Annotated in this window: 91 protein-coding genes and 3 tRNA genes (1 of these 94 running past the window's edge); 33 read left to right on the forward strand and 61 right to left on the reverse strand. The window is 43.8% G+C overall.

What is annotated here, in order from left to right; translation table 11 throughout:
* From ACX5KA_RS18525 to ACX5KA_RS18535, 3 genes are all read left to right on the forward strand, one after another.
* A tRNA-Gly gene (locus tag ACX5KA_RS18525) sits at nucleotides 1–20 on the forward strand (it extends 56 nt beyond the left edge of the window).
* A gap of 41 nt (nucleotides 21–61) precedes the next feature.
* Nucleotides 62–135: transfer RNA gene (locus ACX5KA_RS18530), tRNA-Cys, on the forward strand.
* Between the two features lie 59 nt (nucleotides 136–194).
* Nucleotides 195–281: transfer RNA gene (locus tag ACX5KA_RS18535), tRNA-Leu, on the forward strand.
* A gap of 25 nt (nucleotides 282–306) precedes the next feature.
* Here the strand turns inward: ACX5KA_RS18535 and ACX5KA_RS18540 are convergent.
* A complete protein-coding gene (locus tag ACX5KA_RS18540) occupies nucleotides 307–1560 on the reverse strand; it encodes a tyrosine-type recombinase/integrase (protein WP_458731856.1) in 1254 nt (417 codons plus the stop codon).
* Complete coding sequence (xisR, locus tag ACX5KA_RS18545; protein WP_458731857.1) at nucleotides 1544–1750, reverse strand: excisionase family protein; 207 nt, start codon at nucleotides 1748–1750, stop codon at nucleotides 1544–1546. Before xisR ends, ACX5KA_RS18540 begins: the two co-directional genes overlap by 17 nt.
* A gap of 34 nt (nucleotides 1751–1784) precedes the next feature.
* Here xisR and ACX5KA_RS18550 point away from each other — a divergent pair, with 34 nt between their 5' ends.
* A complete protein-coding gene (locus tag ACX5KA_RS18550; RefSeq protein ID WP_458731858.1) occupies nucleotides 1785–2054 on the forward strand; it encodes a hypothetical protein in 270 nt (89 codons plus the stop codon).
* 2 nt (nucleotides 2055–2056) lie between these two features.
* Here the strand turns inward: ACX5KA_RS18550 and ACX5KA_RS18555 are convergent, their stop codons facing one another.
* The 42 genes from ACX5KA_RS18555 to ACX5KA_RS18760 all read right to left on the reverse strand — a co-directional run bounded on the left by ACX5KA_RS18555 (nucleotide 2057) and on the right by ACX5KA_RS18760 (nucleotide 26374).
* A complete protein-coding gene (locus ACX5KA_RS18555) occupies nucleotides 2057–2425 on the reverse strand; it encodes a hypothetical protein (RefSeq protein WP_458731859.1) in 369 nt (122 codons plus the stop codon).
* Nucleotides 2422–3564 (reverse strand): ATP-dependent DNA ligase, encoded by a 1143-nt coding sequence (locus tag ACX5KA_RS18560; RefSeq protein WP_458731860.1) that lies wholly within the window; start codon nucleotides 3562–3564, stop codon nucleotides 2422–2424. The genes ACX5KA_RS18555 and ACX5KA_RS18560 overlap by 4 nt, the downstream gene beginning before the upstream one ends.
* Nucleotides 3561–3746, reverse strand: coding sequence for a hypothetical protein (locus ACX5KA_RS18565; RefSeq protein WP_458731861.1), 186 nt, complete (start codon nucleotides 3744–3746; stop codon nucleotides 3561–3563). The genes ACX5KA_RS18560 and ACX5KA_RS18565 overlap by 4 nt, the downstream gene beginning before the upstream one ends.
* Nucleotides 3747–3754: 8 nt before the next feature.
* A complete protein-coding gene (locus tag ACX5KA_RS18570; RefSeq protein ID WP_458731862.1) occupies nucleotides 3755–4393 on the reverse strand; it encodes a hypothetical protein in 639 nt (212 codons plus the stop codon).
* Nucleotides 4394–4457: 64 nt separating this feature from the next.
* The gene (locus tag ACX5KA_RS18575) at nucleotides 4458–4673 is read right to left on the reverse strand and encodes a hypothetical protein (RefSeq protein ID WP_458731863.1); all 216 of its coding nucleotides are present in this window, start codon (nucleotides 4671–4673) and stop codon (nucleotides 4458–4460) included.
* Between the two features lie 130 nt (nucleotides 4674–4803).
* Nucleotides 4804–5763, reverse strand: a complete 960-nt coding sequence (locus tag ACX5KA_RS18580) for an FAD-dependent thymidylate synthase (protein ID WP_458731864.1) — start codon at nucleotides 5761–5763, stop codon at nucleotides 4804–4806.
* Nucleotides 5760–6260 (reverse strand): hypothetical protein, encoded by a 501-nt coding sequence (locus tag ACX5KA_RS18585; protein ID WP_458731865.1) that lies wholly within the window; start codon nucleotides 6258–6260, stop codon nucleotides 5760–5762. Before ACX5KA_RS18585 ends, ACX5KA_RS18580 begins: the two co-directional genes overlap by 4 nt.
* A gap of 60 nt (nucleotides 6261–6320) precedes the next feature.
* Nucleotides 6321–6533, reverse strand: a complete 213-nt coding sequence (locus tag ACX5KA_RS18590) for a hypothetical protein (protein ID WP_458731866.1) — start codon at nucleotides 6531–6533, stop codon at nucleotides 6321–6323.
* Nucleotides 6534–6540: 7 nt separating this feature from the next.
* Nucleotides 6541–7023 carry a hypothetical protein gene (locus ACX5KA_RS18595; RefSeq protein WP_458731867.1) on the reverse strand — a complete coding sequence of 161 codons (483 nt, stop codon included), beginning with the start codon at nucleotides 7021–7023 and terminating at the stop codon, nucleotides 6541–6543.
* 63 nt (nucleotides 7024–7086) lie between these two features.
* Entirely contained in the window at nucleotides 7087–9663 is a 2577-nt protein-coding gene (locus tag ACX5KA_RS18600) for a DNA polymerase (RefSeq protein WP_458731868.1), read from the reverse strand.
* Nucleotides 9664–9666: 3 nt separating this feature from the next.
* Nucleotides 9667–10191 (reverse strand): hypothetical protein, encoded by a 525-nt coding sequence (locus ACX5KA_RS18605; RefSeq protein ID WP_458731869.1) that lies wholly within the window; start codon nucleotides 10189–10191, stop codon nucleotides 9667–9669.
* Complete coding sequence (locus ACX5KA_RS18610) at nucleotides 10154–11464, reverse strand: ATP-dependent DNA helicase (RefSeq protein ID WP_458731870.1); 1311 nt, start codon at nucleotides 11462–11464, stop codon at nucleotides 10154–10156. The genes ACX5KA_RS18605 and ACX5KA_RS18610 overlap by 38 nt, the downstream gene beginning before the upstream one ends.
* A 79-nt stretch (nucleotides 11465–11543) precedes the next feature.
* Nucleotides 11544–11726 (reverse strand): hypothetical protein, encoded by a 183-nt coding sequence (locus ACX5KA_RS18615; protein WP_458731871.1) that lies wholly within the window; start codon nucleotides 11724–11726, stop codon nucleotides 11544–11546.
* Nucleotides 11716–12918 (reverse strand): vWA domain-containing protein, encoded by a 1203-nt coding sequence (locus ACX5KA_RS18620; protein ID WP_458731872.1) that lies wholly within the window; start codon nucleotides 12916–12918, stop codon nucleotides 11716–11718. The genes ACX5KA_RS18615 and ACX5KA_RS18620 overlap by 11 nt, the downstream gene beginning before the upstream one ends.
* Before the next feature lie 9 nt (nucleotides 12919–12927).
* Nucleotides 12928–13944, reverse strand: a complete 1017-nt coding sequence (locus tag ACX5KA_RS18625) for an ATP-binding protein (protein ID WP_458731873.1) — start codon at nucleotides 13942–13944, stop codon at nucleotides 12928–12930.
* A 50-nt stretch (nucleotides 13945–13994) separates the two neighbouring features.
* Entirely contained in the window at nucleotides 13995–14168 is a 174-nt protein-coding gene (locus tag ACX5KA_RS18630; RefSeq protein ID WP_458731874.1) for a hypothetical protein, read from the reverse strand.
* Nucleotides 14149–14781, reverse strand: a complete 633-nt coding sequence (locus ACX5KA_RS18635) for a deoxynucleotide monophosphate kinase family protein (RefSeq protein ID WP_458731875.1) — start codon at nucleotides 14779–14781, stop codon at nucleotides 14149–14151. Before ACX5KA_RS18635 ends, ACX5KA_RS18630 begins: the two co-directional genes overlap by 20 nt.
* Nucleotides 14782–14783: 2 nt before the next feature.
* On the reverse strand, nucleotides 14784–15296 hold the full coding sequence (locus ACX5KA_RS18640; RefSeq protein WP_458731876.1) for a helix-turn-helix domain-containing protein: 513 nt from the start codon (nucleotides 15294–15296) through the stop codon (nucleotides 14784–14786).
* A 45-nt stretch (nucleotides 15297–15341) separates the two neighbouring features.
* A complete protein-coding gene (locus tag ACX5KA_RS18645; RefSeq protein WP_458731877.1) occupies nucleotides 15342–15674 on the reverse strand; it encodes a Gp49 family protein in 333 nt (110 codons plus the stop codon).
* 8 nt (nucleotides 15675–15682) lie between these two features.
* Nucleotides 15683–15811: a hypothetical protein gene (locus ACX5KA_RS18650; protein WP_458731878.1), complete on the reverse strand. Its 129-nt coding sequence runs from the start codon at nucleotides 15809–15811 to the stop codon at nucleotides 15683–15685.
* Nucleotides 15812–15980: 169 nt separating this feature from the next.
* On the reverse strand, nucleotides 15981–16520 hold the full coding sequence (locus tag ACX5KA_RS18655; RefSeq protein ID WP_458731879.1) for a hypothetical protein: 540 nt from the start codon (nucleotides 16518–16520) through the stop codon (nucleotides 15981–15983).
* Nucleotides 16517–16747 carry a hypothetical protein gene (locus ACX5KA_RS18660; RefSeq protein WP_458731880.1) on the reverse strand — a complete coding sequence of 77 codons (231 nt, stop codon included), beginning with the start codon at nucleotides 16745–16747 and terminating at the stop codon, nucleotides 16517–16519. The genes ACX5KA_RS18655 and ACX5KA_RS18660 overlap by 4 nt, the downstream gene beginning before the upstream one ends.
* Before the next feature lie 2 nt (nucleotides 16748–16749).
* Nucleotides 16750–16944, reverse strand: coding sequence for a hypothetical protein (locus ACX5KA_RS18665; RefSeq protein ID WP_458731881.1), 195 nt, complete (start codon nucleotides 16942–16944; stop codon nucleotides 16750–16752).
* A gap of 155 nt (nucleotides 16945–17099) precedes the next feature.
* Nucleotides 17100–17468: a helix-turn-helix transcriptional regulator gene (locus ACX5KA_RS18670; RefSeq protein WP_458731882.1), complete on the reverse strand. Its 369-nt coding sequence runs from the start codon at nucleotides 17466–17468 to the stop codon at nucleotides 17100–17102.
* A complete protein-coding gene (locus ACX5KA_RS18675) occupies nucleotides 17455–17718 on the reverse strand; it encodes a hypothetical protein (RefSeq protein ID WP_458731883.1) in 264 nt (87 codons plus the stop codon). The genes ACX5KA_RS18670 and ACX5KA_RS18675 overlap by 14 nt, the downstream gene beginning before the upstream one ends.
* On the reverse strand, nucleotides 17702–18172 hold the full coding sequence (locus ACX5KA_RS18680; protein WP_458731884.1) for a hypothetical protein: 471 nt from the start codon (nucleotides 18170–18172) through the stop codon (nucleotides 17702–17704). Before ACX5KA_RS18680 ends, ACX5KA_RS18675 begins: the two co-directional genes overlap by 17 nt.
* 1014 nt (nucleotides 18173–19186) lie before the next feature.
* Nucleotides 19187–19726, reverse strand: a complete 540-nt coding sequence (gene dut / locus ACX5KA_RS18685) for a dUTP diphosphatase (RefSeq protein WP_458731885.1) — start codon at nucleotides 19724–19726, stop codon at nucleotides 19187–19189.
* Nucleotides 19726–19989, reverse strand: coding sequence for a hypothetical protein (locus ACX5KA_RS18690; RefSeq protein ID WP_458731886.1), 264 nt, complete (start codon nucleotides 19987–19989; stop codon nucleotides 19726–19728). Before ACX5KA_RS18690 ends, dut begins: the two co-directional genes overlap by 1 nt.
* On the reverse strand, nucleotides 19964–20326 hold the full coding sequence (locus ACX5KA_RS18695; protein WP_458731887.1) for a hypothetical protein: 363 nt from the start codon (nucleotides 20324–20326) through the stop codon (nucleotides 19964–19966). The genes ACX5KA_RS18690 and ACX5KA_RS18695 overlap by 26 nt, the downstream gene beginning before the upstream one ends.
* Nucleotides 20314–20514 carry a hypothetical protein gene (locus tag ACX5KA_RS18700; RefSeq protein WP_458731888.1) on the reverse strand — a complete coding sequence of 67 codons (201 nt, stop codon included), beginning with the start codon at nucleotides 20512–20514 and terminating at the stop codon, nucleotides 20314–20316. Before ACX5KA_RS18700 ends, ACX5KA_RS18695 begins: the two co-directional genes overlap by 13 nt.
* Before the next feature lie 125 nt (nucleotides 20515–20639).
* Entirely contained in the window at nucleotides 20640–21827 is a 1188-nt protein-coding gene (locus ACX5KA_RS18705; RefSeq protein WP_458731889.1) for a DNA-directed RNA polymerase, read from the reverse strand.
* 77 nt (nucleotides 21828–21904) lie between these two features.
* Entirely contained in the window at nucleotides 21905–22117 is a 213-nt protein-coding gene (locus tag ACX5KA_RS18710; protein WP_458731890.1) for a hypothetical protein, read from the reverse strand.
* A 128-nt stretch (nucleotides 22118–22245) separates the two neighbouring features.
* Nucleotides 22246–22494 (reverse strand): hypothetical protein, encoded by a 249-nt coding sequence (locus ACX5KA_RS18715; protein ID WP_458731891.1) that lies wholly within the window; start codon nucleotides 22492–22494, stop codon nucleotides 22246–22248.
* 153 nt (nucleotides 22495–22647) lie between these two features.
* The gene (locus tag ACX5KA_RS18720; protein WP_458731892.1) at nucleotides 22648–23553 is read right to left on the reverse strand and encodes a hypothetical protein; all 906 of its coding nucleotides are present in this window, start codon (nucleotides 23551–23553) and stop codon (nucleotides 22648–22650) included.
* 107 nt (nucleotides 23554–23660) lie between these two features.
* Nucleotides 23661–23819, reverse strand: a complete 159-nt coding sequence (locus tag ACX5KA_RS18725; RefSeq protein ID WP_458731893.1) for a hypothetical protein — start codon at nucleotides 23817–23819, stop codon at nucleotides 23661–23663.
* Between the two features lie 62 nt (nucleotides 23820–23881).
* A complete protein-coding gene (locus ACX5KA_RS18730) occupies nucleotides 23882–24007 on the reverse strand; it encodes a hypothetical protein (protein ID WP_458731894.1) in 126 nt (41 codons plus the stop codon).
* Nucleotides 24008–24068: 61 nt separating this feature from the next.
* Nucleotides 24069–24461 (reverse strand): hypothetical protein, encoded by a 393-nt coding sequence (locus tag ACX5KA_RS18735; RefSeq protein WP_458731895.1) that lies wholly within the window; start codon nucleotides 24459–24461, stop codon nucleotides 24069–24071.
* A 373-nt stretch (nucleotides 24462–24834) separates the two neighbouring features.
* Nucleotides 24835–25086, reverse strand: a complete 252-nt coding sequence (locus ACX5KA_RS18740) for a hypothetical protein (RefSeq protein ID WP_458731896.1) — start codon at nucleotides 25084–25086, stop codon at nucleotides 24835–24837.
* 76 nt (nucleotides 25087–25162) lie between these two features.
* Nucleotides 25163–25321, reverse strand: a complete 159-nt coding sequence (locus ACX5KA_RS18745) for a hypothetical protein (RefSeq protein ID WP_458731897.1) — start codon at nucleotides 25319–25321, stop codon at nucleotides 25163–25165.
* Nucleotides 25311–25538, reverse strand: coding sequence for a hypothetical protein (locus ACX5KA_RS18750; RefSeq protein WP_458731898.1), 228 nt, complete (start codon nucleotides 25536–25538; stop codon nucleotides 25311–25313). The genes ACX5KA_RS18745 and ACX5KA_RS18750 overlap by 11 nt, the downstream gene beginning before the upstream one ends.
* Before the next feature lie 67 nt (nucleotides 25539–25605).
* Nucleotides 25606–25860, reverse strand: coding sequence for a hypothetical protein (locus ACX5KA_RS18755; RefSeq protein WP_458731899.1), 255 nt, complete (start codon nucleotides 25858–25860; stop codon nucleotides 25606–25608).
* 313 nt (nucleotides 25861–26173) lie between these two features.
* Entirely contained in the window at nucleotides 26174–26374 is a 201-nt protein-coding gene (locus ACX5KA_RS18760) for a hypothetical protein (protein WP_458731900.1), read from the reverse strand.
* A 277-nt stretch (nucleotides 26375–26651) separates the two neighbouring features.
* Between ACX5KA_RS18760 and ACX5KA_RS18765 the strand changes: the two genes are divergently transcribed.
* The 6 genes from ACX5KA_RS18765 to ACX5KA_RS18790 all read left to right on the forward strand — a co-directional run bounded on the left by ACX5KA_RS18765 (nucleotide 26652) and on the right by ACX5KA_RS18790 (nucleotide 32316).
* Nucleotides 26652–27347 (forward strand): hypothetical protein, encoded by a 696-nt coding sequence (locus ACX5KA_RS18765; RefSeq protein ID WP_458731901.1) that lies wholly within the window; start codon nucleotides 26652–26654, stop codon nucleotides 27345–27347.
* Complete coding sequence (locus ACX5KA_RS18770; RefSeq protein ID WP_458731902.1) at nucleotides 27340–28956, forward strand: hypothetical protein; 1617 nt, start codon at nucleotides 27340–27342, stop codon at nucleotides 28954–28956. Before ACX5KA_RS18765 ends, ACX5KA_RS18770 begins: the two co-directional genes overlap by 8 nt.
* A gap of 11 nt (nucleotides 28957–28967) precedes the next feature.
* The gene (locus tag ACX5KA_RS18775; RefSeq protein ID WP_458731903.1) at nucleotides 28968–29636 is read left to right on the forward strand and encodes a hypothetical protein; all 669 of its coding nucleotides are present in this window, start codon (nucleotides 28968–28970) and stop codon (nucleotides 29634–29636) included.
* Entirely contained in the window at nucleotides 29636–31354 is a 1719-nt protein-coding gene (locus tag ACX5KA_RS18780; protein WP_458731904.1) for a hypothetical protein, read from the forward strand. The genes ACX5KA_RS18775 and ACX5KA_RS18780 overlap by 1 nt, the downstream gene beginning before the upstream one ends.
* The gene (locus tag ACX5KA_RS18785) at nucleotides 31347–31643 is read left to right on the forward strand and encodes a hypothetical protein (protein WP_458731905.1); all 297 of its coding nucleotides are present in this window, start codon (nucleotides 31347–31349) and stop codon (nucleotides 31641–31643) included. The genes ACX5KA_RS18780 and ACX5KA_RS18785 overlap by 8 nt, the downstream gene beginning before the upstream one ends.
* A 379-nt stretch (nucleotides 31644–32022) precedes the next feature.
* Entirely contained in the window at nucleotides 32023–32316 is a 294-nt protein-coding gene (locus ACX5KA_RS18790) for a phage holin, lambda family (RefSeq protein ID WP_458731906.1), read from the forward strand.
* On the opposite strand, the gene ACX5KA_RS18795 is transcribed toward ACX5KA_RS18790, so the two are convergent.
* The 4 genes from ACX5KA_RS18795 to ACX5KA_RS18810 all read right to left on the reverse strand — a co-directional run bounded on the left by ACX5KA_RS18795 (nucleotide 32300) and on the right by ACX5KA_RS18810 (nucleotide 33744).
* Nucleotides 32300–32518, reverse strand: a complete 219-nt coding sequence (locus tag ACX5KA_RS18795) for a hypothetical protein (protein ID WP_458731907.1) — start codon at nucleotides 32516–32518, stop codon at nucleotides 32300–32302. The two genes, ACX5KA_RS18790 and ACX5KA_RS18795, sit on opposite strands and share 17 nt — an antisense overlap.
* A 139-nt stretch (nucleotides 32519–32657) precedes the next feature.
* A complete protein-coding gene (locus ACX5KA_RS18800; protein WP_458731908.1) occupies nucleotides 32658–33149 on the reverse strand; it encodes a hypothetical protein in 492 nt (163 codons plus the stop codon).
* Nucleotides 33149–33508, reverse strand: coding sequence for a D-Ala-D-Ala carboxypeptidase family metallohydrolase (locus ACX5KA_RS18805; protein WP_458731909.1), 360 nt, complete (start codon nucleotides 33506–33508; stop codon nucleotides 33149–33151). The genes ACX5KA_RS18800 and ACX5KA_RS18805 overlap by 1 nt, the downstream gene beginning before the upstream one ends.
* Nucleotides 33505–33744 (reverse strand): glutaredoxin family protein, encoded by a 240-nt coding sequence (locus ACX5KA_RS18810; protein WP_458731910.1) that lies wholly within the window; start codon nucleotides 33742–33744, stop codon nucleotides 33505–33507. Before ACX5KA_RS18810 ends, ACX5KA_RS18805 begins: the two co-directional genes overlap by 4 nt.
* Before the next feature lie 149 nt (nucleotides 33745–33893).
* Between ACX5KA_RS18810 and ACX5KA_RS18815 the strand changes: the two genes are divergently transcribed.
* The 15 genes from ACX5KA_RS18815 to ACX5KA_RS18885 all read left to right on the forward strand — a co-directional run bounded on the left by ACX5KA_RS18815 (nucleotide 33894) and on the right by ACX5KA_RS18885 (nucleotide 65679).
* Complete coding sequence (locus ACX5KA_RS18815; protein ID WP_458731911.1) at nucleotides 33894–34247, forward strand: hypothetical protein; 354 nt, start codon at nucleotides 33894–33896, stop codon at nucleotides 34245–34247.
* A complete protein-coding gene (locus ACX5KA_RS18820) occupies nucleotides 34240–41778 on the forward strand; it encodes a tail fiber domain-containing protein (RefSeq protein ID WP_458731912.1) in 7539 nt (2512 codons plus the stop codon). Before ACX5KA_RS18815 ends, ACX5KA_RS18820 begins: the two co-directional genes overlap by 8 nt.
* Nucleotides 41765–42973, forward strand: a complete 1209-nt coding sequence (locus tag ACX5KA_RS18825) for a hypothetical protein (protein WP_458731913.1) — start codon at nucleotides 41765–41767, stop codon at nucleotides 42971–42973. The genes ACX5KA_RS18820 and ACX5KA_RS18825 overlap by 14 nt, the downstream gene beginning before the upstream one ends.
* Nucleotides 42974–43091: 118 nt before the next feature.
* A complete protein-coding gene (locus tag ACX5KA_RS18830) occupies nucleotides 43092–43505 on the forward strand; it encodes a hypothetical protein (RefSeq protein ID WP_458731914.1) in 414 nt (137 codons plus the stop codon).
* The gene (locus tag ACX5KA_RS18835) at nucleotides 43505–43702 is read left to right on the forward strand and encodes a hypothetical protein (protein WP_458731915.1); all 198 of its coding nucleotides are present in this window, start codon (nucleotides 43505–43507) and stop codon (nucleotides 43700–43702) included. The genes ACX5KA_RS18830 and ACX5KA_RS18835 overlap by 1 nt, the downstream gene beginning before the upstream one ends.
* Nucleotides 43703–43928: 226 nt before the next feature.
* Nucleotides 43929–46040, forward strand: a complete 2112-nt coding sequence (locus ACX5KA_RS18840) for a portal protein (RefSeq protein WP_458731916.1) — start codon at nucleotides 43929–43931, stop codon at nucleotides 46038–46040.
* Between the two features lie 83 nt (nucleotides 46041–46123).
* Nucleotides 46124–46471: a hypothetical protein gene (locus tag ACX5KA_RS18845; RefSeq protein ID WP_458731917.1), complete on the forward strand. Its 348-nt coding sequence runs from the start codon at nucleotides 46124–46126 to the stop codon at nucleotides 46469–46471.
* A gap of 3 nt (nucleotides 46472–46474) precedes the next feature.
* Complete coding sequence (locus tag ACX5KA_RS18850; RefSeq protein WP_458731918.1) at nucleotides 46475–47584, forward strand: hypothetical protein; 1110 nt, start codon at nucleotides 46475–46477, stop codon at nucleotides 47582–47584.
* 15 nt (nucleotides 47585–47599) lie between these two features.
* Nucleotides 47600–48763 carry a N4-gp56 family major capsid protein gene (locus ACX5KA_RS18855; RefSeq protein WP_458731919.1) on the forward strand — a complete coding sequence of 388 codons (1164 nt, stop codon included), beginning with the start codon at nucleotides 47600–47602 and terminating at the stop codon, nucleotides 48761–48763.
* Nucleotides 48764–48825: 62 nt separating this feature from the next.
* Nucleotides 48826–49347: a hypothetical protein gene (locus ACX5KA_RS18860; RefSeq protein ID WP_458731920.1), complete on the forward strand. Its 522-nt coding sequence runs from the start codon at nucleotides 48826–48828 to the stop codon at nucleotides 49345–49347.
* Between the two features lie 4 nt (nucleotides 49348–49351).
* Nucleotides 49352–50515 (forward strand): hypothetical protein, encoded by a 1164-nt coding sequence (locus tag ACX5KA_RS18865; protein WP_458731921.1) that lies wholly within the window; start codon nucleotides 49352–49354, stop codon nucleotides 50513–50515.
* Between the two features lie 103 nt (nucleotides 50516–50618).
* Complete coding sequence (locus ACX5KA_RS18870) at nucleotides 50619–52925, forward strand: hypothetical protein (RefSeq protein WP_458731922.1); 2307 nt, start codon at nucleotides 50619–50621, stop codon at nucleotides 52923–52925.
* A 9-nt stretch (nucleotides 52926–52934) separates the two neighbouring features.
* A complete protein-coding gene (locus tag ACX5KA_RS18875) occupies nucleotides 52935–53360 on the forward strand; it encodes a hypothetical protein (RefSeq protein WP_458731923.1) in 426 nt (141 codons plus the stop codon).
* Complete coding sequence (locus tag ACX5KA_RS18880; RefSeq protein ID WP_458731924.1) at nucleotides 53360–54730, forward strand: hypothetical protein; 1371 nt, start codon at nucleotides 53360–53362, stop codon at nucleotides 54728–54730. The genes ACX5KA_RS18875 and ACX5KA_RS18880 overlap by 1 nt, the downstream gene beginning before the upstream one ends.
* 104 nt (nucleotides 54731–54834) lie before the next feature.
* Nucleotides 54835–65679, forward strand: coding sequence for a hypothetical protein (locus ACX5KA_RS18885; RefSeq protein ID WP_458731925.1), 10845 nt, complete (start codon nucleotides 54835–54837; stop codon nucleotides 65677–65679).
* Nucleotides 65680–65710: 31 nt separating this feature from the next.
* Here the strand turns inward: ACX5KA_RS18885 and ACX5KA_RS18890 are convergent, their stop codons facing one another.
* The 10 genes from ACX5KA_RS18890 to ACX5KA_RS18935 form a co-directional block, all read right to left on the reverse strand.
* The gene (locus ACX5KA_RS18890; protein ID WP_458731926.1) at nucleotides 65711–66088 is read right to left on the reverse strand and encodes a hypothetical protein; all 378 of its coding nucleotides are present in this window, start codon (nucleotides 66086–66088) and stop codon (nucleotides 65711–65713) included.
* A gap of 240 nt (nucleotides 66089–66328) precedes the next feature.
* Nucleotides 66329–66772: a hypothetical protein gene (locus ACX5KA_RS18895; protein WP_458731927.1), complete on the reverse strand. Its 444-nt coding sequence runs from the start codon at nucleotides 66770–66772 to the stop codon at nucleotides 66329–66331.
* Nucleotides 66772–67287, reverse strand: a complete 516-nt coding sequence (locus tag ACX5KA_RS18900; RefSeq protein WP_458731928.1) for a hypothetical protein — start codon at nucleotides 67285–67287, stop codon at nucleotides 66772–66774. Before ACX5KA_RS18900 ends, ACX5KA_RS18895 begins: the two co-directional genes overlap by 1 nt.
* A 42-nt stretch (nucleotides 67288–67329) precedes the next feature.
* Nucleotides 67330–68073, reverse strand: a complete 744-nt coding sequence (locus tag ACX5KA_RS18905) for a hypothetical protein (protein ID WP_458731929.1) — start codon at nucleotides 68071–68073, stop codon at nucleotides 67330–67332.
* A 20-nt stretch (nucleotides 68074–68093) separates the two neighbouring features.
* Nucleotides 68094–68516: a hypothetical protein gene (locus tag ACX5KA_RS18910; protein ID WP_458731930.1), complete on the reverse strand. Its 423-nt coding sequence runs from the start codon at nucleotides 68514–68516 to the stop codon at nucleotides 68094–68096.
* A 176-nt stretch (nucleotides 68517–68692) separates the two neighbouring features.
* Nucleotides 68693–69400: a hypothetical protein gene (locus ACX5KA_RS18915; RefSeq protein ID WP_458731931.1), complete on the reverse strand. Its 708-nt coding sequence runs from the start codon at nucleotides 69398–69400 to the stop codon at nucleotides 68693–68695.
* 160 nt (nucleotides 69401–69560) lie between these two features.
* Complete coding sequence (locus ACX5KA_RS18920; RefSeq protein ID WP_458731932.1) at nucleotides 69561–69869, reverse strand: DEAD/DEAH box helicase family protein; 309 nt, start codon at nucleotides 69867–69869, stop codon at nucleotides 69561–69563.
* 62 nt (nucleotides 69870–69931) lie between these two features.
* Nucleotides 69932–72100, reverse strand: a complete 2169-nt coding sequence (locus ACX5KA_RS18925; protein ID WP_458731933.1) for a DUF3987 domain-containing protein — start codon at nucleotides 72098–72100, stop codon at nucleotides 69932–69934.
* A gap of 2 nt (nucleotides 72101–72102) precedes the next feature.
* Nucleotides 72103–73089, reverse strand: a complete 987-nt coding sequence (locus tag ACX5KA_RS18930; protein WP_458731934.1) for a hypothetical protein — start codon at nucleotides 73087–73089, stop codon at nucleotides 72103–72105.
* Between the two features lie 85 nt (nucleotides 73090–73174).
* Nucleotides 73175–73597 (reverse strand): hypothetical protein, encoded by a 423-nt coding sequence (locus tag ACX5KA_RS18935; RefSeq protein WP_458731935.1) that lies wholly within the window; start codon nucleotides 73595–73597, stop codon nucleotides 73175–73177.
* An 820-nt stretch (nucleotides 73598–74417) separates the two neighbouring features.
* Between ACX5KA_RS18935 and ACX5KA_RS18940 the strand changes: the two genes are divergently transcribed.
* From ACX5KA_RS18940 to ACX5KA_RS18975, 8 genes are all read left to right on the forward strand, one after another.
* Nucleotides 74418–75110: a tRNA-uridine aminocarboxypropyltransferase gene (locus tag ACX5KA_RS18940; RefSeq protein ID WP_458731939.1), complete on the forward strand. Its 693-nt coding sequence runs from the start codon at nucleotides 74418–74420 to the stop codon at nucleotides 75108–75110.
* A gap of 74 nt (nucleotides 75111–75184) precedes the next feature.
* On the forward strand, nucleotides 75185–75682 hold the full coding sequence (gene tpx, locus ACX5KA_RS18945; RefSeq protein ID WP_014949606.1) for a thiol peroxidase: 498 nt from the start codon (nucleotides 75185–75187) through the stop codon (nucleotides 75680–75682).
* A gap of 122 nt (nucleotides 75683–75804) precedes the next feature.
* A complete protein-coding gene (locus tag ACX5KA_RS18950; RefSeq protein WP_458731936.1) occupies nucleotides 75805–76635 on the forward strand; it encodes a sulfurtransferase in 831 nt (276 codons plus the stop codon).
* Nucleotides 76636–76717: 82 nt separating this feature from the next.
* Nucleotides 76718–77443: a Sir2 family NAD+-dependent deacetylase gene (gene cobB, locus ACX5KA_RS18955; protein ID WP_458731937.1), complete on the forward strand. Its 726-nt coding sequence runs from the start codon at nucleotides 76718–76720 to the stop codon at nucleotides 77441–77443.
* A 12-nt stretch (nucleotides 77444–77455) separates the two neighbouring features.
* Nucleotides 77456–78082, forward strand: a complete 627-nt coding sequence (locus ACX5KA_RS18960) for a LysE family translocator (RefSeq protein WP_014949603.1) — start codon at nucleotides 77456–77458, stop codon at nucleotides 78080–78082.
* Between the two features lie 82 nt (nucleotides 78083–78164).
* Nucleotides 78165–78896 (forward strand): stress protein, encoded by a 732-nt coding sequence (locus tag ACX5KA_RS18965; protein WP_458731938.1) that lies wholly within the window; start codon nucleotides 78165–78167, stop codon nucleotides 78894–78896.
* Nucleotides 78889–79680, forward strand: coding sequence for a glucosaminidase domain-containing protein (locus ACX5KA_RS18970; protein WP_039220144.1), 792 nt, complete (start codon nucleotides 78889–78891; stop codon nucleotides 79678–79680). Before ACX5KA_RS18965 ends, ACX5KA_RS18970 begins: the two co-directional genes overlap by 8 nt.
* A complete protein-coding gene (locus ACX5KA_RS18975) occupies nucleotides 79677–80324 on the forward strand; it encodes a DUF2987 domain-containing protein (RefSeq protein WP_283627313.1) in 648 nt (215 codons plus the stop codon). The genes ACX5KA_RS18970 and ACX5KA_RS18975 overlap by 4 nt, the downstream gene beginning before the upstream one ends.
* Before the next feature lie 19 nt (nucleotides 80325–80343).
* On the opposite strand, the gene ACX5KA_RS18980 is transcribed toward ACX5KA_RS18975, so the two are convergent.
* From ACX5KA_RS18980 to uspE, 3 genes are all read right to left on the reverse strand, one after another.
* The gene (locus ACX5KA_RS18980) at nucleotides 80344–81372 is read right to left on the reverse strand and encodes a patatin-like phospholipase family protein (protein ID WP_039220083.1); all 1029 of its coding nucleotides are present in this window, start codon (nucleotides 81370–81372) and stop codon (nucleotides 80344–80346) included.
* Nucleotides 81373–82326, reverse strand: a complete 954-nt coding sequence (gene ttcA / locus ACX5KA_RS18985) for a tRNA 2-thiocytidine(32) synthetase TtcA (protein WP_427270581.1) — start codon at nucleotides 82324–82326, stop codon at nucleotides 81373–81375.
* Nucleotides 82327–82474: 148 nt separating this feature from the next.
* Entirely contained in the window at nucleotides 82475–83398 is a 924-nt protein-coding gene (gene uspE / locus ACX5KA_RS18990) for a universal stress protein UspE (protein WP_014979376.1), read from the reverse strand.
* Between the last annotated feature and the right edge of the window lie 248 nt (nucleotides 83399–83646).

An 83646-nucleotide genomic window follows, 5' to 3' on the forward strand; every position in this document is an offset into this window, starting at 1 on the left:
GAATCTCGTTTCCCGCTCCAATCTTTTAGAGATGAGTTTTAATCACGCGCCAGACGCATCTGGCGGAATGGCAGAATGGCTATGCAGCGGATTGCAAATCCGTCTATCTCGGTTCGACTCCGGGTTCCGCCTCCAAACGCTGCAACGCAGCATCAGGTTCTACGCCTGACACCTTTGCTGAAAAGCAACCCGATGCCCGGGTGGTGAAATTGGTAGACACAAGGGATTTAAAATCCCTCGCTGGTAACAGCGTGCCGGTTCAAGTCCGGCCCCGGGCACCATTATTTTTCTAATAAAATCAACAACTTACGCAGATTTCATTTTTTCATGTGACTCAGATGTGACCATATCGATAAGATTCGATACTCGTTCACTCATTCCTGGCATCTCATCATCCATCCATCTGCCGTAATGTTTTTCGAACATCATAATGGAAGTGTGACCCATTTCTCGCATGATCCATCTCTCAGGTGCACCAGTCGTTAATAATCTACTAGCGAATGTGTGACGAGCCTGATTAGGTCCACGATATCGAATGTTGAGTTTCTTAAGAAACGCTTCGAAGAATCTCTCTGCTACACGTGCACTATTTATATAAGGCTCTAGTGTGAATGTGTCAGGGAATACGAAAGTGAGACTTTCCTTCTTCTTTCTACGTTTATCTGATTGAGTGACTTCAACCGTATGCTTACGGTTCATCTTTGAGATACTTTGTTGAGCCAATAATATCTCTTTAGCTTGTCTGGTTAAGTGGACGGTTCTAACGCTGCCTTTTGTCTTTGGTACTTTATAGTCACCACGAACAACAGCACGCTTAATGTAAACCTCACCTTTAACTAGGTCGATATCTTCCCAAGCCAAACAAAGCCATTCAGAAATACGTACACCAGTGTGACAAGCGAAGAGGAACGCGTTGCGTTCTGACTCGCGTGAAGTTTCAGCTTTACCTATTCTAATCAACTCTTCAGTTGTGAATGGATCAGCATTGTCTTCAGAGTCGCGCTCTAAGTTCTTAACATGCTCTAATGGATTGAACTCGATAACTCGGTCAGCCATAGCATCTTTAAAGGCGCCACGTAACGGTGTAAGAATATCGTTTATAGTCTTGTTCGTGAGCTGGCCTAGATCTCTACTGCGCCAACGTTTCACTTCTGACTGCATTAGTGAGTCTATGCGCCTGTTACCAAACTTAGGCTTAAGGTAGTTCTCTACGGTACTCTTGTAGCCACGAAAGGTTTTAGGTGCATATTCAGATTCCTTGGTTTCAAGCCAAGTATCTAATGCTTCAGCAACAGTAGGTATTATTGCTGCTGGCTCAAACAGATCTGCTTTCTTAGAGTCAGGGAAGTGGTTACGGTAACTGAATATCTTGGTCGCAATTTCGTGAAGTACTACGTTCCTTTTATTAAAGGCCCACTTCACATTAGCTTGCGTAGCTTTAAGGTTCTTGAGAGTTTCACGACAACGTACACCTTTATAGTAGAAATCTATAACAATAGATTCCCCGCGTAAGTGTACGCCATCGTAGTCCTTTACAAATTCACTAAGCGGCTTCGCCATCTAATTCCTCAAACAGTTCATCAAGTCTTTCATAATGATACATGATCACACCGTGAACTTTCTTCCAATGAATGCCTTCTTGTAATTTACCTGCAAGTCTGCGCTTTTGGAGATTGTGGTAAGTAAGGCCTTTCAACTCTTCTAATACTTTTGGGTAAACCCAACCTAGCTTAATGTATGTAGCTTTCATATAATGCGCCCCTTATTGCGCTATGAGGAAAATAATGAGTAATAAAAGAACTGGCTACAAACGAGTAGCCAATGTATTTAGCTGGATAGGTACAGCATGGGTTTTAGGTGCTGGAATCGTTACACTGATTATTCAGCTTTTCGATATAAGCGGGTTTCGTCAAATGGGTGCAGATAAAGCACTTACTGCTTCTCTACTATTTATAGTAGGTGCAGTTATCGTCTATGCTATTCCCCAAGGACTGTACCTATTAGGTTGCTATCTTGCGGATGGCTTCAAACCAGATGACAGCAAACAGTGGTAGGTTTAAAGCACAGCTTTAAGTAAATCTACCTGTTCATGCGTCAGTTCAATAGTAACTGGCGTAAGAACGTCTTTACCTGTGATACTGACAGTTACACCTTCGTAGTTAGCCCAACCAGTGCGCTGCACTAAACAACCTTGTATCTCAGTGTAGCGATGAGTTACCGTTACATCTTGCGACTCTACCTCTATTTCTTGTGGAGTTTCTGTTGAACTTAATACAGTTGAGCCACACTGATTACAGTTATAATAAGCTTCACCATCAGGTAAATTACGTTGATGAGCAAATGACTGTGACTTGTCCCTCGAATCATCGACAGACATCACTTCCCAGTTCCCACAAAGACACTCTATGGTTCTATCTCCACTCATACGTCCTCTCTAATACGTAATGCAACGGGGTGGAATGGGCAACCGTCTGCAGTAAGGTTAAAGAATTGGACTGTAAGATACTTGCCAATGTTTTGCTCACCATTGATTGCGTGCTCATGTTTTTCATCTGCATTGCCTGGGGCTGTGACAGAAAACTCAACACCTTTATTGGTTCTACATTTATAGATACCAACTTCAGTGCCTAGTCTACGATTTGGTTTGCCTTTTTCTAGGTCAATGATTTCAAACTCTGCATCTTGGAACGTCTTCACTTTCATTAATGACTTGGAACGTTTGCCTTGCTCGTAACCAATACCATACTGACGAACTATAGTACCTTCGTAACCTTTTGACAGGTATAGAGCGTGACGTTCATCAAGGCTTTGCTGATCTTCAACTTTACGTGAAGCAAGTGGCGACCAGTGCAACGCACATTGGGCGCAGTCTGCTGCCATGAATAAACGCATTACTTTCTCTGAACGCTCCGAGTAACATACATCAAAGTCAGTATCATACACATGGTAGTGCAGGTTAACTGAATCAGGTTGTGGCTTCTTAATTAGTGAGCCAATGTTTTGAAGTGACTCGCCATGTAGGTACAGTTCCCCGTCAAGCGTAGTTCCTGACCAGATACCTTTGTCATACATACCTTGAAGATCTTTAGATATGTGCTCAACAGTCAGTAACTTGCCTTGGCGTGAGTACAACTGAACCTTACCATCTACTACTGTAGCTAACATTCTGTGACCATCTAGCTTAGGTTGCACCGCAACAGGGAAGTCCCATTGCTTAACCTTCTCGATAGGCTGCGCTAACATCGGCTTAATTAAACCAAGGCCATTAGTAGCTACTGAGCCTTCTTCTGGTTTGGTTTCGGTGTACCCGTTGTCAATCTTCTTCGCAACTTTGCTACGAGCTTCGGACACAGCTTGTTCAAGGTAGGTGGTTTCGTTGGCTCGGCCAATGTTCTTTCCTGCTGCATACTCTGTTTCAGTGATTACTTCTTTGCCACCAATGACCTTTGCTGCCGCTACAGTCATAATGGCGCAATGCCCTTCATCTTCTACACGTACACCCCATGTTCCAATTTTACCGTTGGAGTGTGCTTTGTAGAGTAGTTGTTCAAACGATGGGTTCATAGGCTTCCTTCATGGCTGGTAATGACTTCGCGGCTTGTAATGTCGCCGCCTTCTATAAGAAAGGATTCGTCGTTATCCATTTCTTTCTGTACTAAAAGTTCGGCTTCAGCAGGACTCTCTGCTTCTACTATCACATAGCCGCCAACTTCTAGGTTCACCGACACACGATGTTTCTGTTTCATGGTTTTCCTTAGTGATAATAAATTTCTTTCATCTCAAGTCGGGCATACCCGTCCTTGAGTTCTAGTTGGTACTCGGCACCTTCAATGAGATCAGCATTTTTAACTGCTGCTTCAATTGCTAGGAAATTGTCCCAAGCCTGGGACTCTGGCCAAGTAGATGCGTATTTACGGTAGAACTGTCTAATGCCTTTGCGCATGTAGGCAAGGGCGTACTTAGTGAAGTCCTCAAAACTACTAGCGGTGTAGTTATCCGACTCTCTTCTACAACTGTTTCTAGCTAGTTCAATGATTGCAAGGAAGTCTTCATCGAATATGTGCTTGTGAGTTATCGGTACTTTTCTTTGTTCAGCACTTCGTGCGTATATGTCGTATAGTTCAACCAAGTCACGTGATAACCCTACTTCTGTAATTACGCTCGAATACCTTACTCTTACGGCCCATGCTACTGCGATAGCTGACAACTCATCTTCTACTGAACCAATGGCATTAATGCCGTTTACGTGTTCTACGTAGTCATGTGCGAGTAGGGTTCCTGTACCTGTGTCTAACGTTAAGTAGCTTTTTGGTATCTGTTTCTTGTCTCTAAGACCTAGTTCACCCGTTACTGGGCAGGTTTCGCATATAAGTGTTGAGCGTAGTTGGATCATGGTTTTCTCCAGATACAAAAAAGCCACCTAATAAGGTGGCTTGTCGTTTAAATTGATTTACTTACTAAGCAACTAGGTCTTTCAACTTGTCGCGCATGTTCACTGCTAACACTTCGTCTTTTACAGCTTGGTCTGCTTTTGCCTGTTGTTCTCTAGCTTTTTCAGTTAGCTGTTTACGTTTGGCTTCGGCATTTTTGCGTTGCTTCTGCGCTTTAATTGCAGCGCGGTCACATAGCTTTGTGGCTGATTTAAGAAGGGTAGATACAGAAATATTGAACATGATTTTTTACTCAGTAAGGAAGGAATTTAAGAATGGGTGACACGACCTAAAGGGGTCTTTAAATCTGCTTAACAATTTGCTGATTCTGGCTAGTGTCATCGCCTAGCTTGATGCCTATGAGGACATCCAACTATGAGGTTAGGGCTTTCCAGATCTGACCGTGTGGTGAGTCAGTTAAGATTTCGTTCCACTGTTGAGCCAGTGTTTGAATCTCTTTCTGGGCATGTGAGTCGATACGTTGATTGTATGCTCGTTTCCATGCGTTTAATGAAGCGGTCACATAATAGCTTGTAAGCATGTTCTGTGGCAAGAGGCTTCTTACTTGTTCTGGTGCAAAACCATCTTTAATGTCTTCATCGTAATTCTGACCGGCAGCTACTGTTCGGGAACGACTGAACACTGCCATAGCTTTGCTGTCTGGATGAATGTCACCGCTACCTTGCTTAATCGAACCGTCAGGACGACTACGCCACTCTTTTATATGGTAGAACTCAGGCATGTCATCCACGTATCTACGTGACACTTCATTGTAGGTAGTGCCGACCATGTGCTTAAAGCGCTGACGAGCAATGAAGATAGGAATAGTTTCACGCATCGTTACGTCAATGAAAGCAGGGTCTAGTTCAATTTCTGGTTCCCATGCCTGATACTGCGCTGGATTTAGTGTATCTACTTCTGGCATTAATGCTTTGGCACAATGAGGTACTTTTTCAAATAAGAAGTTGATAACAGAGTCACGGTACTCAGGTGTAATCATTCCCATGCGAAGAATGTTAACCCAACCGAATAACGAAGTTCTGAACTTGAACTCACCTGTTTCAAGATTGGTTCTCCATACTGCTGAAGCAATATGTTCAGGGTCGATATTGAGTAGGTTAATGAAAGGTTGGTCTGCAATCAGCGTGAAACGCACATGACTGAACGGAGTCCAGTGCCGGTGATCGGCAAGGTAATGTACCAGACCTTCATCTGAACCTTTTGGTTTATCTTTGCGGAACGTGAATACGCTTGATTCTTTGTCCATTGAGACACGCGCTGCGTTTACGCAGAGCAGGTCGTCATTATTATGTAGTACTAACTCAGCCTTCAATTTTCTTCTCTCAGTTCGTGGTAAGTGCCGTTAATAAGGTCTTGGTATTGGTCAATTGGAACCAAGGCCCATTTGGGTTTTCGTTTGTGCGTGATCACCATAGTCACATCTTCGTCTTCGGGAGCAATGCCCTGACGTAACGTGTCGAAAGGGATAGTAGGTGCGTCAATACCTAGACGAGGAATGTCACGAATTTTGTGTTGGGTGATCTTGGCGTAAACCATCTGCTCACTAATGCCTAGCGCTTCTGCCATCTCAGGAGGGCTGTAACACTCTTTCCAAAGGACTTTAAGGCTTTCTATGATCTGCTCTTCACGCTTCTCTGAGCCGCTTGGCAGCTTCCAAAGCTTGCGTCTACTCCATATTGTGTCTTTGGTTACACCGAATATGAATGCGATTTCTGAGTCAGATTTACATTTGTTAATGAGGTCTTCGATCTCGGCTCTATCCGATTCGAAAGGTGGTTTGCGGAGAATAGGGGGGAATGTTCTGTTCATGTGGGACTTATAGAAGTGGTGGAACAGAGCATTCCCTGTTCCACTTAGTGTGGAAAGGGTTTAGCGCATACGTTGTGCGCGTAAGTATTTCTCATAGTCTGTGGCGCAATCTGCATCACAGAAAAGTTTCTGGTCTTCAACTGGCTCTTCGCAATTATGACAACTGCCTTTAGCTAGTAAAGTTGGTTTAGCGTTAGCGCGTGCGGCAGCAATAGCGCGTTGACGGGATTCTTCTTCAATGGCTGAAGCTTTATCAACTGGATCTGCAAACATAATGACCTCATGCAGTAAGTGGTAAGATTTCGTTTTCTTCGTTCTTCACGAACTCCAATGCACCAAGTTGCGTTAACAACTTATACGCCTGGTCTTCGTTCCAAATGTGCTTGTATGGGGTAGCCAGCCAACCAACACTCAGTAAGTGCTTTCTATTGAATCCGTCAATTAGGGTCTTGTGGTGCTTGTTTAAGGTATTAACCATGTCCTTCTGAAACTGAGGGTCTGTGACCTCAATCTCTTCAGATTTCATGTATGGCTTACCAAAATCGTCAATCCCGAAAACAGCAATAAATACAGTCCATTTGTGCCGAATATTCGAAATGAGTTGGAAAGTGTCCTGTGTCATGGGGATTAACTGAGAACTAGTTAATGATAGGAACTGACACGGACCTTGTGCAGGAACACAACCGATAGCTGTGTTTTTTAGCCGTGCTCTGGCAAGAGCTTCGGCCTGTTTCAGCGGGTTAAACTTCTTCCGCTTGCGCATAACAGTACCTGTTTAAATTATAAAATCAAGGGGAAAAGCCCTACAAACGTAGGGCAATCCGGTTTACGCAGCTTCTGCTTCTGTTAAAAAGTCTTTGATAACTGCTTTGATAGTGCTCTGGTCGGCACCATTTGGTAGTTCGATTTCGTCTTTCCAAGTCGGGTAGAAAAGTGATAGTTCACCACCTAAGCCAACACTGTCATGTTGTATCTCAGGTAGGTCTTGCCACTCCATACACTCCACTAGGTTGCTGTTCAACCACTCAACTGCCGCTAGGTCGTCACGTACTAAGAAGTACTGGGCATCGTGGATGTGGGCTACTGGTAGAATGTCGTATCGGAAGTCTGAATCGAATGTGCGCTCTTGCAACTCAATGCCAGCGCGATTGTTAAGCAAGCCGTAAGATTGGCCAAGTGCGTTACCTGCGGTACGTCCTTCTGATTTAGCTTCGTAAGGGGTTCTAGATGAGCCCATCAAACATTGCTTAATCACTGGCGTTCTTACTCTTAGACCGAAAGCGACTGTGACGTAACCGTCGATAGCAGCCTGGTCAATCTTCTCTTGAACCCAATTATCTGACCACTCATATAAGCGGTGATAGTTGCGCTCAATAGACTGTGCTTCTTCTTTGGTTAGTCCAAGGCCCATCAATCCGTGGTATGTCCCACCATAGGTGAGTAGGAATGTTGGTGACTTAGACTTCTGCCTGAACTCAGGGTATTTCTTCTTGATACTGTTAATCGACTCAACGGAGTTGGGGTCGATGTCGAGCATGTTGTTTCCAAAGTACCCGTAAGCCCGTAGACAGTGCCCATCGTAACCATCGGTATAAACCTTTAGCTTCTCTGGGTCTTTAGTGGTTAAGGCTGAAATGCGGTCTTCTAGTGAAGCAAAGTCTGCTCCCATGAATACCCAGCCTTCAGGTGCTGCAAAGCACGACTTAACCAGTTTTGCATACGTTGCCCCTGTTGAGGGAATGTTCTGCATGTTCGGGCCTGACGAACTAAGTCGGCCTGATACTGTACCGCCAATGTTAAAGTTACCATGCAAGTAGTAGTGCCCGTCAGACTTAAGAACGGCACCTTCAAATGCTTTGATAAACGTACCCAAGATCTTATCTGCGTCAAAGAACGCAACGCAGGTCTTAAGTAACTCTTTAATGTCTTCACGCTCGGTGACTGCGTAAAGCTTCATTAGCGTTTCACCACCGCAAGCTCCTGCACCACTATCGGTTTTATCGATAATGTCGAACTGCAAGTAGTTATACAGGAAGCGCTGCATCATCGGATTTGAGTTAGGGTTGAAGACGATGTGTTCAAAGTCTTCTATTGGTTTAACCTTTGTCTTCAATTCCGCGTTGCGCTTATTCATCGCTGCTTCACGTTCTAGGTACACGAACTGTTCAATGTCAGGGTGTGACTGAAGCACCTTGTGACATCGAGCAATCTCTTTCTCTAGCACGCTACGTGCATATTTGACCTGCGCCATATCAATAGGCATACCGGTCAATTCCATCTGCAGTACGACTTTCACGGAAGGTTTTAACATCTTCTCGTAAACGTCCAACTGATTGTCTTTGACCATAGTTGGGTAATGCTTATTAAATACGTACCAAGTAGCTAGAGTGTCCTTGAGCTGGTATACCTCAAGTTGCTCTTTGGTTAGCTTGGTAATGTCTGTCACATCTTCGGCAAAGTTGCCTGTGAACTCATGCGATTGGTCTTTCAAGCCAAGGCTGTTACCTGCACAAGAGTTTGTGGCCACATAAGTAATTAACTTAGTGTCATCGAAATTACGGGTAAGTACTTCGATCCCTTGTTGCTTACCAATCTCGTCAAGAAGGCCACTCATAAACAGTGTATTTATGAGTATTTTCATATCGAAGTTGGCGTTGTGATAGATGCACTTACCGCGATAAGTAAAGAAGAAATCTTTAAGCAGCTCTCTCACTTTACTGTTTGGTTCGTGGTAATCATCACACCAGATAACTACGCCGTTATGTTGATCCCAGGCAAAGCCAATAGTCACAACACCGGTTTCCCAGAACTTAAGACTCAGCGTTTCGGTGTCAACCGCTAACGCGTCATACTGCTTAAGGTCTTGGAGTACAGAATAGACCTCATTAGGGTCACGTATGTATTTCGCTGAGTGAATGATGTTAGTACCAATTTCTTTGTACTGTCCTTTACTCACATCAGCTAGGGTTTTAAGGCCCATGTCCAGTTTGTCTTTCAGGTCTGGGTTATAGAATAGGGCAGAGTAGTTCACACCAAGTATGACCTGCATATCCGTGTAACCATCTACGATGCACGGTAACGCATAGCCGTGGTGCGGCTCTGCTTTCTTCTCACCTGTTAATACTTTGAAGTACTCAGCATCAGGTACATATAAGTACTTAACGCCTTGTTCTTTAAGTATCGGCATAAGGTCTTGTAGGTAAGCACGCATTACCTTTACAGGGGCTTTCTTACCTTTCGGGCCGTATACCAAGTCAAACGCTATTACGTCCTTTGGTTTAATACCGAGGGAACGTAACGGCTGAATGTAGTTTGTCTCCATTTGAGACTGTTTAAGTGACGAGCTCTTTATAAGAATCGCAACCTTAAACTCTGTGTTATCTCTGAAGATAATGTGTTGCATGTGTTATGCCTTTAGCGTGTTAAGAATCAACTGCATCTTTAACAACTTCACGCCTTCGGCACTTTCCTCAAGGTACTGCGAAACCTCTATCTCATTTAGTGAAGGCTCAACACTGTCGATCTTCTCTGGTAAAGCGGATTTCACACAATCGGGGAATAACAAATGTAAATCGGTTGAGTTACCTGCCTTGTTTAGTGTCTGGTTTATATAACCATTCACTTCATGTTGGCGGTAGGTATGTCGTTCCCATTCGTCACTGTGGCCTTGAAACTCATCAACGAGTGAAGCGTGTAGTCTTCGTAATTGGAAAGGCTGTAGCTTTGCTAGGGAGTGAATGAAAGGCTCTCCGCGAAATCTGAACCCGGCAACAGAGTCAGTTTTTTCCCTTTGAGCCAATGCAATTCTATCTACAACCTTTTGCCGCGATGCGTGGAACGCATCTAAAATCAATTGCTGAATTTGTTGCTGTGCCTGTACTTTCCAGTAGCGATTAGGCGACTTCTGATTTGAGTGCTGTTGCGATGTCAATGCGTTCTTCTCCAAGGTAATGTGGTGGGAGTTCCCCGCACATAACTATTTCCATAGAAGGACGGGACGTTGCTACATAAAGTAAACGGGCTACATCATCTGCGTTTTCGCACGTACCAATGTCACTCAGGTCAATAAAGACTTTGCCGTAAGTAGAACCTTGGGATTTGTGGACAGTAGATGCGTAGGCAGGGCGCAAGTCACCCCATTGATCTTTCACTTCGAAGTACTTCTTCCAGTTCTTCTCACTGGCTAGTTTCTTCAATAGCATTTTGACCTTCCATCGCTCAATTGGGACGAATAGGTCTTGACGCTTTTTAAGGTTAACTAAGTAACCCTCTACGCCATCTATTACGGTTGTCGATACGTCTTTAACCTGTACCGCTACGTCAGTGCCATAGCAGATGTTTTCAGAGTTAGGTTCCATAATAGGCTTGTTTGTGATGAGCGTTTCACCTTCGGTTATTAACTCATTAACGCCACGACACTCACGAATAAAGCTGTTGTAAGCTGATACGCGGTTGTTAGTCCAAGCCAGAACTTTAGCTGACTGATCTGGTACAAATGAGTGGTGACGGAAAGTGTTTCGAATGTCTTCTTCGAACTCTGCAGGGGAAACGTGCTTAACAGCGAAACCATCAGTAATCAGTGGTTTAAATTGACCTGTGTGCACGGTTTCACGGTATTGCCCAGATAGTTCTGAGATAGTGCCGTTGTTACGCATAATCGTTTCAAGGCGTACCGTAGGTATGCCTGCATCGAAGATAGGGGACTTCTCTGCGTTGACGCTAATAAGCTGTGCAGGATCACCCATGTAAAGTACTTTGCAATCGGCTGCTAGGTAGTCGATGTACTCTTTTAGTTTGTCATCAATGAAACTGGCTTCATCAATGATAATAAGCTGGTTGTATAACTTCTCTGCTCGCTGACCTGGTTGCAAACTTGTCGTACCATCGGCCCAATTGTTTCGTAGGATTAAGCCAAGGTGACTATGAATGGTCAGGGGGTCAATGCCCATAGTTTCTGACAATACGCGTGCAGCTTTTCGCGTGGTCGCTGTAATAGCGATGCCTTCGAACTCAGGCCATTTCTTGCCTAGTAGTTCGTAAGACTCTTGAAACTTGCTGAAGTTATCGAGCAGATACGATACAAGCGTTGTTTTACCTGTACCCGCGTAACCTTCTAGAACGAACTCATGTTGTTCAGGGTCTAGAAGAAAAGAAATGATTGAACGGATCGCCTTCTCTTGGCAATCGTTTAAAGTGAGTGCCATGAGGCTTCCTTGTTAAAAATACCGCACAAGGGGCTTTTGGGTCATCTAGGGAAGATGGCCCCAAGTACGGTGAAAGTGGTTAATTAAGTAATGCCATAATTAGTGCTGCCACTAATATTGCGATGGTGACTTGGTAGGCATTTATGTATCTTTTGAGTCTGTACCTACTGGTAATCAGGATAGTGTAGAGGTGCTCTAAATCACTGCGAGGTAAATCTCTTGCTCTTACTTTTGCAGCCTCTGAAAACTGTTCATACTTCAAATCGAATTACCTTACCTCGCTTAGGAGTAAATTCTTTGTCACCTTCGATAATCCAATAAACAGGAACATCTAAGGGAATCCACTCATTTTCTAGGTCGAACCAACCGTCACTGAATATCACTAAAGCTTTTGGCTTATTTGTGTGTGCGTATTCAAGGACGGGTTCAATGCTTGTGCCACCGTCACCTACGAGTTGTATCTCTAAAACGTCAGCCGCTTCTTTGATAGTTGTCTCTGTGGTGATTTCAGTGTTGAAACCCAAAACCTTAGTCTGCGTAGGCTTAAGTTTTGTATGGATTTCATGTATTTCTGAAATGAATTGGTCGATTTGACCGGGTCCGACTGAACCAGATACATCAACAGCAACTGTTATCTCTGTAAGACTTTCAGAGTACTGTGTAGGCATGAAATAATCAGGCATGTATCTGCGGTTAGGTTTTTGATATGAGTAATCAGCAGCAGCTAAGTCGCTCATGTGATTGGCTAATATCTTGAACCACGGCAGCTTCGGAGAAAGCAAATTATCTAAGAAGATCTTCACTTCGCCTGGGACGTTACCCCAACCATCAACTTGTTCGGCCAGAATAGATGCACGTTGTATTGTGTCTATGGTTTCAGATTCAATCTCATCCCATTCAACACCGTCATCCTCTTCAGGTATATCGAAGTCATCGTCAGCTTCGTCAACAAAGTTTACTAGGGCACTAAAGCTGTACACTTCACCTGTGTCGTGGTCGAACCAACCATCTTCTTGATCGAAGTTTTGCGCTTCTTCCTGTGCTCGTTTAATAACAAGGTCGTAGGCCTCTTCTGAGGTCAAGTTCTCAAAGTCCTCGTCATAGTTCCAATCACTAGGAACTTCGAAGCCTTGGTCGTGCAGAAGTGCAGTAATCACGTACTCGGTAGCAGACTTCCAAGTTCGGTAGTCTTTACCTTTGCCGCGAATAGGGTGCTGCAGAGCAACACGGTATGCAGCTCTGGCCAAGAACGCTAAACGTTCACCGGCTGTCAGTTGCATGAAGTACTCAGGGTTTACCAAAAGGTAAACCCCGTTAGTTTGAGAAGTTAGTGTTCTCTCGCTCCAGTTGAAGCGCAAACTGAATAGTATCGTGGTTAAAAACACACTATCAGGGCGAGAGATTAACTGTATCTTTGCTGCATCGAGTGCAGTTGTAAGTTCTTCAGTTTGCATAATGCTTCCTTACAGTAGGACAGACAGTTCTAGTGCTTTGTCCATGAACAATTGGTTCTCGGCAATGCGTGGGAAACGTCGGCTCATGTCACGAATTGTGATCACTTGGAACTCACGCGGCATACGGTTTACGTATGTAAGCAGCGCTGTAGCGTTAGTGCTAGTAACGTTGTCAGCTAGTACACCTGATAGGGCGTAAAGCGTTCCACCGTTGTGACCGGGCATTAAGGCGCCATTAGGGTCTGCTTGAATTGTGCTGATCTTAGGTAGCTGATCAAAGACTTGGTTAAACGCGATAAATTCACGTGCCGGCCCTTCACCCAATGTACCTGCTAATAGCGGTAGCGCTGATGGACCTACTTCGTCTAGCTGCTGCAATAACTTGCTTGCAAATTCCCATGTACGAGGACACGCAAACGTATAGTCTGTGTGGTCTGGGTCAAACATTTGTAGGCTGCTTGGCTTGTACTGAATGTACGATACGATGCGCGGGTCGAACTCTTTTTGCTGTGCGTACTCAATCCAATCAACAGTACTTACTGCCAGTTCTATGTGAATAAGGCGCGACTGCATAGCTGTGCTTGCACGTGTAGTGAATGCACCGTCTGACTCTAAGTTACCGGCGGCAACAATTGCGACTTTTGAGTGAAGCTTACGTCCACCGACTGCACGGTCTAGGATTAACTTGTATGCTGCTTTCTGAACAGACTCAGGGGCGTGAGGCAATTCATCTAGGAACAGTAACCAACCGTCTTTACCTTCAGGTAATTCGTCACCTTCAACAGGGAAGGTATCAAACGGCACGTAAGTCGCTTTACTGTTAATGATTTGAGGGAAGCCCTTCAAGTCAGTTGGGTCATTGTTTGCAAGACGTTCATCGATAAGCGTCAAGTTAAAGTCATTAGCTACTTGTGCAACGATGTCAGATTTACCTGTTCCTGGTGATCCATGAATCATAGGTACAAGGCCTGCGCGAATAACTGTAGCAATCATATCTACAGCCGTACTGGGTTTTACTGCGTTCATGTGGAGTTTTCCTTTTTGATAATCGCAAGAGGGTACGGAGTACCCATTAATTACATTTCGAATCGCTCAAACTCAGTGTGGCTGGCGATAGCCAGAACACGGTGTTCTTGCTCATGTAGATATTCTTCGAACTGTTGGTAGGCTTGGGGAACCGTTACGGCTCCCATGGTTTCGAACTCAAAGTTCTTACCGTCAATTGTGGCTTTACATAGATACTCGGTCATTTACTGTTACCTCGTACATTTCGTCAGGTAGAGCGTTGATCGCAAGTATCTGGTTAAAGACGTTTATGATGTTGCGGTTGAAGTTAGGGTTCTTCGGATTAGGTACAATGTAATCGTTCCCTATGGTTTGAATACCTTTTTCAGACTCATGTTGATCGTCACCTTCATACGCGTAACGTATAGTTGGTATGACTTGGGCGATATGTCCTTGCTTCTGGCTTCGAATGTGATTGGCTTCATTGTCAAAGCGCACATCAGTAACCAGTACTATGTCAGTGTCTGAAAGGTCAATTTGTGCACCAGTGACAATAAGCCAAAGATTATTGTTTACTAAGTCCCGACCCCAGTTGGTACCAAGAGTTTGCATTAGATAACGTGGTGACACCCCAAACTGAGGTATCGTTGTCTCTTTGGCTTCCTGTGTTGCAAAGTGCTCATCAGTAAGGCCAAGGCCTACCTTAAGCATTTCTTTGATTGGGTCAGCGTAGGCGAGTTCTGTTACTGTGTAACCTGAGTCTTCTGCATAGTTACGGATGATGGTTGCAGCGTAGTTTTTACCTGCACCTTTCTGACCAGCAATACCTATAACAATAGGCTTCTTAACGTTCAACATATCTATGCCTCTTTTGCTTTAGGGTAAAGTTCTAAGAACATTTCTGTGAAGGAGTACGTCTTGTCTTCGTTAATCGTTATGTAGCCACGTTCACGTGCCACAAGTAACATCAGACTTACTGAGGTGTGGGATATGCCTAGTTGTTTCGCTATATCCTTTGTACGTACTCTTTTGTTCTTAAGCTCCACACCAATAGACAAGCGGTATGGGTGCTCTAAGATCATCAACTCAGTTCTGTCATACCGTGCAACAGTACTCTCAGTACGCTCGTCAGGACGGGTTGAACGCTGTAAGGTGTGACGCAAAATACCTTCTTTGTAATTGCGCTTACGCTCTTCAATGACCTCTTGGTCTGCGTCTTCTTTGATTTCACCGCTGATGATAAATGCTTCACCAGATGTAGTGTCAAAGGCTGTTAGCAGGGTCACAACGTCATCACGTAATTCACGTAATGTAATGGTTCTGCCTACTAACTCTGATAATTTGGTGGTCTTAAGACCTTTAATGCTGCTCATTTCATGCTCCAAATAAAAAAGCCAGCGGTTAAGCTGGCTTGTTGTTTAGTTTTTAAGTTGGTATTCTCTACACATGGTTCTATAAGCTTCTAACTTATAGATTTCTTGGAAGGCGTTCTCGAATGAGATCTTTTGACCTATTTCATCACGCCAGTTAGCAGGGTCCATACATACTGCTGGCTTACCTGTTACAACAAATCCGCCTTTCATGCGAATGCCGCAGAACATCATCTGCTGACCTGAAAGTACGACAGTTTCGAAGTCTACGTCTTCAATACGATCAATGATGCTTTTGGACGAAATGAAGTTTTCATTGCAACCCATCTCTTTCATCATGGTTTCAATTTCTTGTGATCGTGTTGGTGCTACTATTGGCATGGTTTTCCTTAGTAATAAAGTGCTAACGAAATACCCACAAACACACGATTTAAGCGGAATACTTCATGTGGTTGTAGGGTTATTTTTGGGCCACCTACCGTAGTAGGGAAGCCTGGGACTTTAGATTTTTGAGTCATTTGAATCTCTTAGGTCTGATGGAGTAAAACACACCATTATGCGGCAACGGAGAGCCGTCTTCGCGATGTGTTTCATGGTGACCAAGTGGATGCTTCTTCTTCAGGGCTTCTATTTCTTCAGGTGTGTAGTCTTTTAAACCATAAACCCTGTAGTTACTAGTTCGCCTGATCACACATTCACCTTATACATATAAGGCTTTTTCTCTAGGGTTACGATATGCTCCCCGTTTACACGAGGTTCTAGGCATAAACTAGTATCAGTTTGAATTTCACCTTCAAACACAAGAACCTTTGTATCTCGCTTGAATCTTATAGAGTGAATATCATCTGCAGTCATGCAATATATTGAACCTTCGCGGTACGTATGGGACTGAGATTTAAAGTACTTAGGTGCAGGGTCAGATTCTTTTCTAAACGAGCCAACAGAGCCGGTATAGGTAAGCTTAGACACCACAAACTGATCTGCATTTTCTGGTTTGTTGGATTCGGTGAACAGCGTGTTCTCTACTTCACCACATAAAACAATACACGTTAGGTCGTAACGGTGTGAGTGGGGTGTAATAGAATCAAGATGATTACGATTGCACTCAAACAAACGCACCTTACCATTATTAAGTAGGGTACTGTCTAAGCCGGCTATGATGTAGTTCTTTAATTGACTACCTTTCATTTGCTCAATGATCGGTAATAGTTGCTTTACTTGTGTCACTTAAACTTTCCTTCTATCGCGTTACGAACTTCATCAGCTATATTCTTAGCTGTCTCTGAGGGCATGGTGGAGCCATGCACGAAAGGCCACCAACGGTCTAACACTTTAAAAAGTGCAAGTTTCATAGCGTTGTTGTGTTTGATTAACTTCTGATGTTCTTCGATTTGAATTTGAACTATTTCGACAAGTTCTTTACGGCTCTTGTCTTCAATTGAGTGGATTGACACTTTTAATGACTCGCTTTGTAGGTGGTATCTACTATGTGGGGTGTGGTGGAGATAAGTTCGTATTCAAGCTTGTAAACATGAACTTCACCTACATTCACTAGACCATCTTCGAACAGTGCTTGGGGTACTTGTTCCCAAGAGGTAACGCCTTTTAAAATACGTTCACCTAGTATTGTTTTAACTTTGAAGATTACCACTACAAGTAGATCTCTTTCGGGCAATGCTCACTTAAGGGTATAAAGTGTGAGAATCGGTACTTACCAGCGTTGTAGACGCACTCATTTATTTGAGTGCCGTCTACTGCCACTTGGTTTACAAAAAATAAGGTTAAAAGTACTTTCATACATTACCTCTACTGTATTCTTTGAATTTCTTCGTTTAGATAAAGTGTACCGCGAGTACACTTAATACCGGATGGGTAGGGTATAGCTACCTCGCGCTCTACGTCCGTAGGCCAACTCTCAGGCATTTTATTGCTACCTACTATCTTAACCTTATCGCCAACCTTCCAAGGGCTTCTGGCTTCCCAGAACGCCTCTTTACCCATGTAGTGCAAGGCAACAAGCTGACAGGTAGATCTAACTTCGAATAGCTGTCTTAGCTTTGATGTCATGGCTTTGACTGCTGCTTCGGTAATGTGAAGTTCTTCTGACATTTCACGGCAGGTTCTGCCTATGATTACTAGGTCATAAACGCGCTGCTGCGCTCTAGTTAAAGTCATAGCTGTAACCACATTCTTCGTAGTCAACGGAGCCTCTGGTATTAAAACCAGCACGAACTATCTTGGGTGCTAGGCCATGTCCTTGAATGGGGCTGTAGTAAACAAAACCGTTTATGCAGACTTCTTCGACACGATCGGACATATCTGTCATTTGCATGACTGAGTTGTGGTTGTAGCTTTGGCTCTTAGGCTGACAAGCCGCTAGAACCATTACTGATAAAAGGGTGATTAGCTTAAGCTGCTTCTTCATAAGGGATCTCTTCAAGTAGTCGGATTAAATGGCGGATGACTGATTTTCTACGGTCACTGAAAGTCTCAATGTCTTTGAGTAGGTCTTCAGAGATATCATCTTCATCGTACTCAAGAGCTGAACCGTCTGAAGTGACTTCAATCATAAATTTGTCGAAAGCGCGTTCGTTGCTACGATCTTCCCCATCTTTTTGAAGGGCAAGTAAATCATGGCCTTTGAGCCAGTACGGGTAGCTTTCTTCTTCAACGAACTCATGATCAGAAAGAAGGTAAGGTAAATGTGACCTTAGTGCTGGAATTGCGCTTGGGTCAGTAAAGTTTTCACGCACCTGTCTAATTGCGTATTGAACTGTAATACAGATACTGGTTGCATACTTCTGATCCAACAATGCGTTCAGATGCTCTATCAGTACATCGCGATAAGCCTGGGGAATGTTTTTAATAATTTGGGACATACTGACCTCTGAAAAAGTTAGTCACCTTGGGAATTGAACCCTATGGCACTCCTGCGCAATTACCCTGCTCGTAGCACGCTGCCTAGGTGACTGTTGAAATTGGCCCCAATGCAAGGATTCGAACCTCGAAGTCAAGTAATGAACTGAACTTTGAACCATACCATTTAACACTCATACCGTACTTTTCTTACTCGCTGCCATGGATGATCATAAGCTGTTGCGGATGCAGTGTGGTTCACATTGGGAATAAAATTGAAAGGATGTTTTGGTAGATGTACCTACTGTTTATTTGTGACAGACAGTATAACTATTGGTTAAATAGAAATGGTGTAAGTACATCTCCAAAACACCCGTTGTTCCGCGTTAAAAAACGTGGGGTGTTTGGCCTGTTGTGCCTTGCGTAGCAAGAATACGCGCAGGAACGATTTATTAAAGTGAGTTCGTCACCTCACCGGCACTAACCAGTACAGCATGGAGCGGAGCAGCTAGACATTACTGTACTGAGTATTTATGAATTGGGTTGCGCTCTTAGGCGACCGGACTCGAACCGGTAGTTCTACCTCTTATCCGTTCACCAGATTTACATACACCTTGTAAGGAAGCTATCCGAACATGAAGCGTGTAAGTCGGGAATCGAACCCGATAGTGCACCATGCACCTAAGAACGACTACCACTTTTCGTAGTGGCAACGGTTGCTGATCAGGCAACACCTACACGGATGAGTAAGCACCATTGCTTATCATTACCGAGTTCTAATAACGTTGTACCAGCTTCGCTGTCATTGCATGTATCAGCAACCTTTTCTGTGGTTTTCCAGCCATTCGCGGATCATGGCGCGTCCACATTTCCCCTTTTCCTTCTGGCAGCCCGTACACATCATTCCGCTGGTGTACTTGTCGGGTAAGGCTTACAACGTTAATGGGTAAGAGAATACACCACTTAGGCCACTTTCAAACAGCCTTCCGAGCGTGTTATTCAGTTGAGGATTGACCTTATGGTGTGTTCTCTAATTACTAACGTATACGCATCTCGGCATCATCGATGCCTGATGCGCCACGCGATGTTTCTTCAAGCTGTTCTACTTCAACCAACGGTAGGCTGCTGTATGTGCGCTCAATAACAATCTGTGCGACTTTATCGCCTTTAAAGAACTCTACTGTCTCTTGGCCTAAGTTAATTAGGTTGATCTTGATTTCGCCTGTGAAAGGCTTATCAATGATTCGTGCCATTACAGCAACGTTCTTCTTACTCGCTATCTTAGAGCGATTAGAGATACGTCCGTAAAAGCCTTTAGGCAACTGCATTGCAATACCAGAAGGCAGTACGCATGATTTACCTGGAGGCAGGACAACTGATTCCATTGTCTGCAGATCTAGTCCAGCATCATCTTCATGGGCCATTGAAGGCATAGCAGCGTCAGGATGACGCTTTACCACTTTGATGTGAGGTGCCTCAAATTGACCGTAAAAGGTTTCTAGGAATTTGTCGTCACTCATCATTTCTAAGGTAGCGATGATATCGCCGTGGGTGTTTTCTTGTTTTATGTCTGTCATCACTCTTCTTCTTCGTTGTCAGGACAATCAGGGTTAATACAAACCAGTTCAGGTTCTAATCTATCGCCCTTTGGTATGAGTTCACTATCACAAGCTAGGCAACGCCCGAACTCAGGTGAGTAATCGGGACTATGAGGATTGTTGCTTTCGTGTGGCATGTGCTCTGGGTAGTACATTAGTTCGTCCTCTGCGGTGTAAGACCACGCTGAGAACAGTAAAAGAAATGGAACAGTGTTCTTAATGAACGGGTGTATGGATTTCATGGAGTATCACCATCTTTCCTGCTTCAGCGAATTTATCTTGTATTGCTTCAGCTTCTACCTGAGTCATGTTTTCCAGTTCAGGTAATTCATCTTGATCTGGTATAACGACTTTCCAAGCACTAGATTCATAGTACTTTGATTCCATCAGGCATAAGCCAGTCGAACGAACTACCGGAGGTAGTCCTTCTTTACTGGCTAAACGGTAATGAATGCGTGAGTCAGGTGTACCATCTAAGTGTTTTGCGTTGGTTTCAATTCCAACTACAATTAACTTACGCCATAAATGGTATGGCTTGTAGGTGACTGTATCACCTACTGTAAACTCTACAGTTTGCATTTGACTGTCTCAATTACGGTGTTGTGGTAATAGTCAATGGCTTCTGAAATAGTGTGTTTACTGGGGTTTTCCATAATGCTTTTGTAAGCATGTTCACGTGCTTCTTCTAAGCTATCAGCGTGAGCAACAACATGGATTTTTAGACTGTCTACAGTCTCGATTGGGGTGATTTCTTCTGGGTTTAGCATATCGTGGTTACATAGTCGGAATACCTCGTTTTCGAAAACTTAGTATATCGGTTTAACAATTCACACCACTGCACGGAGTGCAGCGCTATTCATCTAAGAAAAAAGAAAGCCCCGAAGGGCTTTCGTTATGACAATGCGTATTCAGCACTATTGATTTGAGATACCACGTTACCTAGCTTAGGTATGTGGTAGTTTGAGCCATGTATTTCAGACAAGATATCTGCTAATAGGTCAGAGTGAGCCAGTTGCTTAAACATCTCAACATAGTGCTCGCGCATGAAGTTCACGTAGTTAGCGTGACACTTAAACTCGTCATGTACACACTTCACTGGGAATGGTTTATGAGCCAATGTCTTGCATATCAAGCGGTGTAGCTCAACTAGGTTCTCTTCATAGTCAACCATAGTAATCTCATGGTCGTGAAGTAGCGTAGCCATGCGAAGTGATACGAACTCGTTGCTAGGGTTAGTCTTCCCGTTCTTCGCCCAATAGTTCTCAATCATGTATTTAACACGCTTAAGTTCTTGCGGGTTGTAGTTACAACGTCTGTTCATCTCACGCACCAACATGCCGTCAATGCTGTGAATGACGTTAGCTGCGATAGATAGGCCTGACTCTTGACCTGCTTTAACTTCGAAGCGATGCGTGAAGGTAGCGTGATCTAACTCATCTACTTCAATACGCTTATCTTGCTTCTCCATAACAGGACATACAGCAACGAAACCATCAGGTAATGACCATGAATGTTCCTCTGCGTATGGTTGCCAAGCACCTAACAGATGTTCCATGGCGATTGTGGCGCCAAGTGCTACATCTTTCAGTGATTCATAGAACGCTGCTAGTTCAGGTGTATCTTCACCGAATACCTCTTTAGGCTGCATAGTAGAGCCATAGAAGTGAGTCATAAGTGCTGACTTAACAGCCTTACGTACAACCTTCACATTGATGTGCGGTGAGTTGTTCATTACACCAGTCACATCAGTATAGATATCTGCTCGACGACCAGTATCGATAAGGCCTGTAGACTTACAGGTAATCTCGCAATTCATCAATGCACCCATGATTTGAACACCAGACGAACAAGCGTCTAGGCCAACCATAAAGCCTGATGGTCTGCCTGCTTCAGCATCTTCAAGTGCTAATAACGCACCAAGGTAGATAGCAGGTTCATCAGCGTCTTCAACTAAGGCATGAAGTTCTTCCATAGTCTTCGCTTCAACCCATTTAATACGTTGTTCGAAGAGAAGTTTGTCTAGGCCAAATGCGTTTGCGATGGCGATTTTGATGTACTGTTTACCAGTGAATTTTTCCATAACTAAATCCTCATATAGTTGGATGCAGCAGCCGTGCGTTAGCGTAGGCTGCGTGGTTTATTATTCATTACTGCCCGTTAGGGCTTTTCTTCAATGACCTTAATGAATCTGGGTTTCTCTTCGATAACAGTGAAGTTCACTGCCTCCTGTGGCTCACCATCCCTAGAACAGAAGTACCACTGACCATCAACGTCCTTACAGAAGGTGTTGTTATATTGGACTTGTTGGTAGTACTTACGGTCTTGACGGAATAGGCGAGCGTGTGGTTTGAGGGTGAGTTGTTTACTCATTGTTTCGGTTATTACTTCGTTCAATGCACTTCTCACATTGAAGTGGTAGATGTAGTAGGAAGTCCTCAACGTAGATAACGTTGGAACAGTCTCGGTTAGCGCATTGCTTTGGTTTCATGTGATCATGTTTACTCACTTAGAAGTTCCTCAATAGCATCAAGCTTTGCTTGGTCTGCTTTACTTTGCTCTTCAAGTATTTCAATAACAGCATTGAGGTAGCGGTCACACTCAGCTTGTAGCTTGGTGTAGTACTCCATGTCCTTGTCGGACACCTGATAAGACGCATCAATCAACCAACGATTAGGGTTGCTCCTAACCATGCGCAAGGTGTTTTCAATATTTCTTGCACGGTTATCTATTTCACTATACTTACTCATTATTACCTCCGATTGGTGCGTACCATGCCTTAACTAGACAGGCGTTATGTTCGGTAAACAGTTTCGTATAGTCACTTGGTTTACCACCGTATTTCTTAGCCCGTTCAGTAGCACTTGGAACAAGCTTTATGGGTTTGTTGCAGTAGGTGCAGTTCATCCCTCGATTACCTCTTTCTCTGCGAACTCAACGATTGCTTTACGGAATTGGTTGCCCTGAGTGGACACGTGATAACCCTGAGCATAAGTACGCCCACGTTTATCTACTTTATGTCTCTCATAGAACTCATTACCTACTTGGATTAGGTCACGATACGTTCTGTATGAGTCTGTAACGAACGTTAACCACTGACGCTTGGTGTCAGCATCCATATCAGGGTTCTTTGGCTTCTCGCTCAATCTAGTGAGTATTCTTTCGTTCAGGCACAAGGGTACTGAATTGAATAGGTTGATTGAGTCCAAGCAAATGTCTTCGTCATGGTGAGTGCCTTTACCTAAAATCATGGATGATTTCTCGGTAAGTAAGTCGTTATCGAAGTTACGCGTAACAACGTCAGGCCGCACCACCATTGGTGGGAGATACTTAGTTTCGTGAATGTGCTTCATCACTTGTTCACTAAGTTCAATGTTGTTAATTAGGTATAGAACAGCACCTTCATCACTATCGATTTTGTCGATATCGAAGTAGTCATGTTCTGACATAACAGCCATGATCTCGGCTGTAGTCACAATACCCTCATATTTGTCTGACATCTTAAGCACGCCAGCACACTGACCTACGATTGAGGTGAACTCAACAGGGTCTGTTAATACTGCTGTCTGACATAAGATTTCAGTTACCACTATCTCCATATCTCTCTCATGGAGTTGGGCTAATCTTGCCTCTTTTGAGTGGTAGTAATCACCATGTAGCCATTGCGTCAGAGCGTCAGCGGTAGACGCTATTAGGTCTATCATTGACTGTTCAGCAGTAAGGTCATTCAATATGACTTTGTTAATCTGCTTCTTGCTGTGCTTGGTTTCTACGTAACGCTGGTAATCAACTAGATTCATTTGGTTCATCTGTCTGCTCGCTCTTTTCATCTACGTCCCGTAAGGGACACACTGCACGGAGTGCAGCTATCATCTAAAAATCAATTAAGAAAAGTAAAAGGGCCGAAGCCCTCTACTTAGTTAAAGTTCAACTCTGGTAAGGTCAACTCACATTCGAGATGGTGCATATCAGCGTACACATCACGTTTAAACTCTTGTTCAAATTCAAGTTCAGCTTCAAGTTGCTCGATGTGTTGGTCTAATTCGATTTCAAACATATCTGTAAACATTTCCATAATCCTCATAGTGGAAGTCGAAGAGCGGTGTACACCATGCACACCACGAATAGCCGATAGGCTTATTGATGAAAAGCAACACCTACAAGCAGGGTTGCAACAGAAAGTGATGCGAAGATCACTGTTAGATGCCAGTTCTTTAATTTACTGGGCTGAGAAGGGTTATGCGTAACGTAATCAGTAGGCATTTCACTTTCCTTTAGGCATAAAAAAAGGACACACAAGGTGTCCTCTTCAGGAGATATTTAATTAAGCAGTAGCTGCCATTAAAGACTTCAACTTAGATGTAGTTTCATCTGTTTCAGTTGATTCTTCTTCTTGGGCTTTGCCAAGCATCGCACCGATATCAAGCGCATTATCATCAAGTTGTTCTTGAACGTGAACGTTCTTAACTTTGATAACTAACTCTGTTGAGTCTTCAGGGTTATCAAGCATGTAGTTATGCAGTGCTTGCATTTGCGTTGAAGGGTTTTCAGTGCGGTTAAGTGAGATACCTACACGTGAAAGTGGAATAACAACACCATTAGGCAAATGTGCCTCAAGGTTCGCAAAACCGTCTGAACGCTGTTGTTGACCGCGTGAACGGTTGTTAGCGATTGCAGGGTTAGAACGTAGAGCGTTGCGGTTTACTAATTTAGCCATTGTCAAAATCCTCATAGTTGACTAATTAAAATAGACAAAACTGTCTGTCTCATAACGGTGCGTTAGCACAATTAAGAATTAAAAGGTTGGAAGCGCAATCGCTTTAATGTCCATTTTGTTTAATACCCATTTAGGGGACAACTTCCATTACAGTGCGTTAGCACAAAGAATCAACCTGAATTAGTGGAATAGTGATAAGTAAATTTGACAGTCTGAGTCGAAGACCATTACGCTGCGCTTGTCGCAGCCCAGTGTTGTGTTTGTGTTTGTGTTGTGTTGTGTTAAGTAAAGATAGTTAATATATATATATAAAGAAATAACGGGATATAGGGTTACACCCTATATCCCTTTTTATTATTAAATAGATAAGTATTTAGTAGTAAATAATATTCCTATTAGGGACGATTTGAGAATCGACACCTCTACCTACAAGGTGACGTAGTGCTTGGAAAGCACGGTCACTATACTTACATATTGTTGATACACCATCCTTAGTAATGCCTTTAACGAATAGCTTAGTGCTACTACCGTTAGAGTACACACGTAACATTTCACCCGAGTCGGTAGTGATAACCTCAACGTCACAATGTGCTGCAAGTAAGGACAGGTTGATAACTAGTTTCATACTTCGATATTCCTTTGTCAGTTATAATGTCCATCACTGTGCGTTAGCACTAAAAAATAAAGCACCCGAAGGTGCTCTACTTAGTCTTCAACTCACGAAGTTGATTAAGCTTCTTGTTGATATGTTCAGCGAGGTCTTTTTGACCACCGCTGGTAACAGGACTGGCCAACACTGAATCTGCCAGTTGCGATGCGTATAGAAGCAATTGACGTTTAATATCTTGTTCAGTTTGCATGATTACTTCTCCAATCAACGTTGGCCATGTAGTCATAGAACATATCAACTACTGCTTCTTCATCTACATCACCGCTATCGTGATGAATTACAGCACCAAACTCTTCCAGCCACTGTTTAAACTCTGCCTCATGGTGAGACATTCGATCAGCACAATGGAATGTGGTACCAAACTTGTTTAATACACCAATTGGTACATGCTTCTTAATTAATGACATTCGTTCAATCCTCATAGTTAGAATGTAATTACCATCACACCGCGTTAGCGGCATGACGGTAAATTGTTTAGTCGAAGTCTATTTCTTCGTGCATTTCGTTATCATGTAAAGTGAACTGCTCAACAGGATATACACCGTTATCAGTATCGTCTTTAACGAAGTTCCACTTAGCAGGTACAACCCACTCATCGTCAATTAATACACTCAATTGACCAACTCTATTCTGTTCATCTGAGTAACGATGATTGCCTTCAACTAATGTCAATACGTGAGCGTATTTGTGGTCAACTAGTTCAATGTAAGCAACAGTTTCAATTAACATAGATATTTCCTCATAATCAGATGACTAAGACAACATTGCCATTACTATGCGTTAGCATATAGGTATGTATCGGTTAGAGATGAATAGATGGTAAGGTATAGGTTGATAGCTAATTAGTGTTTACAGGCACTCAGACACATTCTCTACGCATGTATAAGGTGAAGCCATACAATCACACTCATTCAGCTAATGTACTCTTACGATGTGATACAGAGCGTATTAGTAGAACTATCTGATGATGTTGATAAGAAGGTTAATAAGAACTGTCTTTGCTTGTGTTGTGTTGTGTGCTCTTAAAAAAAGGTGAGACAGCTTACGCTGCCTTGTCCTTCTTCTTAGTTTGTTTCTTCGCCTTAGCTAGCTTCTTTTGTAGCTTAAGCTGTTCAGTTTCTTCCCAGTTCTCTACGTTGATACGCATGACTGATGTTGCCTTGTTGCATGAGATAGCTACGTCCTCTGCAGACTTGAAGAACAATGAGATTACGTTGAAGAATTGTGAGATTACGTTAAGCATGATGATATCCTCGATAGTTGTGGCCTGATTGCCATTAATGAGCGATAGCTCTAGTGTGCTTTGGTAGGGGGGGTAGGTTTCGTTTTTAAACGAAAATACGGTAGTAATACACTCGTACCTAATTATTAAAAATCTATAAAAGTTTCGGTATATTATTTGACCAATCACTCGAGACTTTGCTGATCATGTATTCAGTGTTAAAGTAGGCATTCCTTCGGGCCTGTCATCAGTACAGCCCAGTTACACCTCACAATTCCTTCCTTGAAGTACCTCTCCAATGTCAGAACTTACAGTAGATGAAATAAAATCTGCGTTACCTGCGCAGTTTAAGAAGAGTATTAATCAGGAACTGATTGACGGTATCAATGCCACTATTTCAGATCCTGAGATGTACGAGAATTACCGTGAGAACTTAATGAGTTACACTCATGTTCTTAAGAACGGTAAGTTTAAGATAAGTAGTTATTTAGATGCGGTTCGCTATGTCAGCTATAAGTTGATGGGTTGCACTAATATCAAAGCTTACTCCCTCACATTCCCCGATAAGATAGATAGGTTTAATCAGCAAGGTATTCACCCTAAAGACGTTGCCAGTTATGTGACTGCATACAACAAGTCCAAACTGGTTAATCTTATTCTCGAACAAACCTTAATTCCTTCCTACGTACTAAACCAAGACCTTTATCAACAAGCCCTTAATGTTCAAGCAGAGTTAATGATGACTGCTCAGAGTGAGAAGGTTCGCAGTGATGCTGCGAATAGTATTCTTACTCAGCTTAAGATGCCTGAGACTCAGAAAGTTGAGTTAGAGATAGGTGTTAAAGAAGACAGCGTTATAAGCCAGTTGAAGAGACAATCTGCAGAACTTGCTGCACAACAGCGTACCTTCATTGAGTCTGGTGCTGGCCATGCACAACAAGTGGCGCACAGTAAGCTTATCGAAGCCTCGTATGAAGAGGTGGACGATGAGTAATGCTGTAGCTGAATCTATCCAGTCAGTAATGACTGTAGAGGACTATTTAAACACTGTTGATTACTCAGCCCCTGCGGGCTACGTGCCTTCGGCCTTCGCCCTAGAGTTTGTTAACTTTATCAAGATGGTGAATGGTGCTGATGGGGAAGAGAACTTAACCCCATTGGTTCACTATTACATGCTAGACACTATCTCTCATGGTGGTACGCGAATAGTTAACCTGTGTCACCGCGGTATAGCGAAGACTACAGTAATGGGTGAATACCTGTTCTTGTATATCGCTACTTATGGTGAGTTGCCCGGGTTCGGTTATGTTGACCTGGCGTTGTATGTTTCAGATAGCATCGATAACGGTGTTAAGAACATGCGTAAGAACCTTGAGTTCCGTTGGGAAAACTCAGACTTCCTTCGTGAAGTCGTACCTACGGTACGCTTCACAGATATTCGTTGGGAGTTCGTGAACGCTGATGGTAAGAAGTTCATCATCAAGGGCTATGGTGCTAAGACGGGTGTTCGTGGTGCTAAAGAGATGGGTAAGCGACCACAGCTTGCGGTACTCGATGACTTATTCTCGGATGAAGATGCGAAGTCACCTACGATCATAGAGAACGTAGAGGCCACCATATACAAGGCCGTTACCTACGCACTTGCGCCAGCACAGAACATGATTATCTGGTCTGGTACGCCGTTCAACGCGAAAGACCCTCTGTACAAAGCTGTTGAGTCGGGTGCATGGGAAGTTAACGTATTCCCTGTATGTGAGAAGTTCCCTTGTACACGTGAAGAGTTCCGTGGCTCATGGCCTGACCGCTTTACCTATGACTACGTTAAAGAGCAGTACGACATAGCGCTTAAGATAGGTAAGGTCGATACGTTCAACCAAGAACTTATGCTTCGTATCATGTCAGATGAAGACCGTCTGGTACGTGATTCAGACATACGATGGTACAAGTTGCAGTCTGTTCTTACGAACAGAGAAAAGTTTAACTTCTACATTACGACTGACTTTGCAACGTCAGAACGTACCAGTGCCGATTACTCAGTAATTAGCGTATGGGCGTTGAATAGTAATGGTGACTGGTTCTGGGTAGATGGTGTTGTTGAGCGGCAGCTCATGGACGCAAACATTAACGACTTGTTCAGATTGGCTCAGATATACCGACCACAAGAAGTGGGTATTGAGGTCAGTGGACAGCAGGGCGGATTTGTTCAGTGGGTGCAGGAACAGATGCTTATTCGTAGTATCTATTTCCAGTTGGCTTCAGAGAACAACAACGGCAATCCAGGCATCAGGCCTAACACACAAAAGATGGTGCGCTTTAACACTATCTTACCGATGTTCAAAATGGGGAAGATGTACTTTCCTATTGAACGCAAGAAGAGCAAAGAACTTCTTGAAGCAGTGGACGAACTATCGCTTGCCTCTAAGGGTGGCTTTAAGTCGAAGCACGATGACTTCATAGATACCATTTCAATGCTTTCCCTCCTTAACACGTGGCGCCCTTCAGAAGACGCACCTATGCGCGGCAGTAATGACGAGACTGATATCTGGGATCTCGATACCGAGTCTGACGATGAAGAGAACGCCTTATCCTCCTACTTAGTCTAAACAGGAATACAATGTTACTTTCTGAATTTTTCGATCACCTATCTTACGGTGAACTATCCCAGTACGGGGTAGGGACTGACGATGCAGGCAAAATAGCCAACAAGGACTATCCTCGCATCATTTCTTTTATCAACACGGGACTTACCCGTATTCACACTAAACTTCCTCTTAGAATGGATTCTGTGCGCTTGAACACGACAAGTGATCAGATGCGCTATGAGTTGAAAAGTACCGCTGATTGGGTCGAGGGCGTTGATGACCCATTCCAAGACAACATACTTGTGATCAATGAGGTCATTGGTTCAGATGGTGAGTCACTGGTGCTTAACGATGATATGGACGATGCAACGATTACCGTAGCAGGTCGCACCGTTACTTTTGAGCAACCGGTAGATGATACCTTCACTGTGACCTATCAGGGCAATCACCCTAAGTTACCGGTATCAAGACGCATTGACCCAGATGCTATTGAGATAGACGTACCTGACTTCATTATCGAACCGTTGTTAGCTTTCGTGGCTTCAAAGGTGCTCGGTAGCGGAGGCAATGCAGAGTCTATTCAAGAAGGTCAAATGAAACTTCAGGAATTTGTGCTGCAAATCCAAGAACTGATAGATAGCGGCATGGTTAGAACGCCTACGCCTACTACACAGCGAACTAAACCGTATGGGTGGGTATAATGAGTATTGTTAGATCAGTTATTAGTGAGGCAGTAAGGTCAATTGTTTACCCTGTTACAGGCTTAGTAGGTTCTGTCAGAGGACGATTCTTCACAAACTTCGACGCTGTTGCGCAGTCGCACATACTTTTTGACCCTATTGATCTACTTGATGATGACATTACGGTAGAGGTCTCGTTCTCTACCGCTGGACCTTTAAGTGGGGGGACGATTGCTTGCTTTTATACCGCTGACTTCACCGATATATTCGGGCTCAGTCTGGACAGCGGTGCTTTCCCTAAGCTTTTTACAAATGGTAACACACCGAATAAAGGGACAAGTCAGTTGAACGATGGAGCCCTACACTCAATGCGACTCAATCTTAATAGGGTTACGGGTAGATTCTCGGTCTATGTTGATGGATTGTTTGAGTATAGTGGAGTGCACGCAGATGTGGCCTCAATAGCAACAAATTATAATATTTGTGTTGGGGCAAGGTACGGCTATACCGGAGATGGTGTCACAGATCAATTCTTTAGCGGTAACATTTCAAACGTAAAGGTCTACTCAGGAAATGATTTAGTATTCGATGCGCCTATTGATGGTAAGTATCTGGGCAGCATTAATGATGTACTTGAAAGTGTCAGCGACACTTACGGTACGTTCTATAACGTGTCCAGTAGTTCATCCAGTTACTTTAATCTACGTGACAGTACATTCACCGGAGCAGAAGAGAGATGGAGCGGCATGGCCTATAAGGTTGGTCCTGCATCAGGTTCTGATTTAACAGTAGGGACCAACTACGTAGAAATAGAGCGACTTGACCCTAATAGTTGGATAGGTGCCACATTTAGAGGACTCGACCCTGCTAAAAACTATGTCGTGAGTTTTAACTTCACTACCTTGGATTCAAACATTGATTTGGATGACTACGGGAATGTGAGTGTTATGCGACCAGTTCTAGGCGTAAATGAAATAATCGTAAAGGGCACTAATAGGTTAGATGCGATTATGAAATCAGGGGCTGTCGGGGATAGAGTCGTTATCTCTGACATATCGATAAAAGAACTACTTACCGATGATTTCTCGGAACGTACAGTACGTTACTTCACTAACTTCGATGCTACGACTGCTATGTTTGTTGACCTTAACCAACAACTGACACTACCTATCACTAAGCCATGGAGTATAGAGATCACAGCCGTGGTTCCTACTGAGGGTGCTTATTACTTCTCTGATATTAACTCAGACCAGGATAAGGACCGTGGTGGGGTACTAAAAGTTGACGATGGCAGGGTTTTCCTACCCGTACCTAGTAGTTACTTTATTGGGGGTAATGCCTCTAAATACCACAGCGACAGCATACTACGTAAAATAATTTATTGGAGCGACACCAACCGAATCTATATGTCTATAGATGGTGATCTCATCCACTCCGCTAACATCGGTGGATGGGCGACAGTGATTAACTCTCTCGGCAAGAAGTACGCGGGCTCTACAGGCGTACCTAACTTCAGAGGGGTTATGGCCAAAGCACTAATAACACTAGATGGTGAGGTAGTTGTAGATATCGATATCGACCAGAAATACTCTCCCACAAACAACACAATTGTAAACAACGGTACAGGGCCGGACGCTTCACTGGTTAACGTTACAGAAGAAGACTCTTTGATATATGAACTTACTGGAACCACTTGGGTGAATGGGCCAGAAAAAACTTTGGAGAACATAAGTGAATAAATTGTACGCCGTACACACAAAACAAATTGAAACCCAAGACTTGTTAGATATGCTGAAGATATACCCAAGCCCGGCAGAGTATGGGGAGTTCTATCTATTTGCTCAACCACACAATGCGCCTCTACAGCCAGTTATTGACCTCACTTCTATTGAAGACTTCGCTGAGTTGGACAAAGAATACGAGAGATTGTTGGCAGAGGATAGAACGGGCCGATGGGTGCATTTAAACAAGGAACAGGGCGAGTATTTGACTGGTAAATACTACCCAATTGAAACCACTGAAATTTAATTTAATACAGAGATAATGATGAAAGTAGTACATAACAAATTAAACTCATGCACTGAAAGAACTTACTTATTCCAATCTATATTGGGGACTGGTTCTATTAAGTTACTGGCTAAAATCCAAGGAATGTCAGGCTTTACTCTAATTAAAGAGTTTACTACTGATGAAATGGTTGCGGTTGACTTACCTAACGGCCAATGGAAAGCCGAAATAACCGGTGACGCGGAACTCGGTATTTCTCAATAATCGGATCAAGTAAAATTAAAAAAGGGGCTTCGGCCCCTTTAATTTTATTAGACTTATTTTAGTGACGAAATTCAGTTAAATTCCCTGTATATTCAACCCTAAAGTTACACTCCCTCCTATGACAAGTCCTCCCAAAATGTTCGAACAAATTAAAGAAATTCCACCAACAATATTAAGCGTTCTACTTGCAGTAGTTATCGCGCTATTGCGTGTTATTTATGACAAGGAAGAAACGTCAGCTATTCGTATGGGCTTAGAGTCAGTACTATGCGGTGCGCTTGCGGTAGTGGGTGCTAGTGGCGTAGAAGCAATGGGATTAGATCAGAATTGGACGGTATTCATCGGCGGAGTCATAGGCTTCGTTGGTTCACAAAGCATACGCTCCTATGCCGATGTATTTCTAAAGAGCAGGGCTAGTGGGAAGCGGTAGGCTGAAGGTTTACCCAACCTTGAACAGCTTCTTCTCCAACAACGCCTTGCTCTAATAGTTCGTTAATGCTTTTGCAGGTAGAATCAATTACCCACTCTTCATTCAAGTTACAAGCTAATTTACGGACTCCCTTCACCGTAATCATAGCGTAACGACGAGGAAAGTTCTGTGTCTTGAGCTTAACTAAATTGCTCAGATCCATTTACGCACCTTTATTAGTTGTATTAATCATTTTGATCACAATATCCCAAAATAGGCCGTAAATAAATAAAAAACCCACAATAAAGTGGGTTTTTTAATACTTAAACTATTAAATATTTAATTTCTTGTACTATTTAATTTCACTCTAACAGCTTACTAGTCTCCTTTTTCTTGGCAGTTCCTACCCAATATGCGACAGCGCCACCCCATAAGGTCATAAGTTGTGTAGCGAAAACAATGACTAATGGACGATTTTCTTCTGAGATGTCGAAGAACATGAGTGAGTAACCATATATGCCAGCCATAAGCGTGAGGGCGATAACAATGAAGGCGGGCATATCACTGCCGGTGTTTTTGTTTCGTGCATCAGATCTATCTTCTGTTTCTAATCGTTGGGCTTCTAAAGCCAATTTGGTAAGTTCTGTTTCGTGCTCTTTTTCAAAAGCCTTAATTTTTAGGTGTACTTCGCTATTAGGGTCGGATAATGCTTGCGCCATTTCATCAGGGTCAGTGGAAGTACCTAGTACCTTCGCAATAATAGCTTGTGCTGCAAATCCTTTAGGGCCACCGACTAGCGAAGCTAGTAAGGGGGCATATTTACCAATAGCGTCTTTAACGTTGTCCCAACTCATTACAGTTCCTCATGGTAAGGTTCTTCACGGCAGTCGATGTGTACCCAAGATGAGTACTCAATGAAGCCATATTTGTAAGGGAAGTTCTCGACAAGTGCCTGGAATACTTCTTTCGCACTAATGTCACGAACCTTGATATCAGCGGCTTTACCGTATAAGTGGAATGAGTTCTTAGCACCACCTTCTGCTTTGTTGTGTGCTTCACAACGACAGCCTGAAGTGATAGTTACTGGTTCACCGAAATAATCGCGAACCCAGTTAAGAATGAAAAGAAGTTGTGCGTCTACAGTGTCATGGCCACAGCCGCATTGACACTCAAATTCTTCGCGAGTGAAAAACTCTGATAGTTGCTGACTCATTTGGTGATATTCCCCTTCATAACTTCAGAGAATAATTCGGTGTAGCCACCAACATGACGCTCTTCGTCATACACTTGAGGAACAGTTTTGAAACCTTGATCTCTTACAAAATCCAGTTTGTCTTTTTGTTGAGGGGATTTGATGTCATAATAATTGAAAGGTATGCCTTTAGTCGTTAGCAACTCTTGCGCTAACTCACAGTAATGGCAACCCTTATATCCGTAGATATGAAGCATAGAAGAACCTATGTGGAAAGGGTGTGAGGGAAGTACCATGTGCAATACATGGTGAAGTGAATCGGAATTGCTCCGACACGCGCAACTTACCTACAACCCTACCAAAAGTAAATACCCATCCCTCCTAATAATCTCGCAACGAGGTATCAATGAAGCCCCTTAGAACGCTTTATACCAACAGCCATTACCCATTAACCTTGGTCTACAAAGACAGTGACGGTAATCCAAAAGATATTACAGGCTATAGTGCCAAACTCGTATTGCGTCAGTCGTTATCATCTCAGGTAGCAGCAACTGTAAGTGCTGATATCGACGGCCCCAATGGAAAGATCTCTTTCAAAATTAAACCTGACGATACTGCCGGTATCTTGGGTGATGAGTTTGAATCTAAGTTCCTACTTGGTGTCACTCTGACTGACACAGACTCTGAAACCCTAACGCTCTTACAGACTAACGTACTAATCAAAGAGAACATCGTTCCTTCGGAGGTGCCGAGTGCATAACGAAGAAGTTGATGTATCAACTGACCAACCAGTAATACTGACGGACGAAGAGCAAAACCTAATTGTTACTTCTGGTTTAGGCGTTAATGTTACCGAGCCAGAGCAAGTAATTGAGATCACTCAATCAGGTATGCTCTCTTTCTATGAGACTGGTGCATCAGGTGACGGTTATATGTCTGATCAGCGCCCAGACACCACATCATTCGGTGGACTGGCCTCAGAACGTAGCTTTGTCAGAACCCTGATTAGTTGGATTGAAACTAACGTACCTAATCGACACAAATTAACCCGTATATTCCGTGCTACGGTCGATGATTTTGAGCAAGCCGTTTGTGTGGGCGATAGCCAAACACAAACATTTACGGACGTAGTAGAGCCCGGCATAGATTACTTTTACTGGCTTGTCGGTGAGACATACGCTGGCAAACAGACAGTTCCTTCAGAAAGTATTGGTGTTGTTGCCACTGAAGACTCTAACTTCTTGTTAGACCTTCTTGGCTTAAAATCACTAGTTGAAGATTTGTCTACATTGGAAGACAAACTCAATCAATCATACATCGGTGCGTACCTAAACCTCGAAGAACTGGCTGCACAAAACCTAGCTTCGAATATTTCTCTGATTAATGAATCAATCGCCACTGTTACCTCTAACATGGTTCAGATTGAGCAACGTCTTGGCCTTCAAAGTGACACCGCTCTAGCCTTACTGGAAGAACAGTTGACCATTATGGTTGATGACAGTAATGCAATGATTGAGCGTGTAAATACACTCACAGCAAAAGTAAACACAGAGTCCGAGGAACGCCTAGCTGAGATACAGAGATTAGAATTGGCTCAAGTAACGGCTGATTCTGCGCTTGCACAGACCCGTGACGAGCTTACAGCTAAAATTGATAATGAGACTAGTCTTAGAGAGGCAAGCGTTGTAGCGGAGCGTACAGCGCGTGTAAACGCATACGAAGTTGTAGCTTCTTCAGTAGAGTCACTAAACACGACTTTTCAAACTGAACTGTCTATTACTAATGCAGCTATCGACTCTGAACGTATAGCGCGTACAACAGCTAACGCTGCTACCGCGCAACAAATTACTGATATCTCTACTGGGTTTGATACTGCTAGAGCCGAACTAGATTCACGCATTACTCAGGAACTTACTAGCCAAACTACTGCTACTGAAGCCGTTGCATCTGCATTGACGGAACTTGAAACACAAGTCACTACTGACCTTGCGCGAGTTGAGTCAAATGTCACCGAAGAACTGACCTCCTATTCAAGCGAACTTGAGTCTGTAGCAGGGCAGATGTTAACTCTTGAAGCTAACTTCCAAGGTCTATCTGGCACGTTAAGTCAGACCAATGCACTAATAACGGAAGAGTCAACTACTAGAGCCAATGAGTATGAAGCACTAGCGCAGCGTACCACGCAGTTAGAGGCTGATTTTAATAGCATAGATGATAGTGAAGTTCGTGCCCTTATTACTACAGAAGAGACTGCTCGGGCCAATGAAGACGAAGCACTATCCAGCCGAATCACGGAACTAGATACCAAGTACACTGGTAAGGACTCAACCACTAACGCACGTATTACTGATGAAGTTAAAACACTGTCAGATGCTAACCAAGCACTTAGTACAAGAACTTCTACGTTAGAAGCCAATTACGAAGAGTTGGATAACGCAGCGATTCGTGCCTTAGTTGAAACTGAGACAACTGCCCGTACCACCAAAGACCAAGCACTTGCCAAGGACATTAGTGACCTAACAACTCAAATGGACACTGACATTGGAACAGCGAAAGCGGAAGCCAATGAATACACATTATCGGTAGTTGGTTACTGTACTATTGACGGTGCTATATCAGATGACACAACCAAAGAGTCTTGTGAGCTAAACGGCGGCACATGGTCGCAGTTACCTTTATCTGAGGCTATGGATAAAGTCAGTGTAACTATCACTAAACCTGATGGAACCGTGGTTACAGGTAATGCCGGTACATTTTTTCAAGCCTTAACTGATGATGTAGGTAATGTATCTACCAGAGCATTTTTAGGTACGGACGTTGATGGACGTATTACTGGTATTGTTGCCACCGATGCTTCAGGTGACCAGACTCAGAGTAACTTAGACCTACTCGGAAGTAAGGTGAACATCCTTAATGATGCAACCTTGCAACCATTCATTAGCTTTGACACTGTTAACAAGCGCGGTGTTATTCGAGGCCAACTAATACTTGATGATGGTACTTCAGTTGCTACCGAAGATGATATACGCGCCCACGATGGTGACACTATCTACACTGATTATCAGTACAGCGTTAACGGTACATCTAATTGGCATAGTCCGATGGCCAATGGTGATGTGTTTCGTAGAGAGCGGATCGTAACTAATGGTGTTGGTGGTACGTGGAGTTCAGCAAGTAGATTAAAAGGCCAAGATGCGACACCAAAGTATAACTGGGTAAAGTACTCCCCTAATGCTGATGGTTCCAATATGACTGATATACCGAATGCTGATACAAAGTATTGGGGTATCGCGTATAACAAAAGTACGGCTACAGAAAGCACCAACAAGGCAGATTACGTCTGGGCTCTTATGAAGGGTAAAGATGGCGATACACCGATTAAGGGTGAGGACTATTTCGACGGTAAGCCTGGACTAGATGGTAACTTCATATCATTTATCTACAACACAACCCTATCCAATAGACCTAATACACCAAACTCATCTGCAGGAACCTTTGACGGAACTACGGAGACTTTTCCGACAGGTTGGTCTGATGATCCTGTATACGAAGAAGGTAAAATTACTTGGTTTTCAAAGAGAACTTACACTCAAAATACCGATGGTAGCTGGACAGGGAGTGCATGGTCTCTGCCTACCAAATGGTACGAGAAAGGTGACAAAGGCGATACACCGACAATTACCACTAATGCCGATGGCTCTTACACAATCAGTAATGGCACTGACACAGTAACGATAAAAGACGGTGATAACGCTCCAATACCTACCGTAACCAATAACAATAACGGTACGTACACCATTGATGATGGGAGTGGTAACACTATCACAGTCAAAGACGGTGACTCTCCGGTTAAAGGTGTTGATTACTTTGACGGCCTAAACGGTGACTTTGTTAGTTTGGTTTATAAAACTTCTAAGAATCAACCTGCTAAACCGTCAGGAGGCAGCTTTAATGGAACTACTGAAGTAATACCAACTGGTTATAGCGATACCCCTACGAGTTATACAGCACCGAATAAGCGTTGGGTTTCAACTGCTAGATATCGCCATAACGGTTCTTCATGGAGTCGAGTGTCTGGTTGGAGTACCCCAGTAATTCACGCAGAGAAAGGACCAGAAGGTAAAACCGGTTTAACTGGTCCAGGTAACTACACGATTGTTAACTCATCAGGTACTTTCCCTGCGGATGCTACAGCTATATCGGACTTCAAGAGTACGTTTAACCAAGACCCTAAGAAACACGATCACCTAACCTACGTTAATGCGGATAATACCGAAAGTGAGGTTAAAAGGTTTGACGGGACTTCATGGGTAGCACCTACGCTGGTAGTAAACGGTGACATACTAACAAAGGGTACTGTTACGACTGACGCATTAGTGACAAAAGCAGTTACTGCAGACAAGATTGATGTTGGGGATTTGTTCTCTGAGAACATCACTGTAACCGGCAGTGTAAAAGCGATTAGTGGTAACAACCAAGTTGTTATGAGTGGTAGTAAAAACCTACTCAATGCTACTGTTGGCGGAAAGACTTTGTTTAATGTTAGTGACTCAGGTGAAGGTGTCGTTAACGGTAGATGGTTAACTCCCGCATCTATCTACAAAAACAGTCTAAGCCAAGAAGTAATTGACTTCATCATCGGTCAAGTAGGTAACTTAGCTGCTGCCACTGGGGGTGTTAGGTCTTACGAGATAAACCCTATCTCTCAGATTAATTACGCTCTGGGTTCAATTCCTCACGGTACAAACCCTGTAAGAGTAAGTTTGTCTGGGTCAGCAAGCGATACGGTGTCAGGTTCAAGTGCCCCTGCTGCACCCAGTGTAACTGCGAAAATCCTACGTAACGGTACGCTAATAAAGACCTATAACCTAGAAGGTACGGTAGAGGACTTTTCTGAACAAGGTTTTACCCAGTATGTTAGAACTCTGAACTTTAACTACTCGTTCGAAGACACTAATGCACCTGACGATACTGAGTTAACTTATACCGTTAACTTTTCTTCTATGTCTTCTGACTTCCCTTCAGACAGCGAGGCATCATTTAGTATTTCAGAAGACGGCAGTGGTGGCGCAAGTTTTGGGTGGGGCAGTGTTACGGGAAAACCTCAGACAGCGACTCGGTGGCCTTCATTTAGTGAGGTTAGTGGCTCACTTAATAAAAATCTGACTTTCGGTGGCGTATCTGACGCTGACGGTTATTTCATAGGGCGTAAAAATGGAACAGGTGGGACTACAGTAAGTAGTTTGACTGACGTTTATATTGAGGCAGATCAGAACGGTAACGGTGCATCACAATCAGTGCGGATTAAGGCTGGTCAGTCAGGTAAAGAGCTTAGAGTTACCAGCGGCACAGCTTCATTTGGTGGTCAGTACGTATCTGAAGGTCATATTATTAGCGGTAGCGGCAGAGGTGGTGCGGCCCTAACCATTAATGACGGACAGGGTAATGCCAACTTAACGTTTAACCACGTGAACGGTGTTCCTGAAATTAATGGTAACTCTGGGCGTATTGAGTTCAATAAGGACGGTACCTCTAATGCTGGGTTTAGCTTTGAAGTAAAAAGTGGGGTTACTGCAGGACAGGCCGTAGGGCTTAACCAAGTAATGTTCCTATCCGAGTCCACATTTACTTATAAGAACCAGAAGGTTTATCACGAAGGTAATAAACCTACCTTAGGGGAGCTAGGAGCTGCTGCCGCAAGCCATAACCACAGTGCTGCTAACATAACCTCAGGTACTTTAAATTCCGCAAGGTTGCCAACTATAACCTATTCTATGGTAAACTTCGCTAACCAGAACTTAAATACTAGCTCTAGCCCTAATTTTGCAGGGTTAACTATTAGTAATAATGAGGTTTATCACGCAGGTAATAAACCTACTCCCTCGGAGATTGGGGCTGCAGCAGCTAGTCATAGTCATAGCAACTATGTAGTTAAAAGCAGTAACGCAACCCTTAATCAGCTAAATATTAGTGATTACATAGACTTACCTAGCAAAGGGGCTGGAAAATACCACTTACTACGTACTGAGGGATCTGGAGGTATTTGGCAGGTTAGTGACCGTGGTGGACTAATGTTTACGTCTGCGGATGACTCTTTAGTGTTAGCTAACGGTGATGTAGGTAGGGGTTTCGCTGCGGATGCAAGCAACGGTATCGACCCTAATGCAGAGTATATATATCTCTTATCAGATGGTAACATTGTGTTCAAGACAGGTCTACAGGAAGGGTTTGGTACTGAACATACTTTTGAAATGACTAACTCAGGACTGCTTAGAGTTAATGGTAATACGGTCTATGATAGAGGCGACAAAGTTGTTGAGTATGGTGCTACCGACGTTTCTCAAATTAATGACCCTAACTTCGCGACATCAATAAGAGACCTTAGTAGTTCTGTTAGTTCAGAAGTGGGCTTACCCTCAGGTTGGCATCACATTATCAATATGGCTCACCAAAATAGTAATGGCTATGGCGGTCAGATTGCTATGAGTTTTGGTAACAATCCACAGCTTAGAATACGTGGTGCAGCAGGGATGTCTTTTGGGGGGTGGTCAAACGTTTACCACGAGAATCACAAACCTACGTACAGTGAGTTAGGTACAATAAACCCAAGCCACACCTCCTTCGCAAACCAGAACTTAAATACCAGCTCTATCCCAACGTTTGATGGCCTCAACTTAGATTCTTCAACACATGCCAATCTTAATATAGACAGAGGTAGTACGGCCTACGATGCGAACATTATGTTCCGCACTGCTGGCTCTGTTAAGTGGCGTTTATGGATGGGGAACGGTGATAACAAAATAGGCATACGTCATGAGTCTTCAGGTCACGAGCCACTACGTATTTACGAAAATAATGTCGCAGTCAAGCAAAAGCTTAACCTTGCGAACACCAGTAATGGTGACCTAGACGGTTACTATATTGGCCGTAAAGACGGTTCAGGTGGTACGGAGATTAGCTCATGGACTGATGTTTACATACGTGCTGATACCAATGCCTCATCAGACTCAAACCAGTACGTCCGTATATCAGCAACTAACGGTGGTGATGAATTCCAAGTACGCAGGAACGAAACGTACTTCACTGGCTCTCACGTTACTACCTCTCAGGTTGTCGCTGGTCAGGGGTCAGGTAGTGTATCTCTAACTGTTAATGACGGTTACGGTAATGCGAATATTGCATTCAATCACCGAGGAGGCATCCCTGATGCCCCAGGTAACTCAGGGCGTATCGTGGTCAACACTGACTCTAACGGTGGTGCTAATATGGCTTTTTCTCTAGGCTCTAACAGTGTGGCAGGTGAGGCTATAGGACTAAACACTCCTCTGTTGTTGGATGAAAACAACATACTGTTAAACGGTAAGAAGGCTTTTGAGTTTAGGGATAGCTGGTTACGAATTAACGAGTATAACTCGTTCTCTAGCGGTATATATTGTGGTCTTTCTAGACTAAGAACTGATGGTGTTCTAGAGGTAGGTAACGCAGGTCAGTATTTTCTAGCTGATAGCAATAGAGTTAATATAACACCTCGACTTAACGTTGCTGACAATGTTAGGTTTCATAATATTAACCAAGGTATCTGGTTTAACCCTGACGGTTATAATGACCAAGGGGGCATACGTTTCCGTGGTTCCAACGGTAATGACGGTTACATGGAGTTTTGGACCAACGATGACTATCAGGAGCCATTCGTTTTCAGGATGTATGATAGTGGTAACACAGGAGCTAACCGTACTCCATTGAGAATCGACAGTGACAAACTGACGGTAAACGGGGAGATTCTACTAACGGATGACAGTGGCCTAGTAGTACGTACCTCTACGAACAATATAGGCGCTAAGATAACCTTCTCTGATAACTCATCTACTAATTACCAACAACGTGGTTTCATAACTTATCGTCATGGTAATGGTGCTTTTGGGTACGCTTCAGATGATGCGTTTGAAATATCAGGCTCTGAGGCTAATACGCTACTGGTTGTACGTGGTGTCACATGGGCTGAAGATTTTGTGGCAACGTCAGACAGACGAGTCAAGGAAGACCTTAAAAACATAGGCAGCGCGTTAGATAAGGTAAACGAGTTGCAAGGTTACACCTACATACAGACTCAACTTAAAGAACGTAAGGCTGGAATAATTGCACAGGATGTTAGGCGAGTACTGCCGGAGGCAGTGGGCGAGACTAATGATGGAATGCTTAACGTATCTCCTATGGCTCTTATTGGTCTACTGGTAAACGCTGTGAATGAACTAAGCGGTCAGGTAAAGGAGTTACAGAATGGCAACGTATAACGTAACTGCTAACGTTGTTGTAGAGCCAGGGTTTACGCAAGTAAGCCTTGACCCTACCAGCCTAAACTTTTTACAACCAGGGGATAGGGTCAACTTCAATAGTTCAGGAGGCACAGCCACTTTTAGTGGGTTTAGTTCTACTTTTTGGACCAGCACCGCAAATATAAGCGGCAGTGGTTACAAAATAGTAAAGTCTGGTCTAGCAAATGGTACCTCTGACACTATCAGTGCTAGTGCAGGTGACGGCTCTGATAACCTAGTTTGTAAAACAGGTGTAAGAGATACAACCCCAAATGCGTTTGGATTGATGGACTTGACTAACGTAGACCCTAAAGCTTTGACTGGGTACACGTTTAGGGTACTCGGCATAAATACAGGTGCTCTTGCCGAAATATCCGCTACAAGTACAGAAGAGGCATATTTCACTGTTAACAATAGCCCAATAAAACGCTACAACCATGTAGTTAATAACGGTGACTATATACATCTTCGTGTAGTTGCTCGTCACGACTATGAGCAACTATCTCGTACAGTGACTGTTAAAGTTGGTACACGAACGGAGCAGTTCAACGTGGTCACTAAACAGTGGCCCTTACCAGAGCAGGTCATTGATTTAGGTATCAGTCCCCCAAGCGACTTGTATTTGAAGAAGCATATTGCTACTTTTTTCGGGGGTGATGCTTACCCCAAACTAAGTGATTATTTGCGTGGTGGGGGGTTAGTACCCTCTATTGAGCAGAACGCGCACGTACCTAGAACACCACCTATCAGGTTAAGTGATTTATACGACACTTCCAGTGCGCTCTATTTTATCTATAAGCCACCGAATAAAGAGATCGGTGCTAACACTATTAATGGTAGTAAATCACTGACACTAACATGGAATATCATTCAAGATTACAATGTTGGTTACGGTGAGTTGGCTCGTTACCTAGAGTACCGGTATACGTTCACATCAGAGTCTGATCAATTGTTTTCGGGCGGTTCTGCCAGTGACGTTAAGATGACTGGTAATACAGCTTCACCGACAACCTGGAGTCAAAACAATGGCCTCGTAGAGTTGTCAGTTACAGCGCCCGCTAACTCTGAACGGTTCTATCACGGTAAGTTAACTATTTACTGCCGTAACGCCATTGACACATCACTCGTCATAACTCGTACAGTGGACTGGATGATGTATTTTTACGGGGAGTAAACCAAAATTACACGAAGGGCTTTACTCAAGTCCTTCTTGGCTTCATAATAATTTCTCCTTTCAAGGTAACGTCCTGTTACCTATCAGAACCCTTCTGAATACAACAAGAGTATCTCCTATGCTTGAAAACCTATCCTTTACGGATGCACAAGGACAAATGTTTACTGACGCAGTTGTCCGAGTCCAAACAGCCAGTTTGAATACCAATTCTTCTGATAGCACTTACGAAAACCTGACTATCGATAACTCTGATTACAGTAAGCCAGCTATCGTAGAGAACAACGATAACTCGTACACAAACATTGACCTCAATGCACAGTTTGTCTACTGGGCATCGAAAGAAAGCTTTGATGCTGGCCTACAACCTTACCCGCTTACCTTTAAACGCGAAGGTCACTTCACCTCAAACCTGTACTTAAACAACGTAGAACTCTCTGACGAAAAGTACACAGGCCTATCACTTGAAGAGAAATGTGAACTCTATTTCACTGACTCAATCCTTCCTACACTTACTCCTATCGAGACACCATAATGAACGACCAAGCAAAATCACTATCATTCGACATCATCGCTAACCTCCAATCACAACTTAACTCAGTTGCAGCACAGAACGAAAATATGGGCAAAACGCTCCAAGAACTTGCTCAAAAACTTGGCGCAACTGAAGGTACTAAACTTGAAGACCTTCCAAAGCTGTTGGACGCAAAATTAGCAGAAAAAGAGGCTTAAACTCCAAATTTGCGTCCGTGCGATAGCATAGGACGCATTTAAAACCCTCTAGTTTACATTCCCCGTATTTAACTAAATCATAACTAATCCACCTTAACTGTATGATCTTTAACATTTAGTTAAAGAATTCCCTTGCCAGCAGATCCCGCATTTAGTTAAATCCATCTCGTTCCTGATTCACTTAAGTCAGGAATCAACTTAACTGCCTAATAAGTTGCCCCTTCAGATGAATACCGCAGAATTACCTCCGCACGAAAATCCTACCTCGCTGACAGATTGGGCTAACGAACCACAGTTAGCCCAGATCAAGCAGGACTACCAAGACGCGAAGATTGAAGCCGATAAGCAAGTCACGCAAATTGACGAGTGGTTAGACAATCTTCATATCACTGGCAAAGCGAAACTTCCTAAGAGTAAGACTCGCTCAACCATTCAACCCAAGCTTATTCGTAAGCAAGCTGAATGGCGCTATTCATCCCTGTCTGAACCTTTCCTTTCTACAAATGATTTGTTCACGGCACAACCTGTAACCTTTGAAGATAGGGTAGCAGCGCGACAGAATGAATTGCTTCTGAATTATCAGTTCAATCATAAAGTCGATAAGATTCCATTTATCGATAAGTACGTAAGAACTGGTGTAGACGAAGGCACTATCATCATTCGCACTGGTTGGGAGTACGAAGAAGAAGAAGTCGAGAAAGAAGTACCGACCTATTCAGAACGTGTAACCAATGACCCTAGATTCTTTGCTCAACTGCAACAGTTGACGCAACTACGTCAGACCAATCCCCAAGAGTTTGACCAACTACCTGAAGAACTAAAGCGTTCTGTTTTACGTTCACTGGAACTTCAACGACCTACTCAGGTTTTCCAGTCAGGTGTTAAGACTGTTACAGAAACTGTCGTTAAGCGTAATCATCCCACCGCTGAAGTCTGCGACTACAACGATGTAGTCGTAGATCCCTCCGCTAAAGGTGATATCAAGAAAGCAAAGTTTGCGACATACAAATTCACTACGTCATTGGCTGAACTTGAGGCTTCTGGTTTATATACTAACTTGGACAAAATCCAACTTACTCGTAACAGTCCTCTAGCAGATCCCGATGACCACAACCCTGACAATACCAATTTCAACTTTAAAGATAAGCCTCGTAAGCAATTCATGGCTTTCGAATACTGGGGATTTTGGGACATTCATGGTAACGGTAGAGTAGTACCCATTGTTGCTACTTGGGTTGGCGATACACTTATTCGCCTAGAAGAAAACCCATACCCTGACGGTGAGCTGCCGTTTGTAATTATACCGTTCCTACCTATCAAAAACTCTTTCTACGGTGAACCTGACGGTGCTCTGATAGAAGACAACCAAAAGGTTGTTGGTGCAGTAACCCGTGGCATGTTGGACATACTAGCTTCTAACGCTAATGGTCAACGCGGCACACGTAAAGGTGCACTAGATGTTGTTAACAAGCGCAGATTATCTCAAGGCCAAGACTTTGAGTTTAACGGCAATCAGGACGCTAAAAGCATCTTCCATGTGAGTGCTTACGCTGAAATCCCACAGTCAGCGCAATTCATGTTCCAACAACAAAATGGTGAAGCTGAATCACTAACCGGTGTTAAAGCTTTTGCTGGAGGCCTATCTGGTGATGCACTAGGTGAAACGGCTACCGGCATACGCGGTGCACTTGATGCAGCTTCGAAACGTGAGTTAGGTATCTTAAGACGTTTAGCTGACGGTATCGTTAAAATTGGTCGCAAGTTTGTGTCCATGAATGCGGAGTTTCTTTCAGATGAAGAAATCGTCCGTGTTACCGAAGAGGACTTCGTTGCTATTAAGCGTGACGAACTAGCAGGAGAGATTGACCTTAAGCTGTCTATTTCATCTGCTGAAGAAGATAACGCTAAAGCACAAGAACTAGCATTCATGCTTCAAACTACCGGCCCTAATTCAGATCCAGGTGAAGTAAGAATGATACGTGCTGAAATTGCACGCCTTCGTAAGATGCCTGACCTAGCTAAAAAGATTGAGGAATATCAACCTCAACCTGACCCACTAGAACAGAGAAAACAGCAACTGGAAATACAGTTACTGGAACTTGAACTTGCAGAAGTGCAAAGCAAAACCCAGAAGAACCAAGCATCAGCTACTTTGGATTACGCGAAAGCAGAAAGTGAAGAAGCTAAAGCTGACCAAATGGCTCTCGACTTTGTTGAACAAGAAGCTGGCGTTAAACAAGAACGTGAACTTCAAAAGCAAGGTGCACAGGCCTCTGCTAACGCCCAATTGGAAAGAGTGAAAGCCTCACTTAATCCACCTAAACAATCTAATCAATAAACCCCTCGGTGTCCGTTTCTCGGACACCTTTATCTCACCTCAATCTGCTCCCTATCGGGACAGGACAATTAGGAAAATCTCAAATGAACAACGAACAAGCAATCAAAGAAATCGAAGTAAGCAAAAAAGAAGCGCAACGCTTTATCGATAAGGCTGCTGGTTTAGAACAACTAGCGAAGAACCGCCACTTCAACAAATTGATTCTTGAAGGTTACTTCAAAGACGAAGCTGCACGCCTAACCGGTCTGCTTGGCGAACCTGAGTTTGCTAGTGAAGAGCATCAGCGTGAACTATTCAGCCAACTTAAGGCTATCTCACATCTCCAACAACACTTCCGTGCAATCACTGAAGTAGGTCGTCAAATGCGCCAAGCAGTAGATGATATGGATGCTGCCATTGAAGAAATTAACGCTGAAGAAGCGGAGGCCTAATAGATGGGTGATGACAACATCTTAGGCATGAGTGACGAGCAGTTCGCAGAACTGCCTGTCCCTGACCTTTCAGAAGAATCATTTGAAGAGCCTGAGTCTGTTAGCGACAGCGGTGCAGACGAAGGTGTAGATGAACACTCAGAACCTGAATATGAGCAAGAAGAAGGTGAGTTCGATGAAACCACTGAAGAAGAAGAAAATCCTGATGAGGAAGCTGAAGAGGCTTCTGAAACTGATGATCTTGGCTCAGATGAAGACGATGAAGACGGGGAACCCGATGACGCTGAAAAAGACTCCAGCGATGTAGACTACGAAAGCTTCTATAAAGCTCTCACAGCGCCTTTTAAGGCAAATGGTAGAGAGATGCAGGTAGACAACCCAGAAGACGCTGTACGGCTTATGCAGATGGGTGCTAACTACAATAAGAAGATGGCTTCATTGAAACCCAACCTCAAACTTATGAAGATGTTGGACAACAATGGTCTACTTTCAGAAGATAAGCTATCGTTCCTCATAGATCTGGACAAGAAAAACCCAGATGCAATTAAAAAGTTAGTCCAGGACTCAGGTGTCGAAACCTATGACCTAGACTCAGCAGATGACTACAAGCCTAATTCCTACTCTGTAGACGATAAAGAGTTTGAGTTGGACGAGGTACTAGATGAAATCAAGCACACCCCGTCTTACCAGAAAACCCTCAATGTCGTAAACAATGTATGGGACCAAGCGAGTAAAGGCATTGTTGCTAACAACCCTCAAGTCTTAGCGGCAATCAACGAGCATATCGAAAACGGTGTTTATGACCAGATCACTGCTCAGATTGACAAAGATAGAATGCTTGGACGGTTATCAGGCCTCTCTGATATCGAAGCGTACCGTCAAGTAGGTGATCGTCTATTCTCACAGGGCAATTTCAATAAAGAAAACCCGCCAACGCAAGAAAGCCCCGAACCTACGCCACAACCAAGCCCTAAAGCTAAACAAGTAGCAAGGCGCAAACGCGCAGCAGCTACACCACGTTCAGCTTCCTCTGCTTCACAAAATCCCACCTTTAATCCCCTAGCTATGTCTGACGAAGACTTCGAAAAGGAGTTCTCAGACAGCTACATCTAGTAGGTAACATTCCTCATGTCTAGACAATATAATGATCCAGTTGGCGGTAATCAATCAACTATTGGTGTTCAGCACCGTACCGACCACTACGTCAAAAAAGCCCTCATTGAAGCAGTAAAAGAAGAGTACTTTGGCCAGTTGGCTTCTTCTAAGCACATGCCTAAGAACATGGGTAAAACCATGAAGCTGTACCACTACTTGCCGCTACTTGATGACCGCAACATCAATGACCAAGGTATTGACGCATCTGGCGCAACTATCGCAAACGGTAATCTTTACGGTTCAAGTAAAGACATCGGTACTATCACTTCGAAGATTCCTCTTCTTTCTGAAACCGGTGGTCGTGTTAACCGAGTTGGCTTCAAACGTATTCCGTTGGAAGGCACACTTGAGAAAATGGGTTTCTTCGACGAGTACACCCAAGAGTCACTAGACTTCGATTCTGATGCAGAGCTACGTTCTCACGTAAACCGCGAAATGATTGTTGGTGCTGATCAACTAACTGAAGCAATTCTACAAGCGGATATCCTAAACGCGGCTGGTACTGTTAAGTTCGCTGGCGCAGCATTAGACCTTGATGAAGTTGGTCCTGCAGACCTAGTAACTTACGACGACCTTGTTAAGCTTGGCATCGACCTAGATAACAACCGTACACCTAAGCAATCTAAGGTAATTACCGGTACTCGTATCATCGATACCAAAGTAGTTAGCGGTGGTCGCCCAATGTACGTACCGTCTGAACTTATCCCTACGCTAATGGCGATGAAGGACTACCACGGCGAAAAAGCGTTTGTTGAAGTTAAGCACTACGCGGCTTCTGGTCAAACTCTACGTGGTGAAGTTGGCTCAATTGCGGGCTTCCGTATCATCACTCCACTAGAGATGCAGCGTTACGAAGGTGCTGGCGCAGCCGGTGACAACACTTCATACGAGACTGGCGGTAAAGTTGACGTATTCCCAATGCTAGTTGTTGGTGACGAGTCATTCGCTACTATCGGTTTCCAAACTGACGGCAAGACCGTTAAGTTCAAGATCATCCATAAAAAGCCTGGCGAAGAAACTGCTGACCGTACTGACCCGTATGGTGAGACTGGCTTCATGGCTATCAAATGGTACTACGGCTTCTTGCCACTACGTCCTGAGCGTATCGCACGCTTTATGACAGCGGCTAAAGCCTAATCACACCGAACCCCTTGCTCTTAAGGGGTTCACTTCTTCCTTTCTAAATTTCGAGAATATCAATGTCACAACTAGACCAATTAAAGGCGCAAGCCGAGCAGTACGGCATTTCATTTCACCCAAACATCGGTGAAGACAAACTTAAAGAAAAAATTGACGAGTTCCTAAAAGCACAGGCAGATGCAACAAAAGCTGTAGTAGTGGGAACCCCAGTTAAATCAACTAAAGGCCCATCACGTGCCGAAGTACTAGCTGAAGCGTCAAAGCTTGTTCGCGTAAACATTACTTGCATGAATCCAGCGAAGAAAGACTGGGACGGTGAAATCATCACAGCCGGTAACTCACTAATCGGTACATTCCGTAAGTTCGTTAAGTTCAATACTGACGAGGGGTATCATATCCCTAATATCATCTACAAGATGCTTAAACGCCGCAAGTTCAACGTATTCTATACAGAACGCACTAAGAATAACGTACAGCAACGTAAAGCGCGTTTAGCCAATGAGTTCGCTATTGAAGTCTTGGATCCACTAACTGAAGCTGAACTAGCTGAACTGGCTAAGTCACAAGCAGCGCGAGGTTAAGTAAATGAGCCTGAACGAACTAACTACTGGTAGCATCGAAGGTAATGGTGTCTTTGACACGTTGATGCAAAGCGTTCGGGCACACCTCGATGTTGAGTTCTCGAAAAACCGTCTTAGTGGGGAAGAGTATGGCAAAGTCTATACGAACCTCACTACGGCAGTTCTTCAACAGTCAATGCAGTTCCTTCTGTCCGAACCTGGAAGTAAGGCGCAAGTAGAGTTAATTAAGTCGCAACGTGCACAAGTTGACACTCAAACAGACCTAATCTCTACCCAACGTGCTAATGCTATCTTGGAAGGCCAGAACATCGCAAAGCAGGGTAAGTTACTTGATAAGCAAGCCTTAACTGCCGATGAAGAACTGGAACGTGTTAAAGCACAAACCTCTCAGATCTCGCAACAGACAACAAACCTTGTTGCTGAAGGTCAGAACATTCCTTTACAGGGTTCACTACTTACTGCTCAAAAAGCCAATACAGAGGCACAGACTACTTTACAGGGTAAGAACGCTGCGATTGCTGATCAGCAAATCATTAACCTAGCGTCTGAAAATACTAACTTAGGTACTCAGAACACACTACTAACAAAACAAGTGTCTAAGTTGGAAACAGATATTGACTTGGTTACAGCGCAGATAACCTCAGTAGGTAAAGAGTCTCTTTTCACCGAGCAGCGCACTACAAACCTTGCAGCAGAAGCCCTCAACGTACCGAAGCAGGGCGTTATCCTCGATAAGCAAGCGACTGTACTGGAAGAACAAGTTCTAACCTCTGCGAAGTCTAGGGACACCGCTGATGCACAAATCTCATTGACCAATGCCCAGAAACTTAAGGTTGATAGTGATGTTAGGGCCACAGAAGCCAACATCCTTAAATTCAACAAAGAGGTTGAAGTTCTTCAGCAACGTAAGCTAACCGAGCAAGCACAAATTCTTGACTCAGTAGATGGAGTGCCTGTTAGCGGTATCTTAGGTAAGCAGCGAGAGCTTTACGGCCAACAAATCGAAGGTTACAAGCGCGATGCAGAACAGAAAGTATTTAAGAACTTTGCTGATGTATGGAGCGTGCTTAGAACAACCGATAACGGCTACGACCCTGTACCTTATGGTTTCACGGTTGAGAATTTTAACTCAGTAGTTGAGAAAGCGAAGAGCGGCATTGGTGCGTAGCACCTAGCCGCAACACTTAAGGAGGAAGGGGGCATTTGCTCCCTTTTTTATTATGGCATACCAGATAACCGCATCATCCAGTACAACTAGATTGTACGGGCACGTGCCCAAACCAAGGGAACAGGCAATAATTGCTGCTGCACTGGACGGTACAAGTACAACACAATCAATAGTCAATAAAGCCATAAACAGCATAAACTGGAGGATGACTAACTTCTTCCACTACGGGCTGACCGAATATCAACTTGGCTTACCTACGGATAAAACTGTTAATCTTATAATTAGGTCAGAATTTGTTGAGACTGAACTTGATAGGTTCGAAGGTGAAGGCAATTACACCATTGAGAGCATTACCAGTGTTCCGCCTTCTGACAGGTACTTTATAACCAAGTATTTATACCGTTACCGTGACTATAACAGGTACTTAGATACCGTCATCCCACCTAACGATTTTGCCTCTGAAATAGAGAACTCACATGACAACTTTGTCGTAGAGAGCAAATCACAACTTACAGCGGCAACGGAGTCTTTACTGGATGGCATCCCAGTTAATCGATACGTAGAGACTACATATTTGGTCGACGGGGTTTCTGCCACCTTGTGCGAGACATTCGAAGTAGAGCATTCATTTAACTACTCTGACTCATTCAGCGAAAAAACAACGCATAAGTATGATGGGTACAGTAGAGACAGTGATGTAGGGCTTCCCGTAGAGTATACACTTAATTACGTCACATCATCTTACTCACGTTACCGTGGAGTAGGGACTCTTACCTACCAAGAAAAAGTAACAAGGTTCACACGTTTCGCTGATGGCTCTGAAGGACCAGTATCTACTGAATTATTCGACCCTATCACACTAACATACGATACAGGACTTATAGGGAATACTGAGGTATTTAGGCAGAATGAAAAATTCTTACCGGATGAAATTCCTGATGTCATGTACTACATAGTCGAGTACTTCATCTTCTCACCGGAAGGTAAGAAAATACCTAAGTACCTATTTACGATAGATGACTACGATTTAGACCCAGGTATAGAGCAGGGCGAACCAATACTGCAAATCACTAAAGTACATCCTGAGACAGACTATTACCCTATTGTCCCATTAAGGCAAAGGAATAAAAGTGTGCTTGAGAATGAATTTTTAGCTGACAGTGTTAGGGACATACTCAATAAGTTGGACTTGGACGCAGATCACTTAGTCAATGCAATCGAGAGTAACGAAGACATAGCCGACATTGATGAAGCAATGCTCATAACTGCAGTATCAGTGGACACTACGGAAAATGCTGGCATTAAGTACCTCATTCAGTATTTTGAGGAGAATCTACAACTAATAGTCACCGAGGAGGCCACAGGTTTCTCCACTATCCCAGATACAATAGTTAAACACTTTATACGTATTGAGGAAGGTAGTATTGATATGCGTATAGACTTTGCTCAGATAGAACGTAAGACGGTCACAGGTTCTATCGGCAAAGTGGGTACAGTCAGCAACTCCATTGATGTTACTGGTTCAAATGATATTTGGTACTTGCGCGAGCAACGTACAACTAATGAATATATAGAACTTAAGATTACTGACCCTGTACACAAGAACTACATCTATGCAGACGGCGTTATTACTACCACCTTACGTGACATAATCGACGACGAAGAGAATGAAAACTTCATTATACCGCTAAAAAGGAGTACTACACTTAAACTCAACACTTACGAGTTACAAGAACTCTTCTACGAATGTACCGTGTTAGTGTGCTATGCGTATGAGAAACGTAAACTTAAGTGGTATGAAGGAAAGGCCTTTAAAATATTCATGGTTGCAGCATCTATCGCGATACTGATATCAACCGGTATAGAGATATACTCCGTTTTTGCTGCAGCAACTACAGTAACGGCTGGCCTTATCGCCGTAGCAAAACTGGTACTAGGCAAATACTTGATATCCCTTGGTTTAGAGTACGCGGTTGAAATGGTTGGTGTAGAGTTATCGTTTATTATTGCCATTGCCTCCCTAGCATTAAGTATTAGTAAAGGGGCTGGTAACAATATACTCGCTAATATGAACGCCTCTGAACTACTCCAACTGAGTACAGGCATTAGTGCATCTATCAGTTCTAACGTGCAAAAGGACATGCTAGAATTTCAAGCAGAGGTAACAGCATTTCAAGATGAAGCTGAAAGCCTTATGGATGAACTAGAGGCGAAGCAGGAACTGCTTAAGCCGTCTAATCTTATCGACCCATTCTATTTCGTTAACAGTGGACCAATCCACGACTTCAACGAAGAACCTTCCAACTTCTATCGAAGAACTACTCAAACCAACATCGCAGATCTCTCTTACGCTGCAATTGAGAACTTCGCAGAAGTTAATCTTTCCCTCCCAAAACCTAAATTCAATTAGGAACTCAATATGTCCAATTCAATTTTAAACTTCACTGGTTCACCTAATACCAATCAGTATGGACCACTAAGTGTCGCCTCTCATGGTTTTACGGCTTCTACGCCTACAGCAACTGCTACACAGGACTTTAACCCTTCTACCTGGGACTCGTTGTTCGGGTACACCAATGAAGACACCGGAGTTCAGCACGCAGGAACATTCTTGCCAACAGCACAAGCAGTAGGAGGGCTAGCTCAATCATGGTTAGGTTTTCAGAACCTTGGTTTAGCTAAAGACCAGTTCAACTTCCAGAAAGGTGCCTTCAACGACCAATTTAACCAGCAGGTATCTCAGTACAATACTGCCATCAATGACCGCGCTAATTCACGTGGCTACTTAACTGATGCCCAGAAAGCCAGTTACGTTAATCAGAACACATTGGAGGGTCGTGGTTAATGGCAAACCCTATCACATGGCGTAACGTTGGGATGCCGAACTTCGGTTCAAGCAACCAATTACAAATTGCGGCCGGTGATCAGTTGAACGCAGGCATCGCCCAGTTAGGGCGTGCCGCTGACACTTATCGCCAAGGCCAGATTGATGCAGAAAGGCAAACCAAGGAATTCAATACTCAGAACTTCCTTAAGCAGATAAACGGCTTCAATGATATTGATGGCTATGACCAATTCAATCAACGCATTAACAGTGAACTGGGTGGCTTAAACGCTAGTCAGGTAGACGCTGCCGCAGTACAAAGCGCACTACAGGGGAGAGATAACGCGCTACGTACAGATGCCCTGCAACAGCAAGAGTTCTCTGACAATCAAGCGGAAGTTGCAGGAAGACCTGATACCCGCAATGCCAATGCGTTAATCGCTGCTGGCGAGTTTGACGAGGCCGAATCTGTAATCAACGGTAGTTCTACTATCACAGACAAATCCACTCTTCTAAATACCTTGAAGAAGGCCAGAGTTGATGCACGAGAAGACAAGTTCAAAATGGATGAGCGCACGCGTACATTAGACCTTCGCGCACAAACCGATACCGCACTTGGTATTAGAAACAATGCACTACAAAATGTTGATGACCCGACCAACCTTGAAGATTACGTGCAAGGCCAACTTCAGGAAGCAGGCGTAACTGATGCACAAATCATTAAAAACACTATTGCCGGTTTGCAGGACGACTTTAACGCACGCAATGGTCTTACTGAAGATCAACGTAAGTCACTAGCTAACGCACAGAGCGTCCACAATAGCATCATCGACAGTACCAATCAGAAGATAGATATCATGTCAGGCAGTACGCCGACATACGGGGATGAGTTAGGTCACTTCCTTGATACTAATAATACTACCTCTTCTGCTCTTAAGTACGTGGCAGAGCAATCTGATAAAAATGTTTCATGGTATGAGGGCATAGACGGACTAGATCACTTCCTCACTGGCGGAGACTCCCGTTGGGGAGGTGACGCTACCAAGATGGCAAGTAATGCACTTAATACAGCTAAGGAGAACCTACTGGCTGATAAGGGACTTGAAAGTATCATTACTGGCCCTGATGGTGATCGCATGTTAGGTGCCGCTGTTAAGTATGCAATGGACTCAGTAGCGAATAACGACGGTAGTGGTTGGAGTCAAGAAGAGTTCCAGAAGCAGATTGAAAAAGGCTTTAAGCTGTACCATGCCCGCTATACATCAATAAAAGAGCACGAAAAAAAGCTATCAGAACTTGTATTGAAGCGTGATACGTTACAAAATGATGCCGATGAGAGCCTACGTATATTAGAAAACTCGTTTAAGCGAGCAAGACGACAAGGCCAATAATCTTCCAAAGGGGTACATCGTTACCCCTTAATTATCTCCGCAATACCCCCAATCAGAGAGACACCTCCCTTATGTCCAATGAACTAAGTGTCCAAAAGACACAAATGAAGCGTGATCGCATCCAAAAGAGAGCAAATGAACTAATTGGTTTCGATAAGTTCTCGCAAGATGTGACTGCTGCCGCTGAAACGGCTAGGGCCGCACAAGACAGAATAGCTGCTGAAGAAATTAGACGAGCGAAGATTAGCCGTGATTCATGGGCACGAAACAGCGAACTAGGTACGCTCTCAGGCCAGAGTAAGCAGTTAGTTAACCGACTGGCTCAAGGTGGCCTACAAGTCCTTTCAGAAGCTGTAGCTGGAGCCAATAACACTGAGGCAAACCGTTTACTTGGTAAACTGGATGACAGAGCCTTACGTCTAGCACAACGTGAACTCAACGGTGAAACCCTTAGTACTGAAGACAGTACTTACCTAGACCAGCAAGTTGATACCTCTCAATTCTACTTACCTAAATTTGGTACAAATGCACATCACATGCCTTCTTCTAGTACGGCTCGCGAAGTATTCGCAGAGGCGTTAAGTAACTTGAAGCAAGCAGGTAATATTGATAACGCACTCACTAAAGACACGACAGTAGCCAAAGCATTTAACCCACTTAACCGTGAAGAACAGTCTGCGGATATCGCCAAAGCCTATGAAGACTCTGGCTTATCAAACGAAGAGTCATTAACCAGTAACCCAATGGCACTATTTAACTTTGCGGTTGATGGCGCTAAGTCACTGGTGAATAACCCTGCCTCTACAATCGAATATGCTGCTGAGAGTTTGGCAGGAGCTGCATCTGCTGCTGTCCCTGGATTGGCGGTAATAAACAGTGCCAACTACGCCAATGATGTCCGTGCGAACAATATCGATAGAAAGTTACAGGATGAAAACACCTCACTTACCAAAGCTGATATTGAAGAAGCTAACCAAGAAGGTGCACTAGCTGGCGCGTTAGACTTTGCCGGTGATGTGGTAACTGCACGTGCTGCAGGTATTACAAAAGCACTGAACAAAGGTAAGAAGCCAAAGACTAAATCACTTAAACGCAAAGCTACTGAAGAGTCAGTTAAACGTCCACTTAAGGTAGCCGGTTCTTCTGTCTTAGAGTCTGCCACTGAAGGCGCACAATCAGCTATTGAAGAAGACGCTTTTGGTGAAGACTTCGATCTCAAGACCAATGGTAAAGATGTACTTGAAGCTGCTGTTATCGGTGCAGGCGCATCAGGCGTAACTACCGGTACTGGTCAAGCCGTTCAAACCGCTAAAGACGTTACTAAAGCTGCCCCTAAAGTTGCACAAACTATCTCGAATCAGGCAAAGGCCCAAAATGAGCGTAATGCTTCTGAAAGTGAAAGCCGTAAACAACGGACTGAGCAGTCAATCGGTGTGGCTAATGAGACTAAGGATTATTCAGATATCATTGAAAAATCTACCACTGAGGTAGATAAATCAGAAAAATTAGACATCGAAGAAGTCGCAAGTACTATCTCGCGCCAATTTGAAGCACAGTCAAAAGATACGACTAATCCTGACGATACTGAAGCCAATGAGCCTATTGAGCAATTGGATGGTCTTTGGGACGCTACAGTGGAACGCCTTGATTCTGTTATGGCAGAGATAAGACAGGACACTGATAAGAAGAAACCTGAACTGCGTCAACAAGCTAGTGAACTTGGTAGAGCTATAGATGTGATTGAAGCGCATAGAGACAAGATCTCTGAAGCAATTGCGCGAGACAATAATACAACTGAAGCTATCACCAGTGTAACTGAAGCTACTGAACGTAATGAAGACTTCGAGCTGAACGCTCAACGTATCTTGGAAACTGATGCTATATCACCAGATAGTATTAGCGTGGAGCAGATGGAAGCACTTCTAAAATCAGACAAGTGGACACCAGAAGAACGTACTCGTTTAGAGAATAGCTTTAACGCTAAACAGTCAATGAAGGTTATCGAGGAAAGTCGCGATATCCAGTCTTCTTCTCCTAATGCTGACCTTGTTAGTAACGATATCTTCAACGGTAGGTCTAAAGGTACTTACAACAAGAAAGATAAAGGTGCATCAGGTGTTAAGTCTTACCGTCAAAAGGTCGGTCATGCTTTACGTACAGGTAACATCGAAGCTGCCAATAAAGCACGTGATTATCTAGCCGCATTTGCAGACAAACACTCTAAGAAATCAGAAGCTATTCAATTAGCCCTTGGTGCTTATGCGCGTGTAGGTCAGAACGGTAACTTCACACTACAGTACAACGAGCAAGAACAAGCTGCCGTTGATTACCTTGCCCGTGAACACAAGTTTGAAATGAAGAGCGGTACTCCGCGCATTGCTCCAAGTATTCAACGTGAAGCTGAAGCCCTACGAAACGTCCTTACAGAAGTAGATGGTTTAATCCAGGCTAAACGAGATGTTGACCCTATTTCTACACAGTCAACTCAGCCTACACCTACAGCTAATACAGCCCCTCAAGCTACACAGGAACAACCTACGGCTACTGCTGACGCATCGCCTACGGTAACTGAAACATCCACTCCTGAAGCCACTGAGACTGTATCTAATGACACCGCTGAACAACCAACTACAGAAGCAACGCAGCCAGAGGCGCAAACAACGCCAGAAGAGAATACGCAGACGGTAACTGAGCCAGAAGACGCGCTTGCGACTTTCAATGCTCGTATGAATACCTTGATTAACAAGGTAGGAAGCGATGGCCATAGAATGATGGTTCAAGCAGGTTATCTTGAAGATGGTAGTCCTGAAGAAAAGGCTGATGCTCGGAAAAGCCTGGAAGAGTATGCTGCCAAGTCTGAAGCCCATTCTGAATTGTATTCTTTAATTAAAGATATAGAGTCAGGTACTGTTTCAACTGACAGTAACCCTACAGTGGAACAAACCACCGAGTCTGAGAGCGAAGCGGTAACAGACGAGGAAGTAGGTGAAACAAACCTAGAACAGGCACTACAAGAGTCGCGTGCTGAAGAAGTTCGAATTGATAATCAAATAGAAGATCTTCGCAAGCAGCTTACTGACAAAGAAGGCATTACCAATCAAGTCATTGCTGAACTTGGTTTAGCTGATAAAGAAGCGCACTCTGTTAAAGAACGTACTCAAATCAATGAAGCGGTACGTGAACGTCAAGGTGAACTACTTACCCAGATTCAGAACTACAAGGCTGACCAAAAGGCAGTTCGTAATAGTACCCGTGCACTGGAAGGCCAAAAGGCTAACTTTGATGGAACTGCGAAAGCCTTTGAGAATGAAGACTTCGCTAAGAAGTTCGTACCCTCTAATAAGAAGACGCTAGTTCGTGCTGTTCCTAACTTAATCAGTCAATTAAAACGAGCCCCATCTACTGTACTGGCTTACGCGAAAGAATTTACTTCTCTTACTTCTAATCAGAAGGGCGCCATTAAGCACTTCACACAATTCGCAGAAGCGTTTGGAGAACGCCTTAATACGATCCCTAACTTAGAAGCGATTGCTAAGAACCCTGATTTCCACTTGTACACACCATTAATGGAAGACGATGGATTCTCTGAAACCGCCAAAGCTGGACTAGCAGCCGCTGCATACACGTGGTTAGCTAATGACGCTAAAGGTACACGTTATACTGATGCACGTGTATTAGCCCGCCGCTTTAATATCTCTGATAGCGATAAAGTACCTGCAAGCCTAGTAGGTGCATTGGCCAAAGATGGTCTACCCATCAACATGCTTTATAAAGCGTTAGGTCAAAACGCTGCATCTGCTTTAGGTATTCGTCTTAATGAAGAGTCAGCATCAACACGTGATATGAGTGTGTTGCAGTTGCAGCTAGGTCAAATGGTTGTGGCCACTATGTCTGATATGGGCCTAATTGATGTTCGTCAACGCCCTATGGCTGATGTTATCCAAGCAGGTAATGCTGAAGTTCGTGAGAACGTCCTATTACAGGTTGGCCTTACTAAAGCTAAACAGAAAGACCTTACCCCCGAAGAACTTGATAAAGTTATCGGTAAGATCCCGTACACCACAGCAATTGTTAAGCATGACCCCACTACAGAGCCATTTGATGACACTGGATTGAGTAATGAAGTACAGGAAATCATTGGAGCCAATGAAGATACTGACTACGTTATTGAGAACTTATTTGATACGCATACGGTAGACCGCGAACCATCTCTTAAGCCTGGTGAAGGACTTAAAGAGGGTACGCTTATGAAAGGTACTATAAAGCAGGTATCTGACCGCACACGTGCAATGACAGCAGAGCAAGAGCAAAAGGCAGTTACCATTGTTCAAGACAATGACTTGATCATGTCTATGCTAAACGTGGATGACAATGACGGTGAAGGATCAGAACTTGAACGTGTACTGGGTATCGAATCTAAGAACCGACTTAAAGCAATGCCTAAGCGTATGCGCGATAGCGCGGAAGCGAAAGGTAATGGTCTTCTTAACGAATGGAACAAGTACCAAACTTGGCGTAACAAACTAAGCCTAATGAAGAATGGCCTATCTACTCCATTCTACTTGGGCATGGAAGTATGGAACTATGGTCGTTTTGGTTACACGAACCAAATGATTAATCCGCAGACTTCTAAGATTCACCGTGCTCTGGTAGGCATGAAGAGTTGGAAGCAGACAGTAAGCGTTACTGACGGCCCGAAGATTCAAGCATTCTTACTTGGCGTGGCTCAAGGCTTAGACGTTGATATCGATAAACAGACAGCAGATGACTCGCTTGCCGAACTAGACCCTATCATTAACGACACAGACAACGTGTTTAACAAGGGCGCAGTAGCTATCAACGAATTGAAAGTTAATGGTGCAGAATGGGCGCAGACTGAAGAAGGTAAAGCAGCACGTGAAGATGTTGTAGCCGCAGTAGAGAAGGGTAAACATAATGTTCACTCACTACATGCTCTAACTAACTTGGCTCGATACCTTGAAGCAAACGACAAAGGCCGCGAGCACTTTGAAGCTGATATCTGGTTAGAAATCGATGGTATTACCAACGGTGTTGTGATCGGCTCAATCATTTTCGGTAACGGTACGGCAGGTAATCTGCGTGAAGAACTAGAAGCCGGCGGCATATTCTTCAATGAAAAGCGCGACTACGGTGAACATGCCTCTACTGAAGGTAATAAAGACTTCTACGAGCGACAAGCTGAGATCTGGCAACAGTACCTACAAGATGAAATTGTTGTAGCAAAACGCAACCCAGATAGTATTGAATCAAAGCGCCTATTTGCCGCTGTACGCTTCTTTACTGGCTTGGACGTATTCTCGGACAAAGCACTAGAGATCAGTCGTAAGATGGCCAAGAGCCCACTTATGCAGAACGTTTACGGTGCAGGTAAGGCTTCACTGTCTAATGACTTGGCTTCTGCAATCATAGACAACCTAGATACCTACATTGACAAGGTTATCAATGGTACTAAGGGCACTGATGAGCAAAAGGTTTACCTAGTAAACTACATGCTACAGAACATTGAGCCATTAGTTACCACTAAGAAAGGTAAGACATTCAATGTATTTAAGGACGTAAATCGCTTCAACACGGTAGAAGAAATTCGCGAGTCGGAGTACGACACGTTTGGCCTTAAAATCCTACAAGACAACATCAGTAAAGATTTTGCTTCACCGATGCTTGATGCTATCGAAACACACTTCCAAGCGTTTAAATTCAATCGTGCTGTCTACATAGACAACATGAAGAACCACGCTGACGTATTTAAGTCACTGTACGAAATGCGTGTTAAAGAAGAGAAAGAGCGTCTAGTTAGTGAAGGCATTATCGATGCGACCGATGAAATACCTGAAGCAACGCGTAAAGCGATTGCGGATGAGCTGCACCACATCATGCCTGCTGTTGAGAACCCTAACGGTGACGGTACATACGAGACTGACTTACAAGCCGTTAAAGTAGAAGATGTTGCTGCACGTACAGCCAAGGGCAATGCGTACAGAGCTAACTTCAAACCAAACAACGCTGTAAAGGTACAAGTACTTCAACCTAATGGTTCATACGCTGAAGGCTCATTAAATACTCTGTCTTCAACTGCGACTGTCCGTACCTTCGCTAATAACATCGGCCCGGGCGTTGGTGTTCAGAACATTCACGGTAACGATGCAGGAATTATTCAGCCGGTAGTGGCTAACTTCGATATCTTCAACGTTCACGATGGTATTCCAGCGGGACTTAACAACTATAAAGAAGTAGGTCAGGCCGCTAACCGAGCGTTTTTGGACAACGTATTCAATAACAACCCATTCAGTTACGCTAAAGATCTTATTGACCGTACAGTTGATGAAATCAATGAACGTAAAGAGCGTGGCGATATCTCAGCATCAACAGCTAAGACACTTATCGATAAGTTAACGAATACGACTACAAGCCAGTTCGGTAAAGATACTCGCGATGGCGGTAACGACTATGAGTACCTTACTTCTAAGGCTATCGAGACTTCCGAACGTCTAGGTGAGTTGCGTAACACTGTTGAGTCGGTACAACAATACTATTTGCCTGGGACAGGTGTTACTACCGAACTTGGTAATAAGAACGATGAAGCCCGTAGCAATGGTACATACGAGGCACCTAAAGCCCCTGAGTTGTCAAAAGACGGAGCAACACAAACCGCATCGACTGTGCAGCGCACAAAGGAGATGCAACAGAAGAACCTAAAAGAAAACACTTCTGATACTGGCTTAAAAGATACCTCACCATTCGCCACTACATTAGAGAAAGCATTGAAAGCGGGGGAGTCATTCTCTTCAGCATTTAAAGCCGCTGTAGTTGCTACTGGCTCAAAGGGTTTCCACGTAAGCCTAATCAATAAGCTACTTGAGAACTTGCCTTCTGACTTTGAAGTGCAACTTGTGAACAAGGACAGTGATAGTAAGTTGGTAGAAAAGATGAGCGGTATTCGTGGCGCCCATATCAAAGGCACAGGTAAACTGTTACTTAAGTCAACAGACTTCAGCAAGAATAGCTTAAACCTTGAAACCTTGGCTCACGAACTACTTCACGTAGTTACTGCAAACACTATAGACGCTGAACCTGACAATCCGGCTGTTAAAAAACTTGATGAATTGCTAAGAGAACTTCGCGGTAAGATCACTGACAGCAAGTTCCTACCTGCACTGGAGAACTCTAAAGAACTGGTAGCTTGGGGTTTGACCAATAAAGACTTCATTAAGAAGTTAAAGGCTACAAAGGTTAAGGGTAGACGTAACGGTAAGTTGCTGGACGCATTCACTGCGTTCGCTGATGCACTAAAAGGCTTCTTTGGCGGCAAGTCACTTAAGAATGACTCTGCACTTAAACAGTTAATTGAGTTGTCTGCTGCCGTAATGGAAGTGGATAGTAAGGCCAACCCTCGTAGCAATGACGCTAACATTGACCTGAATGCTCAACGTATACAGGGAATGTCACCGGTAGAACTTATCCGTGGCCTAGCTACGTATGGCCAAACTACTGACGCACATACATCTCACTTGGTTTCAATCCAAGAAGAGATAGTAAACGTGTTCGCTGGTCCGATGGGTGCTGACCTTAAGTTAGAGGAAGAGGCGTTAGGTGATGACGTTGATCAATACCTTACACACTTATCTAACGGTACAAGACCATTCGTAAGCGCAATCCAAACAACGTTTAACCTTACACCACAAGAAGCTTACGTTGCGGAGCAACTGGAAGCGGTACTTGATAGTAAGATTTTAGATGCAGGGTTCGTTAAGAATAGACTCGTTGATGTCTGGGAATCAGCTAGAAAGTCGCTTACATGGGAAAGCTTCCTACCTAACCCTGACTTCAAAGATGATGCGGCAGAAGTTGTCAAGGCTAAAGCCAAGTACGATTACTTGTTTAGTACTAAGAACCTTAACAAAGGTAACTATGCGTTCAGTGACTTAGCAGGTAAGTACGTAGACTCTCGCGCCTCTGACTTCCTTACACGATTCGCAGCAGCTTCTGCTGTATCAAGTGAAGTTCGTGCAGCCCTAGAAGGCCTAGACGAGGTTACTACTGAAACCAATGGAAGTATTTGGTCACGCGCTAACAAGGCTGTCATGGATCTGTTTGGCCGTATGGAGGAACTAGTTAATGGTAACTTCCGTCATGGTGGGAACCTGCAAGCTAAACAAGACCAGTTGCTTAACCGCATGGCTCAAACTAATCACCGTAATCGCCAGAAGCTTAACCTACTGGAAAGGAAGAACCTTGAGGGTAAGACAGTACTTAACAAGTACCTAAGTAAAGCTATTAACTCTGTGCTAACCGGTGACTTCGTTACTTCACGTACAGAGTCTGAGCGCCCGTTTATAGCGGCAGCGGCAAACGTAGCGCAATTAGTAGGTACAGGTACGGTTGGTACTATGACAGAACTCTTGCGTAAGCAGTTCAAAAAGGCTGACGAAGATAGACCTAGCCCACTAAACGAAGCGTTTACCGAAGTATTTGGTAGAGGCCATCCTGACATGGATAGCGTTATAGACCTTACGCGTAAAGCCAATCGCGATATCGAGCAGCAACGTCAGTTCGGTAAACAAGGCATGATGTCACTACTTCAGAGTAAGTTAGGCAAGTTGAGCGATGCAGCTTCTGAAAGCCTACACAAATCACTGCTTTCTACTGATGCCGGCCACCTACTTGCTAACGGTTACGATATCAACCGAATCGACGAGTTACTGACAAACGATGCAACGCTAGACAACGAAATCAAGGATATCGAATCTCGTATATCTGGTTTCCAGCATAGCACTACTTACGTCAACCAAGCTAAAGCCCTTGCATATTACATGGTAACGGGTAACGCCACCTCTGATGTATTACACAAGAACGCTCACCAGATTGTTAACCTGTTTGGATTAAACCAAAAGGTAACTGATGATCGTAAAGCTGATGCAATCAAGCTGGTAGATACACTTACTTCTCTTTACGCCATGACTTACACTTCAAAAGGCCATAAGAAAGCGGCTTCACAAGTTATTCGTGAGAATAACCAAAAGGACGAGAACGGCGTTGAGTTCATGCTTAAGCAGTACGAACAACTACGCATTGACGCTCTTGAAGCGAACTTTGATGGTGAAGTAACGCAAATGACAAAAGGTTACACACCTGAGTCAGTTAACCCACATATCACCCATGACTATGCTTTACCTGGGAGCGCGAAAGCTGAGTCCTTATATAAACAAGGCTATAAGTTAGTTGGGGCTGTTGGTCGCGATGAGCGACTAGACTCTTCAAAAGGCCTTCTATTGTTCGCAATTGAAGATGGCGGTATGGCTCGAAGAGTGACAGGTACAATGTCATTTACGGCAGGGGCTATGAAAGGTACTGAGTGGATTGACTCTATGGAAAAAGCAGAGCAGCCAATCACGTATAAGGACAAGCATAAGATCTTGGGCGGTATCATCGGTACGGCTCGTAAGAATGCACTTGCACGTATCAGTGACCCTAACTTTGACCCACGCAAAGTTGAGGCTGATGCAGGTCCGATGATGATCCCGACTTTCCACAATGACGGTACAATCAAGACTTTCCGTTACGAAATGTCAGAAGCATTGCGTGCTACCAGCCTTCAGAAGCGTTACAACGCTGTTGAGGCACTAGCTATAATGCAGGGCAATGTAGTCGATAAGCGAAGCACTCGTGAACGTAACCGCGCTGTGGTTGATACGCTAGTAGAGCAGTACAACAATGACCCTGATAGAGATTCAGCGGATTATGTACATATTGGCCCGGCTGCAGAATCTGCGTACCTACGTGAATACTGGGCGCTGTTACCGCACGACACACAAATGTACATTCGTGAATCTACGGGCCTTAGCCTGCCTATCAAGCGCGAGCTGCTGCACGCGACACTGGGTTTCCGTAAACCAAGTCTATCCGATATCTTCAAAACTGATCGGGATGCGCAAGGCATGATTACTAGTCTTGTCCGTAAAGGTTTGGAGAACATGCTTAAGCCTGACCAGATCAGCGCACTAATTCGCGGTATCAAGAAAGGTGAAGATGGTTTTGCTGTTGCTACTGGCATCATCAAGGACAACGTAGTTGTTAAGAACCTTTGGACTACCATGTTCAACATCGTTAGTAACTTCCTACACCTACTTGGTAACGATATACCAGTACGCCAAGCGTTTAGCGGCAGCGTGCGAGGCTATCGTGAAGCAGCTAAGTACAACAAGCTACGTCAACGTGCCTACGAAGTAGAGCGTGAAATGGCTATCTTGGATTCAGGTTCTGAACAGTACAGCAAGTTCCGTAATGAGGCTAACAAGCTACAAACACTAATGGCCACTAGCCCAGTACATAAGCTAATGGAAGCTGGCTTGTTCCAGACTATCGTAGAAGATATCGATAACACGCAAGATCCGTTTAGCTTTAAGAGCAAGGCCGCACGTAAGATTGATGAGTGGTCCGATGCGAAGCGAGTAGGACCGCTAAATAAACTGGGCAAATACCTGTATGTTACGCAAGACACGCAACTATATAAGATGATGAACCAACCTATTCAGATGTCTGACTTTGCTGCACGTTTTGCCATGTTTGAGTACTTAACTGAAATGGCGCCTGAAAAGCTGGATGATCAGACTGCGTTGAATACGGTCAGCGAACACTTCGTTAACTACGATATTCCTACCAGTCCACAGCTTCAGTGGCTTAACGACCACGGGTTATTGATGTTCAGTAAGTATTACCTACGTATTCTACGTCCGGTATGGTCTACATTCGCTGAGAAGCCAGCGAGTACAATACTTTCTCTAATGATGACGCTAGACAATGCGCTAACATCACCAGTGGAGACAGTACTAAGTAGTACTATCTTCGATAAGATTACTAACCCTATCTCAAGTGGTTTAGATGCTTGGGACGAACCATTGCCGCTGCAAGCAGTAGCAGAAATTCTTTAAACATCAGGGGGCGCTCAATGCGCCCTTTCTTTTATACTGCGTAAGCTAGTCCAGCCAATCCCGCGAGTATTGTGCCAATGAAGGCTAGGGCATAGGTCACTGCTTTACGGCCGATGCCTGAAAAACCTGAGTCTTCAATCTCAAGTTTTAATTGTTCTGGTTCATCAACATCCGGTAATTCCATCAAACTTGGAATAGGGAAACCAGGTGCGAATACTGTGGGCTCTTTCGCTCTACCTTGCATAGGGAGCGCCCAACCTTGTCTTCGAAGAACGTTAACCCGACTGCCAATGCTACCTGTACTTCGTCCTAGCACTTCTGCTACGTCTTGGTAACGGTAGTTCCAGTTCTCAATAAGGTTCATTACTACGTTGTCTTCTGCGGGGGTAAATGGTCTACGAGTTGTCATGTTTTATGCTCAAAAAAGCCCCCATATTGGGGGCTTGGTAAGGAGAATGTTGTAGCTACTCGGTCTTCTTCTTGCTTTCTGAGTATATCGCTACAACGATAAAAGCGATTACGGCTACTACACCGGCTACGCTTAATAATATGCCCAGAAAGTATGAAGTAGCGATCACAATACCTGTCAGCAATGCCAAACCGATAACTATTGCGATTGCCTTCATTAGGATGAAGAGTTTACGAAACATTAAACGAACAACGACTTGCGAGGTTTGCTGTTAGCTTTGACTAATGCTTCTTCTTCTTCATCTGTTTTGAATGGAGGTTTGTCTTCTTCGACTTCCTCTTCTTCTTCAACTGGGTCCGGCTCAACCACTTCTGGCTCTGCTTCTACTTTCTTAGAAAGCGGAGTAACGTTATCTTCCGCTGGCTTTTCGGCAGGGGCTTCTTCAGTTACTGACTCTTCTTTTTTAGTGGCAGCTTTAGTTCTGCGCTTCTTAGGTGCAGATTTCTTAGTAGGTTCGCCACCTACAAGGGCTGCTACGTCCGTATCTAGGTTTGCTGATACAGAGTCACCGTCAATTTCTAGTTCAATGCTGAAGTCTTTGTCAGCAAGGCCTAGCATGTTTTGAGCCTTAACGTGTTGCGTCAAGATCTCATTAATATCTTTTTCTTCGAATACAATTTTCATTACGCTATCTTCTTCTGAAATGCGAGTAGTTGTTGAAAGGTGTCAGTCCGTGCGCCTGCAAATATGGCTGCTAGTGCGTCTGCAACGTGCTCGTTCTTCCCTGTGTAGTGTACGTTCCCACCACGCTTGTGAGAGAACCAGTTAGCTTCAGGGAAGGTGTCAGTTGCCCAATCAATCATCATCTGCTTAGAGGCGTTCTTGTTGCCTACAGCAGCGAGTTTGACTTCTGACGGAGTGACTTGAATAAGTGGAACTTTAAGGCTGGCCAGTAACCCGATACAGATACCGTATGAGGTCATGGCCCGTGAACTTTGTGAACCAATGGGTATCTCCACAAAGGCTATGTTGACACCCTTTAAGAATGTCGACATGCCTTCATGGATTTCCCTTGCACGTCGAAGGTCATCGCTGTTCTTACGAACAGTTTTATTTTTATTATCCGATGACGTTTCGATTAGTTTGATTTCATCTAAGCCAAAGTCACCTTGATTTACTTCAAAGTGACCTTTTACCATCCCAAAGTTCCGTAGGCTTGGGTCGATACCGGCTAGAATCATTTACTTAAATAATGACTTCACGCCACCTTTGGCTGATGAACCTGCGCCACCTTTTGCTGGCGCACCTGATTTAGCACCGGTCTTTTCAGCACCTTTAGCGCGGTTGATAACTTCGCCTTTGAACTTCTCAAGCCATGTATCAACGTGGACTGCTTCTTCCGCTTCAGCTTGGATTTCTGTCACGGTCATGTTGTCACGCGGGCGTACCCACTTAACGATAGCGTTCTGTTCGCGTGTTTCGCCTGACGCAACGTACTTACCTTCATCGTTTTTAACGCGCTTGTCTACAAGCTGCTTTTCGATAAGGAATTTAACGTCTTTGCCAACCAAGTCCATGATCATGTTTACCTTGGTAGGTACTTCTTTCTTCTCTTCGTAGCTGTAAAGCTTGATTACTTTCTCTTCAATGTCGAGATCAGCAATTTCTTCTGCTGTTGCTAGAAGCGCTAGTGAGTTAGCGAAGATGAAACCTGGAAGGTACTTTTCGTTACCGTCCTTGTCTGTGTAGGTGTTGCTGCAACCTTTCTCTTCACCAGAGGTCATGTACTCAGTTTGAGTGTGGCTTTTGCCGTCAGCTTCTACCTGTACGTTAAGTGCCATTGCACCTGATTTCGCTACAGAGATGTATGCGTACTTGATGACACCGGCCACTAGGCCTGTGTCGAATAGTGAGAATCCGCCACCAATACGGTCTTCGTCAGTGGCGATGTTCTTTTTAGTTTTAAGGTTGTTCATTAGGCTCATTGGTATTTTCTCCTTACTCTTTAGCCGTAGTATTCAACAAGACGGTTCAACACGTGTTGCGCATTGTTATCGATAAACGTTTCGTTCTGGTCCCATAAGCCCATTGGCCCACGGATGCGTTCGTTTACCGCGTCTTTAGTTAGTTTGGTTTGGTAGACATATTTGAAGCCGAGTGCTTCGTCTTCCGGTGTGATTTCAAGCATTTCGCTTTCGAAATCGGTGAGGTCTTTCAGTTTCTTCTTCTTGGCGTAAACCACGCATGAGAAGTAACTTTCAACACCTTGGTTCTTGATGGCGCCTTTGGCTGGTACTTTCGTTTCAGTAACCATTTCGCCTTCGTTGAGCTGGTCAACAACGTGCGCTAGGAAGATAACGTTCTTCGATGATGCTGCTACTTTTTGCTGCATGATTCGTTTGAAGAACTGCGTGTACTCACCCCACATGGGGTATCTTCAGTTAAGGACGCTACTCCTTAACCCGTTCTTTTATGAACTGCTGCGTGTTTTCCACGCAGATGAGACTATATCTTCACCTTCAACTTTACTTGGTAAGGTGCTGACCGCTTCGAATGCCAATAGCTTGCATCCTACTCTCCCATTGGAGATAGTCGTTGCACGTTTTATTTTGAAATAGGTTGTATTTGGTGAGGTAAGTTGTTGTCTTTTATAAACTGGTTTCTAGCAATAAGTGCAGATTCTTCTGAGTCATGAGTAGAACTCAATAGCTGTTTACCTTTTAATGTTATTCTGGCAACCCACTTGTTGTGTGTTTTACTCCAGTTAACGCCTGTGTACTTGTTGCTTGTTTTTTTGCTCGTATGTCTTTGGTTGGCTACGTTTATTGATTGATCAACCCATCTAAGGTTGCCTATCTCGTAGTGGCCATCATTATCTATACGATCCAGTTGAAAAGAATTACTTAACTTACTCTCATCATAACCTGGCAATGATGAAACGTATTCTACGTATGTTTTAAAGTCATTTAACCCATCTCTAATTTCAATGCCTCTGCCACCGTAGTTTTGGTAATTGGTACTGTTAGGGTTGGTGACTCTCTGGGTCATTGATAACCATCTGGAATACAGTGGGTTACTTTCTCCACCGTAGCTTTGTGCAGCTTTATACTTTCCTCTGCATGATGCAGAACAAGTAGCTTGCTGTGTCCTTATGGCTTGAATACGTGTTCTTATGAACTCTTGTCCACACTGTTTACATGCTAGAACAACTGCTGATCTTAAAGATCCTTTTGGTCTTGCTGATGTGTAAATGCGGATTGGTTCGGCATTGCGTAGATAGTTACTGGGTAATGTTTTAATACATTTATGCATGTGTGTACTACATCCTTACAATAAGTAAAGTGTATTATTACACGTAACTATCTAATTTCAAAATAACTTCGCTCAGGATTACCCTCGTCTTTATCGTTAGGGCTTCCCCTGAATTCAATCAGTATGCTCTACTTATTTCTAAGTAGACGGCCTGGGGTGGTTAAGCCTGCATGGTGTTTGTTGATGTAAGTACGTGAAGTGACTCGTACATATCCATCAAGTAGTTAAGTGAGTCAATGACGATAGTGTGAACGTCATCCATCTCTTCTACTTGGTCAAACGCATCTTCGACCTGATACGGGTCAGTGACAACAAGTTCTTTGAACTTGCTTCGAAAGGGTAACTTCTTACCCGCTTCACAATTTAGATAGATGACACCCTCTGGGTTCTTTAGTCCCATTAGTGACGCTGATTTTCCCACGGCTGATTTACCGCAGATAAGTACGAGATTATCGTTAACTTCTGACATTAGTTTCTCTTGTTTCTGAATTGATGAAAGCGCAGCAGGGCACGGAGGTGCCCAAACTACTCTTAAGCGGCTGCTTGTTTTGCGAAGGCTTTACGCGCTGAAACCATGATCGTTGTCATAATTTCTTCTTCTGGGAGTTTGTCAGCGAGTTTCTCGTTAAGAGACATCACCGCTGCTTCTACTTGGCTGATAGTTTTGCCCGAGTCCACTAACATTAGTGCGAACTTGACCAATTGATTTGAACGGTTACCAGAACCAGTATTGTTAACGAACCAACGTTCCACATTGGATAGCGATTGCTGATCAATGAGTCGCTGCTTACGTTCTTCATTCTTCTTGGTTTTCGGAATGAATGGAACCGGGTCAAATAGTTCACCATCTTGTAGGAACAAGTCACCGTCATGGCTCTGCCATTTACGGCTTCGCTGTGAGGTTTGCTCATCTACTTCGAATGGTAGCCAGTCGTAGACTGCCTGCATGAACTCTTTGTATTCTTGGCCGTCCAGCTTCAAGCCATACTTCATAGGTAGGATAATGCGGTAACGGTCTTCACCTTCCGTCTGGTGACGTTTGGTTGTATAGAACGCTGACTTATAATCACTTAGAAGTTGTCTTGTAATGTCAAGAGGTGCTTCACCGTCAACATCGATAACCAGTAGGTTAAAGCCTGCTTTAGTGTTGTCTTCGCATCTGTGACCTTCCTGTACATGGTGTGTAATCCAGTGCATATCTGGCATCTGGGTGAGTTTGCCTAAGTTGTCCCAATTCACCGTGTCGTTGTAGTAGTTATACGCTACATGGTCCGAGTAAGAGACAGTTAGAGCATCTAGATTGGTTTCTTCTAGTGCTTCACCTGTTAGGAACTCGATACCATCAACGTAGTGCTTCTTCACGATGATGTTATTTTGGTGGCCCCAGGCGATCGCCATGTTAAGCATCTCTGTTTTCTGAGAGGCATTACCTTTATAGAAGGGTAAGTCTTCGACTAACTCAACCTGTGTTACCGGTCTGCTCATTGAGCCAAGATACTTAGCTAATTTCACATAAGGGCGATCACGGTTAAGTACTTCGCCAAGGGCTGTACCTGAGTCTTCTACAATAGCGATTGCGTAGTAGAGGTGTTCTGCAGTTATCTTAGCAGAGCCTTCGAAGAAGGCGTATGCGCCAGCTAATTTAAGCGCCTTAAATGCACGGTTTTCCATCTCGATACGTTTTACCGTATCGTGTTCACTTAACTCACGTGAGCGTTCCTTGTTCCACAAGTCATACTCAATACGTAAGATCTCTTCTTCCTTGTCTAGTAACAGGAGTTTGTTGAAGTTCACTGGGTCAGCTAACTCAATTAAGTGTTCTGCTAGTTCCTCAATGAACTCTGATGACTCTTCGTTACTGTTACGTTCGAAGATCTCTTCCGCTGTAAGATCAAGTCTACGGTTAACCGTCTTTTCACAACCAAATAGGCAGCGTCGGGCGTAGCCTTTCTCCTGCATGGAAAGAAATTCTTCTTCCTTTTTGCTGCCATCAAGTAATGAGCTTTGTGTACCGAACATGATCAAGTTACACGGTGTTTGTCCTTCAATAGAACTAAGTCGTGTGTTGTCTTTCGTGTTCTTCGTCAAAGACTCTTTGATTTTGCCTTTGTCGTATAGTTCTAGGAACTTACTAAAGGCATCAGCGTTACCTGTTAGGTTGTCACCAATTTCGTCTATCTCAAAGTTAAGAGAACCGGCATTGGCTAATAGAAGTTTATGTCTGAACTGTTTTAGGGCTGCTGGCGTTGCTGAGTCAAATGATTTAACCCACGCACCGATAGACTTAAACTCTGCAATCAGATCCTGCATTTCTTCATCTGGGTCAGTACCATTCTTAATCGAACGCTTGTTAGCAAGCTTCGCTAGGTTCTGTTCAGTCGTGTAGGGTAACAATTCAGATTCAAATCTGTCATTGAATAGGCCAAATACTTCTTCTTCTAGGAAGTTCATCGACTTGGTTTTACCTGCACCAGATGGAGCAAGGTTAATCGCGTAAATGTTAATTGGTAACGGCTTCTGATTATAAAGCTTGATACGGGCACGCATCTGCGATGCTGCCTTACCAATGAAGTAAGAGACTACTATTCGAAAGAAAGCTGGAGTGTCGTTCTCGCAATAGTTCGCGATGTGCTGAGTTAGTTTCTCAGCGACTGGGTGATACTTTATCTTCTCTTGGTCGAAGATCTGAAACTGTGGCATTGTTATCCTCTTAACTGTAATTCTCCACTGTCTAAGTACTTCTGCTTTTGCTCGCAAATTTCAAAAGCTTTACAGTACCTGCACGCTACAACTTCACCTGGGAATGTCTTCACAATTGCGCCTTTCTCACGGGCGAATCGTTCTGCACCACGCTTATCTTCATCGAATACACCACCGCTCATAGCGCGTTTGGCTTTTTCGTCCTTATAAACTTTGTAGACCGTTGGCTTTCGCCATAGGTCGTCATCGTTACATTCAGGAATTTCAGATTCGGGTTTGTCCCAGTATTTCTTGATGGTAGCTAACTGCTTGCGTACAAACGCTTCAGTGGCTTGGTATGAGTTCAGCATGAATTTCTTCTCTACTGTTCTCATGTTGGGGTAGTTGGGTTCACGTGTTCGTGAGCCTTGCCAGTCCGTAAAAATGAACTGAATGGCCATATCGTCACGTGTTACTTTGTCAGGGTTAAGCCAACGATAAATACTACCTTGGTTAATGTAGTCTTCGTCTTTGGTTCCCTTCATAAAGGTGTAAACAGAAGTCGTTTTAAAGTCTTCTAGTCTACCGTCACCGATGAAGTCGAACTTACCGCTGATGATGAATCCGTCTATCTCTTTCTCAGAACGAACTTCTAAGTAGATAGGGATGATGTCAGGGTCTGCTTTGAGATCTTCGGCTGATGGGTTTACGCGAATACGTTCAATCACTCGTTTAGGGTAGCCAAGCTTTTCAAGGTTCTTGGCATAGCTTCCAACCCACGCAGCTTCAATACCGTTGTGTATGGACGAACCCATCGCAGATGGGATGAGTCCAACGATATCGTCTTTCGCCTCGTTATCAACGCGGTTACTTAATATAAGTTGTTTGAGTGGCTTTAGAAGTGATGTAGCCGAGATATGGTTTTCCCGGCTATCGTGATCGTAGTCATCGTGTGCTAACCATACCGCAATAGATAAGGGTAGGTTGCTATTGTTGGTAACTTGTTGCATTGGCTTTGCCTTTTCTGATGATTAATCGCCAGAGTGCGGGGAGCCGCACAAGCTTTCATCTCAGGCAAAGCCACAAGTCAGTTAGTTAGGGGTAGGCACTCCAAATAGAGTTTGCCATGGCGTATTGCTTACATCTTACTAGGTAAGGGTTAAGTAAGAAGTACGTTACGCCTTCCTTAGTAGCTAACCCTAGCTGTCTTTGATGGTCACGTTTAAGTCGAACCATTAGTCCAGCTTTAACGATCTTACTTACATAACGACTGTGAAGTTTGTAGGCCGTAGATTTACGGTCTTGTACTGACTCAGGTAATTCATACGAACACACATTATTTACGTAATTGTGTTTACGTTTGATTTCAAGGAACAGTACTTGAGCAGCAGAGGGTAAACCTACAAGTGTGTCAAGTAGATCGGGTGCGAATGAATTGTTGTCCGTACTCAGTGGACTAATCATTGCGAAAGGTGCGTTTGTGCTATTTGTGCTGTTTGTTTGGGTTAAAGACAACATACTCTCCATGGGGTTTTTATATGAAATAAAAATCCACTCACAAAGGTAGAATATTAATGCTGTAACTAATTGATCTACCTCAACTATAATTCCCTATATATAAATAAGATCAAATAGATGAAATAGATGAACCAATTTACTGTACGGAGGTACAGCAGATACTACTAATATAACTTACCTAACTAAATTCCGTTTCAATGTGATCCGTGCGTAAAACACTGACGTAAATCAGTACCGCGTGGTTACACCTAGCAAACTATTATTATTATTTTTGGTGTTTGCGAATTTGGTCTCAGCTCCCTCTGCCTCGACCAAGCATAAATAAGTATTTAGTTATACTTAAGTATGAAACTGGAATGTATAGGAACGTGAAATCGTTTTCCACCTATTTTGTAAGAAAACTTGACCGAACGTTCAAGAAAAAGTCAGTCGTGTCGCTATTGTCATCATTGGAACAAGAACCAATTAAATCACTTTCTGGTGACTAGGTAACTTCAACTTCAAGTTAACGTCACTCATAACTGCACTGATAGTGCGTTTTGTCCTCCGAAAATTTGTGACCAGATTGTGACTATGAATAGGCACTTTTAGGCTCATCTAGGCTTAGTACTTTTTTAAAGAAGTAAGCGTACATAAGCCTCTGATATATATAGATATTTTACCCACAGGTTCAAGTCCGGCCCCGGGCACCATTTATCTACTCCCAATTCTCCAAACTTTAAATCAAAAAATTGATAAGACAATTGCGCTCTTTTATCACCAATTACTATGGTAAAATCCGTAAAAATTTTGGCAAAGACGTACTATCTTGAATTCTGTTATGTCACTTCGTTTAGACGAGTTATCTCGTGCTGAACGTCCATTCCACGCGCGTGGGAGTAAAGTAGTTCGCTGTGAGGCGTGTCTGCTTCCAACGCAAAACTGTATTTGTGAATTTAAGCCTGAGGCTGGCACTGATGTGGCGGTTTTGTTTGTGATGTACAAAGGCGAATATTATAAGCCTACTAATACCGGTCGTTTAATTGCGGATGTGGTTAAAGATAACCACGCATTCTTGTGGAAGCGCACCGAGCCAGAAGAGGCGCTATTGGCGTTACTTCGTAACGAAAAATATTTTCCTATCGTGGTATTTCCACACGAATATGCTGCAGCTGAACGTTGTATTGATACGCCACCATTGAATACTGGGAAAACGTTACTATTTATTTTCTTGGATGGAACGTGGCGTGAAGCAAAAAAAATGTTCGTGAAGAGCCCTTACTTGCATGACTTTCCTGTGTTGGGCGTGAGTATGGACGTAGCGTCAGATTATTTACTACGCGAATCTACCCATGATTTCCAACACTGTACTGCTGAAGTTGGTATTAGCGTATTAGACCTTGCGCAGCAGAAGCAAGGGGCACAAACCTTAGCGCATTATTTCAGTGTGTTTAGACGGGAATATTTAAAAGGTAAGCCGCATTTGCAGCATAAGCTTGCGTTTGCAGAGTCGCAGGTTAAAAGTAACATTTAAAAAGCGTCACTTTTATTTGCGAAAGTATTGTTTTACATCCACTATTTCATATTAACAAAACACGGAGAAAGCGAATGGCATCAGTTACTTTTCAAGGCAATACAGTTACGACAAAGGGTCAGCTTCCTGAAGTAGGCACATCTGCACCAGACTTTACATTAGTGAAAGCAGATTTGGGTGAAGTAACACTGTCTGAGCTTGCAGGAAAAAATGTGGTATTAAACATTTTCCCTTCTATCGACACGGGAACATGTGCAATGTCTGTCCGTAAATTCAACGAAGAAGCGGCAAAATTGGATAACACGACAGTTATCTGTGTATCGGCAGATCTTCCGTTTGCAGCGGGTCGCTTCTGTGGTGCTGAAGGTATTGAAAATGTACTTACAGGCTCGACTTTCCGCTCAAGCTTTGGTGATGACTATGGTGTTACCTTTGAATCAGCGCCGCTTACTGGGCTGCTGTCTCGTTCAGTAGTGGTTATCGATGCTGAAGGCAAAGTGGTTTACACAGAGCAAGTTGCAGAAACAACAGAAGAGCCGAACTACGACGCGGCTATCGCAGCTCTTAGCTAAGTAAATCCGCAACATAGGTTAGTTGGTTAGCTAACTATGTAATGTGTTTGAATACGCACCGATTTGTTTTATCGGGGTATTACAGGGCACTCACTGATGTGGGTGCCTTTTAGGAGAATGTAATGGCATCGGTATTGCTCTCAGTTGGTGAATTAGCCAATGTAATGCAACAAAAGCCGGTAACGCTTGTACGAGCGTTAATGGACGACCCCGTTTCAAAAACACCAGATACGCGAACGGCAATGGTTTTACCTGCGTCAGTCGACTTTGACTTAGATAGTGAAGGTAGCGATCACACTACAGGTCTCCCTCACAGTATGCCTTCTGCAAACGACCTTGCAATTTATCTTGGTAATCAGGGCATAACAGCGAACACACCTATTGCGGTATACGATACCCGTGGAATATATTCTGCGCCAAGGGTGTGGTGGATGTTAAAAGCGTTGGGCCACCAAGATGTTTATCTATTAAATGGCGGGCAGCCTGCATGGGAAAAAGCAGCGTTGCCGGTTTCAAAACAACAGCAATACGGAAAATTAACCTATCAAGCTACACCTAGGCCTGGTTGGTTCGCAAATTCCGGTGCAGTACTTCAGGCAATAAATACTGAAGCACAACTTGTTGATGCGCGCAGCGCGCCGCGATTCAAAGGAGAAGTGTCAGAGCTTCGTGAAGGAGTACGTTCAGGTCATATGCCTGGTGCGTTTAATATTCCTTTTGACACCTTACTCAAAAGCGGTCATTTTTTGCCAGTTGAGCAGCTTAAGGCTGTTTTTGACCGCTCTAATATCGATTTACGCAAACCCATTATTTGTACGTGTGGTTCTGGCGTTACCGCCTGCATAATTGGAGTGGCGGCATTATTGTGCGGCGCTACGCAGGTTTCAGTCTACGATGGCTCTTGGTCAGAGTGGGGCGCTGATACTCAATATCCTGTGGTCAAAGATATGTAAAGAGTCGCGGCTTTTAACTAAGTAAATATACAACATGCTAATCGTATAATTAGCTCTATAACAACAGAGTAAGAACAACCTGATGCCATCTGATCAATCTCTACCCAATATTGTTATTCTTACCGGTGCGGGTATTTCCGCTGAATCTGGATTAAAGACATTTCGGGATAATGACGGTCTTTGGGAAAATCATCGCGTAGAAGAGGTGGCCACTCCAGAGGCTTTTGAACAAAATCCTAGCTTAGTTTATCGCTTTTACAACGCTCGACGTGCGCAGTTACAGCAAGACGACGTGAATCCTAATGCAGCGCATGAGGCGCTGGCCAAACTTGAGAAAGCGTTCGGTAGCAACCTGATGTTGGTTACTCAAAATGTGGATGACTTGCATGAGCGCGGTGGAAGCCAGTCTGTTTACCATATGCATGGCAAGCTGCTATCGGCGCGCTGCGCTATAACCCAGCAAACTTTTGACTGGAGTGATAGTTTTGATCACACCACTAAATGCCCGTGTTGCAACAGAGTAACCTTACGACCGGATATCGTGTGGTTTGGTGAAATGCCCATGTACATGGAAGAGATTTACGATGCGCTTTCAAAGGCTGATTTGTTTATTGCTATTGGCACATCAGGTAATGTCTATCCTGCCGCGGGTTTTGTTCAGATCGCTAAAGAAAGTGGCGCACACACCATAGAAGCAAATTTGGAGCCGGGCGTAACTAATGCATTGTTCGATGAATCGCTAACAGGCCCTGCTTCTCACATCGTCCCACAATGGGTCGATCAATTAATATTAAAGTACGCGCTGTAGGAGGCGCAAAACATGCAGTATATGAATGAGTTTCTTACCATTGCGTTGGTACACCTTGTGGCTGTTGCTAGTCCAGGGCCAGATTTCGCGGTGGTTGTTCGAAACAGCGTGGCCTATGGCAGACGTATCGCCATGTACACCAGTATAGGGATTGGCTTAGCTATATTACTGCATGTGGCTTACTCGTTAGTGGGGCTTAGTGTGGTTATTGCAACTACTCCTTGGTTATTCACCACGTTTAGCTATGCCGCCGCAGCTTATTTACTGTACCTTGCGTTTGGTGCGCTTAGAAGCGGGCCTGTAAAGCAGGACCAGGCAGTTAACGCTGAAAAGAAAACATCCCACATATCGGCAAAGCGCGCAGTTTGGATGGGCTTTCTCACAAATGGACTTAACCCAAAAGCAACGCTATTTTTCCTCTCGTTGTTTACTGCAATTATTAGTATTGATACCCCATTTACAGTGAAACTTGGCTACGGTATCTATTTAGCTATAGCTACTGGACTGTGGTTCTGTTTTCTTTCATACCTTTTGAGCACCAGTAAAGTAGCTGAGCTTATTGGTAAAAAAGGGTATTGGTTAGACCGTGCGATGGGGGTGCTACTCGTCGGTTTAGCTGCGAAATTAGTACTAGGTTAACGTTTGTTTACCTTACAAACAGGCATTTGTTTTTGTGAATTGGTATAATCGCGCCGATTTTTCAAAAAGATAAGAGAGTTGTGTGAAAGACGTAAACCAAGACCGCCTGAACAATACGTTGTCTAAACAGTATCAATTTGATACCAAAGGTCTATTGCGCCGCGCTGCCGGTTTAACAAAGGCAAACTTTTCATCATTACTGCAGGGAAGTGTTGTTCTATTTTTGACGTTTGTCGTGTTAGGTGTATTTGCTCAGCAGTACATCACAATGAATGACGATGGGACCTACGTATTCGAGCATCAGTCTATCATAGAAATTGTTGCAATCTGCATCGTTGCCCCGCTGTTGACGGGGTTGTATATGATGGGCGTTTTTGTTGCCCGTGGCACTAAAACTTCAGTATTTACCGTATTTCAGTTTTTCCCCTTGATATTTTTGCTGGCGCTAACTCAGTTAGTAAACAGTATTCTTGTTCAGCTAGGTATGATGCTGCTTATCATTCCTGGTCTTTACTTTTATTTAGCGTCGTCTTTTTCCTTAATGTTAGTCGCTGACAGAAAGTTAACGCCAATTAGCGCGATCATCCTGTCGTGTCGCGTATTTAATGCATACTGGACTCAAATCGCCAGCATATTTGGTGTGTTCTTTTTACTGTTTGTGTCGGTGCCGTTAACGCTGGGCTTTTCACTTATTTGGGTATTACCGTTTTATTTTAGTATGATGGGCTTGCTCTATCAGGAATTGATTGGCGAGCAAGGAGCGAGCACGGAAGCATCTGAAAACGATGTGAATGAGTCTAGCTTCGATGCATAAGCGTGAAACCTTTAAAATTGTTCTTATAACGCTGGGCGTATTGGCTGTAATCGTCATTAACGCCATAATTTTTACAAAGGACGAGCCGGATATTTTAGATATACCGCAAACGGTTGAAGCTAAAAAGCCGGTGCCTAACTTCTCTGCCTATACAGATGTAAAAGAGAAGAAAGAAGCATTTTTTAACTATTTACGTCCTGAAGTAGAGAAGCAGAATGCGTATCTACTTACGTTAAGGCATTACGTGCAAACCTTGTACAGAAAGGCGTTAGCTAACGAGACGCTCTCTGAAGAAGATATGGCAAGGCTTGAATGGTTAGAAGAGGAATATCGAGTTAAGCCAACACAGCCGCTTAAAACGAAATTGCTGGCGCTGCTACAAAAAATTGATGTTTTACCAGTCGAACTGGTACTTGTTCAGGCTGCAAACGAGTCGGCTTGGGGAACCAGTCGCTTTGCGAGAAAAGGCTATAACTTTTTTGGGTTGTGGTGCTTTTCTAAAGGGTGTGGCTTTGTTCCAAATCGTCGAAACGATGGGGCGTCTCACGAAGTAGCCAAGTTTGATAGCCTGTCCCGGGCGACGTACACCTATATGCGAAATTTAAACCGCCATGATGCGTACGCGGATTTACGTGAGATTCGCAGTAGACTGCGCGCTAATCAAATACCGATTACTGGTGTGGCACTCGCTGAAGGGCTTATGAATTATTCTGAACGTGGAGCCGCTTATGTTGAAGAGCTTCAAACTATGATCCAATTTAACGAGGAGTTTTTATCCGAATGATACGCGCGGCCTTATTTTTTGCTTCATCACTATTTGTGGGTGTAGCTAGTACAAACGTTGCTGCTGAAACGATAGATGTAGAGTACAGCCGTTTTTATAGCCATGTTAAAAAGCTAGATAACGAGGATACTCAAGCACTGCAGTTTGCTTTTGGATTTGTCCGTGTAGGTGAGGGGCGTTTGTGCGAAGTGAACGGGGCGTCTATCGTTACTGACAAGAAAACCATGCCGCTTACGGTAAGTGAAGAAGGGCGTTTTACTGTGCCAACTGAAAAAGCCCTGAAGCTTGCCAATGCACTGGTTCGCATTGATTTGAACGAACGCGCAAATGTGTGTGATATGTCGGTTCAATTAGAAACGAAACCAGAGTATTTAAAGCAGCACTACACCAAAGAAGACCTAACATTTCTGTATGCTCAGTATGAGGCGTTTTTTAATGAAATGGGAAGCTTCTTGTCTTTCATGATGCCTTCAGTAAAGGGCTTGATGATTCAGTTTGATGACAAGAATCTAGATTTCATCACACCACAAGGTGTGCAAATCAATAATGGTGTGTTGCATTTAGAACAAGATTGGATCGACAACGCAAAAGGCCTAACGCTGCCTCATGCGCCGTTACGTGTTACTGCTATGGCTTCAAGCTAAGCGCTTGTTATATTCGCGATTAGGTAAGTAGCTGATACCTAATTTGCTCTGCTAGACGCGCGATGGTTTCTTCACCCTTCGCGCACAGCTCTTCGGCTCTATGGAATTCCATAATGCCCACATCGGTAAGCTGAGGTTCAATAAGTATGTCTGGCGGATCGCCCGCTAGTCTTGAGCGAGTAACGCGTGCTTGAAGAATCTCAAGTGAACTGCTCATCACGCTCATAATTCCCGGCGGGTTGCGCTTATTCACTTTTGCGGGCACTTCGGTAAACTCTTCTTCCACTTTTTCAATCACATCAGAAGCAATGCCTTCTTCAGTTTTTAACTCGCCAGTGTCAGATAAAGCTTCGTCTTTATCTTCATTTTTCTCTAACGCTTTGTCTTCTTTACTATCAGGCGAAAACCATTGGCGTAGTACGTTTTGACTCTTCGTAAAGAAATCCTCAGTTTTGCGCTGGTTTTCTTCATGATCTTGTCTCAACTTTTCAAGACGAAGTGGTCGGAAATCGGCGTTAAGGTTAACCGCGATTACAAAATCGGCCCCTAATTGGCGACATAAGTTCACCGGTACAGGGTTTACAACGGCACCGTCTACCAACCAGCGATCTCCATGTGCTACGGGCGCAAAAAGTGCGGGAATAGCGCAGGATGCTTGAATGGTGTCTCCGATAGGACCAGAGTTAAACACCACTTCACGGCCGGTATAAAGGTCGGTAGCTACAGCCGCAAACGGCTTAAGCATGTCTTCATAAGTCGATTCACAAAACTCGCTTGCTAGCTTGTCGAAAACTTTCTGTCCGCTGGCAATACCGCCGCGTCTAAGTCCTACGCCCATAAGAGCAAGTACCTGCCAGTCGCTGAGGGAACAGGCCCACTCTTTCAATGCTTCCAGCTTGCCACTTGCATAGGCAGCACCAACATAAGCACCAATAGAGCAACCCGCCACCACGTCAATTTTAACGCCTAGCTTTTCCAATGCTTCAATTATACCAATGTGAGTCCAGCCCCTCGCGGCACCGGCACCTAAAGCAAGTCCAATTTTCATTTACTTCGGTTCCATGATGTTAACGACTTCAATAGCGTTGTCTTCATCGCTGAAGTTTGCGCTATTTTCAGTATTAAAAGTGGGTTGGTCAAATCCAATGTCACCACCCTCAACAGGCCCATCTTGAGTTGTGATCGCCTTAAAGTCATACAAATTACTGTCTACTAAATGTGAAGGCGCCACATTTTGGAGAGCACGGAACATCGACTCTATACGACCTGGGAAGCGACGGTTCCAGTCTTGAAGCATAGCCTTTATGTTTTGGCGCTGTAAGTTCTCTTGTGACCCGCAAAGATTACACGGAATAATTGGGAACTCAGCGGCTTGAGAATATTTCTCGATGTCTTTTTCTGTGCAGTACGCCAATGGACGAATAACGATATGTTCACCGTTGTCGCTGACCAGTTTTGGCGGCATGGACTTAAGTTTGCCACCATGGAACATGTTGAGGAAAAACGTTTCTAGCATGTCGTCGCGGTGGTGGCCTAACGCAATTTTAGTAGCACCCAGTTCTTTTGCTGTGCGATACAAAATACCACGGCGCAAGCGAGAACAAAGCGAGCAGGTCGTTTTTCCCTCTGGAATTTTGTCTTTAACAATAGAGTAGGTGTCTTCTTCTACAATTTTGTAATCAACACCAATGCTTTCTAAATATTCAGGCAAGATATGTTCTGGGAAACCAGGCTGCTTTTGGTCAAGATTAACCGCAACGATATCAAAATGAATAGGCGCAATCTTCTTTAAAAACAATAGAATATCAAGCATGGTATAGCTGTCTTTACCGCCAGATAAACACACCATTACTTTGTCGTTGTTTTCAATCATACCGAAATCGCCAATGGCTTTACCCACATTGCGGCGAAGTCGTTTCTGAAGTTTGTTGAAGTTGTACTTTTGCTTACTTTGCGCAGCATTTAATGGCGACGCGTCAGCACTGTTTGTGCCTAAACTCATAATTAACTAGCTTGGTTTGTGATAAAGCCACCATTATACATTAAAGCGGCTTTTCGAGACCATGCTTGTGAAGTTAAATTTGTTGATGACATACTGTGTTGGCCGCTAAGTAACCGCAAACACGGGCTATGTAGTACTAATAAAAAGACTACACCGACAACGGCGACACAAATCCATCCGGCTTAATAGCAAGCACATCGCAATTGAGTTCGTCGATCACGTGTTCTGCAGTGTTACCAATTAGGGCCGCTGAAATGCCCACACGGCCAACGGTACCAATAACAACCAGCTCTGCATCCAGTGTTTTTGCCACTTGCGGGATAACTTTTTCCGGAAGGCCTTCTCTTACTACACATTTGTTGTCAGGAATACCGTACTTTAACGCGTGACTACGCATTTCCTTTAAATGATGATTTTTTACCGCGTCGTGATAGGTATCGGGGTCGAACTCAGGCACTTCTATGGCGATATTAAGTGGTGTAGAAGGGTAACTGTTGACCAAATTTACGCTACCTTTCAATAAAGAGGCGTAGTCGTTAGCAATGAGGGTGAGCTTATCGTTAAGTGCGGCATGCTCATCGTCTTCACTGCCTACGTTTACTGCAGCAATAATCTCTCCTCCTTCTGGCCAGTCGTGCTCTTTAACGAGCAATACCGGGCGAGGGCACTTACGCATTAAATGCCAGTCGGTGGGGGTGAAAATAACAGAAGCAAGATCGTCGTGCTTTTTGGTTGCCTTTACCACTAAATCTATCTGATTGTTTAGGGTGTAGTAAATAATCGACTCATACGCACGATTATTCCATTCTACAACGATATCAGTTTCAGTGAACCCTTGTTCTCTTAAGTGGGTGGCAAGCCATTTTGCATGCTCCTTTGTAACTGCATCGCGCATTGACTCGCGCTCATCCGGGCTAAGCATGGTCGTCATATCATAAGATAAGTCGTATACCACCATCATGGCGGTAACTGAAGCGCCTGTTTTTGAAGCGAGTTCATAAGCACGGCTTAGTGCAGGTTGGTTATCGCGCTCGGCATCTACCACGGCCAGAATTCGTTTACACTCAATCATAACGTCCCCCTAACTACGAAACTTAGTAGCGGCTGTCGAAATCGAAGCTTTCTAATACTAACTATAAACGACATTGGGAAAAACGTAAGTTGTTTTAGATCAAGAATTTTACGAGGCGACCGTGAGTGAACCTACCGAATTGAATATGGAGCAACCGGCGTGGCGCTGAAAGGTTAGATAGGTGGCTACCAAAGGTCACAAAAAAGCGCGCTTAGTGCGCTAATGCCGATCAGTTAAGAATTTAATGA

The sequence above is a fragment of the Alteromonas alvinellae genome, assembly GCF_902705805.1.

Bases quoted from the DNA above. Each gene is read 5' to 3' on its own strand.
- ACX5KA_RS18540 (WP_458731856.1), bottom strand. From the start codon at position 1,560: ATGGCGAAGCCGCTTAGTGAATTTGTAAAGGACTACGATGGCGTACAC.
- xisR (WP_458731857.1), bottom strand. From the start codon at position 1,750: ATGAAAGCTACATACATTAAGCTAGGTTGGGTTTACCCAAAAGTATTA.
- ACX5KA_RS18550 (WP_458731858.1), top strand. From the start codon at position 1,785: ATGAGTAATAAAAGAACTGGCTACAAACGAGTAGCCAATGTATTTAGC.
- ACX5KA_RS18555 (WP_458731859.1), bottom strand. From the start codon at position 2,425: ATGAGTGGAGATAGAACCATAGAGTGTCTTTGTGGGAACTGGGAAGTG.
- ACX5KA_RS18560 (WP_458731860.1), bottom strand. From the start codon at position 3,564: ATGAACCCATCGTTTGAACAACTACTCTACAAAGCACACTCCAACGGT.
- ACX5KA_RS18565 (WP_458731861.1), bottom strand. From the start codon at position 3,746: ATGAAACAGAAACATCGTGTGTCGGTGAACCTAGAAGTTGGCGGCTAT.
- ACX5KA_RS18570 (WP_458731862.1), bottom strand. From the start codon at position 4,393: ATGATCCAACTACGCTCAACACTTATATGCGAAACCTGCCCAGTAACG.
- ACX5KA_RS18575 (WP_458731863.1), bottom strand. From the start codon at position 4,673: ATGTTCAATATTTCTGTATCTACCCTTCTTAAATCAGCCACAAAGCTA.
- ACX5KA_RS18585 (WP_458731865.1), bottom strand. From the start codon at position 6,260: ATGAACAGAACATTCCCCCCTATTCTCCGCAAACCACCTTTCGAATCG.
- ACX5KA_RS18590 (WP_458731866.1), bottom strand. From the start codon at position 6,533: ATGTTTGCAGATCCAGTTGATAAAGCTTCAGCCATTGAAGAAGAATCC.
- ACX5KA_RS18595 (WP_458731867.1), bottom strand. From the start codon at position 7,023: ATGCGCAAGCGGAAGAAGTTTAACCCGCTGAAACAGGCCGAAGCTCTT.
- ACX5KA_RS18600 (WP_458731868.1), bottom strand. From the start codon at position 9,663: ATGCAACACATTATCTTCAGAGATAACACAGAGTTTAAGGTTGCGATT.
- ACX5KA_RS18610 (WP_458731870.1), bottom strand. From the start codon at position 11,464: ATGGCACTCACTTTAAACGATTGCCAAGAGAAGGCGATCCGTTCAATC.
- ACX5KA_RS18620 (WP_458731872.1), bottom strand. From the start codon at position 12,918: ATGCAAACTGAAGAACTTACAACTGCACTCGATGCAGCAAAGATACAG.
- ACX5KA_RS18625 (WP_458731873.1), bottom strand. From the start codon at position 13,944: ATGAACGCAGTAAAACCCAGTACGGCTGTAGATATGATTGCTACAGTT.
- ACX5KA_RS18630 (WP_458731874.1), bottom strand. From the start codon at position 14,168: ATGACCGAGTATCTATGTAAAGCCACAATTGACGGTAAGAACTTTGAG.
- ACX5KA_RS18635 (WP_458731875.1), bottom strand. From the start codon at position 14,781: ATGTTGAACGTTAAGAAGCCTATTGTTATAGGTATTGCTGGTCAGAAA.
- ACX5KA_RS18640 (WP_458731876.1), bottom strand. From the start codon at position 15,296: ATGAGCAGCATTAAAGGTCTTAAGACCACCAAATTATCAGAGTTAGTA.
- ACX5KA_RS18645 (WP_458731877.1), bottom strand. From the start codon at position 15,674: ATGCCAATAGTAGCACCAACACGATCACAAGAAATTGAAACCATGATG.
- ACX5KA_RS18650 (WP_458731878.1), bottom strand. From the start codon at position 15,811: ATGACTCAAAAATCTAAAGTCCCAGGCTTCCCTACTACGGTAGGTGGC.
- ACX5KA_RS18670 (WP_458731882.1), bottom strand. From the start codon at position 17,468: ATGACTTTAACTAGAGCGCAGCAGCGCGTTTATGACCTAGTAATCATA.
- ACX5KA_RS18675 (WP_458731883.1), bottom strand. From the start codon at position 17,718: ATGAAGAAGCAGCTTAAGCTAATCACCCTTTTATCAGTAATGGTTCTA.
- ACX5KA_RS18680 (WP_458731884.1), bottom strand. From the start codon at position 18,172: ATGTCCCAAATTATTAAAAACATTCCCCAGGCTTATCGCGATGTACTG.
- dut (WP_458731885.1), bottom strand. From the start codon at position 19,726: ATGACAGACATAAAACAAGAAAACACCCACGGCGATATCATCGCTACC.
- ACX5KA_RS18690 (WP_458731886.1), bottom strand. From the start codon at position 19,989: ATGAAATCCATACACCCGTTCATTAAGAACACTGTTCCATTTCTTTTA.
- ACX5KA_RS18695 (WP_458731887.1), bottom strand. From the start codon at position 20,326: ATGCAAACTGTAGAGTTTACAGTAGGTGATACAGTCACCTACAAGCCA.
- ACX5KA_RS18700 (WP_458731888.1), bottom strand. From the start codon at position 20,514: ATGCTAAACCCAGAAGAAATCACCCCAATCGAGACTGTAGACAGTCTA.
- ACX5KA_RS18705 (WP_458731889.1), bottom strand. From the start codon at position 21,827: ATGGAAAAATTCACTGGTAAACAGTACATCAAAATCGCCATCGCAAAC.
- ACX5KA_RS18710 (WP_458731890.1), bottom strand. From the start codon at position 22,117: ATGAGTAAACAACTCACCCTCAAACCACACGCTCGCCTATTCCGTCAA.
- ACX5KA_RS18715 (WP_458731891.1), bottom strand. From the start codon at position 22,494: ATGAGTAAGTATAGTGAAATAGATAACCGTGCAAGAAATATTGAAAAC.
- ACX5KA_RS18720 (WP_458731892.1), bottom strand. From the start codon at position 23,553: ATGAACCAAATGAATCTAGTTGATTACCAGCGTTACGTAGAAACCAAG.
- ACX5KA_RS18725 (WP_458731893.1), bottom strand. From the start codon at position 23,819: ATGGAAATGTTTACAGATATGTTTGAAATCGAATTAGACCAACACATC.
- ACX5KA_RS18730 (WP_458731894.1), bottom strand. From the start codon at position 24,007: ATGCCTACTGATTACGTTACGCATAACCCTTCTCAGCCCAGTAAATTA.
- ACX5KA_RS18735 (WP_458731895.1), bottom strand. From the start codon at position 24,461: ATGGCTAAATTAGTAAACCGCAACGCTCTACGTTCTAACCCTGCAATC.
- ACX5KA_RS18740 (WP_458731896.1), bottom strand. From the start codon at position 25,086: ATGAAACTAGTTATCAACCTGTCCTTACTTGCAGCACATTGTGACGTT.
- ACX5KA_RS18745 (WP_458731897.1), bottom strand. From the start codon at position 25,321: ATGCAAACTGAACAAGATATTAAACGTCAATTGCTTCTATACGCATCG.
- ACX5KA_RS18750 (WP_458731898.1), bottom strand. From the start codon at position 25,538: ATGTCATTAATTAAGAAGCATGTACCAATTGGTGTATTAAACAAGTTT.
- ACX5KA_RS18755 (WP_458731899.1), bottom strand. From the start codon at position 25,860: ATGTTAATTGAAACTGTTGCTTACATTGAACTAGTTGACCACAAATAC.
- ACX5KA_RS18760 (WP_458731900.1), bottom strand. From the start codon at position 26,374: ATGCTTAACGTAATCTCACAATTCTTCAACGTAATCTCATTGTTCTTC.
- ACX5KA_RS18765 (WP_458731901.1), top strand. From the start codon at position 26,652: ATGTCAGAACTTACAGTAGATGAAATAAAATCTGCGTTACCTGCGCAG.
- ACX5KA_RS18770 (WP_458731902.1), top strand. From the start codon at position 27,340: ATGAGTAATGCTGTAGCTGAATCTATCCAGTCAGTAATGACTGTAGAG.
- ACX5KA_RS18775 (WP_458731903.1), top strand. From the start codon at position 28,968: ATGTTACTTTCTGAATTTTTCGATCACCTATCTTACGGTGAACTATCC.
- ACX5KA_RS18780 (WP_458731904.1), top strand. From the start codon at position 29,636: ATGAGTATTGTTAGATCAGTTATTAGTGAGGCAGTAAGGTCAATTGTT.
- ACX5KA_RS18790 (WP_458731906.1), top strand. From the start codon at position 32,023: ATGTTCGAACAAATTAAAGAAATTCCACCAACAATATTAAGCGTTCTA.
- ACX5KA_RS18795 (WP_458731907.1), bottom strand. From the start codon at position 32,518: ATGGATCTGAGCAATTTAGTTAAGCTCAAGACACAGAACTTTCCTCGT.
- ACX5KA_RS18800 (WP_458731908.1), bottom strand. From the start codon at position 33,149: ATGAGTTGGGACAACGTTAAAGACGCTATTGGTAAATATGCCCCCTTA.
- ACX5KA_RS18805 (WP_458731909.1), bottom strand. From the start codon at position 33,508: ATGAGTCAGCAACTATCAGAGTTTTTCACTCGCGAAGAATTTGAGTGT.
- ACX5KA_RS18810 (WP_458731910.1), bottom strand. From the start codon at position 33,744: ATGCTTCATATCTACGGATATAAGGGTTGCCATTACTGTGAGTTAGCG.
- ACX5KA_RS18815 (WP_458731911.1), top strand. From the start codon at position 33,894: ATGAAGCCCCTTAGAACGCTTTATACCAACAGCCATTACCCATTAACC.
- ACX5KA_RS18825 (WP_458731913.1), top strand. From the start codon at position 41,765: ATGGCAACGTATAACGTAACTGCTAACGTTGTTGTAGAGCCAGGGTTT.
- ACX5KA_RS18830 (WP_458731914.1), top strand. From the start codon at position 43,092: ATGCTTGAAAACCTATCCTTTACGGATGCACAAGGACAAATGTTTACT.
- ACX5KA_RS18835 (WP_458731915.1), top strand. From the start codon at position 43,505: ATGAACGACCAAGCAAAATCACTATCATTCGACATCATCGCTAACCTC.
- ACX5KA_RS18840 (WP_458731916.1), top strand. From the start codon at position 43,929: ATGAATACCGCAGAATTACCTCCGCACGAAAATCCTACCTCGCTGACA.
- ACX5KA_RS18845 (WP_458731917.1), top strand. From the start codon at position 46,124: ATGAACAACGAACAAGCAATCAAAGAAATCGAAGTAAGCAAAAAAGAA.
- ACX5KA_RS18850 (WP_458731918.1), top strand. From the start codon at position 46,475: ATGGGTGATGACAACATCTTAGGCATGAGTGACGAGCAGTTCGCAGAA.
- ACX5KA_RS18855 (WP_458731919.1), top strand. From the start codon at position 47,600: ATGTCTAGACAATATAATGATCCAGTTGGCGGTAATCAATCAACTATT.
- ACX5KA_RS18860 (WP_458731920.1), top strand. From the start codon at position 48,826: ATGTCACAACTAGACCAATTAAAGGCGCAAGCCGAGCAGTACGGCATT.
- ACX5KA_RS18865 (WP_458731921.1), top strand. From the start codon at position 49,352: ATGAGCCTGAACGAACTAACTACTGGTAGCATCGAAGGTAATGGTGTC.
- ACX5KA_RS18875 (WP_458731923.1), top strand. From the start codon at position 52,935: ATGTCCAATTCAATTTTAAACTTCACTGGTTCACCTAATACCAATCAG.
- ACX5KA_RS18880 (WP_458731924.1), top strand. From the start codon at position 53,360: ATGGCAAACCCTATCACATGGCGTAACGTTGGGATGCCGAACTTCGGT.
- ACX5KA_RS18885 (WP_458731925.1), top strand. From the start codon at position 54,835: ATGAAGCGTGATCGCATCCAAAAGAGAGCAAATGAACTAATTGGTTTC.
- ACX5KA_RS18890 (WP_458731926.1), bottom strand. From the start codon at position 66,088: ATGACAACTCGTAGACCATTTACCCCCGCAGAAGACAACGTAGTAATG.
- ACX5KA_RS18895 (WP_458731927.1), bottom strand. From the start codon at position 66,772: ATGAAAATTGTATTCGAAGAAAAAGATATTAATGAGATCTTGACGCAA.
- ACX5KA_RS18900 (WP_458731928.1), bottom strand. From the start codon at position 67,287: ATGGTAAAAGGTCACTTTGAAGTAAATCAAGGTGACTTTGGCTTAGAT.
- ACX5KA_RS18905 (WP_458731929.1), bottom strand. From the start codon at position 68,073: ATGAGCCTAATGAACAACCTTAAAACTAAAAAGAACATCGCCACTGAC.
- ACX5KA_RS18910 (WP_458731930.1), bottom strand. From the start codon at position 68,516: ATGTGGGGTGAGTACACGCAGTTCTTCAAACGAATCATGCAGCAAAAA.
- ACX5KA_RS18915 (WP_458731931.1), bottom strand. From the start codon at position 69,400: ATGCATAAATGTATTAAAACATTACCCAGTAACTATCTACGCAATGCC.
- ACX5KA_RS18920 (WP_458731932.1), bottom strand. From the start codon at position 69,869: ATGTCAGAAGTTAACGATAATCTCGTACTTATCTGCGGTAAATCAGCC.
- ACX5KA_RS18925 (WP_458731933.1), bottom strand. From the start codon at position 72,100: ATGCCACAGTTTCAGATCTTCGACCAAGAGAAGATAAAGTATCACCCA.
- ACX5KA_RS18930 (WP_458731934.1), bottom strand. From the start codon at position 73,089: ATGCAACAAGTTACCAACAATAGCAACCTACCCTTATCTATTGCGGTA.
- ACX5KA_RS18935 (WP_458731935.1), bottom strand. From the start codon at position 73,597: ATGTTGTCTTTAACCCAAACAAACAGCACAAATAGCACAAACGCACCT.
- ACX5KA_RS18940 (WP_458731939.1), top strand. From the start codon at position 74,418: ATGTCACTTCGTTTAGACGAGTTATCTCGTGCTGAACGTCCATTCCAC.
- tpx (WP_014949606.1), top strand. From the start codon at position 75,185: ATGGCATCAGTTACTTTTCAAGGCAATACAGTTACGACAAAGGGTCAG.
- ACX5KA_RS18950 (WP_458731936.1), top strand. From the start codon at position 75,805: ATGGCATCGGTATTGCTCTCAGTTGGTGAATTAGCCAATGTAATGCAA.
- cobB (WP_458731937.1), top strand. From the start codon at position 76,718: ATGCCATCTGATCAATCTCTACCCAATATTGTTATTCTTACCGGTGCG.
- ACX5KA_RS18960 (WP_014949603.1), top strand. From the start codon at position 77,456: ATGCAGTATATGAATGAGTTTCTTACCATTGCGTTGGTACACCTTGTG.
- ACX5KA_RS18970 (WP_039220144.1), top strand. From the start codon at position 78,889: ATGCATAAGCGTGAAACCTTTAAAATTGTTCTTATAACGCTGGGCGTA.
- ACX5KA_RS18975 (WP_283627313.1), top strand. From the start codon at position 79,677: ATGATACGCGCGGCCTTATTTTTTGCTTCATCACTATTTGTGGGTGTA.
- ACX5KA_RS18980 (WP_039220083.1), bottom strand. From the start codon at position 81,372: ATGAAAATTGGACTTGCTTTAGGTGCCGGTGCCGCGAGGGGCTGGACT.
- ttcA (WP_427270581.1), bottom strand. From the start codon at position 82,326: ATGAGTTTAGGCACAAACAGTGCTGACGCGTCGCCATTAAATGCTGCG.
- uspE (WP_014979376.1), bottom strand. From the start codon at position 83,398: ATGATTGAGTGTAAACGAATTCTGGCCGTGGTAGATGCCGAGCGCGAT.